This window comes from Aquimarina macrocephali JAMB N27 (assembly GCF_000520995.1).
Classification (GTDB): domain Bacteria; phylum Bacteroidota; class Bacteroidia; order Flavobacteriales; family Flavobacteriaceae; genus Aquimarina; species Aquimarina macrocephali.
The window spans coordinates 1-115,343 of sequence record NZ_JACA01000001.1 but is presented as its reverse complement, the minus strand read 5'-3'; the positions used below and the strand labels follow the sequence as shown (position 1 = coordinate 115,343).

Sequence of the window (115,343 nt, the reverse complement as noted above, 5' to 3'; positions counted from 1 at the left end):
ATATCCTACCAAAAGCAACGGTGAATAGAGTTATAAATATAACACCAATGAGCATGGATATCACAAACAAATGAAAATCTTGAGGCCAAAATGGTGCTCCAAAAATGTTAAAACGGCGTTCTAGGACATTAAATAGTAAGAACTGGTTACCGTTAATTTTGATGAAAGGAGCAGAAATAAGAAATATCAATAATCCATAACTCACCCATTTACGATAATCGTAATACTTACCATTAGGTTTTTTGGGATACACCCATGCACGTTTACCCTCTTCGTTTATGGTGCCGATAGAATCTCTAAATCTTTCGTTTTCGGGTGTTTCCAATGGTTTTGATTTTATTCGTTCAGTACTACCTACAGTTGTTAAATTCGAAACAGATTCAGGAATTTCTTCCTTCTACTTTTTTATTTCTGTGCATCGGGGTCAGTCCAAATTTCTCCTTGTGCTTCTTTTGGTTCGGCTGGAGTTGTACCTACTAATGTGATAATGTAACTCGCCACTTGCGCCATTTCAACAGGTTTTAGAGTTTGTTTCCAGGCAACCATTCCTTTTCCATCTCGACCTCCTTCAGAAATTGTTCTAAACACATTTTTGATACCTCCTCCCAGAATCCAATGTTCATCAGTAAGATTTGGTCCAATACCGCCACCACCATCTGCCTTATGACAGGCAACACAATTGGTTGTATAAACGGCTTTACCTGCATTGATATCAGAAGCATCTGTTAGTAATGTAACAGTGTTTACATCAACCAAATCTTTGGCCGTTTTTTTGTATTTTTCGATTGCAATTTTAGCTTCGGCTACTTCGGTTTCATATTCTTCTGCCTGGGTATATTCATTAAATACATGAAAACGAACTAAATAGGCTATACCAAATATAATTGTAGCATAAAACATATAGACCCACCATGGTGGTAAATTATTATCGAGCTCTTTAATCCCATCATAGTTGTGATCCAAAATGATTTCTTCTTCACTTTCTACTGGTTTACTGTCGAGGAGCTTTAAATAGATGTTTTTAAACCATCTAAATTGCTTTTCTTTTTTAGCTTTTTCTGCCAGAAGATAACGCTCTTGTGCATCGGGTTTTAAGGAACGAAACAGGATACTTCTTAATGCTTCTAAACTAATTTCTATTGCTATGATAAATAGCAGAACCATTCCTAATACCAACCAGGTAAGGGGTTGTGTTATAAATGCAGATTGTTCTCCTGATTCTACAGTTACTTCTATTAATAGATATGCTATGAATAGAAAAGCTATAATTCTTATATAGGATGCAGTACTTCTCATAACACGTTTTCGTTTTCAGTTTCTAATGGAATTTGACTAACTTCTTTTATATGTTCTTTTTTTGCGGTGAAAACCCACCAGAATAATGCGGCAAAGAAGATGAAAAAGATAAGTAACGAAATCATAGGGTAGATTTCAATGCCCTCAATACTTTCCATATGGCCTTTTATAAATTTTAGCATGACGTTTATTCTTTATTTTGAACTACAGTTTCTTCGTTTTTAACTTTTATATCGGTTCCTAACCGTTGTATGTAGGCAATTAAGGCTACAACTTCTCTATCTCGCATTTCGATGAAATCCAATCCGTTTTCCTGTGCATATTTTTTATCAGCTTCGTAGGTTTTTACAAAATCGGGATCGGTATACAAGTTTTTCTCTATAGTAGTTGCTTGCTCATCCATCCATTGCTGTGCTCTGGTAATTTCTTCGGGAGTATAAGGAACACCAAGAGTTACCATAGCATTCATTTTGGTTTCTGTATTAGATCGATCAAGCTTGTTTTTGATCAGCCACTTATAACTTGGCATAATAGATCCAGATGAGGTTGTTTGTGGATCATAAAAGTGATTTAAGTGCCAGTTATCAGAATATTTCCCTCCAATTCGCATTAAATCTGGTCCCGTACGCTTACTTCCCCATAAGAAAGGATGATCATAGACATATTCACCTGCTTTAGAATATTCTCCATATCGCTCTACTTCACTACGGAAAGGTCTGATCATTTGCGAATGACAAGACACACAACTTTCTCTAATATAAATGTCTCTTCCTTCTAACTCAAGAGGAGTATATGGTTTTACGCTGGTAATCGTTGGTATATTAGATTTTACCATTAGCGTAGGAACTATTTGTACGATCCCACCAATTAAGATTGCTATGGTTGCAAAGATGGTTAGTTTCACAGGTCTTCTCTCTAACCAGGTATGATATCCTTCTTTAACGGTTCTATGTTTGGTCACTTTGGTAAGTGGAGCAGCTTCTGCAAGTTCATCTGTAACGGTACTACCATTTCTTATAGTTTTAATTACGTTATATATCATGATAAACATTCCGAAGATGAATAAACTACCACCGATAGCACGCATCCAGTACATTGGGATGATTTCATTTACAGTTTCTAAGAAATTACCGTAAGTAAGTGTTCCATCTGGATTAAATTGTTTCCACATAGAAGCTTGTACAAATCCGGCAACATACATAGGTAATGCATACATAATGATCCCCAGAGTACCAATCCAGAAGTGAGCATTAGCCAATCCTGTTGACCATAATTTAGTTTTGAACAGTCTCGGAATTAACCAATAGGCCATCCCGAAGGTTAAAAATCCATTCCAGGCTAATGCACCAACATGAACGTGTGCAATAATCCAATCACTAAAATGCGCAATGGCGTTTACATTCTTTAAGGATAACATAGGTCCTTCAAAAGTGGCCATACCATAACCAGTAATGGCAACTACCATAAATTTTAATACAGGATCGGTACGTACCTTATCCCAGGCACCTCTCAATGTTAGTAACCCATTAATCATACCTCCCCAGGATGGAGCAATTAACATAACAGAGAATGCTACACCAAGATTCTGTGCCCAATCCGGTAAAGATGAATATAAAAGGTGATGAGGTCCTGCCCATATATAGATAAATATTAAAGACCAAAAGTGAACAATAGATAATCGATATGAATAGACTGGCCTATTTGCAGCTTTTGGAATAAAGTAGTACATCAAGCCTAAGAAAGGAGTAGTAAGAAAGAATGCAACCGCATTATGACCATACCACCATTGTACTAAAGCATCCTGAACACCTGCATATACCGAATAACTTTTTAAAGCACTTACGGGTAATGCAAGACTATTAAAAATATGGAGAACAGCTACTGTAACAAAAGTCGCCAGATAAAACCATATAGCAACATACATATGGCGTTGTCTTCTTTTTAAAATGGTTCCAATTAGATTCCACCCAAAGGCTACCCAAACAATAGCAATTGCAATATCAAAAGGCCATTCTAACTCGGCATATTCTTTTGAAGAGGTATATCCTAACGGAAGTGTAATAGCCGCACCAACAATGATCAATTGCCACGCCCAAAAGTTAACGTTACTAAGTGTATCATTAAACATACGGGTTTTTAACAAACGTTGAGTAGAGTAGTACACTCCTGCAAATATGGCGTTACCAACAAATGCAAAAATAACAGCATTGGTATGCAATGGTCTTAATCTCCCAAAGCTTAACCATGAGATTCCATCTGTTAGATTAGGGAATAAAAATAGAAACGCCAGTAGCAAGCCTACAGACATCCCAACAACACCCCAGAGTAGAGTGGCATATAAGAATTTTTTTACGATTTTATTATCGTAATAGAATTGTTCCATTTCCATATTATGATTGTTTAGTTTTAGTGGATTCTGAAGATTTTTCTTTGCTTTCTTTTATAAGTTCATCATCAAAAAGCATCCTAACAGAAGGAGTATAGACATCATCATATTGACCATTTCTGACCGATATAATAAAGCTAATAAAAAAGACGATGGCAACGATAATACTAATCGTTAAGAGTATATAGATTACACCCATGCTTACTTTTGATTATGAGTCAAAAGTATGCGTGAACATTTTCTAAAAAAATGACATTTATCAGGTTTTATTAATTAAGCCCATTCTTAGCAAGAATATCTAATTTATTGACCTTTTATAGGCGTATAATGTTAATAATTGTTAAAATAGTACCTTTTTATACATAGTACTGTAACAAAAATGATTTATCGACGTCTAGTAGGTATACATCAATTATAAAAACAGAAATTATGAGAACTTTAGACAACAATCAAATCACTAAAAAATTAATTACGACCAAAGGTTATGTTTGGAATTCAAAAAGACGTTACAGATAATTTTAAGTACAACAATTAAAAACAACAACAATTTATAAACCAATCAAAAAACAGAAATTATGAGAACTATAGACAGTAACAGAATCATTAGAAAATTAAATGCTCCTATCGGATATACTTGGAATTCAAAAAGACGTTACAGATAATTTTAGGTACAACAATTAAAAAACTAACAATTTATACATCAATCAAAAAAGAGAAATTATGAGAACTATAGACAGTAACAGAATCACTAGAAAATTAAATGCTCCTATTGGATATACTTGGAACTCAAAAAGACGTTACAGATAATTTTAGGTACAACAATTAAAAAATTAACAATTTATACATCAATCAAAAAAGAGAAATTATGAGAACTATAGACAGTAACAGAATCACTAGAAAATTAAATGCTCCTATTGGATATACTTGGAACTCAAAAAGACGTTACAGATAATTTTAGGTACAACAATTAAAAAATTAACAATTTATACATCAATCAAAAAAGAGAAATTATGAGAACTATAGACAGTAACAGAATCACTAGAAAATTAAATGCTCCTATTGGATATACCTGGAATTCGAAAAGGCGATACAGATAATTCATATTTATCAATCTATCCCAATACCTTGGGATCAAAAACTAATCATCATGAGAACTTTACGAAATATTAGAAAACAACTAAAAACAGCAACACAAAAACAAAATATGTTTTTGGATTGTGCACCAAAGCTTTATAATTATGAAGACACTTTGTTCACGGGAGTTAAGCGCTACGCACATTAAGTTAAGAATTATTAGATACTAAAAGGCCGAATTTTAATTAAAATTCGGCCTTCATTTATTTTTTTCTAAACTGTAATTTTCCTGTTTCTATCTTGATGGCAGTTTTTGCCAGTATAGTAAAAACGAAGGCTCCTAAAGCCCAAATACCCAGAGTTACTCCAATTTCTATTCCCGTGGGAGTGTATTCCGAAATTTTTCCATAAGGTCCAGGGATAAAACCAGGAACAATCAAACCAAATCCTTTTTCTATCCAAATTGCTATAAAGAGAATAAAGCAACAGAAATATAACACTTTTAAATTGTTGCGTAGCTTACCAAAAGTTAGCAATACGGTTGCTAAGACATTTAAAGGAATCGCTGTCCATATCCACGGTAACAACGCTGTTTTACCTTGTAGGCCAAAGAATAAGTAATATGCGCTTTCACTATGGTGTGTTGGAGCATAAAATTCTTTAAACAACTCCGATATTAACATGATCAGGTTGATTTGAGCCGCTACAGTAACGATCATACCAATTTTTTTGATCGTTTTATCTTCTATTTTAAATTCGGTAAATGTTCTGATGATTGCCAGAACAAGAATAATCAAGGCGGGTCCGGCGGCAAATGCTGATGCCAAAAATCGAGGGCCTAATAATGCATTGTTCCAAAAAGGACGAGCTTGTAAGCCTTGATATAGAAATGCAGTTACCAAATGAATAGCTACTGCCCAAAATACAGATAAAATTGCTCCCGGCACATAGATTTTTGGATTAGGCACTTTTCCCTGATAACGTGTGAACAAAATGTAAAACGGGATCGAGATGTTTAAAAATAAATATCCGTTAAGCACAATAACATCCCAGGTTAACATTGAAGCGGGAAAATTAAAGACTCCGATTCCCGGTATCATATGCCACAATACAGATGGTCCACCCATATCTGCTACAACAAACGCTAAACACATAATCAATGCTGCTACGGCTAGTCCCTCACCAATAAGTACGGCTTGTTTAAAATCAATATCTTTTAATACGTAAGTCGGCATAACGAGCATTACTGCAGCTGCAGCAACACCAACAAGAAATGTAAAATTAGAAATATACAGCCCCCAGCTTACTCTATCGGTCATTCCTGTGACACTTAGACCGTGTTCTATTTGTAAAGAATAACAGTACATACCAATGAGCATGACAAAAGTCAAAAATGCCATCCAGATGTGGTATTTTTTTGAGCCTTGAGTAGTAGTATCTAGGCTATCTTTAACTAAACTTCCAAAAACTTTAAGTCGTTTCATGTGTTGTTTTTTTGGCGTGCCCATAGGGTCGGGCTTTTCACTATATCTTTTCTTACCTACTTCTCGTTCTTCGACAAGCTCAGAGTGACATCTCGAAGTGACAGAAAAGGATGCCGTTTCAATCCCTCACGCAATTTTATTAATCCATAAAATACCAGAACTTAGGTTCTGTCCCAAGATCTTCTTTTAGTCTAAACACTTTTTTATTATTGAGTACCCATCGTATTGTACTTTCGGGATCTAATAAATTTCCGAAAATTCGTGCTCCTGTTGGACAAGCCTCTACACAAGCAGGATTTTTACCAGCCCGTGAACGCTGCACACAGAAAGTACATTTTTCCATTACTCCTTTTTTACGCATACGATTCCCCAGGTAATGTTGATTTTTGTTAATTTCATTTTCGGGAACTTCGGGAGTACTCCAGTTAAATCGCCGTCCGTCATAAGGACAGGCAGCCATACAATATCTACAACCAACGCACCAGTCATAATCTACGACTACTAATCCATCTTCTTCACGCCATGTAGCTTGTACAGGGCAAACTTCTACACATGGGGGATTATCACAATGAAAACATTGTGTTCCCATATAAAAATGACCTTCTGCCGGGACTTCATGGTAATAATTGTCATCGGCTTCATCAAACTTAAGACCTTTACCATCTTTCATTTCATGAATCCGAATATATTCCATCTGCGAATTTCGATCCTGATTATTTTCTTCAACGCAAGCACTTACACAATCCATGTAGCCTTGACATTTAGAGATATTAAAAGCATATCCAAACAGCACATCTTTCTCAGCATTTTTAGAAGACATATCAATATTTTCCCCTTTTCGCAATTGATAGGAACGAACTAATCGGTCGACTGTAGCTTTCTTTTCATCATCGGTCATTAATTTATAGTTACCCTTAAATTGTTCTTCCCAATCGATTTGTGCTTTTTCTTTGGTTTCTTCTCCAGTAGTCAGATTACAAGACGTACTTACTGCTCCGGCTCCGATAACCAAACTAGCGGTTAGTTTCCTAAAAGCAGTTCGGCGATCCATTTGTACATCAAAAACTTGGTCAAAACCATCTTTTTTGCGTTCATCGCCAATAGCAGCATCTACGGCAGCATCAAATTCCTTATCACTAATTTGATCTTTAGTATGAGAGCCGCATCCGCCAGATGTTTTTCCACAACCACAAGAACCCGTATTTTGTTTCTTTTTGCTATTTAGGTTTAGAGAAAACCATTTTTTAGTATTGTCGCTCATTGTTAAATTGTTAAGAGGTATTACATGAAAGTGTGATAGCTAAACTATTCTCGTTCTTTTACTTTTTGAGTATTATACCCGGCAGGCCACCTGGTTTCAAAACCTGGATTGTGTGGGTTGTGGCAATTTACACAGGTCATTGATGCTCTGGGAGGAGCCCATCCTCCTAGCTTTTTGCCATGTGCACCACCTTTCCAATCTTTAAACTGTTTACTGTGGCATTGGCTACATAATTTATAACTTCTATTAAAATCAATGCTTGTGCCTGTTAAACTAGTTAAGTTGTCCATATCATTACCATTATGACAAGTAATGCAGTTCATAGTATTTAAATCTGCATGAGCCAGCTTAATATCCCAATGTGCTTTTTTTGAAGGATCTTTACTTTTTAATTCTTCTAGTGGTTTGGTATGACATTCGGTACAGGCGTATGATTTGATTTCACTTTTACGTTCAGGAATCAAAAATGTATGTGCTCCTTCTGTAATTTTGATTGTTTTAATACCTTCTAAATACTGTTCTGAGGAAATAGAGGTACCGTGATAATTTTTACTCTTGGCCTCTATTTTATCCGTAATATTATGGTATTCACCTTCTCCGTGTTTACATGAAAATAATATGACGGCAAGGAAAGTATACATCAGAATATGTATGTTATTATATCTATTCATTTTCAGTAATATTAGCTCTGGTGAAAACTTCAATATCAGTTACTGCTTTATCTCTAGGAACATGACATTGCCTACAATTTATACGCTCTGGATGAGATACTCTTATCTCTTTTGGAGCTGCAGGTCCAGCATGGCAAGACAAGCAATTTTCTCTCATCTGTATTTGATGCGGGATCATTGGTGGACTCCCGGGTAAAGCATTATTTATCCCAACTTTTGGAGCATAAGCCTTTGCAAAACTATTTTCAGTAAAGAGAGTTTCAGTCTTTTGTACTACATGGCATTGCCTGCAATTAACCATTTTTGGATGTGGTGTAACTGGTGCATATGCATTGAACTTTTGTACAAAACCTCCGTTTTCATGACATTGCAAACAGGTATTTGCTCCTAAACTCATTTCTTCCTTTACAGGATGCGGGATACTGGGTGGCGCTCCAGGATATGCTCTATTATCATAATAAGTGTCTAATGATCTTTGATGTTCTTCATCAACGGGCATATTTGCATATTCTAATGCCAATCCAGAACGCTTGAACACACCGCTCTCTGACGGGATGAATGTATCTGTTGAATTTCCCTCAATAGGGATATAACTTTCTTCCAAACCTTCTTGATAACTATAATTCCAGATAGTGATAAAGGCTATGAACAACAATAAAAAAAGTGATATGATTCCGAGTCTCTTTTTCATAACCTATGCTTTTTCAACTTTAACAGCACATTTTTTATAATCAGGTTCTTTAGAAATTGGGCAGAAAGCATCCAAAGTAACGTCATTAATTAGCATGTTTTCATCGAAGAAAGGGACAAAGACCTGACCTTTGGTAGGTAATCCTCTTTTGTTTATCGATGCGGGTAATATACATGAACCTCTACGTGATGTTACTTTTATATTTTCGCCATCTCTAATTCCTAATGCTTTTGCATCTTCTGGGTGAAATTCTACATAGGCACTTGGCATCGCTTTATGTAATACAGGGATTCTACGTGTCATAGAACCTGTATGCCAATGCTCGATAACTCTTCCGGTATTTAACCAAAAAGGGTATGCTGCATCGGGAGATTCTGCTGCCGGTTCATAAGGACGTTGCCATATGACTGCTTTTCCGTCTGGTTTTCCATAAAAATGAAAATCTTCACCGTTAGAACAAGCCGGATCATATTTTGCATTAAAGCGCCATTGTGTAGATTTTCCGTTTACATAGGGCCATATTGCTCCGGATTCTTTCTTAAGAACTTCCAAAGGTGCCATTCCATGTTTTGCTCCTTCATGAAACTGTCTATATTCATTATAAATTTCTTCAACGTGATTTTCTTCACTATACGGAAATAAATCACCATACCCCAAACGTTTAGCAACTTCAATTGTCATCCATGCATCTGGAGTTGTTTCTCCGGGACCATCTACCATTTTATCCCAGTGTTGTGTTCTTCGTTCAGAGTTTCCATACAATCCGCTTTTTTCTATATGCCATGATGCTGGTAAAATTACGTCTGCTACATCAGATGTTGGCGTAGGAAAAACATCAGAAACTACAACAAAACAAGAGTCTTTTTCCATACCTGGGCGATATCTACCTGTTTTTGGTAATGAAACCAGTGGATTAGTTACTTGCGTCCAAATAAATTTAATATCCCCACGATCAACAGCTCTAAACATTTCTGTAGCATGATATGTTGGTTTAGAAGGAATATTCTCATAAGGCACTTTCCATATTTTTGCTGCCAAGCGTCTATGTTTTTCATTCATTACAACTCCTTTAGGCAACTTATGAGTAAAAGTACCTACTTCTCTTGCAGTACCACAGGCAGATGGCTGCCCTGTTAATGAAAATGGTCCATTCCCTGGTTGTGAAATTTTTCCGGTAAGTAAATGAATGTTATAAACTAAGTTATTCATCCAGGTCCCTCTTGTATGTTGGTTCATCCCCATACACCAATAAGAAACCACCTTTTTATTTGGATCTCCGTATATAGAGGCTAAATATTTAATATCTTTTGCAGATACTTTTGAATACTTAGCTACCTTTTCTGGAGTATAATCGTTTAAGAATTTTTTATAAGCTTCAAAATCTATTTTTTGTGGTTTGTCTTTAAATTTGTAATTATCTTCCAGACCATATCCCATATTGGTTAGCCCTTTGCTAAAGTTGCAATGTTTTTCTACAAAAGATCTGTTTACCCATCCATTATTAATAATTTCATAACAAATTGCATTGGCAACGGCTAAGTCGGTTTGAGGCTCAAATAATATAGATTTATCAGATGCAGTACTAGAACGTGTTGTACGTGTAGCAAAATCAATAATCTTAGCACCTCTTCTGTTTTTTTGTTCGAGCATTCTGGAGAATAATACCGGGTGCATCTCTGCCATATTATTACCCCATGTAATGAAATAGTCTGCATGGTCGATATCCTCATAACAGCCCATAGGTTCATCAGCACCAAAGGAGGTTAAAAAACCTGTTACTGCACTTGCCATACATAAACGGGCATTACAATCTAAGTTATTTGTACCGATTGCACCTTTCATTAATTTTGAAGCAACATATCCTTCCGGAATTGTGGATTGACCAGAAGTGTACATCGCTACACTATCTTTGCCATGCTTTTGAATAGTCTCCTTCATTTTATTGGCAACAATGTCCAAAGCTTCATTGATTGGAGTTTTAACGTACTGACCGTTTTTCTTTACCAATGCATGAGTTAATCTATCTTTTGATTGAATACACATGATTTGGTGGTATCCCTTTACACAAAGTAGTCCTTTATTAACACTACTCTTAGGATCTCCTTTTACGGCTACGGCTTTTCCGTTTTCGGTTCCTATAAGCACTCCGCATCCTACACCACAAAATCTACATGGAGCCTTTTTCCAATCGATATCACCGCTTGGCAATCCTTTTTCCTGTTCGTCTGCAAATAAGATTCCCGGAAACATAGTTGCTGCAGCAGTCATCGCAGACAACATAGCCATCTTTTTTATGAATTTTCTTCTGTTAGTGAGAGAGGTATACATAATACTAATTGTTTTGTGGTGTATTAAATCCAGAAACCATAGCTAATAGTTTTAGGCTTTCTATAGTGTCTAGTTTTTCTTTTAGAATAGCTTCTTCATTTTCATTTTCAGTTTCTGTAATTAAGATGAGTACATCCTTATTATTGGCTGGCATGACTTCACAGTGCTCTAGTGAAGATAGTGCATTGATAAGTTCATTTTTTTCTCCTTTTTTCGGATGTGCTAAATAACTCTTAATTGGCATAGTTTTATTATTTATTGGTTGTAAATAGAGTTGGTTTAATTGTCACCATGACCCATCCCCAATTATTGGTATTGCCATCAAAATTGTTTTTCAGTGTCTCCATTCCGTCTGAAGCAAAGAGATGAGAATATCCAGCTTTGATGGTTACATTCTTTTGTAAATTATATGAAAACACAAGATCTATTTCTGTACCCAGTTGTTTTTCATCTGTAGGCAAATCTGCTGCTGCCATAAAATTATGTGCAGCTACATTTAATGTAGATTTTTGACTGAATTTTACATTAGCTTTTAGATACAAGTCGATTAGTCCAACATTTCCGATATGATTTCCAACATAGAAATAATCCATTAATCCATTAAACTTGTGATTGGTACCATAAAAAGGAGTAAAGGCTTCATTATCTCCATTAGCAGGTGCTCCATTATCGTTACCACTTTGTAGTTCTCCACCAAGTAATACTTTCCATTGTTCTGATAATTTATAGTCTGCCTCTAGACCTAATAAATATGCACTTAGGTCATTATCACCCAGATCATTTCCAAATTGATAATAAAGATTAGATACAAGGCCAAATTTTCCTTTTTTGTATTTTAAATGAGTTCCTACAGTTTGACTATATCTGCTTTCATTATTATTAGAATTATCTGGATCTGTAAACTGTAATCCATTGTTAAGAAAAAGGAAGCTTCCCGAAAAACTCTCCCAATCTTTATGTAACCATAGGTATTGAATACTTTTATACGTATTCGGTGTTGTAAGTGTATGTTCTGTTAGAGATTCTTCTCCCCGGTTAAATGCAAAACCTAGATCGAATTTGAAGCTGTCTTTATTATATTTTATAAGTGCAGCATCATGACTTCTGGCTTGCTGTGCCCAACCTACGTTCCCAAAAATACGCTGATCGTCATATGCAATTTCCTGACGTCCTAGTTTTAATGATATATTGGGATTAAAAAGAATTTCTCCCCAAGCTTGATGAAGACTAAAACCATTTTTGTCTGCTGTATTGAGTTGGGGTACATCTCCCCAGACTCTTACATCTTGCAGACTTAAATAAAAGTTTAATTTTTCCATTTTATATCCAGCATTTAATCGTGTGCGCTGAGATACAAATGTTGCGGGGTCTGCATCATCTGGGAAAAGAGTTTTAAATCCATGTCTGTACTCGAATCGAGGTCGTACTTCGGCATCGATTTTTAATTGAGCATTAATATTTGTGATGAATAATGTGAAAAAAATGAGAGTACTAAGTTTAACGAGTTTCATAGTAAGATTTGATTATAAATTAACTCCGGTAAATATTGGTTCATTAATTATTGCGTGCAATGATATCAATCAGGTTTAATATTTTTAATGTAAAAATTGACTAAATAAAAGGCGCAAAATCAATCATCATTCTCATTTTTTAATAATACTCTGAGTAAGCTATTTATTTTTCTCAGATTATAAAATAAACAAATAGTTAGATGTCTTTTTTCACCTTATAATATACGGATAAAACTATTCTCTAATGGGATCTTAAAGCATGATAATTATCATAAAGCCAATATATTAATTGAATCTAAATAAGAATAGAATTCAGGAATAAACCCTTCTCTTTTTTGAAGACAGACCTAATGTGCAGTGAACTAAACTCATATGTGAAAAAAATGTTAATTACGGATGGTTTTATGTAAATAATATCTTGTTAGGAAAAATCAGTTTTAGTAATGGATATTTACTAAAATAATTATCAAGTAATCAAAATTTTTAGAAATTAGAGTGAAACACTCGGGAGTTTATATTTCTAATATAATTATGATGAATGAATATTATTATCTATTCATGAGTGTATCCTGTATCCTTGAGCCAGTTATAATCTGGCAGAAGTTTATATGTTATGGTGCGAGTATGCTTTTCTATCTGATTATGTTCTATAAATTCAAATCTATTGGGCTTAATCATATATCCTCCCCAATGCTCTGGTCTTGGAATAGTCTGATTTTTGAATTTGGTTTCGTAGTGTTTTAATTGATTTTCGAGCACTTTTCGTGAAGAAACTACTTTACTTTGATCAGAAGCCCAAGCTCCTAATTTACTGCCTTCTGGTCGTGATTCGAAATACCCTTCAGATAAGTTTTTGGCAATTTTTTCTGCTGTTCCCGAAATTAAGACTTTCTTTTTTGCTGCTGTCCAATTAAAAGCAATAGAAACCTTGTTGTTTTGTGCTATGGCCTTTCCTTTTTCACTATTATAATTTGTGAAAAAGATAAAACCCTCCCAGGTGAAGCGTTTTAATAATACAATTCTACTTTTGGGAAAACCATCTACGCCGATGGTGGAGAGTAACATTGCATTAGCTTCATCCTCGGGATGAGCTTTATCTACCTCATGAAACCATTGTTGAAAATGTTGGGTTGGGTTATGGTCATCAGAAGCATTCATCATTATTTTGATTTTAATTTTCTTCCAGACCAGTTTGTAAGCACAGTAACATATGCAACAATTGAGATAGAACTTAATGGCATTAGTATTGCTGCTATCACAGGAGAAAGTTGACCGGTAACAGCAAAATACAGGCCTATAATATTGTATAAAAACGATAGGGCAAAACTTGATTTAATAATTGTAATCGCTTTTTTAGATATGTTAAGATAAGAGGATATGGTATCAAATTTTGAAGCATCAAGAATTGCATCACAGGCTGGAGAAAACACATTTACATTTTCTGAAACAGCAATACCTACATCACTTTGGGCTAAAGCTCCTGCATCGTTTAATCCATCACCAACCATGATAACATTTTGATCGTGCTTCTGTAGTGATTTAATATAATTTAATTTATCATCTGGTTTTTGATCAAAAAATAAAGACGTGTTTTCTGGGAGTAATTGTTTTAAATATTCTTTTTCTCCTTCATTATCACCTGATAAAATAGCGAGTTTATAATCCTTATATAATTGATTAAATACCTTTTTTACTCCTTTTCTATATTGATTGTGAAAAATGTAACGACCTTTATATTGTTCATTTGTACTAATATGAACTGCAGTATTTATGATTTCAGGATTGATGTTATTTCCCACAAAATTTGCTGATCCTATCTTGATAGTATCTTCCTTTAATTTACCTTCAATTCCTTTTCCAATATGTTCATGATATTCGTCTAAGGTTAGAATATCGTGTTCTGCTAATATATCATAAAGTGTTCTGCTAAGTGGATGATTTGATGCCCGTAAGGTGTTTTTGAGCAGGGATTCTTCCTCTGGCGTTAGTATCATTCCTTCATAAGTAACTTCGCTTGTAATTGTGGTAGTTATGGTACCAGTTTTGTCAAAAATCATGGTATCTACTCTGGCTAATCGTTCTATAACATCTGCATTTTTGAGATAGAATTTGGTTTTTCCGAAGATGCGAAGGATGTTACCCAAGGCAAAAGGTCTTGCTAAAGCTAATGCACAAGGGCAAGCAATAATAAGTACTGCGGTGAATACTTGTGCTGCTTTTGAGGGATCAACAAATAGCCAAAAAGAAGTAGCGAGTACAGCGATACATAAGATTGTAATGGTAAAATATTTACTTATCGTATCGGTAAGATTAGTAAATGAAGCAGTTTTATCTTTATTAAACACATCATTACTCCATAATTGTGTAAGATAGCTTTGTTCTACAGATTTTAAAACTTCAATTTCTATAGCTCCATAAAGTTGTCTGCCTCCTGCAAAAAGTGTATCACCTGATTGCTTAGTGACCGATTCACTTTCACCAGTTACAAAGCTATAGTCAATTTGGGCATCGCCTTCGATAAGAATTGCATCTACCGGAATTAACTCTCCATTTCTGATCAATAGTCGATCTCCTTTTTTAATATCATAGACTTGTATATTCTCTTCTTTTCTTACTTTTTTGTGTTTTGCAACAGCAATTTTTGTTACTGCAATGGGGAAATAAGATTTATAATCTCTTTCGAAGGATAAAAAAGAATAGGTTTTTTGCTGGAAGAATTTTCCTAGTAACAGAAAAAATACCAGTCCGGTAAGGCTATCAAAAAAACCGGTTCCCCAATCAAAAATAATCTCTGTAGTACTTCTTAGAAAAAGAACCAGAATCCCTAAAGCAATCGGAATATCTATATTTAATATTTTGGATCGTAATCCCTTGTAGGCAGAAATAAAGTAATCCTGAGCAGCATAAAAAACTACGGGTAATGAAAAAGCAAACATCAACCAACGGAAAAGGTGTTTGTATTGTTCTAACCAGTATTCTGATACTTCAAAATATTCTGGAAACGATAAGAACATCACATTTCCAAAAGCAAAACCTGCAATACCAAGTTTATAAATCAAGCTTCGATTTATTTGTGTCTTCCCTGTGGTGTAGTCATCCAAACTAATATAGGGTTCATAGCCTATAGAATTAAGTAAAATGACCACTGTTTTAAGTGAAATACGATCACTATTAAAAGTAATACGAACTGTTTTTTTAGGGAAATTAACTTGAGATGCTGTAATTGCTGGTTGAAGCTTATGTAGGTTTTCTAATATCCAAATACAGGAACTACAATGCATATGCGGAATATACAGTGTGATGATCTGAGTGTTACCATCATTAAATTCTATTAATTTCTCAGCAATAGAAGCAGTATCGAGATAATCGTATTTTCCTTGAATTTCTTCAGGAATGGCGCCAGGAGCAGATTGTAAATCATAATAACAGGATAAATCATGAGTCGAAAAAATTTCAAATACAGTTTTGCACCCATTACAGCAGAATGTTTTTTGATCAAATTTGATTACCGTTTTACTGCAATCATCTCCACAGTGAAAACAAGTATGCTCTGACATAGAATTTATTTGCTACAAATATGAAAAAGTAAGCCTTTATATAATATGATAAATGTCATGATTATTCAACTGATAAAAATCATAGTTTAGGTAGTTGTAATTATCTAGTTTTGAGTGTAACATATCAAAAAAAAAGTAAGCGATGAGGAAAATATTGATTCCCACAGATTTTTCAGAAAATGCCATGAATGCTTTACGATATGCTGTTGAATTTTTTAAATATGAACGGTGCGATTTTTTTATTCTACATGCTTATGCCGATGAGGTATACAATCATAATACTTTGGTTTCCCGTAAAATTTTTAATGAGCTAAAAGAAAAAATACATAAAAACTCTGATTTGGCCCTAGAGAAGGTGTTTTCAGAAATAAAAAGTATTTCACCTAATCCTCAACATGAGTTTAAATTACTACCGATGTTTGGAAGTTTAATTGATGAGGCTAATGACTTAGTTGATAAAGAAAATATAGATATTCTGGTTATGGGTACACGAGGAGAAACTGATGATCGAAAACTTACTTTTGGAAGCAATACCTTACAAGTGCTTAAATATGTAAAATGCCCTTTGTTGGTAATCCCAAGTGATTGTAGTTATAATCCGCCAAAAAATATTTTATTTCCTACAAATTATCAATTACCATTTAAACGAAGAGAACTAAAATTGTTTAGTACATTAACTAAAAGTTTTAGATCTGTTATTAATTTTTTTTATATATCTGATTTTGAGAAGCTTTCTATCAGGCAAGAAGATAATAAGTATTTCTTAAAAGAATCATTATCTCATGCAGAATTGAAATTTCATCAAGAGGCAGCAGAAGACCTTACCCATGCTATAAACCTATTTATTAAGAGTAATGAAATAGACTTTTTGGTAATGGTAAATTCAAGGCGTTCTTATTTAGAAAACCTTTTAGATCAATCTACAATTGATAAAATAGGATTACGTATTAAGATTCCTTTTTTAGCGATGCAAAATTTACAACGATATTAAAATCATATAGAGATGAAACGAATTTTATTACCCACCGATTTCTCTGATAACGCATTTAATGCGATCAAATATGCATTGAATCTATTTAGAGATGAAGAAACTACTTTTTATTTACTCAATACATTTACACCTGTATCGTATCACACTGGATATCTTATAGAGAACCCTGCACCGTATGGCATGGAAGATATTGCAATGATAAATTCTAAACGTGATATAGAGCAAACAGAAGAAAAAATAAAAGAAGAGTTTGAGAATCCAAAACACAATTTTGTTAGATTATCAACTTTTAATACTCTTATAGGTGAGATTAAGGAGGTTGTTGAAAAGTATAATATTGATCTTATAGTAATGGGTACTAAAGGAGCTACAGGTGCCAAAGAAGTCTTTATTGGTACACATACTATGTATACAATAAAAAAAGTGAATTGCCCGGTTATTGCAGTTCCTTCTGGTTTTGAATTTGAAAAACCTAAAGATGTTTTATTTCCAACAGATTATAATCTGAGTATGGATAATAAATATTTGCCTTTGGTAAAAGAAATTTGTGATAAAAATATTTGCAGACTCAATATCTTAAATGCTTATTATGGAGTTACTTTAGGAACCGAACAGCAAAAGATTAAGGAGGGATTAGACAAGTATTTTAAAGATAATGCTCATATTTTTCACATCGCCGAAGGAATGGATGTGCTAGAAGCTGTAGAAGATTTCCAGAAAAAGTACAAAATCGATTTATTGATCATGATTCACAATAAACACTCTTTCTTTGAAAATCTATTATTCAAACCGGTAATTAACCAAGTAGCCTATCATACTAATATCCCTTTTTTGGTAATTCCTTCTAAAGAAAGGATAGAGTAATAATTAATTATAGACCTCATAGGTCTAATAAATATAGACAAATGAAACAAATTCTAATCCCTACAGATTTTTCTGACAATGCATGGAATACTATATTGTATGCTATAGAATTATATAGAAATGTTCCCTGTGAGTTTTATTTGTTAAACACTTATGATCTTGAACCAGTACAACTTATAAGTATTGTAAGTTCTCAACGTGTTGGACATCTTTATGAAGCGGTTAAGGTAGAATCTGAGCGAGGATTACTAATGACAATGGAGGATATCAATAACTCTAAACCAGGATTGAATCATACCTTTAAAACCATAAGTAAAAAAGGATCTTTGGTACAAAACATAAACACACTTTCAGAAAATAATTCTTTTGATATGATCATTATTGGTACCAAAGGAGCAACCGGGAGTAAAAATCTTTTTTTAGGAAGTACTACACAAAAAGTAGTTAAGAATGTATCACATTGTCCAATTCTCATCATTCCTGATGATTCCTATTTTAAAGAAATTTCGGCAATAGCTTTTGCAACAGATTTTGAACGAATGTATCATAAGGCTGAGGTAACTCCAATACTAGAATTTGCCAAAAATCAGAATGCGACTGTTAGGATGATTCATATATATGATAAACCTAACTTAGGTCCTTTACAACATTATAATTCTAGCTCATTAGAACACTATTTTAAACGTGTAAAATATGATTTTCATGTTATGCCAGATTTTTCAACAGTAGAGCATGCTATCCAGGAATTCATTGAAGAACTAGAAATTGATATTCTGGTAATGATTAATTACGAACACAGTTTTGTAGAAAGAATAATAAAAGAACCAATTATCAAAAAAATGACATTTAATACTGTAATCCCTTTTTTAGTGATCCCTGCTGATACTGCTATTTGAGAGTTTATATAGACATGAGATTTGTCATAGTATTCCTAGTATTATAAAGCTAGTTTTATAATATAATTAGTAAAACTGAAAAGCGATGAAAAGAATACTTGTTCCCACGGATTTTTCTAATAACGCCTATGGTGCCCTTTTTTATGTCACCCGTTTATTTCAAGATCAGGAGTGTAAATTCTATATTTTGAATACTTTTGATGTAGATACTTCTGTTTTAACCAGCAGAATTAATACTACCAAAGGAGATTTGTTATATCAGGAATTAAGTAATGAGTCGCAGGAAAAACTTACCGAAACACTTCATTCTATAGTTAGAGATACAGAAGATTTTAAGCATACGTTTGAAACTATTTCGGTTTCCAAAAAACTCACCGATACCATTAACAAAACAATAAAGAGTAAAAACATTGATCTTGTAGTTATGGGGACTAAGGGAGCTAGTGGTGTTAAAGAAGTTCTTATAGGAAGTAATACCGTTAAAGCCATCAAAAATATTAAGGATTGTGCGATACTGGCGGTACCAGATGAATTTGATTTTAAAAAACCTACAGAGATTGCTTTTGCAACAGATTTTAAATGTCTTTATAGTATAGAATCTTTAAAACCTCTTCTGGAGATTGTTACCGTATTTTCTTCAAATATTAGAGTAATGCATATCCATGAAGAAGAGAAATTAGACGAAATACAAGAACATAATCTTAAGAGTCTTAAAGAAAATTTCAAAGACTATAATTATTGTATTCATTGGATTCCTCGATTTACTCAAAAAGCCAAACTTATAAATGAATTTATTGATGATATGAATATTGATATGTTATGTATGTCACAATACAAACATAGTCTTATAGAAAGCATTACACACGAACCTGTTATTAAAAAAATAGGATTTCATACGCCTATTCCTTTCTTGGTTATTCCTGAGTAAAGCTGATAATTATCATAGTTTTTGTAAGGCTATATCCATAAATTGATAAGACTAATCCTAAAAGACCTAAGTGATGAAAAAAAAGATTTTATTACCCACGGATTTTTCAAAAAACGCGTGGAATGCTATACTATATGCTATAGAATTATATAAAAACGAAACATGTGATTTTTACGTACTTAATGTGTTTAATGCAACAGGTTATGCATTAGAAAGTATGATGATTCCCGAACCAGGAGAACGACTTTATGAAGAGGCTAAAGAGAAATCAGAAAAAGGCTTAAGTAAAATCGAGGAAAGGTTAAGTTTTAGAGATGATAACCCTAATCATAAATTTTTTATAATATCTGAATTCAATACTGTATTGAGTGCTATCAAAGATACTGTAGAGAAAAAGGATATAGAGATGATCGTTATGGGAACCAAAGGGACTACTAATGCTGGGGATTTGATTTATGGTAGTAATACAGTTTTGGTGATGGAAAAAGTAAGAAATTGCCCTGTTATGGCTATCCCAGAGGATGCTAATTATAAGGAACCAAAAGAAATTGTGTTTCCAACCGATTATAAAACTCATGTCAAACGTAGAGAATTGCAATATCTTATTGAAATAGCAAGGATCACTAATGCGGAAATTAAAATTCTTCATATAACTAACGATGATACCTTAGAAGAAGAACAAGAGAACAATAAAAAACTACTCATAGAATACCTTGATGGTTTACAATACAGTTTTCATACACTGCATAATATAGATGTAAAAGGAGGACTTAGCAGTTTTGTTGAAAGTAGAGGAAGTGATATGATTACTTTTATTAATAGAAAACATAGTTTTTTTGGAAGTATATTTTCAAAACCAATGGTAAAAAGTTTGGGGCATCATTCTAAAGTCCCTGTATTAGCACTGCATGATTTAACAAATTAGGTAAGTATGGGTATCCGGTTTGTCGTTTTAATAATCTTTATAACTACTTACTGGGTACTCTTTTGTAATCGTAGAACATAAAATAGATTTAAAAATATGAAACATATAGGAATCTGGATAGATAAAGAAAAGGCTCATGTCATTTTGGTAAAAGAGGATAATGAGGATATGACAACTATAGTATCAGGAATAGAGAATTTTCGCATACATGGTGGTTCTGGTACACGATTTAAAGGCGGACCACAGGATGTGGTTCAGGATAGTAAATATCTGGAGCGCGAAAAACACCAGTTTAAGGCTTATTTTAAGAACGTAGCTTCTCATATAAAAGATGCAGATAAGATCGTAATTTACGGACCTGCAGAAACAGGAGAAAAATTCAGTAAAGAATTAGAGATAAACTATAAAGAAATAAGTAAAAAGGTAAAGGATGTTATCAAAGCAGATAGTATGACCGATAATCAAACCAAAGCTTTGGTAAGATCATATTTCAAAAAAGATCAGCAGCGTATTCATTAAGGTGTTTAGTTGTATTTCATATTTAAATAATTTTAATGCAAAACCAGAATTTTGATGTTATAAAATCTTCTGGAGAAAAAGTTAAATTTTCACTCCAGAAACTTCGTAATTCCTTAAAACGAAGTGGTGCAGATGATAGAGCAATAGAACATATTCTGGGAATTGTTAGAGACGAATTATATCAGGGTATTTCTACCAGAGAAATTTATAATCGTGCTTTCGCATTACTTAAAAAGAAGAAATCTGTTTTTGCTTCAAAATATAAGCTAAAAAAAGCGATTTATGAGTTGGGGCCAACGGGTTTTCCTTTTGAACGTTTTGTCGCATCTATATTACAATATTCTGGATATCAGGTAGAAGTGGGGCAGATCATTAAAGGTATGTGTGTCTCTCATGAGGTTGATGTAGTGGCCAGAAAAAATAGTGATTACCTTGTTATAGAATGTAAGTTTCATAGCGAAGAGGGGCGTAACTGTAATGTAAAAGTCCCTTTATATATCCATTCCCGATTTAGAGATATTGAAGCTCATCATGAACATAGCGGGAAGATGATTCCTAATGAAGGTTGGGTAGTGACCAACACACGTTTTACAAAAGACGCAATTCAATATGGCAAGTGTGCAGGATTGTATTTATTAAGTTGGGATTACCCTAAAGAGAATAGCCTTAAAGACAGGATTGATCGTTTAGGGCTATATCCGATAACAGTGTCTACACTTTTAACAAATCGTGAAAAGCAATTTTTATTAAGCCGAAATATTGTTTTAGCAAAACAATTGATAGAACAGATTTTTTTTCTGGATCATTTAGGTATTTCTGAAAAACGAAAACAAAATATTATGAATGAAATCAAAATGCTATGTACAGCATAAAATAGAATCTTATGCCATCAATTAAAATTCACTTTTTGGGAGCTGCCGGGGTTGTTACTGGGTCTAAATTTTATATAGAAACTCCTCAAAAAAACATATTGATTGACTGCGGTATGTTTCAAGGAATAAAAGAATTGCGAGAATTAAACTGGCAAGATTTACCTATCGATGCTTCTTCGATTGATATTATACTGCTTACTCATGGGCATTTGGATCATACAGGTTATTTGCCAAGATTAATTAAGCAAGGGTTTGCAGGAGATATTGTAGCTACAGCACCTACATTGGCAATTACAGAAATCATTTTAAGAGATAGTGCAAAGATACACGAAGAAGAAGCCGAAAAAGCTAACAAAGAAGGATATTCTAAACATCACCCTGCGTTACCTTTTTATACCAAGAATGATGTAGAGAAAACAATTAAATGTTTTAAAAGAGAGGAGAAAGATACCTGGATCTCGTTATCTAAGGATATACAATTTAGATTCAGATATAATGGACATATTATTGGGTCTACTTTTATCGAGTTAAATCTTTATGGAAAGATATTGGTGTTTTCTGGAGACTTGGGAAGAACAGATGATGTATTACTTTATGCTCCAGAAAAACCAGATTGGGCAGATTTTCTTTTTATAGAAAGTACTTATGGTAATAAGTTGCACCCTCGTGAAGTTGTTGAAGAAAAACTCATCACTTTGATTAATGATACATTGTATAACAGAGGGATTTTGATAATTCCTTCATTTGCAGTAGAAAGATTACAAGCTTTGATGTATATACTTTGGAAACTATATCAAAAAAACCGCATACCAAACCTTCCTGTTTATGTAGATAGCCCCATGGGGAATAATGTGCTTTCTGTTTTTGAAAGCTTTCCCGGCTGGCATAAATTACCAATGAATGAATATCATGCGATCTGCAACCATATTAATATTGTGATGTCTTACAAAGAGACCTGGGAGGTTATCGATAATCCTCATCCAAAAATTGTTATTGCAGGCAGCGGAATGGTAACAGGAGGTAGAGTACTTACATATTTACAACAACATATAGATATTGATAATACTTCTATAGTACTAGTAGGTTTCCAGGCAGAAGGAACCCGTGGCAGGCAATTGCAAGAAGGAGCTCATGAGGTTAAACTATTTGGTAAATATTACCCGGTAAAAGCAAAGATTCATAATATAGAGAGCCTATCGGCTCATGCAGATCAGAAAGAATTATTAAACTGGATGAGTGAGATTAAAAATATACCCGAAAAAGTTTTTCTGGTTCATGGCGAAGCTACTGCTGCAGACACATTACGAGTAAAAATACAAGATACATACCACTGGAAAGTTCATATCCCTAAGCTATATGAGGTTATAGAGATTTTGGTTTGATTTTTTATGATAAATAAAACTAGTGCAAGGAATAAGAAACTTAGTTCTTCTTAAACTACTGATATGAAAGAAATAATAACATACGGTTCTTATGCTCCAAGTAGTCATAATGCCCAAATGTGGACTGTTGAGATACCAAAAAATAATGAGATTAAAGTGTACCCTAATTATGATAGAGTATTACCATTTGTTGATCCAAATAATAGAGAAACATGGATTTCAATAGGAGCATTTATAGAAAATTGTGTGTTATCTGCACAAGATTTAGGATATAGTTCAACTGTAACGATTAATGATGTTGAAATAATCCTTAATCTTCAACAAGATCATAATTTGGTAAAAACAAATCGAAATATTGAACTGATAAAGAAACGTTTAACAATTAGGAAACCATATTTAGAAAAAAAAATAGACGATACAACAATAACAAAATTGATCAGCCCATCAGATGCTATCTTGTACTTTCCAATAGAAAATAAAGAAACCAAAAAAATCATTGATTATTCTTTAAATGCGTATAGTTTTCAAATGAAAGATACTAGTAAGCTTAGAGAATTGGCAAAATGGATGACTTTTTCTTATAAAGAAGAAAAACAGAGAAAAGATGGAATAACACCTGAAGCATTAGAAATAAAAGGAATTAAACGTTTTTTATTCAATCTTTTTTTTATGAAAAAATCAGTCACAGGAAAAACATTTATAAAAAGCTCTATTAAGAGTGCAAGAGAACAACTAAATTCTTGTTCAGGATATATTTTGATCACATCTGATTCTTATAGTAACGCCGAATTGATAAAAACAGGAAGATTATTAGAACGAGTTTGGTTAGAATGTATACATAACCAAATTGCGGTTCACCCTATGAGTCAAGTATTAGAAGAAAAAGAATATTATGATTTATTAAAGACATCATTAAAGATAGACAAAGAAATACAAATGCTTTTACGAATAGGAAAAGTAAAAGAATACCCAGAAAGGATACGAAAAAGATTAGATATTAAAGATATTATTACATCTTGTAAACTACTTCCTTGTTAAAACCCACAAAACCTGATAATTATCACTTTTTATTTTATAGAGGTTAAGTACCTTTTTGGTAAGCTTTAAAAACCTGGAAAAAATGATGGCAGCAACAGATAATACGTCAGATAAAGAACTAAAAGAGATCCATTTTGATATTCTAAAATGGAAATCAAGTCTTCGATTTATAGAAGGTGAAATACTTTTTATCAATCAATTACTAAATTCTTATGTTTTTGAACCTACTACTCCAAACCTTTTTGAACGTTTGCAAGAGTTTAAAGAGCAAATTGAAGTACTAGAAAAAGAAATACAAAATATAAATCAAGGTATAAGAACACACGAAAGTGAATTGGGGGGCATGTTAGAATGTGATACTATTTCTTGCGACAATTTTTATTATAAAAATCATATTTTGGTAAGGTGCACGTTTGATGATTTCTATAAAAATTTCAGCAGATTAAAGTCCGAAGTTTTTCTTTACGCAGGTGGGGTTTTAAAAAAGAATAAGAAGTAAAGTTAAAGCTAGGTTAAAAACCTAATAAACTGATAATTATCATTTTGATAAACCTGTTGTGAACTTAACTTTAGGGTAATAATAACTCTAATAAACCTTAACGTTATGTCATTAATTAAATTTAACAAAAACAGATTTCCTTGGATCAATGACCGTGTTTCTGCATGGTTAGATACTGATGATTTTTTTGCAGACGATTTTTTCGTGAAAGACAGAAAACCTCCCGCAATGAACGTCAAAGAAAACAAGGATGATTTTGAAATTGAACTCGCGGTTCCTGGTTTTTCAAAAAAAGATATTGAAGTAACTATGGAAGATGATGTATTACACATTTGTGCTCAAAAAAGTAAAGAAGAAGTAGAAGAGGATAAGGGGTATACACGTAAAGAATTTAGTTACAATGAATTCGACAGAAAATTACAATTACCTACCAGTGTAAACCAAAATGAAAAGGTTAAAGCTACATACGAAAATGGGGTACTAACACTTAATCTCATAAAAAGAGAAGAAGCAAAAGAACAACCCAAAAAAGTAATTGAAATAGATTAACCTCTAACAGAAAGACAGAGAATAGATTTAGGGATATTATTCTCTGTCTCTTCTAATGTATTAATCTGGATCACCACGTTCCTTAATCAAGGACGATAAAAGCCTAAAATAATAACCATGAAATCATGAAAGCAAAACAACCAAGGGTGAAATATGTAGAATGGCACAGTCCAGAAGAGTTACATGAGATTTCTTTAAACTGGGTATCAGAACTTAAGTTTATCAAAGATGAACAACACTTTTTAGATGAACTTATCGAAAATCATACACTACAACTAATTTCAAAAAAAACTTTTGAAAAGAGTAAAAACATACTGCAAGAATTATCACTTAGCAGAAAGGGTATTGACCCATTGTTAAAAAAAATAATTAATCACCATAATGAACTTACCATATTGTTAGATGGAGTTGATCAACCTATCAAAGAAAAACAATACAAAGAGGATCATTGGGCGTTAACAATTGAGGTAAGTACATATCTCAACAGGTATAAAGAAATAAAAAGAAAAGTTTTTGATTTGATAAAGGCTATAATAAAAGAAAGCAAACAAAAACGTCTGTTGCGTTAATCAGGTATAATGAACATAAAAAAACAATCAATTATAAGCAGATGAAACGTATACTAAAAATCATAGTATTTTCTGTTTTGATACTCTTTTCCGGGTTTTGGGTGTGGTATGAGTATACCTATTCTATGGATACTGTAATCCCTTTTGAAGTTAATGATTCTAACCTGGAAACTAAGGTTTTGATAGCTTCACAAGGAAGCAGGTTTAAGGATTCCTTGGTCCAGAATATCCTTAAGCATTATCAAAATGATTCGGTTTATTTTAAGGTAATAGATGTGTATACCATGTTTACTGTAAATATTGATAAGTGGGATGCTTTGGTTATTATTAACTCTTGGGAATATGGGAGTCCACCCAGAAATGTGAAAAAGTTTATTAAAAATCACCCGGATCAATTAGATAAACTCATTATTCTTTCCACAGTAGGGAGTAGTAATATAGCTTTAGAAGATATTGATGTAATATCTGGAGAATCTGTTATCGAAAAAACATCAGAATATACCAATATAGTAGTAGAACGATTGGATAAAATTATAAAACCGCAGACCTTAAATAAATTTTAATAACGTAAACCTAGAAAATATGAACAAGTTATATATATGTCTTTTATTAATTAGTGGGTTGTTGTACGGTTGCACGTCTAGTGAATTAGTCGAAAACTGGAAAAACCCTGATATTGATACGTTTGAAGCTCAAAAAGTTTTGGTTATTGGAATCACTCCGGATGAAAGTGCACGAAAAGTATTCGAAAAGAAATTGGCAAAAGAACTAAAAAAAAGCGGAGTTAATGCTGTAAAAAGTTTAGACTATTTCGAGAGTTCTTTTACAACTTCTCCAAAAACCGAAAAAGAAATGATGTCTCTTGAGTCTCAGCTTATAGAAAATGGTTTTGATGCAATCTTACTTTCCAAAGTATTAGGAGTCGAAGATAAGGTAACAGTGGTAAAAGCATATAGAAACCTAGATAAAACATTTGACAGTTTTAGAGATGACTACTATGAAAATCAGGATATATATTATGATGAAGATTATTATGAGGAATATCAAATTTTTCATGCAGAATCCTCACTGTATTGTATTTGCCCTGATAAAGAGAGAGAATTAATATGGAAAGGATCTATAGATATCACAGAACCCGAAAATATTAAAAAAGCTGTAAGTGATTATGTTAAAGTATTGGTTTGGGCGCTAAAGGGGCAACAATTATTAATTATTGAAGAACTTACTAATGAAGATATTGATATATAGTGCCAAGGACTTTGAAATTCCCTTTCTGGAAAAAGCAAATAATGACAAACATCAAATTAAATATGTACCAGAACGGCTTACTCCAAAAACTGTTGAGTTGGCGTTAGGTTTTGATGCGATATCTATTTTTTCTGCAGATAATGGATCTTCTATGGTTTTGGAAAGATTGAAAGATTTTGGAGTCAAATATATAGCACTTCGTTCTACAGGATATGACAATGTAAATATTAATACAGCTAAAAAATTAGGAATCAAAGTAGCTAATGCAGCAGGATATTCTCCGCAAACCATAGCAGAACATGCTATTGCATTATTGTTAGCTCTTAGCCGCAAACTCATACCCTCTAATCATCAGGTTAATACATATAATTTTTCGTTGAGTAATCTTGTAGGTTTTGATATCAATAAAAAAACTATTGGTATTATTGGAACCGGTAGAATAGGAAAAACAATTACCAGAATAATGCACGGGTTTAATTGTGAGATCATAGCCCATGATATTTATGAAGATAAAAAATTGGAAGAAGAGTATCAGGTGTTGTATATGGATCTTGAAAATTTATGCAGACAATCTGATATTATCTTTTTATGTATCCCGCTCAATACACAAACCCACTATCTTATAGATATCGATCGAATTCAGCATATGAAAAAGGAAGCGATACTTATTAATGTTGCACGGGGAGCATTAGTGCATACACAAGATCTATTGCAAGCTTTAATCTCAAAAAGAATTGCTGGATATGGAGCAGATGTTTATGAATATGAAAGTGGAATCTTTTTTTACGATCATTCTGAAAATAAGCATGAAGATAAAACACTACAACAACTTATTGATTTACCCAATGTAATTCTTACTCCGCATCAGGCTTTTGCAACCAAAGAAGCTCTCACAACTATTGCAGAAACAACCTTTTATAATATCAATTGCTGGCAACAAAATAAGCCTGGTAAAAACGAATTGACCCCAGAGTTAGTGAGGTAATTTGTTTTTAACTATTCCGTATAGTAAAGTGCCCAATATAGAAGAGATAAGCACAATTAAAATTGGCAAATAACCAGCTCCCAAAAGAACAAACATAGGTCCAGGGCATGCCCCGGCAAGAGCCCATCCTAATCCAAATAGAATGCCTCCAAAGATATACCTTTTGAAACTTCTATTTTTAGGAGCAAAAGTTATGGGGTCACCATAAAACGACTTTATTTTAAATCTTTTTATAGTTTGAGTAATGATAATGCCTAGTCCTACTGCAGATCCAATGATTCCATACATATGAAAGGATCCAAACTGAAACATTTCATAGATTCTAAACCACGATGCCGCTTCTGATTTGAATAAGACGATTCCGAAAAAAATACCAATACCTAAATATATAATTGAACGCATATGTTTAAAAAATTAAAGGAAAAATAAAGTGTACCATGGTTAGTCCGCCAATAAAAAATCCAATTACGGCAATAAGAGAAGGGATTTGCAGATTACTTAACCCAGAGATAGCATGCCCAGAAGTACACCCGCCAGCATATCTGGCTCCAAAACCTACAAATAGTCCTCCGATTATGAGTAAAAAGAGCACTTTGGGATCTGTTAAGGCTTCATTAGAAAATAACATATCAGGCATATATTCCATTCCGGCACTATTAAAACCTTTGGATTGAAGCTCTGAGGCTACTTTTGGATTAATGGATACAGAATTATCTACCGATAAAAAAGTATTGGCAATGAATCCTCCTATAATTACACCAAGTACTACAACTAGGTTCCATCGCTGAGCTTTCCAGTCGAATCTAAAAAAATCAGTTGTTTTCCCTGCTCCGCAGATAGTACATATCGTTCTTAAATTAGATGACATACCAAATCTTTTTCCAACCATTAGTAATAAAAATAATACTAATGCAATTAGTGGTCCCGATACATACCACGGCCAGGGATTATAAATCCAATCCATTTATATTAATTTTTTAGACAAAGTAATTAAATTGAAAATGAGTTGTCTGTAACTTAGGTTACAGAGTTTTTATATTTTACTTTATGGTAGATGGGCACACATAATCTGTAGTTTTAATACCTACTTCTTTAATGTCTTTGAAACCTCCGGCTATATCAATAAGGTTATGAATCCCTCGACTTTTTAGTATAGATGCTGCAATCACAGAACGATATCCTCCTGCACAATGTACATAGAAGGTTTTATCGGTAGGGAATTCAGCTAAATAATCATTAATAAAATCCAATGGTGTATTATGAGCATCATCAATATGTTCTGCTATAAACTCACTTTCTTTACGTACATCAAAAACAGGAATATCATCATCAGCTATAGCATTTTTAAATTCTAATGCAGAGATTGAAGTTAAGGTATCATAGTCTTTACTTGCTTTTTTCCAGGCTTCGAAACCACCTTCGAGATATCCCAGGGTATTATCAAACCCTACTCTTGATAACCGAGTAATTGTTTCTTCTACTCTTCCTTCTGGGGTTACTAATAAAATAGGTTGTTGTACATCTGCTATTAATGCTCCAACCCATGGCGCAAATCCACCATCAATACCAATAAATATGGATCGGGGAATATGTCCTTTTACATATTCATTCTGATGTCTTACATCTAGAACTATAGCGCCAGTTTCATTAGCGAAAGCTTCAAAATCTTTAGGAGAAAACGGCCTTGATCCTTTTTGAATTACTTCATCTATATCGGTATAACCTTCTTTATTCATTTTCACATTAAGTGGAAAATATGAAGGAGGAGGTAGTAATCCATCTGTGACTTCTTTTACGAACTCTTCTTTAGTCATATCTGCTCTAAGAGCATAATTCATTTTCTTTTGGTTCCCTAAAGTATCTACTGTCTCTTTCATCATGTTTTTACCACATGCAGAACCAGCACCATGTGCAGGATATACAATAACATCATCTGCCAGAGGCATAATTTTGGTACGTAAGCTGTCATAAAGCGTTGCTGCCAACTCTTCCTGAGTCATATGTGCAGCTTTTTGAGCAAGATCCGGGCGACCAACATCACCAAGAAATAAAGTATCTCCACTAAAAATAGCATGATCTTTACCTGTTGCATCTTTTAGAAGATAGGTGGTGCTCTCCATAGTATGTCCAGGAGTATGTAAAGCAATTATCGTAATTTCTCCTAGCCGAAACTCTTGCTTATCTTTGGCAATTGTTGCTTCAAAAGAGGGATTGGCACTAGGTCCAAATATAATATCAGCACCAGTTTCTTTAGCCAGCGTTACATGACCACTTACAAAATCTGCATGAAAATGAGTTTCAAAAATATACTTGATTTTTGCATTATCTTCATCTGCTTTTTCTATATATGGTTTTATTTCTCTTAGAGGATCTATAATTGCTACTTCACCATTACTTTCTATATAATAAGCTCCCTGAGCGAGGCACCCTGTGTATATTTGTTCTATCGTCATGTATTCTATTTTTAAACTTTTCTTGATTTTAGGAAGAGAAGCTATGCATTTATTATTTATTATTCAAAAATAAGGCAATTATTATTGCAATACAGTAACAATTGTTACAAAGCTTATTTACGGCTTAATTCTCTATTAAGTATATCAAAATTTTACATTTCTAATACTTCGATATTGTTCCTATTAAGCTTAACAACACCTTTTTTTTCAAGTTTTTTAAGTAACCTGGAAATCACTACTCTAGAGGTATGAAGATCATATGCAATTTGTTGATGTGTAGTATTGATAATTTTGGTATGACTGATTTTGGTTTTATCCTTAAGATGTTTTAATAATCGATCATCCATATTTAGAAAAGCAATACTGTCTATGGTTTCAATGGTTTCTATTAATCGTTTATGATAGCTACTAAAAACAAAGTTTCTCCAGGATTTGTATTTTGTGGTCCATTCTTCCATTCTTTCGATAGGAATCATTACTAATTTGGTATCTGTCTCGGCAATGGCTTTAATTTCACTTTTATGATGTCCCAGACAGCAAGATAATGTCATAGCACAAGTATCTCCTTGTTCTAAAAAATACAATAATAATTCGTCGCCATCATGATCTTCTCTAAGCACTTTTATGGCACCACTAATGATCAAAGGCATATATTTAATATAGCTTCCGGGTTTGATAAGCTCAAAACCTTCGGGGATTTCTTTAAAAGTACCTACCTGATTAATTTCTTCAAGCAATTCGTCTTCAAAAAGATGACCATATTTATTTTTTATTTCTTTAATCATTCTTCTTGATTTTTTAGAAATAATCCTAATTGTAGTTTTGCTTCCTGATATCCAAGATCATATATTTTATCCAAACTATTACTGCTAAAAATACCATGATTAACCAATTTCTTTGGTTGAACTATTATATCACAGAGATTAAATTTAATTTCAGCATTTGGCATAGCTCTAAGATAATAGGCTCGTTGCATAACATTGTATGAGTGTTTAAAATCAGAAATCTTTGGTTTCCTAATCGGGGACACATCTACACCAATAATCAGGTCACAATGTTTTTTGAGCGGTGATACCGGAAAGTTATCCAAAATCCCACCATCGGCATATAATTCATTATCAATTGTAACCGGAGTAAAAACACCTGGAAATGCGGCAGATGCTAATAAAGGTTTTATCAATTCTCCTGTGTTAAATACTTTTGTTGTTCCCTCAATAAGATTAGTGGCGGTAACAAATAATTTTTTATGTAGAGATTCAAAGGAGTTTTTGGGAAAATAGGTAAGTAGGTCATTATAGAATTTTTCAGAATCTAAAAAACCGGCTTTTTTTCGAGAGAATCGATTTAATTTAAATAAAGGTGTTTTGGTAAAGAAATTTTTCATTTCCTCTGGAGCATAACCACCAGCATATAGTGATCCTACAATAGCCCCTGCACTTGTACCCGAAACAAAATCGACAGTCATTCCAGCTTCTTCCAAGGCATGTATAACTCCTATGTGTGCAACACCTTTAAACCCTCCGCCAGAGAGTACTACCCCTATGTTTTTAAATGCTTTCATTTTCCTCAATAAATTTACAAAACCGGACTAAAGATTTTGGAAAAACCTTCTTTTAATTTTTCACTCCAGGGACGTTGTATAAAAGTGCTAAAATCCAATTGCTTGCTATTTTTAATATCTCTTAAAAAATCATCCCTTAATTCTACAGCAAAATTATCATCGTAGATTACTGCATTTACTTCATAGTTTTGTTCAAAACTTCTAACATCCAGATTAGTTGTTCCTACAGATGATATGGTGTTGTCTGCTACAATGGTTTTACTATGTAAAAACCCTTCTGAGAATAGATATATTTTTACTCCTGCCTGTAGTAGGTCTTCAAAATAAGAACGAATACACCATTTGACTATAACGTTATCCGATTTTTCTGAAAGTAATACTCTTACATCAATTCCGCTCATTGATGCCACTTTTAGTGCATCCAGAATAGATTCTCCTGGGATAATATAGGGGTTTGTAATATAGATATAGTCTTTGGCTTCATTAATTATAGAGAAATACATCTGTTGAGTTGCCGAAAAATCAGAATCCGGACCACTATGTACGATTTGAACTGTAGAACCTTCTATTTTTTTATACGTATGAAAATATGAAGTCTCCAGGACTTCATCATTAGCACTTATCATATACCAATCCATTGCAAAAATGGCCTGAAGACTATGAACAACGGGTCCATTAAGTTGTAAATGCATATCGTGCCAAGCCCCTAGATTAGCATCGCCTTTTACGTATTTATCAGATACGTTGATGCCCCCTGTAAATGCAATTTTACCGTCTATTACTATAATCTTACGATGGTTTCTATAGTTTATCGATGATAAAAATTTACCAAACTTGATAGGTAAGAATTTATGGATTTCGACTCCAATAGATTGCAGTTTTTTGATATACTTTTTACTCAAAGACATACTACCAATGCCGTCGTACAACACCCGTACTTTTACTCCGTTTTTTACTTTTTTATGAAAAAGCTCAAAAAGATCAGATGTTAATTTACCTTCTTCAAAAATGTAATATTCTAAATGGATAAAATACTCTGCACTCTCCAAAGCATCAAATATAGCCTGAAAAGTAGCTTCGCCATTTTTAAGTAATTTCACCTCATTTCCTGTGCAGGGAGCGAAGTAGGAGTTTTTGGTAATCAAAGAAATGATTTTATGATGTTCTGTGTATTCTTCTTCTGTTATTGGAGAATATTGATCTAATGCTTTTGTAATATACGAGGTTACTTTTGGGGTATGTTTTAATCGGAATAATTTATTTTTTCTGCGATTTCTACCAAGCATTAAGTACAAAAAGATTCCGCCAACAGGAATAGTAAAAATAGTAAGAAGCCAGGCCAATGTTTTTGTAGGACGCATTCCGTTTAAAAGCAATCGTATGACAATAAAAACTCCTAGTAGGATATAAAGCGTTGTAGCAATATATAATAACATGTATTATTTGAGTTTTATAAGCATATTAACTATGCATAATTAAAAGAGGTACTCTTGTTCCATAACTTATTTTAGAAGTTTCTGACCCCTTAAAAAACCGATCTAAAAATGTTTCTCTTTTGATAAACATGGCCGTCATATCAATGTCCATGATTTGTACAAAACTATTAATAGCTAAAGCAGTGGGTACATTAATAATAGAATGAAATGTATGATTTATTTCTTTAAAAAACTCCTTCATATGTTTTTTGTCATCAAAATCGGCTACAGTAACAGTATCATCTTCTTTAATTTTAAGAACCCGTAAAGAAGATTTATGTTTTATTATAGTATCCATCAAAGGTTCAATACCTTCTGTGTTAAAATGATCCCAGTAATCTATAGCATATAAAATAGTTTTTGGGTCTTTATACTTACATCCTTTTGGGATTGCAATTATAGGGCAATCTATTTTACGAATGACATTAAGTGTATTACTGCCAAACACAACTTCTGATGCTCCTGTAGCACCATTTGTTCCCATAATGATTATATCTATGTTCTTAGATTTAACTGTTTGTCGAATAGCATCTGTAAAGACATCATAATCGGTAATGGTATTAAATGTATAGTTTTCGTTTGGATATTGGTCGGTTAGCTCTTCAACCATTTGCTTGAGTTTTTTTTTAACATCGCTAATCACTGATTGGTGGATTGTTGTATTAGCGGGAGCAGCCATAAGATCATCTGTAGTATAATGAGATGCCTTTTGTACATTAAAGAGGTGAAAAGTGCAGAGTTCATTTTTAAAAAACTCTAGAGCATAATGTATTGCATTTCTGGCGTTGTCTGAAAAGTCGGTGGGAAGAAGGATATTTTTCATGAATAAAAAGATTTATAGTTCTAAAAATAGATCAGATAGCATAGAATAACTATGATATCCGTCATAACATCAGTCTATTATCTTTGTTAAGAATGAGTTAACCTCCAATAGCAATCATACTACGATTATTAGAATGCATGTCTGGTTGGCTAAATTTATCGAGTGTATCCATCCCGTTACGTACTTTAAATTTGGTTTGTACTGCTTTTTGAATGATAGGAATTATTGATTCTCCTGCTCTTAGTGTGGTCAAAAGATCTGATTCTTTTGAAGAGAATAAACAGTTTTTTATCTGCCCGTTTGCAGTTAGACGTATTCTATTGCAACCATCACAAAATGGATTGGTCACAGAGCTTATAATAGCAAAAGTACCTTGATACCCTTTTATTTGATAACTTTTTGTAGTGTCATTAGGGGCGTCTTGGAGTTTTATAACCTCATTCTCTTTAAAATTAGAATGTACTTTAGAGAGAATCTCTTGTAGAGAAACCAGTCTCTCCATATTCCATTGATTCCCGTCAAAGGGCATAAACTCGATAAACCGAACATGTACAGGTAAGTTTTCGCTCAAATTAATAAAATCAATGACCTCATCATCATTAAAATCTTTCATCAAAACACAATTCACTTTTACCTGAAAACCTTCTTTGACTAATAAAATGATATTCTGATATACTTTTTCGAAGTATGATCTACGGGTAATTTCTTTATTTTTTTTGGTATCCAGAGAATCCAGACTAACATTAAGGGTTTTGATATCACATTTTTTGAAGTGATCTATAAATTTATCCACAATCACACCATTGGTAGTTAATGTTAATTGAACAGGAAGTGAGGAGAGTTTTTCCATAATAAGAGCAGCATCTTTGCGTATCAAAGGTTCTCCTCCTGTCAACCGAATTTTGGTAACTCCCATGCTTACAAATTCTTTGGCGATGGTATAAATTTCCTCATAGGTCATAAGGTGATCTTTGGGAGATAATTGAATGCCATCTGCTGGCATGCAGTAGGTACATCGAAGATTACATCGCTCTGTGAGTGAAATACGCAGGTAATTGTGTTTTCTGCCAAAGGTATCGGTAAGTATATTTGACTTAGTCATGTCTCGCTCCTTTTAAAATTCTAAACACATGTAATACTTCAGGAAAAATTGCATCCATAGATTCTTTTGCTCCATTAGTAGATCCTGGTAATGCTAATACCAGGGTATTTTTAATTGTTCCTGCTACACTTCTTGATAACATAGAGTAGGGCATACGATCTTGTCCATATTTACGTACGGCCTCTTCGATACCAGGAATGGTTCGATCTAAAAGTGGTTTTAATGCATCTGGGGTAACATCTCGTTTAGAGAGGCCAGTACCCCCGGTATAAATAATGAGATCCGCTCCTTGTTGTTGATACTGTTTTGCATTTTCCTGTATGATTTCGGTTTCATCGGGGATGATTACATAATCTAAAATATCAACTTCGCATTTTTCTAATTTTGCGATGATGGCTTTACCAGCTTTATCTTCTTTCTTTCCTTCAGAAATAGTATCAGAACAAACAATAACAGCAGCCTTAAGATCTCTTCTAAATTTATCCTTATAATCAGATTTCCCTCCTTTTTTATTCAGTAATTTAATATGATGAATCTCGACACCTTTATCGATAGGTTTCAGCATATCATACATATTTAGAGCAACAACACTTGCTCCATGCATTGCTTCTACCTCTACACCAGTTTTATAAATTGTTTTTATAGTAACCAAAACTGTGATTTCTAACCCTTCAATGGTATACTCAATTCCGGTATATTCTATAGGTAATGGGTGGCAATCAGGTAGTAAATCCGGAGTTTTTTTTACACCAAGTAACCCTGCAGCTTTGCTCATTGCAAATACGTCCCCTTTAGGAACGGTACCTTGTTCTATAGCCTCTATAGTTTCGGGTTTACTAACCTTTACAATTGCCTGAGCTGTTGCAATTCTCAGCGTAGATGTTTTATGAGTGATGTCTACCATATTTTTTTAAATAATAAATTTCAAAAACAGGACTAGCTATTCTGTTTCCATTGATGTGTTTGATCTTCAAAAATCTCTTTTCCAAAAACGGGAACGTCTGCTTTAATAGCTTCAACCACATATTCTAGGGCTTTAAATACTACTTTTCTTCTTGGGGAAGACACAAACACAAAAAGACAAATCTCCCCGGCATTTACCGTTCCTAAACTATGATAAATATGCATACAGGTAAGATCAAATTTTTCAAAAGTAGCTTCTCGTATTTCATGAAACTTTTGATTTGCCATTTCTTCATAAGCAGTATAGTCAATAGCACTTACCACCTTACCATCTATTTGATCCGCGCGAACCTGTCCCAAAAAAATGTTATGAGCTCCTATACTGGTTTTAGTTTGATGTTTTGCAATAGATGTTCCTATAAATTCTGACGAAATTGCACCTTGCACAAATACATTTTTTGGTTTCTTTTTTTCCATAGTTATTTTTTTAGATCTATTAGATCTGGTATAATTTCATGTAAAGCAATAGCCCCTCCTTTTATATGAGATATGTTTTCAAATCCGTTCTGAAGTAAAATCTCTAAAGCTTTTTTACTTCGAATACCAGATTGACAAAAGACTATCGTTTCTTTTTCTTTGGGAATAGTATCTAATTCTTGTTTGAGAATACCTAATGGTATATAAATAGGATGTAAACTTTCAATTTTTGGTTGTTCATGAGTTTCGCGAACATCTATAAATTGGGCATTTTTTACTAAAAAAGCTTCCTTGGCCGTAATTTCTGAAATTTGCTTCACACCACAAAAAAGGTCGTAGTCTGTAGTTTCAAAACGATTTGCAGAATCGAGGATTTTAGATACTTCAGAAGGAACTCGATTAATAGTAAAAAATGAGAATTGTGTGGTTAGGCAATTGTACATCAATAATTTTCCGTTAAGTACATCACCCAGATCTAAAATAATTTTAAGAACCTCGTTTGCTTGCATACTCCCGATAATACCTGGTAATACTCCCAGAACACCTATCTCTGCACAAGAAGGAACGCTTCCTGCTTTTGGAGGTTCAGGAAATAAGCATCGATAAGAGGGACCGTTTTGATAATTAAATACAGATACTTGTCCTTCAAATTTAAAAATAGCGCCATATACCAGAGGTTTGCCTGTGATAATACAGGCATCATTAACTAGATATCGGGTAGAGAAATTGTCGGTACCATCAACGATAATATCATACTCAGAAAAAAGAGATATGGCATTTTTTGGAGTTAGTTTTTCTGTATATGTATTAATAGTTAGTGTAGGATTAAGATCTGTAAGACGCTGTTTTGCTGCTACAGCCTTATTTGTTCCCAAAGAATCGGTGCCATATAGAATTTGGCGATGTAAGTTAGAGATATCTACGGTATCAAAATCAACAATACCAATTGTTCCTACTCCTGCCGCAGTAAGATATTGTAATACAGGACAACCCAGTCCACCTGCTCCTATAACCAATACTTTAGAGGCATCTAGTTTTTCCTGACCAGCGGTGCCGATTTCAGGAAGAATAACTTGTCTATGGTATCTGGGATTAAAAGAATTCATTATCTATGTTTTGAATAATTAAATTATCCACCAGCAAATGGCGGCAACAAAGCTACTTCTACTTCTGAATTAATAATATGACTTTGGTCAACTAATTGTTGGTTAATAGCTACTTTAAAATCAGCATTGTCTAATTTTGGATATTGATTTTTTAGCTTTTTTATTAATTGAGAAACCGAACAAACTTCAGTTTGCAAGTGTTCTTCATTAATTGTTGTGGCCTCGGCCAGCATACCAAAATATTTAATGGTCAATTGCATTTGTAATTGTTTTTAAATCCTCAACGGTGTTCATATTGGTTACCAAAACACGCTCTTTGTCAAGTACTGTAATGGTTTTTGTTTTTACTGTCGAAACGAGTTTACGTAAACGTCGTTCTCCATTAGCAAGTAACTCCTGACACTGATCTGCACATCGTTTTTTATATAATGCGATTAGTGGAATACTTTTTCCTTCGGCTTCAAATTGAACGATATCGTAATCTTCTTTTTTATAGTACAGTAGTTTTTTTAAAAACTCAGTTGTAATTAAAGGGACATCACAGCTTATGACCAAATTATGTTCTGTTTTACTGTGCATTAACCCAGAATGCAAACCAGCTAACGGTCCAGATTCAACAATGATATCTTCGACTCTATCCACCTCAAAAACGTCATAATCAGAATTACTACTAACGATAATTATTGTATCGACCAACGGTTGTAATGCATCAATACCATGTTGAATAAAAGGTTTGCCGTCGAGTAAGATCAATCCTTTCTCTCTTCCCATTCTAGAACTCTTTCCTCCGGCAAGAATAATTCCTGTTATGTTTCTTGGATCATTCATATAAACGTTAAAATGGTTATAGCGAGATTTGTTTTAGCTCTTTATCGAGAAATTCCCAGCATTTTTGATTGATATTATCAAATGTCTCGATGATTTTCTCACCATATGGGGTAAGATTGGCGCCACCACCACCTTTACCGCCAGTAGAAGTAATCACCAGGGGTTCTTTGGTAGATTTGTTCATACTGTCTAATAAATTCCAGGCCTTTTTATATGACATTTCTAAAGCACTGGCTGCTTTACTCAATGAGCCTGTTTGAGCGATTGCTTTTAATAATTTTACTCTTCCTTCACCCAGAAAGACACCATGCTCAGATTCTATCCAAATTCTACTTTTTATTACGTAATCCATAATACTACCGTTAGGTTTTCAAAGATACAACGATTTTTTTAGAGATGTTTTTCTTTTAGAAGATTTTAATACATAATCTGAACGAGGTTGTCTGAAAAGGTGAATTTCAATGTCAAACAGAGCCCTTTGGTAAACTTAGGACAGGCTATCATTGATTTGCTTTTTGGAGTGTTGATTTTCAATAAGATAGCTTTGTTTTGTGTTTAAGCTAAATAGTTTCGATTCTACCTTCTTTTCATTTTCTTTGCTCGCCCAAAGAAAACGAAACAAAAGAAAAGGCACTTTTTTAAGGTATTTTTCAGTTGTACTGAAAACCAGATTAGTTTTGCTAAAATCTTTCCAAGGCTTCAAGATTTTCTAACGCAAAACAAATCCTATACTGGTGAAAAAGATTTTCAAAGCTCTGCTTTGGAACGCCAATTATTCAATGTATAATTTTTATTGGCTGGCTCAGGCTTACAATTCTGTCCTAGATTTACCTTTTCAGACAGCCTTGTCCATTTTATAAATTTTTTGTTGATGTTTCTATCACTTTATGGCAAATTAATCACCTGCACTGTATCCCCAATATTAACTTCAGTTACATCTTCGGGAAGATAAACCAAGGCATTGGCCATGGCAAAAGATCTTAACATAGAAGATGCCTGTCCATCAAGGATAGTTACTTTGTTCTCTTCAGAATATGCTTTTAAAAACTCAGCTCGTTGGCCTTTTTTTGCATATTTGAGATTAGAAATAGCGGTGGTTCGTTTTAAGTTATACTCTTTATATCCAGAGATTTTGAACAATGCAGGCAATACATAGATATAAAAACAACTTAGCGAAGAAGCAGGGTTACCGGGTAGCGCAAATATGGTTGTGCCTTGTTTTTTGGCAAAATATAAAGGCTTTCCTGGCTTTTGCTTTACTTTATAAAAAATTTCATCGACATCGAGTGCTCTTAATGCTTTACCTACAAAATCATAATCTCCAACTGATATTCCTCCAGAAACTAAAACCGCATCATAATGAGCTATTGTATTTTCTAAAAGGGAAAGGGTGATGTCATATTCATCTTCTACCTTAAAATAAGATATATCAGTGAATCCTACTTTGGTTAGCGCAGTTGACAGCATGATCGAATTGCTCTCATAGATTTGTCCATATTTAAGAGTTTGGCCCGGTGGCACTAATTCATTTCCTGTAGCAATGATTGCTATAGACGGTTTTTGATACACATGTACATGAGTGATTCCCAAAGATGCGAGATATCCTATGCCCGCAGCCGTAATCGTAGTTCCTTCAGGAAGTGCGATATCTTCTTTTTTTATTTGTTCACCAAGAGGACGAATATTAGCATTAGGCAGTACAGTCTCTTGTACTAGTACCTGGTTATCTTGTATTTCTACTTTTTCTTGCATGATAACAGCCTTTGCTCCTGATGGTACAGGGGCGCCTGTAAAAATTCTAATCGCTTTACCTTGTTCGAGATTAGGATCGGTATCATCTCCGGCTTTTACTTCACCGATCAGGTCAAATTTTCTTTCTTCGGTAGATCCCAAAGCATATCCATCCATTGCAGATTGCTGAAAAGGAGGCATATTGATAGGAGACATAACATCTTTTGCCAGTACATATCCCAATGCCTTTGATATAGGTATTGTAGTGACAGCATCTGTTTTTTTGATGCTATTTTGTATTAGTTCAAGGGCTTTTTCTACAGCTATCATAGGTGATTTCGTTGTGTACACAAAGATACAGCGAAATTTTATTAGTAAAACTCTATTTTGAAAAGTTTCATAGGAATGTGTTTAAAATTGATAGTTTAATTTATCATGTCGAAGGGTGACATACATTTTTGATATCACAAAGGATAACCAGTATTCATCATTAAAAAGACCTCATAAGAATACTGAATCATTTCAGTAAACCTATGAGGTCTTACACTTAGGGTTGAGTTGATCCTATTCCTTGAATAAACTCTGTTAAAAAATGCTAGTCTGGGCCTTGTCAATGATTATAAAATCATGTTTTTCCAATTACATTTTGACAGACACCCTATGACTACACTGGTTATTGTTGACTTGTTCGACTTATACTAAACTTGGTTTAATATAAGTTTAACGGGTCTTTTTACGGGATTCCTCATCATAAGGATACGATAGTCGTAATCCTAAGCGTGGGATTGATCTGAGAGATAATCGTAATACTCTTATCTGTTTTTTCAATCACTTTGGTCTCAGGAATAATATCTACAACTTGATTTTCATTTTTAAGATAGTAGGCATTTTCTTTTTTCTGAAATGACTCACTTAATGTTACTTCATTCTCAGTATTAGATTTTAAATACATAGATAAGGGTCTTGGCTTAAAATCGATAAGCCATGCAATCAATTCTAGATTAGCAGGAGTGGTTGATTTTGTTTCTCCTGTTAAAAAATTGATGATGGGTTTAAACTTATCACCGTTAACACGTTCGATAGCATATGATTTGTTTTCTCCTTCTTCAAATTGAAAAAAACGATTTAAAATACTTTCATCATACTTCTCTTTTCTACGGTTTAACAGCCATAAGCAGGCTTCTTTAATCTGTTTACGGGTTGGTTCCAGGAGATAACAGCTCATCTCTCCACCTTTTTCCCTGTTGTACTTTTCAAGAATTTCATTCTTGTACGTCATACTTGTTTTTGTTCTCATAGGCATGGGTTATTGGAATCTTTCGGATTTCAATGGAATCTTTGGAATCCTTGGAATTGTTTACGGATATAGACTTGGGGTCTTTATAAATTCGCTTCAACAATTAGTTCCAGTTTCATTTTGCTAACATAGTAAATGTATGGATTTAGATGTTACGGAAATCCGTAGCGCGATGGTAAAAGCTCAAAAGGAAAGTGGCTAAACACTACCGCACCGGATTTCAACTTTCCGAAAAAATGAGGGAATATTCCCGTACTATTTGATTGCTATCCCAAATCCCTGGTGTAGAACCAGGCAGCAATCCCCATGTTAAATCTTAAAAAAATAAAATATTATGAGAACTTTTTTATACCTACTTATGACCCTATTTATCACGGCAAACCTTGCATCTTGTACTGCAGATAATATTAACGATACAGAAGATATTTCTATTGAGACAGTTGCTACTGGAGAGCATGATGGACAAGTTGATCCTAGTGAAGAAGATAAAGGAGGAGACTAAAATTAAATAAAAGTAAGTTAATTGGGTGTATATGATATAAAATCTATCATATACACCCAATTTATTTAGTATTTTAGGGGGATGAAACTTTGGCGTGTCGATTCCTTCTATATTATAACAATAGTACTACTGATTTTATGCAGTAGTATACCTGTTTTTGGCCAGATACAAAGACCTTTATCTCAGAATGAATTAGATAGTCTTGCTCGATATTATAACCTAAGTAAAGCAGATTCCTTATCCATACCAGAACGCTTACAGCATGTTAGTTCATACTTAAAAGGAATATTGTTATCCCAATATGATTCTTTAATTTATAATGGTTTCAGACAAAAAACGTGGTTATTGAGTAAAACTAAACAATATGATAGTGCCATTGTATATACACATCAATTTTACGATTTGGCAAGACGCAATCAAGATACTATGTATATAGTAAATGCCTTAACCAAATTAGGAATATATTATAAGAACAATAACCAGTTAACAGAAGCTTTTAAATATCGTAATGAAAACTTTAAAATATTTAGAATCAGTAAAGACACTATAGGTGCAGGTAGAAATTTATTGATTATGGCAAATATCCAGGCCTCTTTAGGGGATTATTCCGGGTGTAAAACCACAGCGGTAGATGGGGTAACTTATTTAGAACATACCTCAGAATTAAGAAATTTGGCAGGATTATATCATAACATTGCCGTAGCTAATAAAGAACAAAAAAATTATAGTGAAGCTCTAAAATATAATGCACAGGCTTTGGCACTTGGTAAAGACAGCACGTCTATAAAAACTATAGGAATCAAAAATATTTTAATTTTTAAAAATACAAAAGCCAATATATTGGCTGGTCAAGGGAAATATAAACAAGCAATATCAATATTAAAAACATTAGTATCTAATACCATAGTTCAGCATGATATAAGAGAATATGCAAGAGTGTTAAGTAATTTAGGATATATACAATGGCTAGAAAATAAAGAAAATAAAGATTCTAAAACTGCATTACTTTTTTCATTAGAAATGCGGAAAGAAGCTAATGATGTTGGAGGTTTAATTGCTAGTAATATTGATCTCACTAAATATTATTTTGGGAAAGATAAAGCTAAAGCATTAGAGTATGCCGAAGCAACTTATCAATATGCAAAACAACGACATAGTTTAAAATCAACCCTCGAAGCTCTTGGATTTATATTTGAGTTAAGAGAAGCGACCAATGATGAAGCTAAAGAGTTTAAACAAATTCATGACGAATTAGAGGAAGCTAACCAAAGCAACCGGGAGATCTATGCCGTAACCCGCTATGAAAACGATAAACTGACCAATGAGAACCTGATTCTAAAAGCAGAGAAGGCCAGAAAAGAGCGACAACAGGTTATTTATTTGTTTAGTACCCTGTTTGTTTTTTTAATAGGAGGATTGGTGTTCTATCTATATAGACAACGACTACGCCGAGAAAAAATACGAGAGGTATATAATGCAGAAGCACGAATCTCTAAAAAATTGCATGATGAGCTGGCAAATGATGTATACCAAGTGATGATGCAAATGCAGAATGATCAAAATGACCCCGAAGTGTTAGATAAATTAGAAGAGATATATCATACTACCCGGGATATCTCTAGAGAACATAATAGTTTTAGAACAGGAGAGGAATATGCTACCGAACTTAATGGTATGTTAAGTAGTTATAGTACTAATGGCACCAAAATTATTATCAAAGACATAGATGATATCAATTGGCAGGCGATAAATCCAGAAAAAAAGATCATTGTACACCGTACTTTGCAAGAATTAATGGTAAATATGAAAAAACATAGTCATGCCGAACTGGTGGCAATTACATTTAAGAAAACGTCCAAAGGTATAGTAATCACGTATGCTGACACCGGTGTTGGCGTAGCTGCAGAAGAAATAATATATAGTAACGGACTCCAAAATACGGAAAACCGTATAAAAACGATCGGGGGATCATTTATCTTTGATTCAGAGAAAGGAAAAGGCTTTAAAGCGAAGATAAATTTTCCAAATTAATTATAATATAGAGCTTATGTTTAAGAAAGTTTTAGTTACAGAAGATCTTGGTAGTATTAGCCATGGTATCGCACATATTCTTCGAGAAAGAACTGGGATTGATGAAATACAACAAGCACAATATTGTGATGATGCTCTCCTAAAATTTAGAAGAGCAATTAGTGATCATGCCCCTTTTGATCTGTTGATCACAGATCTTTCGTTTAAAGAGAGTCACAGAGAACGAAAATTGGCTTCAGGGATTGAACTTGTAGAAGCCATACGAGAGATCCAACCTAATGTTAAAGTTATTATATATTCTATGGAAGATAGACCCGGTAAAATTAAATCATTTTTTGCAGAACAGAGCATAGATGGCTATGTATGCAAAGGACGCTATGGACTAAACGAATTGGTAAAATCTGTTACCGATGTGTTTAACAGTATTCGATATGTATCTCCACAGTTAGAAAGTGCAATGAGTAAGAATAATGTTTTCGAACTCCAGGATTATGATATTTTGTTATTAAAGCATTTGTCTGATGGCCTTACCCAGGAAGAAATAGGGCATTATTTTAAGAAAAATCAAATTTCGCCTAATAGTACAAGCTCTATAGAAAAGCGACTTAATAAATTGAAATATAATTTTAAAGCTAAAAATGCCATTCACCTGGTGGCAATGACCAAAGATTTAGGCCTTTTGTAGATAGATCCCTTCGACAGACTTGTCGAAGGGTAAGTCTCTTCTCAGCACCTTTTGTCACCCCAATATACTTCTTGTCATTCTGGCCCTTCGACTGGCCTGCCCTGAGTTTATCGAAGGACTCAGGATAAACTAAAGACTGGAACTCATAAACGAAAACGTTACATCACAACTTGTCCCGAATTTGTCTCGGGATCGAGCACCACGCTGTAGGAGGATGTATCGAGAAGTATTTATGAAAGTATAATCTGTTCTCGATAAACCAGCATAGGCACTATCAAAGAACTATGTCGAAATACTTAAGCAGACAGGAAGTATTACCAGATAAAGCAATGAGATGGGTTATGTGTAAAAATCTAAAAATCAGATATTTAAATTTTAACCATACCAGATTCACATTAGTTTAACGCTTTTATTACGGAAATCCATAAGGAATTGTCGTTTATTAGCTTTAAATTTGAAGTAACACTTAAAATAATTGAGATTGTTGGCTTAAAAAAACAGCAATTAGAAATATTGATCAATCGTAAAAAGCTGCTAAATAGGTAGCTATAAGACAGAAACAACCCCGCAATTGTAAAACTTTGGCGAGCCAACAAAAGCAGGGTCTGAATAACGATTGATTTAATAAACCAACCATTATAAGGATGTTTTTAGAGTAAATAGCTCAAAAAGGATATGATCTCTGAATGATTTAACCCTAAATCCTTATATATAATTTCTATTCGATAATTTGTGTCCAAAAAATATAAAACGAACTATTTTACCTTTTTTAGTAGTTCTATTTTCCTAAAGCACAATATAGTAAGAAGCTTTCAAATAATTACGGTTTCCCGTAAGATATTTCTTCTTTTTTTTTAATATTTTTCATACTATTTCCATATTAAATTCTATATCACTAGTATAAAAATCTAAAATACAGTGATTTATATTGCGCGTTTTATAGTGTTGATTGTAAGAAGTTACGGTGTAGAAGTAAGTATAAAAATAGTGTATTGAAACCTGTTTCGAAATTGGTTTCAGGACTGGTTCCTCTTATCATTCCAGTGCCCTGTTTACACTTGTACTGAGCATCTGAAAGTACTTAGTGTATATTTCTTTAAAATAATATCCACATAGAAAAATACTATTCCAAATTAGCTTCTGGATCAAGTCCAGAATGACAGGTTAATTACCATCATATACATACCTTTTGTTATCTCATTCCTTTGACTCAATTTATGATAAACTAAAAGTTGGGGTAATTATATATTTAAATACATACACCAGCAACAAAAGAGGTTGTCTGAAATGCCCTTTTTTATCTACCTGAGCATCTACTATTGATAGTAATAGTTTTCCTAAAAAGAATATAAAATGTTGTTTTCATGATTTGTAAGTTATTTCTGTAATTTAATGACAAAAATAGTTAAGTTTATTTAGAATAAATAAAAATAAATATATATTTGCAATCTATTAAGAAACATTCTAAATAAAAATGAAGTTTGAGAGTCTGATAATCTGTGTTTTAACAGGTTTAGTTGTCGTAAATGGATATTCGCAAGAAAAAGCTATAGATACTACTTTGGTTAATGAATTACAAGAGGTAGTCCTTACAGCTACCCGAACAAAAAGACAGCTTTCTTCCCTGCCTTTACCGGTTACAATTGTTTCTCAGGAAATAATTAAACAATCGGGAACCATTAGGCTTAATGAAATTCTAAATGAGCAAACAGGAATTATTACTGTTGCTGATGAAAGTGGTTTTGAAGGGGTGCAAATTCAAGGAATTGCTTCAGATTATATTTTGATTCTTATAGATGGTGTTCCTTTGGTAGGTAGAAAAGCCGGAAATTTTGATGTAAACAGGTTAACTGTTGGGAATATAAAACAAGTCGAGGTAGTTAAAGGGCCGTCTAGTAGTCTCTATGGTTCTGATGCTTTGGGTGGTGTAATTAATATCATTACAGAGAAGCCAAAAAGCGATGTGCTATCGGGCAATGCATCATATCGTATTGGTAGTTATACCCAGCAGGATATTAACGTAGATATTAAGCAGCGTATTAAGAAGTTTGGTTATGGGGTTTTTGCAAACCGCTTTTCTAGTGAAGGCTATGATCTTAATCCAGATACAGCCGGCCAGACCGTAAACCCATTTGAGAATTATACATTTAATGGTAGGTTGTATTATGATTTTTCTGATCGATTTTCGTTATTTCTGTCTGGTCGTTTATATACGCAATATCAGGATGCGGGATTCACAGCTAATACTACGAGTCTTGAAGGAGATAGTGAGGAACAGGAATGGAACGGTCACGTACGTCTTGATCACAAATGGAGTGATCATCTAACTACCCAATACGAGTTTTATTATACTAATTATAATGCCAAAGAACAACTGGCAGATTCTGCCTCTGGCGATATAGTAAGTGATAGTGATTTTGATCAGCATTTATTACGTCCCGAGATACGAACTACCTACACATTTAAAGACAGGAGTAAACTTACTGCCGGGATAGGTGTTCAATACGATCAACTAGATCGTACTTTTTTTGATAAACAAGTAGATTTTAATTCTCAATATATGTATGCTCAATATGATGTAAACCTAATTGAGCGATTAAACATCATTGCGGGGGCACGTTTTGATAATCATTCAGAATATAGCAACCAGTTTAGCCCTAAGCTTGCATTACGGTATAAAATAACAGATGTACTGGCCGCCAAAGCCTCTATAGGATATGGTTTTAAAGCTCCGGATTTTAGACAGCTTTATTTTGACTTTACAAACTCTGCAGTGGGATATACCGTATTGGGATATAATGTAGCTTTAGAAAAATTAAATGAGCTACAGGCTCAGGGACAGATTCTTGATGTGGTCGTTCCCGAATCATCGTTACAAGACCCTCTTGAAGCAGAGAGCTCTATAGGATATAATGCAGGGTTAACCTATAAAGAAAAGCGATGGAATGCAGAACTTAATTTCTTTAGAAACGATTTTAAAAACCTTATTGATACTCGTGTTATCGCCCGTAAAACTAATGGGCAAAATGTGTTTAGCTATTTTAATTTTGATGAAATATACACCACAGGTCTAGAGCTTAATACCAACTACAGAATAACCGATAATGTAAGATTGAGTGCTGGCTATCAGTTACTCTATGCTTTTGATAAACAAAAAGAAAAACAAGTAAAAAATGGCGAAGTATTTGCCCGTGATCCCGAAACTAATCAAACAGTTGTAGTCTCGAGATCAGAATACTTTGGACTTGTGAATCGCTCACGACATAATGCAAACTTTAAGGTTTTTTATGATATCGTTTCCGCGAAAGCGAATATAAACTTGAGGCTATTGTATAGAAGTAAATATGCCTTGTTTGATACAAACGGTAATGATCTTATAGATGATTATGATACCAGCTTTGTTGATGGATATGTAACAGCAAATATTGCTGCCAGTAAAACTTTTTATGAAAAGTTTACACTACAAATAGGTGCAAATAATCTTTTTGATTATACCGAAGACAACATTCCCACTTTACCGGGGATACAATTATATGCAAAACTTAACTATCAATTTTAATATTTTAAATGTCATGACAATGAAAAAATTATCAATATTATTTTTAGTACTTAGTACAGTACTTGTTTCGTGTAGTAGCGATGATGATACAACTACTCCAATACCTGTTAAATCTGAAAAGATCTCTAACCTTGAAGCTATACAGACAGGCGGTCAGGGAACTGGAAACCCTGTAGGAGGGGTGTTTACCAAGTTTGATTTTGAAACAGGAAAAATAACAACCAGTGATACAGACTGGGATGTTGCATTTAGAGGTACTAATATAGCAGTTAACGGAGGAACAGTTACTGGTGTAGCAGAAGAACCTGCACGTAATGGTAGCGTAGGAGCAGCAGTAGTTACGGGTACCTTTGCAGGTGTAACCAGTGCAAAGGATGTAACTTTTAGTCAAGATGCAGATACAGTATTTGCTATCCCTACAGGTAGTGATAATGGCTGGTATAATTATGCTGGACCTCCAACCCACTTGATCTCTCCTATCCCTGGAAAAATACTTGTTTTTAAAACCCGTAACGGTAACTATGCCAAGGTAGAAATACTAAGTTATTATCAGGATGAGGATACTTCTAAAAAATCACAATATTATACATTTAACTATGTGTATAACCCTAATAAAGGAGAAACATCTTTTGAGTAATGCCATTAATACAAAAACTTATGAACTAGCTATTTGAACTAATTCTTTATACTCATGATAAAGACTCCTCAGAATTTGAGGAGTTTTTTGTGGTATATAGAGAAATAATGATTTAAAAACTTAGTCTAAACGTAACATTAGGAGTAATATTTAAAGAAGATTTATTGATTTCTCTTAATTCATAAGAAATATTATTTTCACTATCAGTTAATTGATAGAGAGGATAACTTCGATCTAAGATATTTTTTCTCCCATATAGATTTAATAAAGAAAAGCCCAGACGACTCTTTACTCGATCGTTTTTTGATGACCAGTTAAAATCATATACTACAGAAAAATCCAATCTATGATAATCGGGCAGAGATTTAGAGTTTATAGCACCGTATTGAACAATGGGTTGATCATCTACTATTGTAAACCCTAATGCAGGAGTATATGGGGTACCGGTACGATATTTCCATCCCAATGAAAACTGAAATTTCTTCCACTGGTAAGCATGAGACCAAGAAATAGAATGAGTGATATTATTATTTCCTTTAAAAGCCTTACCTTGATTAAGCGTATTAAATATGAACTCGGTATCAGAAAATGAATAGCCAAGCCAAGTAGAGTACTTACCAGCTTTCTTCTTAATTAATAAATCTATTCCTTTAGAGATACTTTCTCCTTCAGACAAGTCACCAGAAGTAGATTCAAATCCTCTGGTTAGTGAAGTAAGTCCTTTTATCTTTTTATAGTAGGTATCTATCTCAATGTTCCAGTTTTTTTTATGAAAAAGAGTTCCCAGGGTATATTGCTGACTTCTCAACAATGGAATATCATCTTCTTGTGCTGCGACCCATAACTGATTTTCTAGGCCAAAATTAAAAGTGGCAAATTCAATCACCTGGCTAATGGATTGGTTTTTGACCTCTGCAGATCCTTTAACTCTAAAATACTTTCCCATTTTTCGTTCTACATAGAATCTGGGTTCGATAAAAGTAGAGTTTAAACCAGCGTAATAATTTCCTCTTAGTCCAAAACTAATCAACCACGTTTGGGGAGCACTATATTGTAATTGAGAATAAAAACTATGAGTAGGGTTCTCCTGAAAATTTCCGACTTCAGAATCATTTTCTCTTAGATAAAATGCTGTTCGGTTATAGTAGAGCTGATATCCATTAGAAAAAGTGAAATGAGGATTAATATTCCATTCAGAATGAAATAACAGACCATATTCTTCGATAGCATTTTCTTTTTCGATAGTTAGATCTTGATTAACAAAGAGATTCCTTCCCTGGTATTCGAGTACATATTCAGAATATGAAAATTGTGTTTTTGTAGAGAATCGAGAACCCCATTTACTATTCCAGGAAATATTGGTTCCAAAATTTTTAATAGCGAGTTTATCCTGAGACATATCTGCGAATTGAGAATCTTGAAAAGAATAGTCAAGTTTATTTTGAGTAAACAAATTAGAAATAGAGATGTCGTGTTTTTTAGAAAGGTTGGCAATTAATTTTAAGGTTGCATCGGTAAAATAAAATAACTCTTTACTTTCTGAAGATTCGGGATCAAAAATAGACCTGTTATCGGTAATACTTGTATTCTGAAAGGCTCGGTTAGAGTAAGTATTAATTGTTGGAGTATCAATAATGTCGGTAATAGATCTTCTGGCTGATACTAAAACAGCTATTTTTTTAGAAATAGGAAGTTTCAGATATCCATCGGCATGAGTCATATTGATTCCTATACCTCCTTGTGTTTTATCGGGTACAGTTTGATCTGTTTTGATATCAATAACTCCCGAAACGCGATCTCCATAAATGGGTTGAGTTCCACTCTTATATATTGTAATATCTTTGGTGATATAGGGATTAAAAGCAGAAATAAGCCCAAAAAAGTGATCAGAATTGTACATTTTAATACCGTCCCATAGAATTAGGTTTTGATCAGGAGTACCGCCTCTTATATAAATCCCAGAAGCGGTTTCGAGCGGACTTTCTATCCCAGGAAGCAGTTGAATATTTTGCAGAATATCGGGCTCAGATAATCCCGAAATTATGTTTAAATTATTAGGTTGAATTTTAACCGAACCATCTCTGGTTTTTACGATCCCCGAGGTTAAATATTCCTTTATAATTACTTCATTTAGCACAAAATCTTCGGGAGATAGAATATACGTATCACATTTTTTATCAACTACTTTTTTAAGAGGAATAGAAATAGTTTTATATCCAAGGTATGAAATCGTCAAAGTATCTGATAAGTTGTTGTCTTTTAAAGAGAAAAAGCCTTTTTCATCAGATGAGGTCCCTGTTTTTTTGACTTCGTTAAGTATAGTAGCTCCCTCAATAGGAGTATGGGTTTCATCTGTTAGATATCCACAAAAAGAGGTTGTTTTAATAAGTTTGACAACATAGTACCGCTCATCGACTTGTGTAAAATGTATAGGATATTGACTGGATACAATAGCTATAATTTCGTTTAATGATATAGCATTTTGATCTATCGTGATCACTATATCTGTGAATGACGAAGTATTATAAGAAAATTTCACGTCAAACAGCCCTTCCATTTCGGTTAGAAAACCGTCTAATGAGAGGTCAAGGTAATGTATGTCTTTCTTTTTTTCTTGAGCATTTGCAGTTAGAGAAAAAAGAAAAATAAGCAATAAAAAGTGGTATTTCATTTATTCTTTAGACAATTCTATAGTATTCTTGTCTATAAAAATAAACTTAATATCCATTGCATCAAAAATAGTATGCAAAGCATTTTGTAAATTATCATGAGCAAACCCGCCACTGTATCGTTGATCGATACCAATATGCTCACTTTTAATAGTAATCTTATATTGTTTTTCGAGAGCAGATATTACCTGTTGTAGTGGGGTATTGACAAAACTACTTTCTCCTACAGTCCATGAAGGAGCAGTATCATTTAGTTCCCATTCTTCGAATGATGAATCGACACTTCTTACCGCTTGTCCTTTAGTAATAATTTTTGAAGAAGTACCATTTTCTACTTTAACCTTGCCTTCATAACAAATCACTTCAAAAAAATCAGAGGAAGCATTAACGTTAAATTGTGTGCCTAATACCGAAACAGCATTGTTATCAGATTTTACGGTAAATGTATTTCCTTTTTTCACCTTGAAAAGGGCTTCTCCATCTAAAAATACGATTCGCTCGGTATTTTCCCAGCTTCCTTTTTTATAATACAGTTTGGACTTAGCATTTAAAATAGCTTCAGAACCATCGGGAAGTGTTATTGCTAGCCGTTCTCCAAATCCGGATTGATGTGTAATGTTTTGATTAAAAAATAGAGTATACCCAAGGATTAGTGCAATACTTGCAGCGATTGCATATGCCCATCCAGGAATCAAGGAGACCACTTTTTTCTCTTTAGAAACATCTTCTTGAATACGATCAAAAAGTTTTTCTCTATCTACTGTAGGGACTTCAAGTAACTTTGTTCCTTCGAGAATAGTTTCGTATAAAGTATAATCCTTAGATTTTTTGAAAGCATTGATTTCCTCTTCGGATAATTCACCGCTGGCCCATTTGGCTAAAAAAACATCTATGTTATCTGACTTTTCCATTTTTTTGCTTTTTGTTAGACCGTGCGCCCTAATTTTTCTCTTAATTCTAATAATGCCAAATGCATTCTTCGCTCTACCGCTTTTTGCGTTAACCCAATAATCTCTGCAATTTCTTTATAGGTTTTCTTGTCTTTTCTACTTAATAGAAAGACTTCTCGTTGTTTTGCCGGGAGTTCAGAAATACTACGTTGTAATTTTACCATAAACTCTTTTTCCTCCATTAAAAACTCTGGGCTATAATCATATTGAATAGAAGAAAAGCTTTGCTGATTATATTTTAAGATTACTTTTTCGTGATTTAATTCATTAAAAAAAGCATTTTGAGCTACTTTCATTAAAAATGACTTTGCTTTAGCAAAAAGTACTTTTTTACAATTTTTCCAAAGTTTTACAAAAGCATCCTGTGTTATATCTTCTGCCTGTTTCATATCTCCGCATTTATAATAAATGAAATTCAGGATCACTTCAGAATGATTATCAAAAATCATTCTAAAGTTTTTTTCATCACAAACAGACTTTTGTTTTTCTGACATCTTAGAAATACTTAGCTTTTTTTTCAAAACTACGGTATTTAAAGAAAAAGTATAGAAAGATGTTCTTTTTTCTTTCTACTAATGCCTTCTACTTAAGCTTTTATTGTAATGATATCTCCATATACTATAACAACAGTATGTTTTGCTTTTACCCTATTTCTAAAAAATAATATAGAGGATTTAAAAAAAAGTAGATAAAAAAATAGGGTGTTTTAAAAGTTCACTGTTGTGTAAGAAAGGACGTTTAATTTTTAACCCGAAATAAACTATGAAAAACGTAAAAAAATGGAATTGTATACTGATCATTTTTCTGAGTATTGTAACAATTTCTATCCAATCCTGCAGTAAAGATGATGATGCAGCAGGTCCACAACCAAATTCGAATACAAATACCGAAGGTAATACAGGAACTGATAGTGGAACTGAAGGTGATGGAGGAAGTATAACTCTTTATAAAGTTGAAGGTGATAAAATAGTAAAAGAAAAGGATTATAAAGTAACCGGAAAACTATTAGAGTTTCAAAAGGATACTAAAAAGCATGAGGAAATATGGAATTTAGTAAAAAAGATAGTTCCGCCAGATTATAGATCAAGAATGAGTGAGTTTGTAATTTTTGCTGGTGAAAATGATGGAACCGCAGGATATGTAGTAGAAAGAACACAAGATCTCTCAAAATGGCAGATGGGTATTGCGATAGATTTTGCATATCAAGGAGGGTTTAATGCAAGAGGAGAACTGGCATATACTATAGTGCACGAATTTGGGCATATCATTACTTTGGATAAAGTGCAGGTCGATTCTTCTATATCTCAAGGCGACTGCAAAAATTTCTTTACCGGAGAAGGATGTTCTAGGGGTAATTCTAATATTAATAAACTATATCAAAGTCATTGGGCTGATATCTGGGAAGAATTTGGAAAGGTGAATAATCAGAGTGATGCACAAAAATTTTATGATAAATATAAAGAGCGTTATGTAACTCAGTACGCTTCTACCAATCCTGGGGAAGATATTGCAGAGGTCTTTGCTACGTTTGTGACCAGAGCTGGAGGAGTAAATGGAAACAGTAGAGCAGAAAAAAAGGTACAGATGATGTATGATAATGCCGAAATGATAAAGCTGCGAAATTATATAAGAGGAAATATTGCAAAAAGCAGTAGAAGCTTCCTACCTCTTCCGGGATCATGGAAAAATGCAAATACTTTCGGTAATAAGAATAAAACACACTGTAGTATTCACAAGCATTAAAATGATAAAAATGGTATTAATGGTGTGATTATCCGAACCACTAGTACTTAAAAAAAGATAGCGTATGAAATATGTAATGATAGTATTGATAATGGTGAATTTTTCTTGCCAATCTACCAAGAATACCTCTACAGATACTTCAAAAGATGAAGCACTGGTATATTATTCAAAAGGGTCTTGTATGGGAAAATGCCCGGTGTATGATGTGTGGATATATGAAGACGGTTCGGTTTCTTATTCGGGAATACAACACGTTTCTGCAAAAGGAAATATAAAAACAAAATTAAAAGAACAGGAGTTTAGAGCGTTAAAAACAATATTGAATAAAGGTTTAAATGAAGATTTGGCATTTAAAAAAGTGAGAGATTGGCCAATTACTACATTGCGTTTTAATGGTAAAGAGTATAAATATTATTCTTCCAAGATTGATGGTGCCCTAAAAGAAATTGATATCAAATTAAAAAATGCAATAGATAGTATCACACTGGGTTACGAAGGTGATGAACATAAAGAAGGATAGTTTTTGGGTAGGCCTTGAACTAGATGTCTTTAAAAATAGAAGTAATTAAGGGGTAAATAATAAGTAGTAATGATTTGATTTGTAAAGGTTGCCCTTAATTTAGTGTCTATTTATAAACCTGATGAGTTTAACTTGTCAGGTTTTTTTTGTTTGATTAGAATATGATAAGAGCTTTAAAAGTTAGTAACAGTCCATTTTAAGTTGTCCTTTATTTTGATAATAACTTATTGGCTTATTATTGACTTCTCTGCAAATTTCGTCTAGCACATTGATAACCTCTTTTTGCATAATAATAGATCCACAAATTAGTACAACTCCGTTTTTGTCTAATATTTTTGTAATTGGGTTACTATTTCTTTTTAGCAAATGCTGTACATATATTTTTTCTGGCTGGGCTCTTGAATATGCAGGATAAAAAGTAGTTAAATTATTGTTTTTTAAACTGTCTTGAATTACTGCATTATACAATTCAATAGATTGTTTATTTCTTCCTCCCCAAAATAGATGTGTTTTTATTTTCTTATGATTTTCACTAATCATTCCTAAAAAAGGAGCTATTCCTGTTCCGTTTGCAATCATAACGACCTCTTTTGCGTGAGTTGGAAAATTAAAATGAGGATTTCGTTTTATTGATGCCTTAATGCTATCGTTTTGACTAAGCTTACTAAAATAGGTTGAACATATTCCGAATTCATGCTTTTTAATACTCAAAATAATATCGTCATCAATTTTACCAATAGAGTACAAACGTTCTACAGAATCGTTTTCTGGGTAAAAGGATAACAAGTCTCCTGATTGAAATCTTATTTTTTCTTTTGGATGTAAACGCAGTAAAAATGTGTTGTCAATGTTTAGTGGAGATCTATAAACAACCGAAAATAGCTTGTTTTTTTTAGTTTTTATTGCCTTCTGTGGCTGTTTTAAAGGTATTGATAAATCAACATTTTTGCCCCATTGCGATGACCAATCTTTAAAGGTTTCGAAAGATTGATTGTTAATTTTATGCAGTTCTAGAATTGGTTTAAACATTGAATGTGAACGTAACATGTTATCAATATCTATTGCATATTCACAAAAATCTGGATATGCTAAAGAGCCAAAACCCACAACGGAAAAACAAACTTCTTTTTTTTGATTGATTTTCTTAAAAGATTGCTCAAAACTTTTTGCATTTGTAGGAGGTTCCCCTTTACCATAAGTTGCTGTAAATACAATTAAATGCTCTGCTTTTTTATAGGATGAATATTTGTTTAATTCTGAAATAAAGACCGTTTTTCCCAAATCAATCAAAGCATTATAGAAAAGTTTTGCATAATCAAATGTATTTCCGGTTTCTGAGCCAACCAAAATAATGTATTCAGATTTGTCTTTATGATAAACATTTTTTAGGACTAGACTTTTCTTTCTTCGTTTGAAAGCCATTAAAAAACCTGAATACATAAAGAACAGAATAGAACAGCTAGAAATAAGTAAGACAATAGACCATAAGATGCTTCCTTGCCCTGTATGTAATACCAAGCTCCAATGTGATATTAGTGTATTAAAAGGGTATTTTATTTCACTTAATATTTCGCCTGTAAATTGATTAATATTCAACTCCTTATCAGATAGTTTTATGTGGAAATAATCTTCGCGATCATCAGAAAAAGGGAATTCTACTTTTCTAACATTTTTAAGTTGTGTTTGATTAAAAACTTTAAAATCTTTGATTTGCTGTTTGGGAGCTTCTTTTATATTCTCAAAATCAATTTGATGTTTAATTATATTGGATGGTAATAGTGAAAATTTTTCTAATGACAAATACACACCTGTTAGAGCTATTATGATAATAGGAATCAATGTTAACCTACCTATTTGTATGTGGTAATATTGCTCAAAATTCTCTTTTATAACTTTAGAAAAAAAACGGTGTATACCCTGTTGTCTTTTAATAATTAAAAGGATTCCGGTAGTTGCAATTAAAAATAATATGAAAGAAACTAATCCTACAAAAAAACGACCGGTACTTTTTAGGAATAAAGAACGATGTAGGTTGGTAGCAAACTTAAAAACGGGAGCTTTTTCAATAATGTCACCTACCTTTTTACCAGTTAGAGGATTGACATAAAAAGTTTTATTTTTTCCTTCTTTGGTAATTACCGAGGTTGATACAAAATCATTATTATCGATTTCAATTTCAATTATTTCATCATAATTTTTTTGTAGTACTGTTATAGTTTGCGCAAGAGTAATGTTTTTTACGTTGTATGTAGCATAAGGCTCTAGCTGATTCGATATAGGTTCGAATGCTAAAACAATCCCTGTTAAGGAGGCTATAAGTATAAAAGCAAATGAAGATATAGCCAAAGCAAGGTGGCTATATCTCCAAATTGAAATCGTCATTTAATCGTATTGTTATTGTGGCATCATACGAATATATCGTATAAACCCTTTTCCTTCAACTTTACTTTTTGTGGTCTCAGATGTTAACTCAAACTCTACATCATTTTTATAATATTCTTGATCTTCTACAGCAGTTTCAAAACGTATTTTATAACCAGAGTCAATCTTATTACTTTCAATTTCAATAATATTGATAGATCGTCCACCACCACTTACAGTTGCTCCTGTAATAGCGTCAATATCTTGACGTTTTTTTCCATAAAATTTCCACCAATCGGTAATATCATGATACCATTCTTCATCATCACCTTGTACAAAAAGTGTTTTTTCGTAGTTCCCATTTGGATCTAGTAAAGAAATAACTATATATGCACCTTCTCCTGTATAATTTGTCATTTGTATCATGCATTTATAGGTATTACTTTCTGTAGTACTTTTAAACCCAAATACAGTAAAAATTGCAAGTGCTATTATTGGAAACACTTTAAATGTTACTATTTTTTTCATTCTATTTTAAAAAATTTATATCTACGTTGTTTGTCTTTAATACTTCATTTTCACTTGCCAGATCAAATACAGATTCTTCAAAATCAGTTTTAATGGCCTTATTAGCTCCTATAGATAATAAATATGCTAAGATTTTATTGTTCTTGGCGGTCATTGCTGCTTTATGTAAGACTGTAATTCCTTCTTTATTCTTAGCATTGATATCGATATTATAATCAGGAATCATTTTTAATAACTCTAGATCGTTTTTCTCTATTGCCAAATGATACAATGTATTTCCATTTTTTTGAGGCTTGGTAATATCAAGTCCTTTTTTAGTCAAGGCGTCTATTTTCTTTTTGAATTGATCTACCTTATTTGGATTATACGATTTTAGTGTGTAGTATCCTAGATCATTCCCTTTAGAATCGATTACATTTACATTGGCTTTTTGACTAATTAAAAAATCAACCACGTCTATTGTATTATTTTTTACTGCATTGGTTAGTGCAGAATGTCCTTCTTTATTAGTGATATTTATATCATTTGTATTTTTTGCAAATAATTTTATAACCTCTAATGTATTACTATGAGATGCATTTAGCAATGGAGTATTACCTTTATCATCTTTTTGATTAGTATTAACCCCTTTATTTAAAAAATAATTTAAGACTTTAAAATCGTTATTTCTATACGCTAGATTGTGTAGAGGAGTTACTCCATTTTTGTTTGTAATATTTGGTTCAATACCTAAGTTTTCTAAGTATTGAAAGAAGTCTAAAGAATTATAACCTGTTCTGGTGCCTCTACTGGCAAAAATCATTGCATTGTCACCTTTATCATTAAGTTCTTTATAAGAAACACCTTTTTTGATTAATTGGTCTAGCATTTCTATGTTTCCAGTACGTGCAGTGTAATTAAAAACTCCATTTCCATCATCATCTTTGTCATGAATGTCTAAACCTTTTGAAGTAAAATAATCGATAAGAGTAAAATCTTTTAGGGAAGGAGTTACTAACAATAAAGCGTTTGCTCCGTGTTCATCTTTGTCAGTTTGTACATCAATCCCGTTTTTAATGCATAAGTCATAAATTTCTGTATTTGTTTGGCCGGCCGCTGCTGCAAAAGTCAATACCGAAAAGTAATGAGAATCTTTTAAATCCATCCTTGCTTTTTGAGCAATAAGATGTTTCATTAATTCTACATTATTTTTATAAGCTGCCCAAAACACATAGGTTCTTTTATCATGGGTTAGCTTATTAACATCATTCCCTTTTTTAGAAAGTAAGTGTTTTATTATAGCATTATCTGCGTTTTCCAAAATAGCATATACTACAGCATCAAATCCATTTTTATTTAATGCTATTGCATTATTACCTTCTGTTATTTTCTGATCTATAACTTCTATTGAAGGGTTAGTTTCCCAGAATTCTCTTTCTAAAAAAACATTTTTTGTCTGAGCCTGTAAAATATTTACAAACAAAATAAATGCGGCTAATAATTTTATTGTTTTCATTTTTTTTAATTTAAAATTTATATCGCAATACCGTTCCAAAACTAGCAGGTTGAATCCTGTTAAGATATACTGTACGATATGCATTATATCCAATTTCATTAAAAACATTATTTCCGAAAACATCTAAACTTAATTTACTATTAAATTTGTATGATGCTTGTACGTTTACCGTGGTATATGCTTTTAAATCAAATGGCCTAACCCCAGGAACTACTCCAGTATGTGTGTAATTTCTGGACCATACATTATGAGGACGTTCTCCTAAATAATAAGCTCCTGCACCTAAAGACAATCCTTTTACATATTTTTTGAAGTTATAACGTACCCAAAAATTAGCCGTATGTCTTGGTGTATTTAATGGACTAGAATTAAAATAATATGATGCATGGTCTTTATATTTGGCATCTAAATAAGAATAACCTCCAATTATTTCTAAATTAGGCAATACTCTACCTATTAATTCTATTTCAACACCACTTCTGGTATCTTCTCCTCCTTTTAAATAATATCCTAAGAAATTACCTGCTGGGTCGATTGCTTGTAAGTTTAAATTTTTGCTGTAGGTCGAAAAATATGTTATGTTAAAGCGTAAGGCTTTATTTAACCATACCGATTTAATACCTGTTTCAAATTGATCCCAACGTTCTGTACCTAACTCTTTGCCATTAATGTCTCGGTAAAAAGAAGTCATAGGGTTAGAACTACTGGCATAAGAGCCAAAAATAATAATATTTTCTGTAGGTTTGATATTTAATCCTACTAAAGGATTAAAGGCATCATCACGTTTTGCTCCGGTCAAACTTCTTCCTATAAAATTACCTTTGGTTCTTTCTAAGGAGGTATATCGTAATCCTAAAAAGAGATCTACCCATTTTGTAACAGAAATTTTATCTTGAATAGTAAATCCATATGATTTTGTTTTTGATCCTGTAGCTCTTGCAGGATTTGGTGTTACAGTAACACCATTAGGTAAAATATTATTGATAGGTTGAGTGACATCAATGATATCTATATAAGTAGGAGGATCATTATCGGGGTCATTATCATTATCTGGATAGTTAGCCGTATAAGCAGTATTGTCAAAAGTGGTATTTCTATAATCTATTCCTGCCTGAAATGTATGTGTTAAGAACCCTGTTTTTATATCCTTTCCTACCAAATCTATTTGTAAAACACTATTTTTATCACTTCTTCCCTGTGCGTAGTACTCTCGATATCTTTGTGTATTTAATAACTCTGGTAATCCAGATCTTCCACCTCCCTGAAAAGCATAAGAAGTCTCTGCATAGGTCTCTAAATCAGAAGCAAAATACCCAGCTTTTATACTTAGGTCATCATTTATTTCTCGCTCAAAACGTATTGCATACGTAGTATTTACAGAATTATTTCTATCAGATTCGAAGCCTAAAAATTTATCATTTGGTAATTTAAAAATAGTGTTGGTTGCATAATCTCCAAAATTAATGGTTCCTTGGTCTGGAGTTCTACTATCATCCATATAGTCCATTTCCAAAACGATAGACGTTTTTTCATTTGGTTTCCATGCGAGGGAAGGATTTATATAAAAACGCTCTGAGTTTACTTTTACTCTATAACTATCTGCTCTATCATATGAACCTGCTACTCTAAAAGCAATGGTTTCTTTTTTGTTTAAAGGACCATAAAAATCAAATGTGGGGCGTACTTTGCCAAAATTACCAACTCTTAAACTTACTTCACCTCCATTGTAAAATTTAGGAGTTTTGGTTACAACATTAATCACTCCTCCTACAGAACCTAAATCACCTCCTAAACCTTGACTGATTGCAGAAATTCCTTTTAATACCTGGATATTGTCGACCCCTGCCATATCAGTAATGACACCAGTCCCTCTAAAATCTGAATTGATTCTAACTCCATTTTTTAATAAAGGAATACCTCTGTACCCTCTTAAAGACATACTTTCTCTTATATTCCCGTATGTAGCAAACGTATAAACACCAGCAACATTTTTGGTAACGTCACTTAGTGTTAAAGCATTTTGTTGATCGATAAGTTTATGTGACAGTACAGAAATACTCTGTAACTGTTCGTTGGGCTGTAAAGGTAATCTGGTAAGTGTTTCTAATTTTTCTGCTCTTTTATTTCTAGAACCAAAGAGCTCAACTTCTTCTAGCTGAGTATCATTTTGTAATACAAAAACAAGACCTGATATATCTCCCGATATAGCCGTCTTTTGACTAAGTTCGTTATATCCAACAGCACTAGCTACTATCTCATAGGTAGCAAAAGGAACATTGTTAATAGTAAAAGTACCATCTTCTTGTGCTTGTGCACCTAGACTGGTTCCTTGGATGAATACATTTGCATAAGGAATCGCCTCATCAGATTCGCTTTTTACAACACCTTGTATAGTGGCTTGACTATACATCAAATTCAAGCCACATAGAAGTAGCAATAGGGGTAATTTTTTAAAGACAGACATGATTGTAATATTTATTGGTTGTGGTTGTGGTTATTGAATTACAAAAGATTCGATGACTTTATTGATATCTTGTTCTTTTATGTATTCGTCAGAAAATAGATGCTTATATAGTGGTTTGTTATCAACTTTTGCTTCTAGTACTAAATTGGCATTTCTTCCAAAAACTTTTTCCCATTTATTGCGAACTAAAGCCCATTTTTGATTGTTTTCTTTCCACCAGTTTGCGGCTACTTTACATTTACTATCGTCTACTTTTACATATGTATTGTATCCTTTTTCCTTAGCCAAAATAACATCAGCTTTACCCGCTTCACGTATTACTTTATCATTATTTTGATCGTGGATCCAACCGTTTTTAGTAATCTCATGTCTGTTTCCTCTAACGGTTACATTGTAATCACTTCTTTTAGTATATTCTCGTCTTGGTAGTGGAGCATCTGTTCTGTTTTCCCAAAAACTTTTTCCATCTACATGTACCCAGGTTGCAGAACCTTCATAACGAGGGCTATCGTCTACCTGATATACTTTTTGAGTCCATTGGCCTTTTACATCAGATTTAGATTTACTTTCATAGTTCCAGGAATTATTACCGTTGAACATATAGAAATCTGTGTTTTGAAATATCCAATCTTGTCTCCAATGTTTTACAATATGAGGTTTTGAAGGATCACCTACTTGTAATAAATGCTGAATAGAAATCTTGTTTTTATCCTCCTCAACCAATTGAGCCCATTCTAACCCTTTGGCAATTTTTTGTTTTGAAGGCTTATAAAGAGAATCATTGCTATATTGAAAAGTTTCTGCAAAATTGAAGGTTACTTCATAGCAGCCACACATTTTTTTTATAGCATTTTTATCCTGCTTTTTTTTATCCTGTGCAGTTATCGTAAATACTGCAACTAATAGTAAAAGTGATGAAAGTGTTAATCGTTTCATTTTTGAATATTTTAAAAATTACTAATCCTTATTTAGATTGAATTAAAATAATTATATATTTGTTGCAAATTTATTAAGAATGAATCTAAATAGAAATGAATTTTTGTTTTATTTTTTATTTTTTTGATTCAATTTAATATTCGAGCAAAAAAGAGGGTAGATATTACATCGTAAAGGATATTCAAAGAATTATTATAAACCTTATTTTTTCAAGGTTGTCAATGAGAGTATTGAAAGAGGAAACCAGAAATTAAAGTATACTTTATTAAAATAATAAAGCGTGTTTTTTGTTTTATAACCATAGTGTTAATATAAACTCTCCATATCCTTTGATATGGAGAGTTTTTTTATCCCTAAGACACAAATAGCGGTAAAAACTTAAGCTATAGCACTTATGTAGAGGTAATTATCGCTCTTTTATCAAAAAAGAGCGATTTAGTTATCAATAAACCATATTGTCTGAGTTTTAACTTAATTTTTATGCCATCATTCTCTTACAAACCGTACACTAGTAATTAGCCCGTTTTTTACTTCATAAATGGATAAGTGTAATTATTCATAATCAAAAAAAACCTATAAAGTGTGATAATGATATAGATGAAAGATTTGGGTAAAAAATAAGAAACCTGTAAATCAATTATTTACAGGTTTTATTTGTTTTGTGCAGACAGAAAGATTCAAACTCTCTTACCTAAGATTTTGTTAGTTATTAACTACTTCGCTCTCTGCCATCCTTATATCGATAAGAATTAAACGTTTCTTGTATTGTTTCACTTGCGTATCCTTGCTTGCAATTTCTATGTTATCAATTTCATAAGTAATTATAAACTCTTTTCCTGTAAGTTGTTTTGTACTTAAATCATACTTAGAGATCGCTTTTTTACTTACAAAAGTAAATTCGAGTACCTTTCCCGTATCCTTATTAGTAAAATAATACGCTTTATCAGATTGTCCGCTATAAGTTACCTGTGCTTCTACGATATCATTATTATCTATAGAGGTAAAACTAGCTGTTAATACTACTGCTAAAATTAAAAGAATCTTTTTCATTTTATAATATGATTTTGTTGTTATATATATTGAGACACCAAAAGATAAACAAAGTCACTAATAATTCCAACAAAAAACTCTTTAAGAGTAGACGTAAAATATGTTCTAATCTTTTTTTGTTTAATGAGAAGCCATTATAACTTTGAAAAGTGTGATTTAACAATCAATAAATCAGAAAGCCTTCTGGGCTTGTTTATAGGTCATCTCGCCTTTTTCTACTTGGGATACCACTCCCAATTTAAAACCTAAATTGTAATCGCGTTGAGTACGCTTCTTGTTAGTGTTTCCTGAATCTTTCATAAATAAGTCAATTTTGTATCCACTTATTTCAGGACGAGACACACCTTAAATAAAAAAAGCCGACTCATAAAGTCGGCTTTTTTTGCTGTGCGGGCGGAGAGACTCGAACTCTCACACCTCGCGGCACTAGATCCTAAGTCTATTATTTTATGATTCCTAATGACTTCTAATAACCTTTAATGCGCTTATAGGTATTGATTATAAAGGATTTTTGTGTTTTTAAAAGATATTGTAAATTATTCAAAAACACAGAAGGTATGACCTATGTATGACCTTTTGACAAAACTAAATATCCATTTAGGGTAAACAAATATTAGAAATATCTAACCAATATTATAATTGAATATCGATGTGATGTTAATCAATGGCAAAAGGTGTTTATTATTTTCATTATATCGATAAGATTACTTCATCATGTTTAACTAAAGGTAATGTATACAAATCAGTACGGTAAATTTCCTGATGTCGGAAATGTTATAGTTGACGCATTTTCCCCCAATATAATGTCGGAAATCTCTACAGATTTGGCGGACTTGTTCTATAGATAAAGCAGCATCTCAAGTTACCTTTGATACACACAAAATTAATAAACCTAACAGCATATTATGGTTGATGTTGTATTAAGTGTTTTGAAAGATAAACTCAATGAATATTTTAAGAATGTAGTAGGCACTACAGAATCAAATATTATAGACTTTATTAGTACTAGTAGCAATGACCCAGTTTCTTTTACTAATGATAAAATCACACCATTTTTAATAAATATTTCAGAGGATAGAAAATTTAGAAATCCAGATCAATATTCCGGTATTGTAAGAGATGGAATCAGAACTCAAGCTAACCCTGAAATTAGAATAGAGCTTTTGATTCTTTTTGTGTCTAAATTTAATAAGTATGATCAGGCACTTAAATTTTTATCTCATGTCATCAAGTTTTTTCAGGTAAACAGGATTTTTAATCCACTTAACTCCCCACAACTATCTGATGAACGTATAGAGAAACTAGTTGTAGAACTAATTTCACTCCCCTTGGAAGAACAGAATCAAGTTTGGCATTCTTTAAATACTTCCTATTTACCCTCTGTGTTATATAGAGTCCGTCTATTATCATTTATCGATGAGCAAAGTGTAGAATTTGTAGGAGAACCATTATCAAATATTGAACTTCAGGTGAGTAAAAAATAACTATTCGACCCCTTTATAGTCTTAAAAAATACAGTCTAAGAAATTGTACAATAGAGTAAGCGAAATATTGAATTAAAGTAACAAAAGTAGACAGATGGAATATCGTGAATTCTTTCAGATAGAAATTATACACCCTTTTTTTTCGGATATACCGGAAGATTTGGTAATGGTTGCAGAAAATGAAACGAAAAGACATTTAGATAAGCGACGTTTTATACTAAAAAAAACGGCTCTGGGAGTAAAAGTTTTGGCTCTCTTTCAGGAAGAACGCAATACTTTTCCTGTTTTAAGTGAAGACGATATATTTACTTTTTATGTATATCCTACATCAGATCGTATTAGTGATATCAAAGATCTTTCTACCATAGAAAAAGGGAACATGATTTCCTTTACAAATCAAGAACAACCAATAGGAAGTTCTGAATTGATTGCCACTCAGATAAAACAGAATGGAATTTTTTGTGGTTTTCCAGCATTAGCTAAAATCATAATTGCTGGAAATAAAATTAAAGCAAATGTTACCAAAAAATCTACTAAGTATACAGTAATATTTAAGGCAAGATCAATACGGTGGAAGTACTATTTTGTTTCCAATTCTGAAGATTCGGCAATCACAATAGAATCCAGAAATGAGCAAATCACTTTTAACGAAATGGTGATAGACGAAAATACTACAGACCAGATCGTAACTTCCCTACGATTAAATTTTCCCGATACCCGAATAAAGGCTTTTGAATCTAGAGATTTGATTCCCTACAGTAGTAATCCTATAAAAAACATCAAATTGATTAAAAACGGTGATGTGCTTATTAGTCATTTACCCAATCCCCAAAAAGGACAAAATGGTATTCAAATAATTAAAATTAAGTAAGTAAAAAAGCACGACCAGAAGACTCGCATTGGTTTATGGGAATGCTAAGTATAAACATTTAAAATTTAAATAATTATGTCTAGTTTTTTAACACCTGATGTGTACACAGAGGAAGTACCTGTTTTATCACAGTCCATTGCTGGTGTATCTACAGCAGTTCCTGCTTTTATAGGTTTTACCGAAAAAGCAGTGAAAAATGGAAAAAGCGTGTCGAATAGTGCGATACGAATTTCTACCTTTTTAGAGTTCAGAGAAATGTATGGAGGAGCTCAAAAAACAGAATTTGAGGTTCTTATTAATGATGATGAGCAGTTACAAAAATTAACCGTGATAGCTCCAAAGAACACTTTGTATTATGCTATAGACCTTTATTTTAAAAATGGAGGAGGTGATTGTTATATTATCTCTGTCGGTTCCTTTGAAAATACTCATAACAAGCTAGCTTTTGAGAAAGGGCTTGAGGTCTTGAGCAAAGAAGATGAACCTACACTTATTGTGTTAAGTGAAGCGGCTAAATTATCAGCAAATGATTATCACGCAATTTGCCAACAAGCATTAGCACAATGTGCTGACCTAAAAGACAGGTTTTGCATTTTTGATATCAAAAAAGAAGATGAGGAAGCTAATGAATTTAGAAATGGAATAGGAACTAATAACCTAAAATACGGTGCGGCCTATACTCCATATATTCATACATCCCTAAATTATATATATAAAGATCAGGATGTTCGTGTTATCAATCTATCTTCTTCTTCGGAGACAGCTATTTTCGAAGTAATACACGATGGTGTTAGAATTACCTATACAGGTGATATTTCTGAAGAACCAAAATATAGAATCAATGGTGGAAGTGGCGATACTGTGGAGTTTTCTATTTCTTCATCTAAGTTGTTAACCATCTCAAACGTTCCTGCAGAAGGTATTACAGCTAGCGATTTACTAGATGCTTGGACAGCATTTGATAACAAAGGAGATTTTGATATCGAAATTGTAACAGAAAACAGCTTAATTACTGCAACTCCGGGAACAGGTGGTCAGGAAATTTTTAAGCAAGGAGGTAGTGAAGGTGCTTTTACATTAGAAAGTAGAAAAGGTACTGCCTTGTACAGCAAAATAAAAAGCGAGTTGACCAAAGAAACCATCGTCCTTCCTCCTAGTTCGGCAGTGGCGGGAATCTATGCTACTACAGATCGAGAAAGAGGAGTTTGGAAGGCACCAGCTAATGTGAGTGTAAATTCTGTAATCGGACCTGTAGTTAAAATCAGTTCGGCAGATCAGGAACGTCTTAATGTAGATGTCACTAATGGGAAATCAGTAAATGCTATTCGTAGTTTTATAGGAAAAGGAACACTAGTATGGGGAGCACGTACATTAGCCGGAAATGATAACGAATGGCGATATGTTTCTGTACGTCGATTATTTAATATGATCGAAGAGTCTACCAAAAAAGCTTCTCATTTTGCAGTATTTGAATCAAATGATACAACGACTTGGTTGAAAGTTAAAGCAATGATCGAAAGCTTTTTATACGGAATCTGGCAACAAGGAGGATTGGTAGGTTCGACAGAAGAACAAGCCTATTTTGTTAATGTTGGATTAGGCAAAACAATGACGCAGCAAGATATTCTTGAAGGTCGTATGGTTGTAGAAATAGGAATTGCTGCGGCTAGACCAGCAGAGTTTATCATCCTAAAATTCTCGCATAAACTGCAAGAAGTTTAATCCGATATAATTTTTTTAAAAGTGATTGACTGTAAGATGAACTATCAAGCTCATTCACAGCATATTATTGAATTATGAATTAATACTAAAGTAAAATGGCTTTAACAAAAGAACAAATAAAAACAGATTACCCATTGGTAACCTATAATTATAGAGTAGATATTGATGGAGCGTCCTTTAGCTTTTCTAAAGTAACGGGTCTTGATTTATCCTTTGAAACGATTACATACAAAGAGAGTTTTGCAGCTGGAGGGAAAGTAGGACCGAACATTATGTATATGCCGGGACAGATCCAACCGGTTAATATTACCCTAGAAAAAGGGTTCGTAAAAGGGAAGAGTATTCCAGTTTTTTATGAGTGGATCAATGATATCCAATTAAATCAAATAGATAAAAAGGATATTGTAGTACACCTTCTTGATGAGACAGGAAGTACCATAGTGAGCTGGAAAGTTATTGATGCATTTCCTACCAAATTAACGGCACCTTCTTTTGATGCAAGTACAAGTGAGGTTGCCTTAGAGTCCTTAGAACTTATGGCATTTCGAGTAACAATGGAAGAAGCATAAAGATCATTTTAGCGATTCAATCTCAGGCTTTTGATAAAGTTTGACACTATAAAGATAACAGTAACATCATCATGGCAGTAGATAAAAAGACAATCACTCAAGACTATCCTTTACCAGTTTATAACTATCAAGTAAGTATTGATGGTATTGATGAAGGAATGTCCTTCTCAGAAATTTCGGGTTTAGAAATGGATTATGAGCACGTATTATACAGGCACGGTTTCAGCTGGATTATGGGGGATTACCTGATCCGTGCCCAACGTAAGCCTATTAGTGTAAGTCTAAAAAGAGGGATTGTTAAAAACAGAAAATTTTTATACGACTGGTTACGTGCTGAAAACAAGAAGAATATTAGCATAGCATTATGTGATGAAAATGGGGATCCCATCGTAAGTTGGGAAGTATACCGCACATTGCCCATAAAGCTAAATGCACCTTCTTTTAGTGCCAGCACTAATGATGTTGCCATCGAAAGCCTGGATTTAATTGCTCACAATATAAAACTAATTCATCACGAATAATAGAAACACATGGACGCACTAGAGACTTTTAAGAATATTGCAGATCCCAACCCAGCGTTGTCCCATAGATTTGGCGTTTTTTTCTTTACGGGAGGAGTAATACCAAACCCCATAGATTTTAGATTTCAAAAAGTTAGCGGACTTAGCGCAGATATCCAAACGGATACCGTGAATGAAGGAGGACAAAACCTTTTTTCACATCGGTTGCCCAATAAGGTTAATTACAATAATTTGGTGTTAGAGCGTGGCTATAGTACTAGCCTTATACCATCACCACTAACTACGGAATTTAATATAGCATTTTCCACTTTTAAATTTGTGCCTTCCAATGTGTTGATTACAGTATTTAATGATTTTCAAGGGGTTCCTGTGCCTATAAAAGCATTGTTGTTTATGAAAGCATATCCTGTAAAATGGTCGATTTCAGATCTTGATGCCCAATCCAATACGGTTCTCATTGATACGATGGAACTAGCATATACTAGATTTCAAACCGTAATATTATAACGATGCCAGTAGAAATTAAAGAACTCGTAATTAGAGCGGTATTAAATGAAGATACCAACACATTATCAAAAGACGCTATCGATAACGATAGTGTAGTACGGGAGTGTGTAACACAAGTATTAAAAATATTAAAAAAGAAAAATCGTAGATAATTATGGCTTTTGATTCTTTTACTATGCTGGAAAAGCTAACAATACAAAGCTTTTCTAGTGGAGATCGGAAAATAACAGAAAGTTTAGGTTCTTTTGAAGCTATGTTTAATCCAGAATCCTATTCGGTTTCTTATCAAAACACATATGGAGTAAAACAAGGGATTAATACAACCGGAACTAATGCTAAGTATGGATTTTCTAAGCCGGAGCGAATTAGTTTTAAGCTTATTTTAGACGGAAATAATGTAGATACACACTTCGGGATACTAAATCTTTTCAGAAATGATGATGTCTCTAAGAAGGTTCAGAAATTTCTAAAGCTGACTACAGAAATGAACGGAGATATTCATCAACCACCGTATCTAATAGTACGTTGGGGAGATTTGTATTTTAAATGTAGATTAAGTTCTGTAAATATCAATTATACGCAATTTAATGGCAGTGGAATCCCATTAAGAGCTGAGTTAGATACTGAATTTTTTGGAGATTTAGAAACAGTTGAAAGACTCAAAAAGGATGGTAAAAACTCACCTGATCTTACACACTATCGAATTGTAGGGACACACGATCAATTACCATTAATGTGTAAAGCAATTTATGGATCTGCCCGATATTATCCTTGGGTAGCCAAAGCTAATAATCTAAATGATTTTAGAAATCTTAAACCTGGGCAGCAAATTTATTTTCCACCAATAGAAAAATAATCATATGTCAGTAGTAACAGCAATTATAAAAAGTGAAGGGAAGGAAATGAATGGTCAATTCGAGCTTCTTTCTATTGACGTGGCTCATGAGTTTAATAAAATTCCTACAGCAGAGCTGAAATTTATTGATGGAGATATCGCTAAGAAAGAATTTAAAATTTTAGATGATACTTCTTTTGCCATTGGGAAAAAAATAGACATCGCATTAAAGTATGAAGATAAACCCAATGAAGAAGTAAAAGTTTTTAGAGGTATTGTAACCAATAAACTACTAGAACTTAATCGCAAAGAACCAACCCTGACAATAGAATTAAGCGATGTTTTTATACAAATGAATAGTCATCGCAAGAGTACTGTATATCATCAGAAAAAAGATCACGAGATTATAACGAGTATTCTAGAACCATATGGTTTTTCTAGTAAAAAAGTAGAAGACACAACAGTTAGTCACCAGCAAATGATTCAGCACTATGCGACAGACTGGGATTTTATGCTATCACGTGCAGAAGCGAATGCACAGTTAGTAAGTGTTGTACTCGGCGAAATTTCTATTTTTCAGCCGGAACTAAAAGATACAAAACATTCTTTAGAAGTAGGGTCTCACGAGATATATGACTTTGATTTACAAATTAATGGTAATCATCAATATAAGAACATAGTAGCAGTAGGTTGGGACCTTAGTACACAAAAAAGTACCAAGTCCACAAAAAGTAAAAATTTTAACCTTAGTTCAAAAGGACAAGATATAGACAGTATAAGCAAAGCCTTAGGTACCAAAGAAATGATATTGGCACATGGCATCCCAACAATTTCTAATGAGCTCGAGACTTGGTCTAATGCGCAACAATTAAAAACCAGTCTTTCCTATATAAAAGGTTGGATCAAAATTCCAGGAACTGGCAAAATTAAAGTAGGAGACACTTTAGAAATTAAGGAGTTCAGTAAAACCTTATCAGGTAACAATATTGTATCTGGGGTTAGACATGAGGTCACTACTATGGGGTGGTGTACGTATATTCAAATAGGCATGGATGCTTGTTGGTTTATCGATGCAAACAAAGTAATAGATACACCAGCTGCAGGATTATTACCAGGCGTTAACGGATTACAGGTTGGGATTATACAGCCTCCTGCCAAAGATCCTGATAACTTGAACCGTATTAAAGTGATGATACCCGCTTTTGGAGAGAAACAAAATACGGTATGGGCACGTCTTACCACCTTGGATGCCGGTGTAGATCGAGGCACTTTTTTTCTACCACAATCCGAAGATGAGGTGATCGTTGGGTTTTTAAACGATGATCCCAGACATGCTATTATAATGGGATCAGTGTATAGTCCAAAAAATAAACCTCCTATTTCCTTTGATACGCACCCAAAATCTAAAGGCATTTTTACTAAATCAAAATACCAACTGTTTTTTGACGAAGAGAAAGAGTGCATAACAATTGCTACTTCCGAAAAAAATAAAATCACCATAGATGAGAAACAACAACGCATTGAGCTGGCCGATAGTCAAGGTAATCAGATAGAATTAAGTAAAAAAGGAATAAACATTTTGAGTGCGAATGATTGTAAAATACAATCCAAGGGTAATTTAAAAATTGAAGCAGTTGGAGCCATAGAAATTAAAGGAAATACTGTAGATGTAATTTAACAAACAACATAGAGAATAATACAAGATGATTGAAGACAATAAATTTTTAGGAAGTGGCTGGTCCTTTCCGCCTCAATTTCAGAAAGGCGGTAATCAGGTAGTAATGGTCTCTGGAGAAAAGGATATAGAACAAAGTCTTTATATTCTATTAACCACTTCTTTACAAGAGCGAGTGATGCAATCTGATTATGGGAGTGAACTTAAAAATTACGTATTTGAAAGTATAAATCAGGGGTTTATAACAGATATTAAAAATGCAGTTACAGATGCTATTCTTAATCACGAACCAAGAATTAAAGTAGATGCAGTTACATTAGATAATACGGATCCTGAAAAAGGACTGATCCACATCAAAGTTACCTATACCGTTAGGATGACCAATAATAGGTTTAATCTCGTATATCCGTTTTATGTTAATGAAGCTTTTAATTAATCGCAACACAGAATGATATGGCATTAGATACAATTATTTTGGACGGAGATGAAGTGTTGTTCGACCCTACCTACGGTCCTGCTACTGTAGTAGTCAAATCAGGAACCATCAAAGCTTCAGGAAAAACCACAGTACAAAGTAAAAAAGTAGCGGTCAAAGGTGATGAAAGTAAGGTTGTTGTATCGGGCTGTACCTATACAAGCCCCTCTTTTCCGATACCGGGAATGGGTAATTTAAAAATAGCTTCTTTGGGACCAGATCAATTGACAAAAAAAACCAAAAGTGGCAATAAACCCATCGTACTAAAAGGGAGTGTTTTTATAGCAAAGTTTGAAGTACAGTCTCCGGCAAAATTTATTTCACCCGGAAGTGCACCGATATCTGACCCATTGCCTTTTTATATGGGAACAGGAAAATTAGAACCTGCAATAGATAAATTAAAAGCAACCTAGTTGTAATAAGATGTAAAAGAGACATGAGAAATAAAATAAAAACACACCAGCTATTATTTCGTGATGGTGCTAGTAAACAAAATGATACCATAGAACGATTAGCGCCTTCCTATGTTCGGGTAGAAAATCGAAGCATGGAGCAATTGATTCAGGAAGCACAGCGTCTGGCGAAAGAATTGGTATTTGTTGATAATAAAAATCAGGCTAGAGGAACTTGGGAATCTTTTTTAATAGAAGACCCTGATAGCTTTTATAAGGCTTCCGAAACCGGTAAGGAGTCTCTAAGGAAGCAATGGGCAAGTCAATTGGCAGCATATGTAGAGAATCCCGATCGTTTTTTGAAGAATCAAGATACTAAACAAAAACTGGCAAGCCCTCATACAGTGCTTTTCTTAACTTTTTTAAAGTTACTTCAACATATAAAAGAGCAGATTAATGGACTTACTCAAAAACACCTTGATTTTTATTATCGGAAGCGACTAGGATTATCTCCAAAAAAAGCGATACCTGATATGATCAATGTGTTGATCGAGCTTGTAGAAGAAGAAACCCAGTTGGCATTAAAAAAAGGAACGGTTTTCTTGGCAGGAGAAGATGAAGAAGGTAATGAGTTATACTATACTACCACAGAAAATACAATCATCAATCAAGCGAAGATTGCTCAATTAAAAAACGTGTTTGTAGACAAACAAACCTTTACAATTGCAGGAATCCATCGCCACCATTTAGATACCCCAGACAAGGGGGTTTCCGTAATGATGCAAATGGCATTAGGAACCCCCAATCCTGGGGATTCGTTACCTGATATGCCCAATGGATTTCAGGAACTTACAGATATGCTTCCACAGATAAATGGTAATGAAGCAGTACAACGTTATATTATAGAAGCCTTACTTTTAAGTATCGAAGAATTCCAATTGATTTTTCAAAAACAAGCTCAGGAAAAAAATGGAGAATTTACAAATTGGTTACCAATCTATGAGCTGTTAGAAGATGCATATGGCCGTAAGACCAGATCTATACGTAAGGATCTATTAACTAAAATAAGAGAAGAACAAGGGTTTACATCTTTATTAAAGCAAATTTATGGGGATCCTAACCCAGGAGATCAGCTACCTACATATAGAGGAAGAGAAGCTTCTTTCGAGCGTATTTTTGAAGATCTCAAAAGCTCTAATACAGCTACGCAACAAGTTGCCTCTGAGTTTATCGAAGAAACCTTAAAATTAAAAGTACCCGATTTTGCTTTCATCCTTGATACGAGCAGTACTACTGAGGCAAATGAAGCGTGGGAAGAGGTATATAGTCTTCTAGAAGTTGCAGAAAGACAGGTACGACGAATTTCTATTCAGACACCTACACAAGAAAAAACCTTAAATATATATGCAGCCAATGATACAGAGAAACTAGCTTTTAGCCGGTATAATGACACCGAAGAATGCAAACGATTTAAAACCTTTGGTAATGTTCCTACAGAAGCTACAAATCATTTACAAGCAGCAACGCTCGGTTTTGCAGTAAGCGATCCTGTACTATTGCTCAAAGAAGGCCAAAGAACAATCACGCTCTTTCAACAGTTGGATATTGATGACGAAAGATTTATCAAATTAGAAAAGTTAATCAATAAAGGAATTATTCGTATATACTTGAGCAGTAAAGAGCAATGGTTTATTCCTAGAGAAGTGTCCATAGAATTAGGAGATTTCCTAAAATCAACATCGGGTATATCGTTATCAAATGTGACCATCGCTAATGACACATTAACAATCACAGAAGATACTGCCGAAATATTTGAAGTATTAGAGAAGGATAAAATAGTTGTGGATACCGATGGTACTAGTTATAGACTGCTATCCGATATTGTAGATAAGTCGGTTCCATTACGCCGCATAGGTAAGGTAAACGAATTACAAGAAACGATTACCCTATATCATCAGGAACAGGTTTTTGTGAAGTCGATCAAAACAGAAATAAAGCTTACTCCAGAGGAAGAGGCTGTTGAGGTTTTCAATACATCCAATACTACCACTACTTTCATACAAGCGGATATGCCCTCATTAGTGATGACTGTTGATCCAGATATCGTTGATGAACTAAATAAGCAAAGTGATTTAGAAGTATTTGACTGTCTTATGGATTTGCAGATCACAAAGATGGGATTGTGTGTAGCTGTAACTGGGTTGCAGAATATTAGTATTCAGAATGACCAGAGTACCATCAATCCTAAAAAACCTTTTGAGCCTTTTGGATTACAACCTTCCAGAGGAGCTGGGTTGTATTTTACAAATGAAGAAATTGCTAAAAAAGTAATTACTGATTTACAGTTACATCCGGAATGGGTCAATCAGCCTGATGATTTTACGCAGCATTATGAAAACTACTGGAAAGTTGAGCAGGATACCCTTATACCAGAAGCTAAGGATCAAAAGATAAAAAGTAACAATGATTTCACTACAAGCCTGTTTGTGTATCATAATTTTACTGAAATTCCTGTTGCCGATCAGGTACCGTTATTTGCAGAAGAACAGCTAATGGAGATCAATAACGTTCCTAGTCTTTTGCAAAAAAACCGACCATCGTATCGGTACAGCCCTATTGATGGTATCGATACAGATCAGAATGAAGTTACAGATTGGCGGCGTTATTTTAAGTTGGAACTCAATGCTATTGATTTTCAGCATGAACTATACAATAGTTTATTTGCCAGACAGACATTCTCTGAAAATCCAGATATAAGAAAATTAATAATTCCGCTTCCGTATCAACCTAAATTAAAAAGTTTAAAACTAAGTTATACGGCAGAAGCTAATGTATTGCTGGAAGATCAGACAAGGGGAGAAAACCAGAAAATATTTCATGTACATCCGTTTGGATATAAAACTCAAAGAGGAAGCGAAAGAATCACTTTATTTCCAAAATATGAAGATAACGGATCACTTTACCTAGGAGTTTCTGAGTGTATTCCTCCACAAATCATCAATATACTTTTTCAATTGGCAGAAGGGAGTGCGGATCCAGATGTCGGCAAACCAGTCGTAGACTGGAGTTATCTTAAGAACAATGAATGGAGGGTTTTAGATACATCCGATATCATATCAGATACTACCAATGGATTGCTAAATAGTGGCGTCGTAAGTATTCGTATGCCAGAAGATGCTACTACTGGTAATTCTTTGTTGCCAGATCACCTACACTGGTTTAGAGTAAGTGTTGCACAACATATAGAAGGTATAGCAGATACCATAGCGATTAAAACTCAAGTAGTACAGGCGATACTTTCTAATGATGTGGTAGCTACTACACATTTTAATACCCCTTTAAAGGAAGAAAGTATAACCGAGACCCAACAATTTATTCCGGAAATAAAATCAGTATCTCAGCCATTTACTTCTAGTCAGGGAAAACCGGCAGAAGAAGATTTACATTTTAATCAGCGGATTAGCCAACGATTACGTCACAAAAATAGAGCATTAACCATGTGGGATTATGAACATTTGGTGCTTGATGCTTTTCCGGAGGTGTATAAAGTAAAATGCTTACCTCAAATTAACCAATTAGGAAAAGTAGTGGTAACAGTGGTACCTGATATCAGAAAAAACTTACCATTTCAGCCTTTCAATCCTAAAGTAGCTGCGGATGTATTGTCAAGAATCCATGAATTTCTGGAGCAACGTGCTCCGGTTGTAGCAGAAATATCGGTAAACAATCCAACCTATTTACAGGTGGCAACGCGTTGTACAGTAAAATTTAATCAAGGGTTAGATGCTATTTTTTACAGGAACAAATTGATCGAAGAGATCAAAAGATTTTTGTCGCCTTGGGCTTTTGATGATGCGCAAGATATCCGTTTGGGAGGAATGTTAGACTCCGGAGTATTGGTCAACTTCATTGCAGAAAGACCTTACATTGATTTTGTAGCAAATCTCAAACTTTTTCAGAGTATAGATGGCAAAGGTTTTACAGATGTAACTTCCTTACCTCACAAAAAAAATGCTGTAATCCCCGATCAACCGGATATGATAATCGTATCGGCTGCCAATCATTTTATAGATATCGCCGATGAAAACACCTATGATGAGGATGCAGAAAAAGGAATCAACTACATGATTGTAGAAACAGATTTAGTGGTAGCAAAAGATTTTTTAATAAAAAACTGAATGCTCAGAAGAGGCATTTCACAAAAAGAAAGATATGGATATTAATAAACGAAACAGAACCGAACTAAAAGAGTTTTTTAACGAAGGAGATAAACCTACCGAAAAGCAATTTGCAGAATTGATAGATGCTATTATCAATCAGATGGAAGACGGTATAGCCAAAATACCGGGTAATCCACTAGCAATTATGGCTGAAGGTAATGCTGCCAGCACTCAGGAACTATTACAGTTGTATGCTGATTTTGATCAGGATACGCCTAATTGGTCAGTAAATATGCATCCTAGAGTAAATCCGGAAGAACCTGATACTGGGATTCCAGGGTTAAATATCAAAGATGCTGCAGGAAAAAGTCGATTGTTTATCCAATCTAATAAAGGACATGTAGGTGTGGGTACCATTGAACCTTATTCTAAACTCACTATAGAAGGAGATAATGATGCCTCATTATTATCCGTAATTGATGCCACACAACAACGCTCTAAAATTTTTGAAGTTGCTCAAGAAGAAGGAGATGGTTTGGTCTTTGTACGTAATGGAAAATCTGATGAATGTATTGTTATACAAGGCAATGAGATTTCTTTTGAAGACAAAAGAGATACTACCAATACCAAGTCCGCCAAGATCGCTTCAGAAGACGGGACACTAAAGATTTATGGAAAATCATCTGATAAAGAGTCCACTACTAGGACGTTAGAAATCGTTGCGGATGATATGAAGATCACCGGTAATGTATCTATGAATAATTTATCAACTAATCCTAATTTACAGGATAGCGGAGAAGCCAGTGATCGTACAATTGCATCACAACGAGCAGTAAAAACTTATGTGGATACTAGACTTCCCAAAGGTTTGATTTCTATGTGGTCCGGAAAAGAAATTCCTGCTGGATGGGTGATATGTGATGGAACAAATGAAACACCAGACTTGACCGGAAGATTTATTGTAGGCTTTAGTGAAAATAATAACGATTATGATAAAATTGGAAATACAGGTGGACAGGAACAGGTATCCTTAACTGCCGAACAATTGCCTGCTCATAAACACTCCGGAGCAACAAATAAAGGTGGTAATCATCGGCACAGTTTCGTAGGTGCTGCAAAAAGAGGAGATGGAGGTGGAACCGGAAGTTCAAATGATTATTACAAGGCTTTCAATAGAGTTACTGGATTTGCAGGGGAGCATACACATTCGTTTGAAACTAATCTAACAGGAGGTAATCAACCTCACGAAAATCGACCGCCATATTTTGTATTGGCATATATCATGAAATTGTAACCCAAGTAACACCTGGTTTAAAAAAGAAGTTTTATTTAAAAAACACAAAAGTAATGATGTCAACGCCGATTACTATACCGAAAGAAGTACCTAATGATTCAGCCTTAAGTTATGATTTCTTAAGAGAAGAAGGAATCAAAACAATCCAAGAACTGGCAGGCAATAGTTGGACTGATCATAATACCCACGATCCGGGAATTACGATTCTGGAACAGTTGTGTTATGCGATTACGGATCTGGCATATCGCTTAGATTATGATATACAGGATTTACTGGGGGATAACCTTGCAGCGCGTCAAGAGTTGTATAGCCCGGCAACGATACTAACCAGCAGCGTAGTAATTTGGTTAGATCTAAGAAAAGTAGTGATCGATATCAAAGGTGTTAAAAATGCGTGGATAGAAAAGATCACGCCAGAGAATGTAGTTAGTGATAGTAATGCACATCCAACGCTAAAAGGGCTGTATACGGTGACTGTCGAAAAAGACGGTTTGGTAGAAGCAGAAGGCAATATGTTGCAAGCAATTAGAAAACGCCTTCTAGCATGTCGCAGTTTATGTGAGGATTTTGAAGATATTCAATTACTCGATAAACAGAAAATTCGATTGGCAGGTACGATAGAAATTTCGCATCAAGCGGATAATATTCATTTACTGATTGCTGATCTATTATATAAGATACAAGAGCATCTTTCTCCTTCTATTCAGTTTTATGCCTTGCAGGAACTATTAGATAAAGGCCAACGTATCGATGAGATTTTTGAAGGTCCGATATTAGATCACGGTTTTATTGATAATAACGAGTTGGAGAAACTAGATCGAAAGCAAGAAATACATGCTTCCGATTTGATCAAGGAAATTATGGATGTTGGGCATGTAGTTACTGTTCAGAATTTGTTGATCCAGTCTGGAGCAAATGATGGTAAAAATTGGGTGTATTACCTGGATACTAACAAAACACCAACGCTGGATATCAATGCTACTTTACAAAGCTTACAGTTCAGTGTACAGGGGCTTACAGCGACTATTAATACAGCACAAGTCCTGAAACATTATCAACAAAAAGTATTAGCATCAGCAACTCAAAAAAACCTTCGTTCTGCACAAAAAGACATATCTTTTTGTGTGAGCAGCGACAGGAATATAGCAAACTATTACAGTGTACAAAACCAGTTTCCTGACAATTATGGTATCGGTACCTTAGGGTTGCCTGATTCGGTAACCGATCAAAGAAAAGCACAGGATAAACAGCTTAAAGCCTATCTCACCTTTTTTGATCAGTTATTGGCAGATACATTTTCTCAGGTAGCTAATTTTCAAAAGCTAGTCAGTTTTACGGATCAAGATTCTCGTACTTATTTTAATCAAAGTTTATTAGGTGCAGTAACAGGATTAGAAGACGTCTTGGTGAGTAAAGAGGATTATGAAACCTATTTGACTAACGCATCAGCAACTACTTTGGAAAGTCTTCAGCAGAAGAATAAATTTTTAAACCATCTACTAGCTCGCTTTAGTGAGACATTTAGCACCAATGTTTTAGGAGAACCAAAAGAAGGTATGGATGTCTTTGATCAAGAGCAAAGATTGATACAAGACAAAATGCAATTCTTACAATCCTACCCGTTAATTAGCGCTAACAGAGGTAAAGGCTTTGATTATAGTAAGCCACCTACAAAGGATAGCAATTATTCAGGATTAGAAAAACGGATTGCGCTAAAATTGGGCTTAGAAGAGCAAGAAGCGTTTTTTATGGTAGAACATCTGCTCTTACGTCCTAAGACTACAGATCAGCATACACTGGAAACATATTATAAATCCGTTGAGATCACTGCTTTTAAAGCTGCTGATAACAAACCACATACTGAATGTGTAATTCCTGAACACAGTTTTCTGGAAGGAGAGCAAATACGCATCACACAAAATAGTGCGTATGATGGAATCTATACGATACAGTCGATAACTGAAACCGGTTTTGAGATTAATACTCTTTTTCAAGAAGGAGGAAGTAATGATACTGCTAATTGCCAACGCATACAACCAGATCTAAAGCATCATCTTTTTTCAGAACCGATTACTTTATTTGAGGCATCACCAAATACTGGTCATACCTTTTGTAATACGATACATAGTTTACAAATTGGTGATACCATAACGATCGTTGGAGCTGAGGAGTATGATGAGAGACATGAAGTGACCAATATCACAGAAACCGGTTTTGAAATTGAAATTCCTTTTAATCAGGCATATACCACAGGACGTTTTATGCAAGTAGATGCAACAAAAGATCGATACTCGCTGCAATTGAGCTTTGCGTTTCCCGAGGGAATAGGAAGATATCAAGACCCTGTATTTCAAAACTTTGTAGAGAATACGGTTCGCGAAGAAACTCCGGTACATCTTACTACCTACGTACATTGGTTAGACGCTCAGGAAATGGGAACATTTACAAAAGCTTATCAGAATTTTATGATTGCAATCAACGAATGCTAAGTAATGACACCTATGAATCAGCATCCACATATCATTAATAAGCAAATCTTCGAAGTAGAAGTATCTGATAAGGCAACTACGTTTGAGACACAACAAAAGATCAGCCAATTGCATGCCAATCAATTGAGGCCTATGCTGGATCGGATACTAGATGGATATTTTGGAGCAGATAATACCCATTATCAGATTGATAGATTGACTATTGATTTGGGGCAAGTTTCATTGGCCTCTATACCACAGGCTTTTGATAAAGAATTAGCAAAGGTTTTAAATTCAATACAAGGAACTACACAAGTAACAAAGACCAAAGTAACAAGTGTTGATGAAAATGAGGATGTCACAGAAAGGACACCGCTTAGAGTATTGGCGCATTATATAGTGACAGGACGATTACCGTGGTGGTCACCTTCTCAGCATAAATCGTATTTACAGCAACAATGGGAAGCGCTTATGCAAAACCCAACAAGTGAATTTAAGACACTGTTATCACAATTACATCACAATAAGGTACACTTAGATCGGTACCTGCAGACCTTTTCTGAGGAACAAGTGCTACAATCTGTACAGTTGATTACAAGAATGTCCGAAAATGAGCTTTTAAAAATCAAAAGTAGTATTGCCAATACAGTTCGTAAAAGCAATATAACAGCCATATCCTCATCGTGGAAACATACGTTCTTACGAACTGTATTTTCATCTCAGTCAGATCAAGAAATACCTATCCAAAAATATTATGTACAGAAAACCCTACAAGCGTTAGGGTTGACAGCTCATAGTAAGCAGAGGCCACCACAGCATCAAGAAATTAAGGAAATTAGATCCTTCATACAGCGATATCAGCGTATGCAACCAGACCATAGGTTATGGCAAGAGTTTTTTAAGCAATTAGATACAGTAATCCATATGAATACCGTAGCTGCGATACCGGTTCATCTGTTTACGCAAATGGTGGTATTATTAGAAGATTTACAAAATGCTATAAAAACTGGGCTCTTACAAGATGAAAAACAACAAGATACGATCATTTCTAACTTATTGACACCGATAGGAACACTTGGCACTACGATAGAAAAAATAGCGAAACAAGCTACACCTGTAGTTGAACGTTTGAGTATTAATAAATTACAATCTCAGTTTGAGGATACAGACTTTATTACAATTGATAATGCTGGACTGGTATTATTTTGGCCTTTTTTGCAACGATTTTTTGATAATCTAGGATTGTTAGAAGATAAAACCTTTAGAGATCAAATAGCCAGACATAAAGCAGTATGTGCGCTACAATACCTCTGTAATCCGGAAGAATCAGAGTTTTTTGAGGGACAGTTAGCCTTGCCCAAAATACTATGTGGAGTATCATTAACAGCACCCATACCTCCTATTTTTCTTACGGAGGAAGAAAAAGAAATCGCCAACGATTTGCTAAACGCAGTACTAAAACAAGGACCTCATTGGAAAAATTTATCAATTGCAGGGTTTAGAATCTCTTATATATGCAGGCAAGCCTCTTTTCGTACCCGTGATAACCATTGGTTGTTACAAGTGCAAAAAGAAACTTATGATATCACTTTACAAAAACTACCCTGGAGTATACAAGCGGTAAGATTGCCGTGGATGGAACGTGCATTGATGGTAGATTGGATATAAACTTAGGTATGAGGTACCCAATAAGACGCGAGTAGAGTAGATAAGAAGAAGTGAAGATAGATACTAATGAATATCAAAATAAAAATATATGCAAACTGATATCATACTAAACAACCAAAACTCAATAATGATAAAAGAGAATGGTTTGGAAGAAAACGCAGCAGTATTAGCAACCGAACTTGCTTGGCTTACTCAAATACTACAAGTACGTCTAGAGTTATATTTTGAACAAGACACCATATATCAATCTATAGAAGAAATAGTACCTCCGGAAATATCAGGAAAAGAAGGTGCCTATGCAGTATTTATACAAAAACACAAACTCGACTTTACAGAACGATTGCTGCTAATTTTGGCATTAGTTCCTCATATCAAGCCAGAAGTGTTGGATATTCTACTCACTAAAAACAAAGACTATGACCGTCGCTATAGTGAGTTTGGCGGATTGTTGTTAGAAGGCCATTTGGGATTAGTACCCACAGCAGAAACTGCAATGTTTTTAGTAGCAGGAGATGAGTTACAGAAACGGTTGCAATATCATACACTAATTACCCAGGACTTTGTCCCGATACGAAGAGGTATCATTAGTCTATCCAGAACCAAAGGGAATAGCCCACTATTAAGTAGTATCTGGATGATCGCTAATGAATATGTGGAGTATCTAGTAACAGGTAAACCCTATCAAGCAGTATATAGCCCTGATTTTCCTGCACAACGAATTTATGCCAAGCTATCATGGCAGGATCTCATCGTCTCTAGGTCCACGGCACATAGCTTGCAGGAAATCAGGGATTGGATAACCTATGGACAAACCGTATTAGAAGATTTAGAACTGGGCAAACGACTAAAACCTGGCTATAAAAGTCTCTTTTTTGGACCACCGGGAACTGGTAAAAGTATGGCAGCGGCTTTACTTGGCAAAAGCACAGATAAGCAAGTCTATAAGATTGATCTGAGTATGACGGTTTCCAAATACATCGGTGAGACTGAAAAAAATCTGGCTAAAGTATTTGATCAGGCGCAGCAGCACGATTGGATTTTGTTTTTTGATGAAGCAGATTCCTTATTTGGACAACGTACTCAGGTAAGTAGTGCCAATGACCGATACGGAAACCAGGAAATTGGGTATTTATTACAACGGATCGAAGATTTCCCAGGAGTGGTAATTCTGGCAAGTAACTTAAAAGATAATATAGACGATGCTTTTACCAGAAGATTCCAATCCATGATCGAATTTACCATGCCAGGAGTAGAAGAACGCTATCAATTATGGAAGCAATCCTTTGCAGAGAAACTACCGCTGGATACTAAAGCAGATCTATGGCATATCGCCGAAAACTATGAAATCTCTGGTGGATTGATGATGAATGTAGTACGTAAATGCACGCTGCAAGCCGTAACGAACAAAGAAAAAACAATTACCCAACAAAGCCTAGAAACCGCAATCCGGCAGGAATTACAAAAAGAAGGAGTGATTTTGAGTTGATAAAAACGAATGTCAACCTGAGGTATCACACTGAGCTTCCTCCATAGGCGGACAGGTGCCGAAGTGTTGTCGAAGGGCTAAGCATGACATGCTGAGTATAAATTTTGATGAATTGATCGAAATATCCATCCCCAACCCTTCCTTCTAAGGAAGGGAACTTATATAAGTAAGGAGCTAGAAAGTCTCCTCGCCGCGGCGAGGAGATATGGAGGGATGTTGGTAGCGAGAACAATTTAAAGTTGATAGCATTAAATGCATCTCGATACACGACTCCTATCGTCGAGGCACTCGATGTGACGAATCGTAAAATAAAAACATGTCCGTCAGGTCGAGTGTTTCTAAAACCATGATGATAGGAAAGGATTTAGAAATGTATCGAGACCTAAATGTAATAATAGGTTTTAGAAAACACATATGTCAAGCTTATAAAACAAAGTAGTATGAAAACACAAACAGATAAAACCCAAGAGTCTAAAAACTCGATTACCCCAACGGTTACTAGTGAATCTAGTGACGGAGGTACGGCTCAACTTATGGATAACCGTACATCCACTATCGATCAGCGTAAACTAAGATCAGGGATAGATAGTTCTGAAAATACAAAAGCACCTATCCAGCGGAAAAACAATACCGGCCTCCCCGACAACCTAAAATCAGGGATTGAAAACCTTTCTGGTTATAGTATGGATGACGTTAAAGTACATTACAATTCTAATAAACCCGCACAATTACAAGCGCACGCGTATGCACAAGGTACAGACATCCATCTAGCATCTGGTCAAGAAAAATATTTACCACATGAAGCATGGCATGTAGTACAACAAAAACAAGGTCGTGTACAACCTACTATGCAATTTAAAGGGAAAGTGAACATTAATGACGATGTTGGTCTTGAAAAAGAAGCGGATGTAATGGGTAGGCGCTCTCTTAATAAATCAGGCATAAACGAATCACCTTCTAAATTGGAAGATAAAGTAGTAACTAAAATATCTTCTACATATCAGTTAGCCTTCGACACCACAGAAGATAATTTCAAGCTAAGAGATATATATAATTGGATAAATGAGGATCAACCAGAATGGAGCGTAATAAAGAATAAAGTATATAAACTGCTAGGTGCTGAAGAAGATTCGTATTATCGTATTAAGGATAACGATAGAGAATTAGTAAAAGATACACGGCTTACACCTCAAGGTTTAAAAGATGTGATAGCAAGGCATTATCATAAAGCACTAGATAATGAGAATGATGAAGAGGCAGAGGCTTATCTTCAAATGTACAACAAGGTTATTAATAGAAAAGTGTTGAGTAATACAGAAAAAGAATCAATAAACGAAAAGGCTTATGATGAAGGGGGTTATTTTCACATTCATAGAAGACGCTATAGAGGAGAAAAAACGGATGAAAGAATAATAGTAAATATTAATTCAATGGAAAAAGCAGCAGAACTGATTAAGTTTATAGCAGATGGCTGGGATAATGAAACAAACGATTGGAGAGATTACATAATATCAGGTAAATTTTTAGGTACGAAAAGACTTAAAAAACACATGAAATACGATAAAGTGGTATTGTACTATGATAAAAGATTTCAAAATGAAATTTTTGAAGGAGTAAGAGAAAGAGTACCAAGGGAAGACAGGAACAGAAATATTTCAGGCTTTTACAATAAGTTAGCAAGAGGAATTGGCGTTGGTGAAGAATTAGGAGGAGGAACTTCCTTTACAGGAAATAGAAGGGACAGCTTGGTTAAATGGATTATGGATGAAGGGTTTCCAAAATTAAGAGGGATGTCTAAAGAAGATTTTGTTGCAAAGGCAAGAGAAGTCGTAGAAAATGAAATGAGTGCGTATGATTTAGAATCTGGCTCAAATCACGAACATATAGAATCAATTGAAAATAATTTGGATGATTTTATTGAAAATGCCTAACAGTAAAATCACATAAAATAGACATACGGATTAAAGGTTACAGCTCGTATCTATAAAAATGTCTCATTAAAAAAGTAGATAGTGTACTATGAAAACACAAACAGATAAAACACAAGAATTACAAAACTTGAGTACTCCTAGAGTTGCTAGTGAATCTAGTAATGGAGGTACGGTTCAACTCATGGATAACCGTACCTCTACTATCGATCAGCGTAAACTAAAATCAGGAATAGATAGTTCTGAAAATACAAAAGCACCTATCCAACGAAAAAACAATACCGGATTGCCAGATACCCTTAAATCTGGTATCGAAAACCTATCCGGTTATAGTATGGATGATGTAAAAGTACATTACAACTCCAGCAAACCCGCTCAATTACAGGCCCATGCCTATGCACAAGGCACAAATATTCATTTAGCACCAGGACAAGAAAAACATTTACCTCACGAAGCTTGGCACGTGGTGCAGCAAAAAGAAGGAAGGGTAAAACCTACCAGACAGTTAAAAAGCAAAGTGAATATTAATGATGCTGCCGGATTAGAGAAAGAAGCGGATGTAATGGGGGCAAAGGCACTAAAACATAAGAAATTCATTAAAAGAGATATGTATAATACTACTGAGAAACACCAATCTAGTAATCGTGCTATGAATGGACATGTAGTTCAAAAGGTACAGATAACAGTTGGAATCACACTCTTTCGTAACAATACGGGAACCAATATTACTTATGATGACACACAAAATATTGGAGGTGGTGCTGCTGGACAAATATATACAGCGATATTGAATAATCAGAATGTGGTTGTTAAAACTGGTGATGATATATCTGAGGAAATAGAAATATTCAGGAGATTATATGCAGCTGGGCAAAGAAATACTTTTAGTAATATAATTAAGCCAATAGGTTATTTCTTGGATAATGTTAATGATGATTCTATCTTGGTTCTAGAACGCGCCCAAGGTTCACTCATTGATTTACCAACAAATATGAGGTCTAGGATACATTTAATCAAAGATACTTGGCAAGGTCTACTAAGATTACACGCTAATGGTATTCAGTATAATGACTTGTCACAAAAAAACACGCTGTTTCATCAAGGCAAGGCAAAATTAGCAGATTTTGGTGAATCATTTGATTATGCAGCCAATAATCAACCATTAGATCATTATCATGATTATGACGATTTCATTAAAATTTCATGCAATATTCTTTTAGGAAAAGATAGGAATAACAGACCAGACACTATTTTGAATTTACAAGATAGGCAGACATTACGCCAAACCCTAACCGAGCTAGGTTTAAATGTAACTACGGTAAATACACTAGATGGAATTGTAGGACGCATAGGGCAGTATGGTCAAAATAATGGTATAACTGACAGGGAATGTGCTAATTTTGTAGATACTATATTTGAAACAATTGAGAATTAAACCAACGATTTCTATGATTAGATCAAAGGTAATGTTGAAAATTTAAGCAGCAACCGGCTCTCCGAAGTTTGCAACTTCGGAGCTGTTCTAATCATGACTCGTACGATATATATGATCGTAGTTTATAACTACTATACTTTTAATAAAACTGAAGTTACCAAGCTACTAAGTGGTTTTTGTTGATATGGGCTAACATGATTTTTACTGCGAAGTTGTAAACTTTGCAAAGCCAATCTCAATAATTTCAGTCTCGAAGGGTTACATTGTGGGTTGTCACCCCTCAAACAAGTACTTCTATGGATTGATTTGATGTTTATTGGGATTGCTTTAATGGGTGTAAGCGATATGATATGGATAAGCAAGCCTTAAACAACTGCTTCGAAGTATTGTTTTAATCTTTCGAAGTGGTTCATTATCACTTCCAAGCAGTTAATTAAGGGGGGTAACTAGTAGTATCATAACCCATGTTTTTATTTCTTTATGGCTTCAGATTTTACTAGGATGTCATGAATAGATGCTGTCGTAAAAGATGTCGCAAAATTCCCTTGATTTGACGGCTTTGTAATAGCCATAGGAACTTTCTCTGTTTACATTTGAAGTATTATAAATAAGATAATTATGGAAGATAAAAAATCAATGTATTCGCTTAGAAAAACAATAGGAATCCTGGGATTAGCGTTACCTGTATTACTGTTAGTAGCACATCAGGAATTACTGTCTAGTATGAGTCACTATTATTATACAGCAGGAGGTGTGTTTTTTATTTTAATCCTTTCGGCTTTTGGCTTAATACTTATAAATTATAGAGGATATCCTAAAAAAGAAGGAGAGTTTATGAGTGATCGTTTGATTACTACGACTGCAGGAATATGTATTTTAATTACAGTACTAGTTCCTACCAAGTCAGAAAACCCATTAGCAACTTTGTTTTTCACGGATACTCCTTATTTATTTGGTCATCAATCTAACAATCTACTAGGAACAATTCATTTGCTAAGTGCAGCTATATTCTTTTTTTTGTTGGGGTATATGAGTTTTTACAAATTTGTTTTAAATAACGAAGCATCAGCCTCCAGAAACAAATTATTTAGGAGGAGCGGTATCATCATTTGGGCTTCTGTAGCTGCCCTTCTCCTAATTTTTATAATAGAGAAACTCCTAGGGATAAATATGGATGAGATATTTCCTGCCTATACCTTTTGGTTAGAGTGGGTAGCTGTGTATGCATTTGCAGTTGCCTGGTTGGTAAAAGGAAGAATTAATAAGGATATACAAGACGTTATTAAAAAATTTACAGATCGGGATGCATAATGAGACCTGCCAGGTTTTTAAAAACCTGACAGGTCAAGATTATAAGTTTGTCGTAAAATTCCCTTTATTTGGCGGTTTTGAGATAGTCTATAGGTACTGCTGTCAGTACCTTTGGAATCATAGTAATCATAAATTGACAAAGGTATGAAGGCAACAAGTATAACTAAACATGAGAAAAGCTTTTTTGATACTGGTAGGGATTCAGCGGGGAAAGAATTTTTATTAACTCCAAGTTCAGTACCAATTCAAGGGAGTATGGAAATGATGGAGTATATGCAATGTCGGCCTAAAAATGGAGACACATCATTTTATGTTCAGGAAAAGCATACCAAAAAACAGATTGTATTACATTATACTGCGGGTTATTTAAAAGGAGATGTGGCGGCTTTGTCCAAGCCTAATTATCGTGTTTCTGTACCTTTTATCATTGCCAGAAATGGTACGATTCTTAATATGTGGTCTTCTGCCTATTGGGCATATCACTTAGGGTCAAAAGCAATAGGTGGTAATACTAAAGGAGGTAAGAGAACTATAGCGATCGAGATGTCTAATATTGGATTTTTAAAACGAATAGGAGAGCAATTAGTAACCGTATATAACAATAATGATGTGTATTGCCATATTAATGAAACACAATTGTATACAAAGCTAGATACGCCTTTCCGAGGAGAACATTATTTTGCTACACATACTGCAAAACAATATAATAGCTTGATTCTTCTGCTTCGGTATTTAACCGCAGAATATAATATCCCTACAGCATTCTTATCAGAAGATAAGCGATATGTTGTGGTGGATGAGAATGAATTAGTCAATTTTAAAGGAATCACCTCTCATGTCAATTACAGGTCGTCCGGTAAATGGGATATAGGTCCGGCTTTTGATTGGAAAAAAATAATCGAAGGGCTGATATAAAGCAACAAAAATTTAGCCGGGAAATTACTCTTTTTTGTCGCATTTGTGATAACAGGGGACCTATTTGTAGACATATCTTTGTAACCATAAGAGATTGCTAAAATCTATAAACCAACAATAAAATCACTGAACAATGAAAAATTTCTATCAATATAGCTTAACACTTTGTATGTTGATTTTGATATGTAGTTGTGCCAGTTATGGGGCAAAAAACAAGGACCTTGCTGGCGTATTATCAAACACCCAACAAGCAATTAATAACCTGTCAGCAAAAATACCAACTACAAGCGATCAGACGCTTATTAAAGCATATCAAAAGTTGGAGAAGAAGTATCAGGAATTGGCTCCTGTACTAGAAAAGTGCAACGAAAAATATGCGCTTACTGTAACGTATATGACAACATTACAGGAAGCACAAAAGGTATTGCAGCGTTTAGACAAAGATTTTAATACAATATCGAATAAGGGGTTCATTATAGATGCGATATATGGTGATTATGACGCCAAGTTACAATCGATCAATAGTAGCTCTAAAAGTGATGCTAATACAAAGATCAAAGTATTAGTAAACTCTAATGAAGATGAAGGGTTTTTTGTTTTCGGAAAGTTGTCCTATGAGAAAGATTTGGATATCAAGCGATTTCGGTTTAATAAACCAACTCAGAATGCCTCTCAGGATTTTGTGCCTGGTTACTATTTATTCTGGTTAGAGAAGGACGATCGTATTGGAGAACCAGAATTACATCTTATTATAAGTAATGGTACAGAAGAAGAAAAACAACTAGTGTTAAAAATCCCCAAATAATAATATAATGTTAGTAAGCAAATTAAAAGACGTTTGGAAAGAATTTACATTACTTAGTACTTGGATTGCTTCTGTAGCAGGTGCTTTTATCATACCACTTCCATCCTGGTATGCAACAGATGATAATACCGAATTTCTTATGAAATTTGGAGTGTTTATCTCAACTGCATTGGCGGGCTTCCTGATTTTGTATTCGCTAAAACATAAAATGATTAGAACGTGGATGCGTTTATCTACTCGGTTTTTGTTCATGTTTGTAGGGGTATATGCCACATATCATTTTTTTCGCGAGGCTAAAACCTTACCCTATATAGAACACGATATTGTAATAGGTAACGAATTGATAGATGATAATCCTTTTGATGTTTTTAAGGCATCTCATGGGTTTTTACCAGAACGAAAAGAACGTATGTTGATCTTGTTGGGGGATCCCGAAAAAGCTTGGGCAAAAGACAGTATTACAAGTAATAGAGTACAATTAATACTATTGTTGTTTCTCTGTTACTTGCTCTCTGCAGGATTCATCATTTCTTTTTGTAACCTGATCATCTTATATAAAGAAAAATATAAAATCAAAATTGAAAAAAAAATAATATGATACTAAGACGACTTTTAGGTTTCTAAGTAGCTCAAAATCAAATGCAACATCAAGGTTGGAAATATAAACTATTGAAACCTGTGTTTTTCTCGTTCATTAAATATGTACGGTAACTTCATAAGAGAAATGGTATTAGATCGTTTCGACTATATTTTATTTAAACTAATTCATAAAATCGAAACATAAGATAACATTAGAAAAAAACCTTTCAACCTAATATTATGCAGTCAGAAAAAATAAAATAAAAGATGAAAAACATTAATATTAGTTTAATACTTCAGATAGTTGCCCTATTTTTTTTATTAGTCATTGGGTATTTGATCTTTAATTCCAGTGATAATTGGAAAATTGTATCATCAGAATTAGATAAGGCACAAAAAGAACTCAAAGTATCACAAGAAGTGATTATCACGACCAAATCTCAATTAGAAAATTCTAGAAAAGAATTTGAACAAATGAAAAGCCAGAAAGATCTGATCATTCATAAACGAGACTCATTGATACTTTCATTTAAAAGAAAAAATGCCAAAGACTGGGATGAATTACAGCGTATCAAAGATTCTATAAAACTCACTAATGATCGATTGGCAAAAGATCGAGCAGTATTAGATGATCTTTTTGGTATGGAAGAATAAATACTGATATCGTCTATTAAACTAAAAAATCATGAAAAAATTCATATCCATTCTCTTTATAGTAATAGTTTCGAATGCCTTCTGTCAAGAAATTGATTCTTTGAAAGTAATTGAAATTCCTGAATCTTATGCGAATCGTGCTGGAGAACCTTTTATTGTAAAGAAAGACAGCTTATATGTGTTTAGGACACCTGATATTTTTTTAGTTAACAAAAAATCTTTTTTGGCCATCAAAAATGTTTATCAAAGCACTATAGAACAGGATAAGATGACCAAAGAATTGGTAGAAAAGTATTCACAAACACTTCGAAGAAATATAGACTTAGAACGTAGTCTAAAAATCAATTTTGCTAAAAATGACAGTTTAGATCGAATGGTTTACCAGAAAACTCAGGCAACTTTACAAAATACCCAAAAAGCATTGGATTATACAGTAAACAGTTTAGAGAAAGCTACTAGTAGCCTGGAACTTGTAGATAAAACTATCAAAAGACAAAGAAGAAAAACTGTTTTCGAAAAAATACTAATTGGTGTTGCTGGTATAGGAGCAGGCCTTTTAATTGGAGTTTCTTTGTAAGTAGTTCTATAGGGTATTTGTGATATATTTTCTAGTACATAATGTAGGTTTAACATTTATTATTGGTTTCATTAAAAAAATGATGAGTAGCTTTACAGTGAATAGAGAAATTTATACTCACTTTTATCCGTAACCACTTTTTTTGATGATTTTTTTTAAAGTCTCTTCTCGTCAATCAGAAATATATCCAAACGTACAGAAATTAATGATTTATATCGTTCTTACGTTTCTTTTCTCGCTTGATACTATCCATGCATTTCAGGAAACAAAAAAAATTGATAGCTTACACAATGAATTACGCACGCACAAGGGAGAGGATCAGGTAAAAATAGATCTTCTTAATACGGTTGGTTTTGAATATTGGATAGTAGATGCTAATAAATCTATCGATTTCGGAACCGAAGCACTTCGATTGTCAAAAATAGTTGAATATCCAGCAGGTGAAGCAAAAGCAAACCGTATTATAGGAGTTGCCTATTGGGCGCAGGGTAATTTAAACAAGGCATTGGAATACCTTAATACTTCTTACGTAGCATATAAAACTATACAAGATAAAACAGGTATAGCCAATACAAGACTTAATATAGGGATGGTATATGCGGACCTCAAAGAGTACGAAAAGGCATTACTTTATTATGAGCAAGCCATTAATGAATTTACTGCTCTTCAATTAAAAGGGAGAATAGCAACAACATTTACCAAAATAGGCACAATTTTGGTAGAGCAACGTGAGGATTCTAAGGCATTGAAATATCTAACAGATGCATTACAGATGCATACGGATAATAATTTCACATACGGAATTGCAGAAGTGCACAACCGATTAGGGATATTATATCTTCATAAAAATGAAGTAGTACAAGCCTCTTACCATATAAAGAAATCTATGAAATTAGGTGGCAAAGTGGGTGATATTGATGGATTAACCAATAACCATATTATTAGTGGGAAAATTTTAAGGCTTTCTGATCGTCTTGATGAAGCTGTTATAGAGGTAAATAAAGGCTTACAACTTGCTAAAGAAAATGATTTAAAAAAATATGAGTTATTTGCTTATGAGGAACTAAAAGAATTGAAAAAAAGGCAATATAAACCAGAAGAAGCCTTTATGTATTATGAAAAATTTCTTACACTAAAGGATTCTCTTTTTAATTCAGAAAAATCAAAACAAATAGCCTATTTAGAGTTTGAAAATGAATTAAAGAGAAAAGATAATGAATTGTTGACACTCAAAGCACAGGAAAAAAAGGATGACCTGATAAAATTAATTTTGATTATCGGAGTTATTGTGGTGTCTATCTGTGGATATATAATTTATGTAATATCTAGACAACGTGCTAGAAAGAGTAGAGAATTATCCGAAAAAAATCAGGAATTACTTGAGTCTGCATATGCTTTGACCCAGAAAGATTTAGAGAACTCAGAATTAAAGCAATTGGAATTAAGAAGGCAGTTAGATTTTAAAAATAAAGAACTAACAGTATATGCTCTTAATTTTATTAAAAAAAATGAAGTCGTAGATCAATTAAAAAGTACTATACGGAGTGTAAAAAAATCTTCTTTTATAGAAAAGGATAAATTGATTACGGATCTCAATAAAGTAATACGAAAAAACTTAAGTATTGATAGGGATTGGGAAGATTTTAGTAGATTTTTTGAAGACGCGCATCAAGGATTTTACTCCAGATTAAAATCAAAACACGAGGAGTTAAGTTCAAACGACCTAAAACTTTGTTCTTTAATCAGACTGAACCTTAATATCAAAGAAACAGCAAGTATTTTGGGGATATCTCCGGAGAGTGTGAAAACGGCTAGATATCGTCTTCGTAAAAAGCTAGAATTACATCCTAAACAAGAAACATTTGCTTATTTATTACATTTGGAACAACAAAATGCGCAAGAATTGTAATAAATACTGTGATAAGAATTGAATAGCATTAAGTATTTGATTTATAGTATCTTGTGATTTTAGTGTTCACCTAATGTATACTTTATGATCCCCCTTTATATAGCAATATTTTCTTGTAAGCTCACATATTGTATACTTCATTATTAAAGGGGAATTCTCAGTCTTCCATATTTTTGATTTGTTCAAACAAAGCTTAGGAATTACATAATGTATTTGTAATTATATAACTAGGTAAACAATTATTTAATAGTTTAAAATTATACGTTATGAAACCTACTACTAAATATACTAAAAGCGATCAAATCAATATTGCGTACCAGGTCTTTGGTTCAGGGCCCATTGATTTGGTATACATCCCAGGATGGGTTTCTAACATAGATTGGATGTGGGCTTGTCCCGAGCTTGTTAATTTTTTACAAGAATTAGGAAAAATAGCTAGGGTTATTCTATTTGATAAGAGAGGAACAGGGCTTTCTGATCGCATTGTAGATTTTCCTACGTTGGAAGAAAGAATGGATGATATTAGAACAGTCATGGATGCGGTGGGTTCAGAAAAAGCAGTTTTGTTTGGGCATTCTGAGGGAGGTTCTGTATCTGCTTTGTTTGCTGCTACATACCCAAACAGAACGATATCACTCATAACTTTTGGAATATTTGCAAAGCGAGTGTATGCTCCTGAATATCCTTGGGCACCTACTTATAAAGAACGTCAGGTAGTTTATGATATGATAGAAAATAATTGGGGTAGTGGGGATATGAATTTAGAGTCACTAGCCCCCTCTAAAGCTAATGATAAAGAATTTATGGATTGGTTGGCTAATTATTTTCGTTCAGGAGCTAGTCCACGAGCAGCTATGATGTTAACAAAAATGAACACAAAAGTAGATATTATTGATATTTTAGATGCTATAAATGTACCTACTTTAATACTTCAGCGTACAGATGATATCGATGTGAAAATTGAAGAAGGAAGATTTATTGCCGACCGTATCCCAGAAGCAAAGTTTGTAGAATTTGAGGGAGGTGATCATTTGTTTTGGACGGGTAATACAGATGAAATTTTAACAGAGATGAAAGCTTTTATTTTAGATATAAAACCAATACCTAATTATGAAAAACAACTTTTTACTATAATTGTTGGTCAAATGGCTACTTCAGCAACAGATGATGTGATATGTAATGAAGTTGTTAAACAATATGTTACGCAGTATAGAGGGAATATAATTCAATGTAATAGGCAAAAATTTATAGTCACTTTTAATGGTCCTAGTAAGGCTGTTCAATGTAGTATAGATTTGGTGGAAGCGATTAAAAAGTTTAATCTAGAACTTACTGTGGGTGTTCATATTAAAGAATGTACTATAGGGAACTCTATGCATAAAGAAACAGAAGACTTAGATGTATTAATATCTAAACAGTCGCTAACTAATCAAATAATATTAACTCAAACAGTAAAGAATTTATTGGTGGGAGTTGGTGTAGGTTTTACACCTTACAAAACAGTTTTTGAAACAGAATCCGGTGAATCTCTATTATTATATACAGTCAATAAAAAGTGCGAAAGTAATACAGAAATGTATAAGATGTACAGGGGTAAACTCCCACAGTATAACTCTTTTCTTGAAAAAGTACTTCAAAATATCGATAATCATATAAGCAATGAGCATTATGGGGTAGAAATGATGTGTAAAGAAATAGGTGTTAGTGAACGACAACTACAGCGTAAAATTAAAGCTATTACTAATAAATCTCCTAATAGATTAATTAGTTCGGTACGCTTGCATCGAGCCAAAGAATTGCTTGTAAGTGAACAAAAAACAATTGCTGAAATTGCCTTTCAAATGGGTTTTTCTAATCCGTCGTATTTTTCTAAATGTTTTAAAAAGGAATTTGCAGTGAGTCCTTCGGATCTAATTTAGTTAGATTGAAATATTTTTTAGAGAATAAACGGTAAAGGGATTACTCACCCAGAGGTTTCTGAACTTGTAAAACTATAAGAGTGTAGTTTGAGAAATATTTTAAACATTAGTAGTAATACGAATTAATTATTTGTATGACCCCAAACAAAAAAGCCGACTCGTTAAAGTCGGATTATCCTTTGCTGTGTGGGCGGAGAGACTTGAACTCCAATGTCGTTTAGTTAAGGGTTTTACTCTTGTTAGTCAATTAATTATATCGTATATTTAGGAGTATCAACAAACATATATAAATGATGAAAAGACATCAAAGAACCATTCGAACTTATCCAAAGTTTGAAAAAAAAATTGAATTCTAAAGCGTTTATTTTCAGTCACAAAATTAATTCAACAGACTTTACTAGGGAACGAATTTTGACATTTGAAAAAGTATTTTTCTTACTGATTAATTTTCTGATCAAATCCCTTCAAGCTGAATTAGATAATTTATTTAAAGTCATTTTAAACAAAGAGATTCCTGTAAAGGAAGTGACCAAAGGCGCATTTAGTTTAGCTCGAAAAAAGCTTGGTTATGAAGCTTTTATTGAATAATAGTCTGAACACTTGCATCCCTCACTGCCGTTGTGGCGAAATACATTTTCTTTAGGCTAGGTTCAAAATTTTTAGCTTTTTCGATTTCTTGTTGAATTTCCTTTTCTGTAAGCTGCTTTGCGGTGTATTCATCTTTCCCTTTGCACTGAATCCCAAGATAGGAATCTTCACCATAAGGTATTCCATAGACGTCTATTCTAGCTTGTGCTTGTCCAGAACGTCCATTTCTCATAATTTCAGGGCAGCTCTATATTTCGCCCCATAACTTTTTACAGAGTCTTTCAAAGTCCTGCCAATTATCTGGTCTTGATAAGGATTGGGATACCTTCATCATTTATAAATACATTTTTAGCTTTGACAGCTTTTTTAACTATTCTTCAAATTTTTGTTGGTTGTACTCTTCAGTTGCTTCTTTTACTGTATTCACTATATCTTCAAAACTAGGGCTATCACCTGGGATCATGTTAGTTTGCATGGTTTTATAATCTTCTTCCTAATCTTTGATAAATTTGTCTGGTGGAATAGGGTTTAAGTTCGGAGGATAAAGGCTATTATAATCTACACCTTTCATACCACTAAACCGTTTCCTGTGTTCAATAATTGATGTGATTAATGTCTTATCATAGGCTTTAGGCTTGTGTTCACTTTTATAAATTTTAGTGATATCATATAAATGCCGGCTCAACCTTTCAACTCTAATTTTGTCTTCCGGACGTTGAAATTCTTCATGTAATAAAAATAGTTTTTCAAGATACGTTCTTTCAGGGTTTACACATGGAATAGTTATGGGGGTATCTACAAAAGGACGATTTGGAAATTCCTTTCCGACAAAAGAAACTATATTACACTCGGTAATAGGATCTATTAAAGAACGGCTACCCAATTCTACTTTCACTCTCGGAAGTACATACTTGTCATATTCTGCCACTTGCGGATATTTCACCAAAATAGATACCGGATCTTGATCTCCATCGCCTAAATCTTCAAAATCAAAGGTGACATCTTCAAAACCATATTGTTTAAAAGCTTTTTGTAATGCTTCGTAAAAGGTTGTGGTAACAAATTCAAAGGACTTAGCTCTTAATTTCCTTACTTGAGTTTTACTAATAAGCCTTGAGTCGAAACCGAGATATTCTCTGTTAAGTGCTAAATCAATATCCTCTGAAAATCGTTCAATTAAATCCCATGCTTTACTTAATGATGTGCCTCCTTTAAAGAGTAATTGGTCTTTCACATCCATTTGAAAAATGATATTCAGAGTTTGTGCTACCCACCAATCTTTTTCAACAGCAAAGTCTGGAATTCCCTTTTGATTTCCAATAGCCTCAAATATTTCCTTTTTTTGACTGGTTTTTAGTTTGTAAAAATTTATTGCTCCCATTATAATGCTTTTGCATGATTTCCGCAATCCACTGTGGTGCTAATGCTATATCATGTTTTAAATCTTTAATATCCTCGTTTTTCAAAAGTTCTAATATTTTTTTTTCTTCTTTTGAAGTTAATTTATCCTTCCCAATGTCTCGGAGAGCTTGTACCACAAGTCTTCCCACTTCACCTTTTAAAGCCAGATTTTTTGGAGTTGTTCTTTTAAACTGTATGGTTCTATTACCCACTTTAATTGTTCTTGCTTTACCATCTGTATAATAGACTAGCTTTAAGGGTGTCTGTGTAGATATGCCCAGAGCATATTGAGCATAACTACCTGAAGGTAGTAATTTAGCTTTATCCCTTTTAGCAATCGCTAAAGCAACCTCTTCCGCTGTAGGCAATATTTCTTGGTTTAGCAATTCACTTACTTTTGGTTTGGCATATATACCATGAGATACCCTAGACAGTACTTTCCGTTTTTCCAATCTATGCAGAGTTGTGTGTATAGCGCTTTGGCTACCTATATCACTAAAATCGTCAGCAAAAAAAATAGTTCCTTCTTTTGCTTTGCTTATCCTATTTTCAATTTGATCATCTATACTCATAACTGTAATTGAGCGATAAACATATAAAATATGAAAGATATAGAAAAACTATTTCTTTCATATTTTTCAAATATATCTCACAAAAAGACAAATTGATTCTACCTATACTATCTGTAGTGCAGGCAACAAAGCAGGCTTTTGTAAGTTTGATTGAGATTGAACCAAGAAAAAAGATATTCCTAATCACTTTTAAATTAGCTTTTTTGTCCTATTTATTATAGCTTTTCTTTGCATTTTTGAATAGTGTTATTTACTTGAATTCAGCATTATTCCTTTATGAATAAGATTGGCAGATACAGGCTTCATACCTATTTCTCTGACCCATATTGATAGTTGACCGATGTGATGTATTTCGTGGACTATTATATGCCTTAAAGCCTCCCCATAAGTACAGTGAACCACTCCAGAAGGCACAGTTAATTTTAGCTCTTTATACTCTAAACCATCATTCCATTTTTCAAGATATTCTTTAACATCTCTATGAAGTGTTTGAGATAACTCAATTATTTTATCTAAATCATTCTGATAAGAAGAAAATTCTAAATTTAATATAGGAATTCCTTTTAAATCACAAATCCAATTATGCTCAGTAGTAATGATATGAAACAAGGTATATGATATGCTTCCCACACCTCCAGTACGTTGTTTAATAAATTCATTATGAGGATTTTTTTTCAATATTGAAAACCATTCTTCTCTAATCATCCAATTATACTTAAAAAAATATTTCATTTTTGATTATTTATCTTAAAAGTGAATTCATGGTTCTAATGCAATAAAGGTCGCCAAATTGCGATTTTCACATTTCAACTATTACGTTTCCCGTTTTCTCCCCACGGAGCACATATTCATAAGCCAAGCTTATATCTTCTAATGAATACTTACGATCAATTACAGGCTTAAATTTTTCTTGTTTTATAAGTTCTATTATATAAGGTATTGTTTTTTGCGTACTATATGGTGCGGGGAAAATTACTTTCTTATTTAAAAATAAAGTTCCTATTGAATAAAATAAATTTTGGGAATAAGGACCTAGTTCTGAGGATATATAAATACCTACTTCTTTTAGTAATGGTTTACATTTACCGAATGTACTTTTGCCTACGGTATCAAATATATAATCATATTTCTCCTTATCTTCTGTAAAGTCTTCTTTAGTGTAGTCATATATTTTATCAGCACCCAAAGATTCAATCAACTTAATGTTTTTAGTATTGCACGTTGCTGTGATTGTTACATCATATTGCTTGACAAATTGTATCAGGGCAGAACCAATTCCTCCCGTTGCTCCATTAATTAGAATTCTTTGACCAGATTTGATATTTACTTTATGAATGAAAGTATATGCATAATGTGCACCTTCTAAACTTGCAGCAGCTTGTTTGTTATCTATATTATCAGGAATAGAAAATAAGTTATCTTCTGTATATGTTAAATATTCGGATTGAGATTCTGAACCCATATCATTAAAGCCGAAAACTCTATCATTTATACAAAAATATTTAATGTTTTTGCCTATTACCACAACTTTACCTGCAAAATCGGTTCCTAATATTACTCTCCGAGGTTTAAATAGCCCTAAAATAAATCTCATAATAAAAGGTTTGGCTGTTAAGATTGCACAGTCAGTTCGATTGACAGTAGTTGCGTTCACTCTAATTAAAACCTCATTGTCTTTTGGAATAGGTTTTTCTATATTTTCAATTCTAATCTTATTTGGCAAACCATATGTTCTGCGTATAGAGGCTTTCATTTTTTATATGTTATTGATTTTTAGAAATTTACTTTAATAAAGCGTAACCTATTTCCTTGAGTTTGTAATAAATATCTCTATTAATCCTAATTGTAAAAATATAAAAAATTACGAAGAAGTTGTCGGAATTGATCTTTCAAAAGAACTATAGACGTTTCTTGTCACCAAACCCAAGTTCATAAGGATTTATTAATGATATTAGTAAACTGTAAAAGTTTAATAAAGTGTTTTCATATAAGGTGTCGTAAGGCTCTCTTTTTAGCAAGAAACAATAGAAAAAAGAGGTTGTACAAACCAATCCCAAAATCAAGACAATTGTAAGTTGGTTACCAGTATAACCGATATTAGTAAAGTGATCGCAAACAATCTGGTTATAAAAGCAGGGGATTTAAAGGTGTTTTTACAGCAAAAAAGTGGTTATATTTACGGGTATGCTCTTGATCCCCTAATTCCCTAGGAAAAACCTCTTTGAACTCACAAACGAAACATATGACTGACAAGAAACTGAAATTATTGTTATTTCTTGATACAAAAGCTGTCGTGACTCACGATAAAGAGTATAGTTTATATGCTGTAATCTTTTGAAGGAAGTATTTTATGAGTCTAAATTACGGCTATATTGCATAATAATAAACTCCTCTTATGAAGAAGTGATATTGTAATTTGGCAAAATTTATTATTTCATCTACTAACTTATAAAGATTAAATTCAAATAGAAGCATTTGATATTAAGACAAATTTTGTCTCCAAAATGCTGTACCCAAACAAAAAAAGCTTCATAAAAACAAGAAGCTTTTAACATTTATTTAATAAAAGTTAAAGTGCGGGTGGGGAGACTCGAACTCCCACACCTCGCGGCACCAGATCCTAAGTCTATTATTTTATGATTCCTAATAACTTATAATAATCTTTAATGTGCTTATAAGTATTGATTTTAAAGGATTTTTGTGTTTTTAAAAGATATTGTAAATTATTCAAAAACACAGAAAGTATGACCTATGTATGACCTTTTGATTGAATTTATTCGCTATATTTGAATCAAATAAAGTATTCATCATGGCCACAATAAAAGTAGTGTTACATCCCAAAAAAGATAATTCTGGTGATAAAACATATCGAATAGCAATACGGGTAACAAAAGATCGGAAACAAAATTATTTATACCTGGCTAACCTTAAGGATAAGGCTGAATGGAATGATGAAAAAAGAGCTGTGACTAAACTTAATCCGAAACATAGTCAATTAAACAGACTCATCAGGAAAAAGTATGATGCCATAGAAGATTTAATGTTAGAATATGAGTCATCTAATGAAACATTTACAGCAAGACAAATTATTGACGAAGTAAAAGGTGTTAAACTTGGTGAGACTTTCTTTCAACTTGCAGATGAACATGTAGAAAATTTAAGAAAAGCAAAAAAGCATAACAGAGCTATATCCGATAATAGTAAGATAAATAATTTTCTCGCCTATGTAGGGGATAAAGATTTAACATTCAATGAGATCGATGAGACTTTATTAAACCGTTTTAAGTATCATTTACAGGCGAAAGAAACTGTTAGTGAAAGGTCTATAATGAATATTTTGATATTGATTCGATTACTTTACAATAGAGCTATTAAAATGGGAGTTGTAGATAGAAAGTATTATCCATTTGGAACCGATAAAATTAGAATAAAACTTCCTGAGACTTTGAAAATAGGATTAGATGAATCTGAAATACGAAGAATTGAAAATCTTGATTTAAAAGAAGGAACAACCATAGCGCATACCAGAAATGTATTTCTTTTTTCGTTTTATCTGGCTGGAATACGAATAGCAGATGTTTTAAAAATGAAATGGAATGATATAAAACAAGATAGGCTGTATTATAAAATGGGTAAAAACAACAAGGTGGTTTCGATTAAATTGCCAGAAAGAGTTATTTCAATATTAGAAATTTATAGGAAAGATCAGAAAAAGGGTAACGATTATATTTTTCCTGAATTAAAAAATGCAAATGCCAAAGACGCAAGAGATATGTATGCAAAAATAAAAACAGCAACTAAAAAGTTTAATAATAATCTTTCTGATATAGCTGAATTGGCAGAGATTGATAAAAAAATAACGAATCATATTGCAAGGCATAGTTTTGGTAATATAGCTGGCGATAAAGTGCCTCTTCAAATGCTGCAAAAGTTATACAGGCATGGACATTTAACAACAACTATTGGGTATCAAGGAAATTTTATTCATAAAGATACAGATGATGCCTTAGAAAAGATCTTAAACTTTTAGGCATCATCTATACAGTTCTAATTTCAGAGAATAACAAGTTACTTTACTATTCCTTCGATTCTCGAAGAAGCTCTATATTCTTCTATTGCTAACACATATCCACGTTTGTCATTGTCAAGATAAAATGTATACATTTCTTTCCAGGACTTTGGATATTTAGATTTAAGAAATTTCACAATATCTCTATCTAATTCTATGTCAACAAGAAATTTATAAGTAAGCTTCTGTTTCCCTCTGGGGATAACGGGTATCCCTGTTTTCTTGCACCATTTGATAGCGGTACGAATGTCTTTAAATTTTAGTTTTTCACATACTTCTTTTAACTCGATGAGTTTATCATCTTTTTTTAAATTAAGCATTATTCATTAAGTAACCATAAATCCGATTGTAGCGTCGGTCAATACAGCGGTTTATATTATGCACGGCTTGTAGCGGCCGTCTTGCCTAAATTTTTCTAATTGCTAAGTTACTATATATTTTTAAAGTTAGTATATAAATTTTGTTGAAGGCGGAATGAATGATTAAGATTGATGTCTGTGATATTCTCCATAATATAGAAATATGCTTAATTGAGAGGGACTACCTATTGAATTTAAAAGATAACCAATAGTTTTAGAAGCATAAACCCAAGGACAAATCGGTTCTTACTTTTAGAACTTGTTTGATCATATATATCCATCAGCTAAATAAGCAACCTAAATTTTCATTCTGTTTCAAAGAAGCAGGACAGAGGTATCCAATCATTGTGAAAAATCTATAACTAATGGTTTTATATTCTTTTGTCCTGAGTTTCTAGAATATATTCGAATTTGTCATTTTTAATATAGAGCAGATACATTTTTTTCCAAGACTTTGGATATTTTGATTGCAGAAACTGTATTATATCTTTATCTAATTCGATCTCTACCAAAAACCGATACGTTAGTTTTTTATTACCTCTTGTAATGATAGGAATCCCTGTTTTTTTACACCAATTTATTGCTGTACGAATATCAGTAGATTTAATTTTTTTACATACCTCTTTTAATTCAATGAATTTGTCATCATCTTTATGATTAAGCATTTTTGTAAAGTAGCCATACTTCTGTTGTATTGACAGTCAGTACAGTGATTTGCATTGGCTCTGCTTTTATTGGCAGTTGCTTAGATTGGTATCTTTATTATGGTTTTGCCTACCTCTTTTTTGATATTGGGTATAGAATTTTGGTATACAAATACCTATGTATATCCTCATTTCTATAACAAAGTTAACATATATTATTTTACAATCACTTGTCTAGATACCAAAAACTGTACGATTGTATCCACAATATAGTTTCAATTAATTAACAATTAGAATTAATACTAACAGCTTTGGTTAGAATAGTTTGATAAGTTTGTATAAAAGTTTGTGGTTTTTCCGTATACAACTTATAAACAATACTTTATATATTTGCTATAATAATATTACGCTTTTAAAGTAAAAGCAACCAAAGACAAACTACCCCACCTTTTATACAGCTCATTTTTGTTCTGGCTTAGGCCACGTGATTTTATAATTCTTGCTATTTTAGTGTAATTATAAAGTTATCAAAATGAAAAATTTATTATTGTTACTAGGTGTGGTTTGTATTTCTTTGGTTGCCTGCGAAAAAACAGAAATCAATGAAGAAACATCAGAAATTGAAGAACTCGATACTCCTTTATACAAAACGGATAAAGGAGATATTGTTCGACCGGGAGACGACCCAGGTTAATATAATAAGAAGGCTTTTTGGCTCTTTTTTAGTTGTATTATCTGTAGCTATTTTGTTTACAGATAAGGTGACTACTTTTGGTTTAACTGAATCTTTTGGGTATAGGAATCCAGAAACTTTTATTTGGATGATCACACAAAGCATTGGTCCTATTATATTATGTATAGGAGCCATGTTGAAACCATTCAGGTTCTTTTATTTTGTGCCCATTTATATTTATTTCATTCAGGTATATTGGGCTTTTGATCATACGATGCAGGTCGATGATCCGTTGCTTCATTTATATGCCACGGGCTTTAGCGTGGGAGCTTTTATTTTCTTCTGTATTACATTGTTTATTACAAAACAGTTAACTAGAACTAATCAAATTCTAATTAAGAATATTAAAAAATCCGTACGCCACATCTCAATATACATATCCAATAAGTATATTAATAAATTACCTGAAGAAGATCAAAAAGATTATACTGTAGATACAGTCAATTATCTGGATTCATTAGACTGAATAAAAATCTAAGATTGTTTTCAAGATGAATCAGAAGGATGCTCTAAGGAAGTTAAAAGATAAAAGTAAATACATTGACTTAGACGTTTTTCAAAATATTGAGGAACGAATCAAGAAAGATATTAAGGAGGATATCAAAAAAGAGAATGATGAATTTTCGAAAAAAGCAATATTAATAATTAATCAAGGTGTCAGTATAAATGTTTTAAGAAATATGATTTTGTCGGATATTTATAGTTCTAAGTTAATGGGGAAATTACTCCCTTGTAATTTCCCATAAAAAAAATCTATTGCTTCAAATTTTTCAAAATTATTGCTAATCTTTCATCCAGTATTTTATTAATATCTTTCATAGCTGTTAGCTCTACTTTATCTTTAAAACTATCTCTTTTCATTAGAGCTTCCCAATTTGACAAACACAATGATTCTAATCGGTTAAAATCCTCCTCATTTTTAATTATGTTGTCCTTAGAAGTTACCCTTCTCAAATTCTCATTTTTGTTACTTAAATCATATGATTTACGTCCAGATATTTTTAATCCGAAATTTGTTGCTTCTTTTATTAACCCTAGTTTTATTATAATTTCCTCTAATTTTGTTAGAGACAAACTCCTAATTTTTAATGCCTTCTTTAATCCAACACCCGAATACCCGATAAGATCACCCAAATTATCCCAAGATATTCGGTCAATTTCTTTTTTCTCTTCAATTAATTTATGTAAATCTTCAATCAGGCCTTTGTCTTTGCTTTTTCCTTCCATTGTGCAAAAAAAATAAGTTTAAAAAGTTTGATTAGTTTAAAAAAGTTTGTATATTTGTTCTGTTCCGATATCAGAACAAATGTATGCAAAATTTTACTAAAGAAGAACTATTAATTCTGAGAGGTATTCATTCTGTATTAGGCAGAAAGTATGGTAAATCTGGAAGATATGTTTCTCTAATAGCTAAAGGAGATCGCAAGGTGAATACAGAAGTAGCCAAATCAATCTTAAAAGACTTAAAATCAATCTTAAAAATTTTAATCACAAAATAAAAAAAGGAAAACCCTATGAGTGTTTAAAAGACATCTTATCTAAAACCCCAAAATAACTATGAAAAATAAGAAGAATTACAAATATCAAAAAAAATTCATCTCCCATATTGTACAATATCTACATATGGATATGCTTGATTTTAAAAAATGTAGAGAAGAAGGTAAATGCTATGAAAGTATCATTTATAGATGGGCAATAAAACTATATAAAAAAGATATTACGCCGGAGCATGCTATTCAGGTCATATGTCGAGCCAGAATTTTTATACTCACAAGAAACAGTATATATCTCGCCTCACTTCGGAATACAATACATTAAAATGAATACACTAACTAAAAGTCTATCATCAATGAAAATATATTCAAGTTGAGTTTTGCGTAACCCAAAAAGATATCGGGTACTATAGCAGTCATATAAGCATGGTATTGCTTCATAATGTAATTACTAAGGGTAGTCATTTCTTTTATGAACAGCCATGCTTATTTCTCATATCTGTGCAACATCCAGATATCAAAATGAACACTGAATAACGAATTCTAAATGTAAAAGTCAGAAGCCACAAATCAAAAGCCTATGAGATAAATTGATCAACTAAAACCAGTTTAGCTTTTTATAGCTAAAAAAATATTTTAAAATATCCTTTCCCAAACTTGGGTGTACTCACACTTCTATCGTCATAATTTCAAAAAAGTACAAAAGGAATATGGGAGTATGTTCACAATTACATAGTACCCCATTTATAATATGTAGCCGTATAGAAAACTATTGCGTTGTGCTACTCCTGTATTCTTATTAAAAAAACAATAATCTAAAAAACGAACAGTAAACAACCATAGGTGTATGTGTTGCCTACTTGCATAAAAGGAAAAACAGGAGTAATCCAAATCATAATTAAAGTTGAGTTTGTGTACATACCCCATCTTTTGAGGTTGCTCTTGTATCCTTTTTTAATTAAGAAAATATGTTACCAGACGATATAAATGATATACCACCAGATACGCTCAATGGCATTTTAAAAGCATTGCATATTGATACTGGTGAGTTTATGTACCAACTTTTAAACGATAACCCAAAACAGGTGATGATCTATGCTAAAATATATGCTTTTGTACATGATATCACAAAAACCATTTGACTTATGAAAAAAGCAGTACAACAAACCGTTATACTATTAGCTCTCTCTACTATAGTTGTGACATCTATCTCTTTAATAATAAAGATGTTGCAAGATAAGCTAATACAAGGTAAGGAACCACACTATGAAACCAGACATAACTATCCTTTGGGAGTTGACCGTGTTGAATATGATAAAATTTGGCATGAGGATGAAGAGTTTGAAGAAGATGATGACCTCTATGATGTAGACTATTATGACTGACCTCATTATTGATGTTTCCCCAAACCATCAAGCCCCGCTTCCCATAATCCACCGATAGTGAACACCTGCTTATGGCTATAGCTATGATTTTTTTAATGAATGCGAAAAACTTTAGAGTTATGAATATCATGTTAAAACAAATTGAATTGATACAACGTATCGATCAACTGATCCGTCTTAATGCTACCGGATCTCCTATGGAACTGGCAGCAAAATTAAAGATCTCTAAAACCAAACTATACCGTACCCTTTTTATCATGAAACAGCTTAATGCCCCAGTAGAATTTGATACCTCTTCACAGCAGTATTATTATGCAGAATCGGTAGGATTTAAATGCGGTTTCTTCTCCAATAAACTTCCGGTTAATGAGATGTATACTATGGTAGAAGACACAAACAAAAAAACGTTCAACTTTTTTTACCCAGTCCCGAAAAATGAAACTCGTGTGCTTTATTATTGCACTTGGAGTACTTAAGTATTAACTATATAAATTATCTAACTATGAAAACAAAAAAGGATCAATATTCTATCAATATCAAGCGTGTATTCTCTCTATTACCACATTGATACACTATAGGCTTATACCAGAAAAACGGTAATACACTAATCTTTTATAAAACAAATCAATTATGATACGAAAAATGCTTCTAATAGCCTTGCTATTAGTCTGGGTTAGTTCTTATGCTCAAGAACTGCCAAAAATCACACCACCATCCCCTACGGCTTACGAGTTAGGGAAATATGGTCAGGTCCCTGTTGGGATGTTTACAGGCACTCCTCAAATCCATATTCCTATATATAATTATAAGGCAGGTAGCCTATCTATACCCATTTCATTAAGTTATAATAGTAATGGGATTAAAGTAGACCAGATGCCTTCAAATGTAGGGTTGGGTTGGAGTTTAAACGCAGGAGGAGTCATTACAAGAATAGTTAGGGACAAATCAGATGAACTCAGAGAATATATTTATCCTGAAGAAGATATTCACAATTCAAATGGTTTAGGGGCTTTAGCTTATGATTTTTTCCGTAAAGGAGGTAGTAAAGATATTGATACAGAAACGGATTTGTTTACCTATAACTTTATGGGGTACTCAGGTAAATTTGTTTTTGACAATTACGGAGAGATTGTTTTAGTTCCTCATAAGGATATCCATATTGAAAAGCATACTGTTGGAGTTCAAACAGGATTCAAAATAACGACTTCTGATGGTATTACTTATTTGTTTTTGGATAAAGAGCGTTCTGTCAACAGATCAAGTGGAAATCATACCCCTAATGTCCCTGTAACCAGCAGTTGGTTTATATCAAAGATTACTCATCCTAAAGGAGATGTAGTTGAGTTTATCTATGATGATTATACTTTAAGTTATGAGGCAAGTAAATCAGAATCTTTAACTGTAGCGACTCCAACTTATCAGAATACCTGTAGTACCAGCGGAGGAGGAGGTACTGGGGCAGGATATACTTCTAATCCGGTACAAAGCCTCGATGTTAAAACGGATAGTAAGAGACTGATTCGGATACAAAGCAATTCTTCTGTCAACGGAAAAGTTAATATCAGTAATAGTGTATTAGGTAATCCCGGTTATAGTTTTATCTCTGGACTCTCAATTACTGATGCCTCCAATACCAATATTGAAAGTTTTAATTTTGAGTATTTGACCACTGCAAAGAACAGGGTGTTTTTAAAGCAGGTAGGTTTTAAAGATCCTAACAAGAACTATGCTTTTGAATATCTTGATCCGGAGGGGTTGATTGAGAGGTTATCCACTGCACAAGATCATTGGGGATACTATAATGGTAAACTCAGTAATCAACATTATTACCCTAATCCTAAAACTTTAGGCAATTCTATTCGTTCCGAGTTCCGTGTGCATAATATAGGAGCTGATAAATCTTTTGATCCAATTTATGCACAAAAAGGATTGTTAAAAAAAGTGTATTATCCAACTAAAGGGTTTAACGAATTAAATTATGAAGCCAATACAGTATGGCAGGAAGAAACGATATATCCACAGCACATGAGCCTCTTAGCTTTAGAAGCCTCCTCCAAGATGGGAGAAACAAACGTTCCTGCTAATGACACATACAAGACTACTGTAACAATCCCTTCAGATCATAGAGCTACATTACATGTATTTGTACGTTTTAACGATACGGATTGTAGCTCGCAGGTAAAAGATCCTGAAGCTACAATTACTATTACAGATGATCAAACTGGGAACAAGCTTGATATTTTAGAAGAGAGACAATCTGGTTTTCATATTGTAGGAGACCACTTAATTTACAATAACAATAATTCTAATAATCGTTATTATGTAGATTTCAAACAAGGCCATACATATACTATAAAGTTAAGTCCTTCTGGCTGGTGTACAGAAGCAGAATTAAATGTAAAGTACTATAATCAGCCTATAACTACTCAATTTATAAATAAAGAAGTAGCCGGAATGCGAATAAAAGAGGTTAAGTCTTTTGAAAATCAAAATAGCCTTCCTATAGTCACACGATATTATTATGGAAAGAAAGAATCTCTACATCAATCTTCTGCCGCTCCACTACAAAGACCTTACTATCTTTCTAAACAAACAGTTAGAGTTCCTTGTACCGTTGGCTGTACTTATGTTGATAACTATTATGCTACTTTGCATTCTAATTCAGTACGACAATTATTTAACGCTCCGGGTATTGGTACTGTGTACTATAAATATGTTACAGTAAGTCATGGTGGTGATGCTTTTCAAAACGGAGGAGAAGAAAACGAGTTTATCATTCATGATGACCATCAGGGAAGACCATTATTAGGAGATTATATAGAATCGTCTGCCTGGGTAAATTTAGGTTGGGATAATAGTCTGTTAAAACGTAAAACTGTTTTTAAGAAAAGAAGTGCTAATAGTTTTATTGCTTTACAGCAAACGATTAATACATATAAGCTGGATAACAGATATTCTAAAAAAGTATACGGATATACGATTAATAAGAAGTTTGACTTGCTTTGTTCAGGTGATACTACTAATAATCTTCCTCCTGAAAATTTAGATGTTATGGAATATTCTACCAATTCCTATTGGTCATATCTCGATTCTACTACAGAGGAACAATACGATCAAAATGGAGAAAACCCTATAAGTACAACAACTAAGTATTTTTATGATAACCCGGATCATTTACAGGCAACACGAACTGAAACTACCACCAGTGAAAACGACAAGGTAATCGTTAAAACAACATATCCTCAAGACATAGAAATAAAAACTCCGGCAATTAATAAACTAATTACTCAGCACCGTATTGCGGAACCTATACAAACTGAAACTATTGTTGAAAATTCTCAAGGAACTATTGTGTCGAAAGAAACTCAGCTTCAGACGTTTAAGGATTGGAGTAATAACATTGTACTGCCTGAGTTTGTAAAAACTCTAAAAGGAAATCTTAATCTAGTGAACCCTTTTGAAAACAGAATACAATTTTATGAGTATGATTATAAAGGAAACCCTCTGGAGGTTGCTAAAGCGAATGGTAGTCACATAGTATATATATGGGGGTATCAGGATATGTATCCTATTGCCAGGATTGAGAACGCAACCTACGCAGATGTAATGCCTTATGTAGCAGATTTAAAAGCAAAATCAAACACAGATATAGACCATTGTACAGCAGCTACTTGTAAAGAGCAAATCCTTAGAGAAGCGTTACAAAACCTTAGAGATGCTTTACCCAATGCTATGGTGACGACCTATACATATGATCCATTAGTAGGAATAAGCAGTGAAACTGACCCTAAAGGGCAAACTACCTATTACAAGTATGATGATTTTAATCGCTTACAATATATCATAGATAATGATGATAAAATTGTAGAAAAGATCAATTATAACTATCATGGACAGCAAACGGACGCTTTAGGAGATGTGATTATCAATCTTTCGGGTTCTGGACCATTTCAACCTAATCAAACGATTACTTTTACAGCTACTACTTCGGGAAATGGAGGTGCTGATCTGTATACCTGGAGTGTTGATGGAGCACAAGCACAATGTGATGGTAGTACAAGTTTTACTAAATCTTTTAGTGCTGAAGGAACCTATGCTGTATCCATAATAGCGTACAACACTCAAACCAAACATAGGGTAAGTAAAACAATAAGTGTTGTGGTAGCCTATCCGCCTATCAATGTACCTACAGTAAGTGCAAACCATACACATGTTGTAAAAGGAACTCATGTTGATTTTAATGCCTCTAACGTAGGAGGAGGAACGGGTAACTTAAGATACGAATGGTTTGTAAACAATATTAAACAAGCTTCTACAGCAACTACATTAAGATACAATCCCAGTACAGCAGGAAAATATAACGTTATTTTTAAAGTGATTGACAATGAAAGTGGAAAGACAAAAACTAGTCCCATAAAAACAATTAACGCCTACAACCCGTTAAATGTACCTGTAATAAGTGCTTCAAGCACTCAGATTATAAAAGGAACGAATATAACTTTTACAGTTCCTAATATAGGTGGTGGTTCTGGTTCTCGTAGATACGAATGGTATGTAAATAATGTAAAACAGAATGGTGCTACAGGAACAACATATTCTTATAATTTTCCCACCACAGGAACATATACAATAGCTTTTAAAACTATTGATAATATAATTCCTTCACATGCTGCATCAAGTTTGAATACATCAGTACATGTTTATAATGCACTTGCTACCCCAGGATTATCGTCTAATTATACTTACTTCCTTAAAGGGGCTACACTTACTTTTACGACCTCTGGCATTGCAGGAGGATCTGGTAGCAGAAGGTACGAATGGTATATCAACAATAGCAAACAGTCCTATACAGGAACAAAACTGGTACATGCCTTTGCTTCAACAGGCACCTATACGGTAAAATTTCGTGTACTGGATAACAGGATTCCCGGGCATTATAAAGAAAAGAGTGTCACCGTATACTCCTATAATCCTTTAAATACTCCAAATCTTAGTGCCAGTAAGACTTATATTGTAAAAGGCACCACTATCAATTTCACCACCAGTGGCATTGGTGGAGGGTCAGGATATAAGGGATATCAATGGTTTGTCAATAATGTAGCTCAAAGCGCGGTAGGTGCTAATTTCTCTAAAAACTTCTCCAGTGCAGGTACATATACTATTAAGTTTCGTGTGTTAGATAATAGAATTTCAGGACATTATAAAGAGAGAAGTTTTACTATATACTCTTACAACCCTATGAGTATTAGTGTGAGTCCAGGTTCTGCTCATCTTAACAATTCAAATCCAAGTAAAACTTTTAGGATCACAGGAGTGAGTGGTGGTTCAGGACACTATACTAGAACACAGTGGAAACTATGGAGAATGAGTAACCCCTCATGGATACGTAATGTAGGGAGTGGATCGAGTTATACAGCAGGAATGAGTGAGAATGGAGAGTATGAGTTAAGTGTAAAATATACTGATTCTAGAACCGGACAAATCGTATTAAAAACTATGCCGATTATTGTAAATAAATCCTCTGGCGGTGGTGATGGTGGAGGGAATACAGGTGAACAGTGGTAATCCTATTAAAAACAAAAGACATGAAAAAACAATTTATATATATACTATTAGTACTGTTGGGATGGAATCTTCAGGCCCAGGTAGTACTATCTGATAAGAACTATGTACATACCACAGTTCCTCAAGTGGGGATGACCATTGCAGAACTGGAAAATGTAAACTGCTCTAATATCAATGATATAGACAGAGCCATAGAAAGTGTGACCTATTTTGATGGACTGGGTAGGCCTATTCAGGAAAGAGCAATCAAAGCCTCGCGAGATGGTAAAGATATTGTGACCCATATTAAGTATGATGCCTATGGCAGACAGGACAAACAATATTTACCTTTTGAATCTTCCGAAATTACGGGAAGTTACCAAGAAGTTGATGTAAACGTAGACATAAACCAGTATTACAGAGATAATTACCAAAGTGATTTCCCAGGCGTTTCGCTCCAAAATATTAATGCGTATTCTGAGAGTATTTTTGAACCTTCACCACTTAACCGAGTAACAGAAGTAGGTGCTCCGGGTACAGCTTGGAAAGCTAATAGGAATAGTGATGCAGATCATACTATTAAAACAGATTGGTATACTAATAAGACTAACGAGATATTATATCATAAGGTAGTCTTTGCAAATCCAAGTGATACAGAGAAACCTAGTTTGGTTCAGGATGGTTATTATGATGCTAATCAGTTATACATTACAATTACTCATGATGAGAATTGGACTACAGCAGATAGTAATAATCGTACTGTTAAAGAATATAAAGATAAGCAGGGTCGAGTTGTTTTAAAAAGAGCTTTTAATGCAGGATCAGGACACGACACTTACTACGTATATGATAGATTTGGAAATCTCACTTATGTAATCCCTCCTAAGGTAAATGTAGCTGACGGTATTGATGAAACTGAGCTAAAAGAACTTTGCTATCAGTATAGATATGATCACAGAAACCGATTAATCGAAAAGAGAGTTCCGGGTAAAGATTGGGAGTATATTGTATATAATAAGTTGGATCAACCTATCCTTACTCAAGACGCTAGTCTAAGAAAGTCAATAACTGGTAAAACTTTTGATCAGTGGTTATTTACTAAGTACGATGCTTTTGGAAGGGTATTGTATACAGGAACGGTAATTAATAGCAGCCTTAGAGGAGTAATACAAGGTAGAACTAACAACGCAACATCACAAGATGATACTACACTGCCACAGTTTGAGCACAAACTAACCTCTCCTATTGCTGTTGGTGGGACTACTTTATACTATTCTAATGAGACGTATCCAACAAGTATCTATAAGGTGTTTACCATCAACTATTACGATGATTATAACTTTGATATTGATGGGCTAACCAATCCTAATATTGTAGATGGGGAAGCCGTTTCTAATCAGACTAAGACTCTACTGACAGGTAGCAAAGTTCGTGTATTAAATACTAACTATTGGATTACTACTGTTACTTATTATGATAAGAAAGGAAGAGCTATTTATGTAGCTAGTAAGAATGAATATCTGAATACTAGTGATGTTGTAGAAAGTAAGCTAGATTTTGTAGGAAAAGTGGAGAGAATAAAATCTACTCATACCAAAGGAAACAACGCACCTATTGTTACGGTAGATACGTTTACTTATGATCATATGGGTAGACTAAAAGATCAAACCCAAACGATTAATGATCAAACTCCTGAAACTATTGTATCTAATACTTACGATGCTTTAGGTCAATTAATCACTAAAGAAGTTGGAGGAGGATTACAGGACGTAAATTATAAATACAATGTAAGGGGATGGTTAAAGAGTATTAATAACGATAGCCAGAATGATAATGATCTGTTTGATTTTACTATTAATTACAACACTCCTCAACACGGAGCTAAAGCACTATTTAATGGTAATATATCAGAGGCTAAATGGAAGACTGCTAATGACAATGTAGAGAGATATTATAAATACAGTTATGATGCTCTCGACCGACTAA

At 33.5% G+C, this 115,343-nt stretch carries 107 protein-coding genes and 1 pseudogene (1 of these 108 running past the window's edge); 60 read left to right on the top strand and 48 right to left on the bottom strand.

The window, feature by feature from the left end; translation table 11 throughout:
- The 5 genes from ccoG to ccoS form a co-directional block, all read right to left on the bottom strand.
- Window positions 1-325 carry the beginning of a cytochrome c oxidase accessory protein CcoG gene (gene ccoG / locus Z054_RS0100555; RefSeq protein ID WP_024768154.1) on the bottom strand. 1,097 nt of this gene lie to the left of the window's left edge, so 325 of the gene's 1,422 nt are visible here — the first part of the coding sequence; it begins with the start codon at window positions 323-325; its stop codon lies off the left edge, out of view.
- An 80-nt stretch (window positions 326-405) separates the two neighbouring features.
- A complete protein-coding gene (locus Z054_RS0100550) occupies window positions 406-1,296 on the bottom strand; it encodes a cbb3-type cytochrome c oxidase N-terminal domain-containing protein (protein ID WP_024768153.1) in 891 nt (296 codons plus the stop codon).
- On the bottom strand, window positions 1,293-1,478 hold the full coding sequence (locus Z054_RS0100545; protein WP_024768152.1) for a CcoQ/FixQ family Cbb3-type cytochrome c oxidase assembly chaperone: 186 nt from the start codon (window positions 1,476-1,478) through the stop codon (window positions 1,293-1,295). Before Z054_RS0100545 ends, Z054_RS0100550 begins: the two co-directional genes overlap by 4 nt.
- Window positions 1,479-1,483: 5 nt before the next feature.
- Complete coding sequence (gene ccoN, locus Z054_RS0100540) at window positions 1,484-3,685, bottom strand: cytochrome-c oxidase, cbb3-type subunit I (protein ID WP_024768151.1); 2,202 nt, start codon at window positions 3,683-3,685, stop codon at window positions 1,484-1,486.
- Window position 3,686: 1 nt separating this feature from the next.
- Window positions 3,687-3,881 carry a cbb3-type cytochrome oxidase assembly protein CcoS gene (gene ccoS, locus Z054_RS0100535; RefSeq protein ID WP_024768150.1) on the bottom strand — a complete coding sequence of 65 codons (195 nt, stop codon included), beginning with the start codon at window positions 3,879-3,881 and terminating at the stop codon, window positions 3,687-3,689.
- 948 nt (window positions 3,882-4,829) lie between these two features.
- Here ccoS and Z054_RS32565 point away from each other — a divergent pair.
- Window positions 4,830-4,964 (top strand): hypothetical protein, encoded by a 135-nt coding sequence (locus tag Z054_RS32565; protein WP_262482407.1) that lies wholly within the window; start codon window positions 4,830-4,832, stop codon window positions 4,962-4,964.
- Window positions 4,965-5,019: 55 nt separating this feature from the next.
- On the opposite strand, the gene dsrP is transcribed toward Z054_RS32565, so the two are convergent.
- From dsrP to Z054_RS0100490, 9 genes are all read right to left on the bottom strand, one after another.
- Window positions 5,020-6,240, bottom strand: a complete 1,221-nt coding sequence (gene dsrP / locus Z054_RS0100530) for a sulfate reduction electron transfer complex DsrMKJOP subunit DsrP (protein WP_024768149.1) — start codon at window positions 6,238-6,240, stop codon at window positions 5,020-5,022.
- A gap of 139 nt (window positions 6,241-6,379) precedes the next feature.
- Window positions 6,380-7,501, bottom strand: coding sequence for a 4Fe-4S dicluster domain-containing protein (locus tag Z054_RS0100525; RefSeq protein ID WP_024768148.1), 1,122 nt, complete (start codon window positions 7,499-7,501; stop codon window positions 6,380-6,382).
- A 44-nt stretch (window positions 7,502-7,545) separates the two neighbouring features.
- Complete coding sequence (locus Z054_RS0100520; RefSeq protein ID WP_024768147.1) at window positions 7,546-8,172, bottom strand: cytochrome c3 family protein; 627 nt, start codon at window positions 8,170-8,172, stop codon at window positions 7,546-7,548.
- Complete coding sequence (locus Z054_RS0100515; protein ID WP_024768146.1) at window positions 8,165-8,863, bottom strand: nitrate reductase cytochrome c-type subunit; 699 nt, start codon at window positions 8,861-8,863, stop codon at window positions 8,165-8,167. Before Z054_RS0100515 ends, Z054_RS0100520 begins: the two co-directional genes overlap by 8 nt.
- Window positions 8,864-8,866: 3 nt before the next feature.
- Window positions 8,867-11,191 (bottom strand): molybdopterin-dependent oxidoreductase, encoded by a 2,325-nt coding sequence (locus Z054_RS0100510; protein ID WP_024768145.1) that lies wholly within the window; start codon window positions 11,189-11,191, stop codon window positions 8,867-8,869.
- 4 nt (window positions 11,192-11,195) lie between these two features.
- A complete protein-coding gene (locus Z054_RS0100505) occupies window positions 11,196-11,435 on the bottom strand; it encodes a hypothetical protein (RefSeq protein ID WP_024768144.1) in 240 nt (79 codons plus the stop codon).
- Window positions 11,436-11,442: 7 nt separating this feature from the next.
- On the bottom strand, window positions 11,443-12,702 hold the full coding sequence (locus tag Z054_RS0100500; protein ID WP_024768143.1) for an alginate export family protein: 1,260 nt from the start codon (window positions 12,700-12,702) through the stop codon (window positions 11,443-11,445).
- 552 nt (window positions 12,703-13,254) lie between these two features.
- Window positions 13,255-13,863: a pyridoxamine 5'-phosphate oxidase gene (pdxH, locus tag Z054_RS0100495; RefSeq protein ID WP_024768142.1), complete on the bottom strand. Its 609-nt coding sequence runs from the start codon at window positions 13,861-13,863 to the stop codon at window positions 13,255-13,257.
- Window positions 13,863-16,259 carry a heavy metal translocating P-type ATPase gene (locus tag Z054_RS0100490; protein ID WP_024768141.1) on the bottom strand — a complete coding sequence of 799 codons (2,397 nt, stop codon included), beginning with the start codon at window positions 16,257-16,259 and terminating at the stop codon, window positions 13,863-13,865. Before Z054_RS0100490 ends, pdxH begins: the two co-directional genes overlap by 1 nt.
- 142 nt (window positions 16,260-16,401) lie before the next feature.
- Between Z054_RS0100490 and Z054_RS0100485 the strand changes: the two genes are divergently transcribed.
- The 15 genes from Z054_RS0100485 to Z054_RS0100415 all read left to right on the top strand — a co-directional run bounded on the left by Z054_RS0100485 (window position 16,402) and on the right by Z054_RS0100415 (window position 28,524).
- Window positions 16,402-17,250 (top strand): universal stress protein, encoded by an 849-nt coding sequence (locus Z054_RS0100485; protein ID WP_024768140.1) that lies wholly within the window; start codon window positions 16,402-16,404, stop codon window positions 17,248-17,250.
- A 12-nt stretch (window positions 17,251-17,262) separates the two neighbouring features.
- Complete coding sequence (locus Z054_RS0100480) at window positions 17,263-18,114, top strand: universal stress protein (protein ID WP_024768139.1); 852 nt, start codon at window positions 17,263-17,265, stop codon at window positions 18,112-18,114.
- 41 nt (window positions 18,115-18,155) lie between these two features.
- Entirely contained in the window at window positions 18,156-19,010 is an 855-nt protein-coding gene (locus Z054_RS0100475) for a universal stress protein (RefSeq protein ID WP_024768138.1), read from the top strand.
- Window positions 19,011-19,095: 85 nt separating this feature from the next.
- Complete coding sequence (locus Z054_RS0100470; RefSeq protein WP_024768137.1) at window positions 19,096-19,938, top strand: universal stress protein; 843 nt, start codon at window positions 19,096-19,098, stop codon at window positions 19,936-19,938.
- Window positions 19,939-20,011: 73 nt separating this feature from the next.
- Window positions 20,012-20,863 (top strand): universal stress protein, encoded by an 852-nt coding sequence (locus Z054_RS0100465; RefSeq protein WP_024768136.1) that lies wholly within the window; start codon window positions 20,012-20,014, stop codon window positions 20,861-20,863.
- 96 nt (window positions 20,864-20,959) lie between these two features.
- The gene (locus tag Z054_RS0100460; protein WP_024768135.1) at window positions 20,960-21,382 is read left to right on the top strand and encodes a hypothetical protein; all 423 of its coding nucleotides are present in this window, start codon (window positions 20,960-20,962) and stop codon (window positions 21,380-21,382) included.
- 35 nt (window positions 21,383-21,417) lie between these two features.
- Complete coding sequence (locus Z054_RS0100455; protein WP_024768134.1) at window positions 21,418-22,254, top strand: restriction endonuclease; 837 nt, start codon at window positions 21,418-21,420, stop codon at window positions 22,252-22,254.
- Window positions 22,255-22,265: 11 nt separating this feature from the next.
- Window positions 22,266-23,636 (top strand): MBL fold metallo-hydrolase RNA specificity domain-containing protein, encoded by a 1,371-nt coding sequence (locus Z054_RS0100450; RefSeq protein ID WP_024768133.1) that lies wholly within the window; start codon window positions 22,266-22,268, stop codon window positions 23,634-23,636.
- Window positions 23,637-23,699: 63 nt separating this feature from the next.
- A complete protein-coding gene (locus Z054_RS0100445) occupies window positions 23,700-24,674 on the top strand; it encodes an Acg family FMN-binding oxidoreductase (protein WP_024768132.1) in 975 nt (324 codons plus the stop codon).
- 82 nt (window positions 24,675-24,756) lie between these two features.
- Window positions 24,757-25,173, top strand: a complete 417-nt coding sequence (locus Z054_RS0100440) for a hypothetical protein (protein WP_024768131.1) — start codon at window positions 24,757-24,759, stop codon at window positions 25,171-25,173.
- 105 nt (window positions 25,174-25,278) lie between these two features.
- Window positions 25,279-25,722, top strand: a complete 444-nt coding sequence (locus Z054_RS0100435; protein WP_024768130.1) for an Hsp20/alpha crystallin family protein — start codon at window positions 25,279-25,281, stop codon at window positions 25,720-25,722.
- Window positions 25,723-25,847: 125 nt separating this feature from the next.
- Complete coding sequence (locus tag Z054_RS0100430; protein ID WP_024768129.1) at window positions 25,848-26,291, top strand: hypothetical protein; 444 nt, start codon at window positions 25,848-25,850, stop codon at window positions 26,289-26,291.
- Window positions 26,292-26,332: 41 nt separating this feature from the next.
- A complete protein-coding gene (locus Z054_RS0100425) occupies window positions 26,333-26,854 on the top strand; it encodes a hypothetical protein (RefSeq protein WP_152538421.1) in 522 nt (173 codons plus the stop codon).
- A 19-nt stretch (window positions 26,855-26,873) separates the two neighbouring features.
- Window positions 26,874-27,539 (top strand): hypothetical protein, encoded by a 666-nt coding sequence (locus tag Z054_RS0100420; RefSeq protein ID WP_024768127.1) that lies wholly within the window; start codon window positions 26,874-26,876, stop codon window positions 27,537-27,539.
- A complete protein-coding gene (locus Z054_RS0100415) occupies window positions 27,520-28,524 on the top strand; it encodes an NAD(P)-dependent oxidoreductase (protein ID WP_024768126.1) in 1,005 nt (334 codons plus the stop codon). Before Z054_RS0100420 ends, Z054_RS0100415 begins: the two co-directional genes overlap by 20 nt.
- Here Z054_RS0100415 and Z054_RS0100410 read toward each other — a convergent pair.
- From Z054_RS0100410 to Z054_RS0100330, 16 genes are all read right to left on the bottom strand, one after another.
- Window positions 28,513-28,926 carry a DUF6691 family protein gene (locus Z054_RS0100410; RefSeq protein ID WP_024768125.1) on the bottom strand — a complete coding sequence of 138 codons (414 nt, stop codon included), beginning with the start codon at window positions 28,924-28,926 and terminating at the stop codon, window positions 28,513-28,515. The two genes, Z054_RS0100415 and Z054_RS0100410, sit on opposite strands and share 12 nt — an antisense overlap.
- Before the next feature lie 4 nt (window positions 28,927-28,930).
- A complete protein-coding gene (locus Z054_RS0100405) occupies window positions 28,931-29,488 on the bottom strand; it encodes a YeeE/YedE family protein (protein WP_024768124.1) in 558 nt (185 codons plus the stop codon).
- A 76-nt stretch (window positions 29,489-29,564) separates the two neighbouring features.
- The gene (locus tag Z054_RS0100400) at window positions 29,565-30,977 is read right to left on the bottom strand and encodes an MBL fold metallo-hydrolase (protein WP_024768123.1); all 1,413 of its coding nucleotides are present in this window, start codon (window positions 30,975-30,977) and stop codon (window positions 29,565-29,567) included.
- Window positions 30,978-31,129: 152 nt separating this feature from the next.
- Window positions 31,130-31,762 carry a Crp/Fnr family transcriptional regulator gene (locus Z054_RS0100395; RefSeq protein ID WP_024768122.1) on the bottom strand — a complete coding sequence of 211 codons (633 nt, stop codon included), beginning with the start codon at window positions 31,760-31,762 and terminating at the stop codon, window positions 31,130-31,132.
- The gene (locus Z054_RS0100390; protein ID WP_024768121.1) at window positions 31,759-32,538 is read right to left on the bottom strand and encodes a patatin-like phospholipase family protein; all 780 of its coding nucleotides are present in this window, start codon (window positions 32,536-32,538) and stop codon (window positions 31,759-31,761) included. The genes Z054_RS0100395 and Z054_RS0100390 overlap by 4 nt, the downstream gene beginning before the upstream one ends.
- 14 nt (window positions 32,539-32,552) lie before the next feature.
- On the bottom strand, window positions 32,553-33,974 hold the full coding sequence (gene cls / locus Z054_RS0100385; RefSeq protein WP_024768120.1) for a cardiolipin synthase: 1,422 nt from the start codon (window positions 33,972-33,974) through the stop codon (window positions 32,553-32,555).
- Between the two features lie 25 nt (window positions 33,975-33,999).
- Window positions 34,000-34,836 carry a universal stress protein gene (locus Z054_RS0100380; RefSeq protein ID WP_024768119.1) on the bottom strand — a complete coding sequence of 279 codons (837 nt, stop codon included), beginning with the start codon at window positions 34,834-34,836 and terminating at the stop codon, window positions 34,000-34,002.
- 97 nt (window positions 34,837-34,933) lie between these two features.
- The gene (gene moaA, locus Z054_RS0100375; RefSeq protein ID WP_024768118.1) at window positions 34,934-35,938 is read right to left on the bottom strand and encodes a GTP 3',8-cyclase MoaA; all 1,005 of its coding nucleotides are present in this window, start codon (window positions 35,936-35,938) and stop codon (window positions 34,934-34,936) included.
- Window positions 35,931-36,842, bottom strand: a complete 912-nt coding sequence (moaCB, locus tag Z054_RS0100370) for a bifunctional molybdenum cofactor biosynthesis protein MoaC/MoaB (RefSeq protein WP_024768117.1) — start codon at window positions 36,840-36,842, stop codon at window positions 35,931-35,933. The genes moaA and moaCB overlap by 8 nt, the downstream gene beginning before the upstream one ends.
- A gap of 32 nt (window positions 36,843-36,874) precedes the next feature.
- The gene (locus Z054_RS0100365; RefSeq protein WP_024768116.1) at window positions 36,875-37,318 is read right to left on the bottom strand and encodes a molybdenum cofactor biosynthesis protein MoaE; all 444 of its coding nucleotides are present in this window, start codon (window positions 37,316-37,318) and stop codon (window positions 36,875-36,877) included.
- A 2-nt stretch (window positions 37,319-37,320) separates the two neighbouring features.
- Complete coding sequence (moeB, locus tag Z054_RS0100360; RefSeq protein WP_035090067.1) at window positions 37,321-38,424, bottom strand: HesA/MoeB/ThiF family protein; 1,104 nt, start codon at window positions 38,422-38,424, stop codon at window positions 37,321-37,323.
- Window positions 38,425-38,447: 23 nt separating this feature from the next.
- Window positions 38,448-38,684 (bottom strand): MoaD/ThiS family protein, encoded by a 237-nt coding sequence (locus Z054_RS0100355; protein ID WP_024768114.1) that lies wholly within the window; start codon window positions 38,682-38,684, stop codon window positions 38,448-38,450.
- On the bottom strand, window positions 38,668-39,252 hold the full coding sequence (gene mobA, locus Z054_RS27645) for a molybdenum cofactor guanylyltransferase (RefSeq protein ID WP_024768113.1): 585 nt from the start codon (window positions 39,250-39,252) through the stop codon (window positions 38,668-38,670). Before mobA ends, Z054_RS0100355 begins: the two co-directional genes overlap by 17 nt.
- A 16-nt stretch (window positions 39,253-39,268) precedes the next feature.
- Complete coding sequence (locus Z054_RS0100345; protein WP_024768112.1) at window positions 39,269-39,604, bottom strand: winged helix-turn-helix domain-containing protein; 336 nt, start codon at window positions 39,602-39,604, stop codon at window positions 39,269-39,271.
- Between the two features lie 533 nt (window positions 39,605-40,137).
- Window positions 40,138-41,334, bottom strand: a complete 1,197-nt coding sequence (locus Z054_RS0100335) for a molybdopterin molybdotransferase MoeA (RefSeq protein WP_241461377.1) — start codon at window positions 41,332-41,334, stop codon at window positions 40,138-40,140.
- A 397-nt stretch (window positions 41,335-41,731) separates the two neighbouring features.
- Window positions 41,732-42,280 (bottom strand): hypothetical protein, encoded by a 549-nt coding sequence (locus Z054_RS0100330; RefSeq protein WP_152538420.1) that lies wholly within the window; start codon window positions 42,278-42,280, stop codon window positions 41,732-41,734.
- Window positions 42,281-42,614: 334 nt separating this feature from the next.
- On the opposite strand from Z054_RS0100330, the gene Z054_RS31475 reads away from it, so the two are divergent.
- From Z054_RS31475 to Z054_RS0100300, 5 genes are all read left to right on the top strand, one after another.
- On the top strand, window positions 42,615-42,782 hold the full coding sequence (locus tag Z054_RS31475) for a hypothetical protein (RefSeq protein WP_161635219.1): 168 nt from the start codon (window positions 42,615-42,617) through the stop codon (window positions 42,780-42,782).
- Window positions 42,783-42,863: 81 nt separating this feature from the next.
- Window positions 42,864-44,813 carry a tetratricopeptide repeat-containing sensor histidine kinase gene (locus tag Z054_RS0100315; RefSeq protein WP_024768108.1) on the top strand — a complete coding sequence of 650 codons (1,950 nt, stop codon included), beginning with the start codon at window positions 42,864-42,866 and terminating at the stop codon, window positions 44,811-44,813.
- 16 nt (window positions 44,814-44,829) lie between these two features.
- On the top strand, window positions 44,830-45,498 hold the full coding sequence (locus Z054_RS0100310; RefSeq protein WP_024768107.1) for a response regulator: 669 nt from the start codon (window positions 44,830-44,832) through the stop codon (window positions 45,496-45,498).
- Window positions 45,499-46,972: 1,474 nt separating this feature from the next.
- On the top strand, window positions 46,973-49,057 hold the full coding sequence (locus tag Z054_RS0100305) for a TonB-dependent receptor plug domain-containing protein (RefSeq protein WP_024768106.1): 2,085 nt from the start codon (window positions 46,973-46,975) through the stop codon (window positions 49,055-49,057).
- Window positions 49,058-49,076: 19 nt separating this feature from the next.
- Window positions 49,077-49,694 carry an HmuY family protein gene (locus Z054_RS0100300; protein ID WP_024768105.1) on the top strand — a complete coding sequence of 206 codons (618 nt, stop codon included), beginning with the start codon at window positions 49,077-49,079 and terminating at the stop codon, window positions 49,692-49,694.
- A gap of 112 nt (window positions 49,695-49,806) precedes the next feature.
- On the opposite strand, the gene Z054_RS0100295 is transcribed toward Z054_RS0100300, so the two are convergent.
- From Z054_RS0100295 to Z054_RS0100285, 3 genes are read right to left on the bottom strand one after another with little or no spacing between them, the layout of a single operon-like run.
- Entirely contained in the window at window positions 49,807-52,365 is a 2,559-nt protein-coding gene (locus Z054_RS0100295) for a TonB-dependent receptor (RefSeq protein ID WP_024768104.1), read from the bottom strand.
- Window positions 52,366-53,274 (bottom strand): FecR family protein, encoded by a 909-nt coding sequence (locus tag Z054_RS0100290; protein ID WP_024768103.1) that lies wholly within the window; start codon window positions 53,272-53,274, stop codon window positions 52,366-52,368.
- A 14-nt stretch (window positions 53,275-53,288) separates the two neighbouring features.
- Window positions 53,289-53,834 carry an RNA polymerase sigma factor gene (locus Z054_RS0100285; protein WP_241461376.1) on the bottom strand — a complete coding sequence of 182 codons (546 nt, stop codon included), beginning with the start codon at window positions 53,832-53,834 and terminating at the stop codon, window positions 53,289-53,291.
- A 241-nt stretch (window positions 53,835-54,075) separates the two neighbouring features.
- On the opposite strand from Z054_RS0100285, the gene Z054_RS0100280 reads away from it, so the two are divergent.
- Both Z054_RS0100280 and Z054_RS0100275 read left to right on the top strand, forming a co-directional pair.
- On the top strand, window positions 54,076-55,056 hold the full coding sequence (locus Z054_RS0100280) for a zinc-binding metallopeptidase (RefSeq protein ID WP_024768101.1): 981 nt from the start codon (window positions 54,076-54,078) through the stop codon (window positions 55,054-55,056).
- Between the two features lie 64 nt (window positions 55,057-55,120).
- The gene (locus tag Z054_RS0100275; protein WP_152538419.1) at window positions 55,121-55,576 is read left to right on the top strand and encodes a DUF6438 domain-containing protein; all 456 of its coding nucleotides are present in this window, start codon (window positions 55,121-55,123) and stop codon (window positions 55,574-55,576) included.
- A 180-nt stretch (window positions 55,577-55,756) separates the two neighbouring features.
- On the opposite strand, the gene Z054_RS0100270 is transcribed toward Z054_RS0100275, so the two are convergent.
- The 7 genes and pseudogenes from Z054_RS0100270 to Z054_RS32665 all read right to left on the bottom strand — a co-directional run.
- Window positions 55,757-57,958 carry a PepSY domain-containing protein gene (locus Z054_RS0100270; RefSeq protein WP_024768099.1) on the bottom strand — a complete coding sequence of 734 codons (2,202 nt, stop codon included), beginning with the start codon at window positions 57,956-57,958 and terminating at the stop codon, window positions 55,757-55,759.
- A gap of 12 nt (window positions 57,959-57,970) precedes the next feature.
- A complete protein-coding gene (locus Z054_RS0100265) occupies window positions 57,971-58,465 on the bottom strand; it encodes a DUF2271 domain-containing protein (RefSeq protein ID WP_024768098.1) in 495 nt (164 codons plus the stop codon).
- Between the two features lies 1 nt (window position 58,466).
- The gene (locus tag Z054_RS0100260; protein WP_024768097.1) at window positions 58,467-59,960 is read right to left on the bottom strand and encodes an ankyrin repeat domain-containing protein; all 1,494 of its coding nucleotides are present in this window, start codon (window positions 59,958-59,960) and stop codon (window positions 58,467-58,469) included.
- 10 nt (window positions 59,961-59,970) lie between these two features.
- A complete protein-coding gene (locus tag Z054_RS0100255; protein WP_241461375.1) occupies window positions 59,971-62,397 on the bottom strand; it encodes a TonB-dependent receptor in 2,427 nt (808 codons plus the stop codon).
- 57 nt (window positions 62,398-62,454) lie between these two features.
- Window positions 62,455-63,360, bottom strand: a complete 906-nt coding sequence (locus Z054_RS0100250) for a DUF6607 family protein (protein WP_024768095.1) — start codon at window positions 63,358-63,360, stop codon at window positions 62,455-62,457.
- Window positions 63,361-64,062: 702 nt separating this feature from the next.
- Window positions 64,063-64,410 carry a hypothetical protein gene (locus Z054_RS0100245; protein ID WP_024768094.1) on the bottom strand — a complete coding sequence of 116 codons (348 nt, stop codon included), beginning with the start codon at window positions 64,408-64,410 and terminating at the stop codon, window positions 64,063-64,065.
- 174 nt (window positions 64,411-64,584) lie between these two features.
- Window positions 64,585-64,710: pseudogene (locus Z054_RS32665) on the bottom strand (IS3 family transposase); the annotation flags it as partial.
- 605 nt (window positions 64,711-65,315) lie between these two features.
- Between Z054_RS32665 and Z054_RS29775 the strand changes: the two are divergent.
- The 27 genes from Z054_RS29775 to Z054_RS27615 all read left to right on the top strand — a co-directional run bounded on the left by Z054_RS29775 (window position 65,316) and on the right by Z054_RS27615 (window position 97,157).
- Window positions 65,316-65,894 carry a DUF4255 domain-containing protein gene (locus Z054_RS29775; RefSeq protein WP_024768093.1) on the top strand — a complete coding sequence of 193 codons (579 nt, stop codon included), beginning with the start codon at window positions 65,316-65,318 and terminating at the stop codon, window positions 65,892-65,894.
- 94 nt (window positions 65,895-65,988) lie between these two features.
- Complete coding sequence (locus Z054_RS0100230) at window positions 65,989-66,765, top strand: hypothetical protein (protein ID WP_024768092.1); 777 nt, start codon at window positions 65,989-65,991, stop codon at window positions 66,763-66,765.
- 75 nt (window positions 66,766-66,840) lie between these two features.
- Window positions 66,841-68,487: a phage tail sheath family protein gene (locus Z054_RS0100225; RefSeq protein ID WP_024768091.1), complete on the top strand. Its 1,647-nt coding sequence runs from the start codon at window positions 66,841-66,843 to the stop codon at window positions 68,485-68,487.
- A gap of 95 nt (window positions 68,488-68,582) precedes the next feature.
- Window positions 68,583-69,056: a phage tail protein gene (locus tag Z054_RS0100220; protein ID WP_024768090.1), complete on the top strand. Its 474-nt coding sequence runs from the start codon at window positions 68,583-68,585 to the stop codon at window positions 69,054-69,056.
- 71 nt (window positions 69,057-69,127) lie between these two features.
- Entirely contained in the window at window positions 69,128-69,577 is a 450-nt protein-coding gene (locus Z054_RS0100215) for a phage tail protein (protein WP_024768089.1), read from the top strand.
- Window positions 69,578-69,586: 9 nt separating this feature from the next.
- Window positions 69,587-70,084, top strand: coding sequence for a phage tail protein (locus Z054_RS0100210; RefSeq protein ID WP_024768088.1), 498 nt, complete (start codon window positions 69,587-69,589; stop codon window positions 70,082-70,084).
- Window positions 70,085-70,086: 2 nt separating this feature from the next.
- Window positions 70,087-70,236: a DUF5908 family protein gene (locus tag Z054_RS31470; RefSeq protein ID WP_161635218.1), complete on the top strand. Its 150-nt coding sequence runs from the start codon at window positions 70,087-70,089 to the stop codon at window positions 70,234-70,236.
- A gap of 2 nt (window positions 70,237-70,238) precedes the next feature.
- Window positions 70,239-70,940 (top strand): CIS tube protein, encoded by a 702-nt coding sequence (locus tag Z054_RS29770; protein WP_024768087.1) that lies wholly within the window; start codon window positions 70,239-70,241, stop codon window positions 70,938-70,940.
- Between the two features lie 4 nt (window positions 70,941-70,944).
- Window positions 70,945-72,597: a type VI secretion system tip protein VgrG gene (gene vgrG / locus Z054_RS0100195; RefSeq protein ID WP_024768086.1), complete on the top strand. Its 1,653-nt coding sequence runs from the start codon at window positions 70,945-70,947 to the stop codon at window positions 72,595-72,597.
- Between the two features lie 25 nt (window positions 72,598-72,622).
- Window positions 72,623-73,030, top strand: a complete 408-nt coding sequence (locus tag Z054_RS0100190; protein WP_024768085.1) for a GPW/gp25 family protein — start codon at window positions 72,623-72,625, stop codon at window positions 73,028-73,030.
- A gap of 17 nt (window positions 73,031-73,047) precedes the next feature.
- Window positions 73,048-73,482, top strand: a complete 435-nt coding sequence (locus Z054_RS0100185; protein WP_024768084.1) for a hypothetical protein — start codon at window positions 73,048-73,050, stop codon at window positions 73,480-73,482.
- 23 nt (window positions 73,483-73,505) lie between these two features.
- Entirely contained in the window at window positions 73,506-77,639 is a 4,134-nt protein-coding gene (locus Z054_RS0100180) for a baseplate J/gp47 family protein (protein WP_024768083.1), read from the top strand.
- A 34-nt stretch (window positions 77,640-77,673) separates the two neighbouring features.
- Window positions 77,674-78,915: a phage baseplate protein gene (locus Z054_RS0100175; protein WP_024768082.1), complete on the top strand. Its 1,242-nt coding sequence runs from the start codon at window positions 77,674-77,676 to the stop codon at window positions 78,913-78,915.
- Window positions 78,916-78,968: 53 nt separating this feature from the next.
- Complete coding sequence (locus tag Z054_RS0100170; protein WP_152538418.1) at window positions 78,969-81,404, top strand: hypothetical protein; 2,436 nt, start codon at window positions 78,969-78,971, stop codon at window positions 81,402-81,404.
- 12 nt (window positions 81,405-81,416) lie between these two features.
- The gene (locus Z054_RS0100165; protein ID WP_152538417.1) at window positions 81,417-83,051 is read left to right on the top strand and encodes a contractile injection system tape measure protein; all 1,635 of its coding nucleotides are present in this window, start codon (window positions 81,417-81,419) and stop codon (window positions 83,049-83,051) included.
- A gap of 88 nt (window positions 83,052-83,139) precedes the next feature.
- Window positions 83,140-84,537 (top strand): ATP-binding protein, encoded by a 1,398-nt coding sequence (locus tag Z054_RS0100160; RefSeq protein ID WP_084050009.1) that lies wholly within the window; start codon window positions 83,140-83,142, stop codon window positions 84,535-84,537.
- Between the two features lie 440 nt (window positions 84,538-84,977).
- Window positions 84,978-86,468 carry an eCIS core domain-containing protein gene (locus Z054_RS30785; protein ID WP_024768078.1) on the top strand — a complete coding sequence of 497 codons (1,491 nt, stop codon included), beginning with the start codon at window positions 84,978-84,980 and terminating at the stop codon, window positions 86,466-86,468.
- A gap of 88 nt (window positions 86,469-86,556) precedes the next feature.
- Window positions 86,557-87,900, top strand: a complete 1,344-nt coding sequence (locus Z054_RS30780; protein WP_084050007.1) for a protein kinase domain-containing protein — start codon at window positions 86,557-86,559, stop codon at window positions 87,898-87,900.
- Window positions 87,901-88,518: 618 nt separating this feature from the next.
- On the top strand, window positions 88,519-89,211 hold the full coding sequence (locus Z054_RS0100145) for a hypothetical protein (RefSeq protein ID WP_024768076.1): 693 nt from the start codon (window positions 88,519-88,521) through the stop codon (window positions 89,209-89,211).
- 144 nt (window positions 89,212-89,355) lie between these two features.
- Window positions 89,356-90,126: an N-acetylmuramoyl-L-alanine amidase gene (locus Z054_RS0100140; RefSeq protein WP_024768075.1), complete on the top strand. Its 771-nt coding sequence runs from the start codon at window positions 89,356-89,358 to the stop codon at window positions 90,124-90,126.
- 133 nt (window positions 90,127-90,259) lie between these two features.
- A complete protein-coding gene (locus Z054_RS0100135; RefSeq protein ID WP_152538416.1) occupies window positions 90,260-90,931 on the top strand; it encodes a hypothetical protein in 672 nt (223 codons plus the stop codon).
- Between the two features lie 7 nt (window positions 90,932-90,938).
- Window positions 90,939-91,529: a hypothetical protein gene (locus tag Z054_RS0100130; RefSeq protein ID WP_024768073.1), complete on the top strand. Its 591-nt coding sequence runs from the start codon at window positions 90,939-90,941 to the stop codon at window positions 91,527-91,529.
- A gap of 248 nt (window positions 91,530-91,777) precedes the next feature.
- Window positions 91,778-92,164 carry a hypothetical protein gene (locus tag Z054_RS0100125; protein WP_024768072.1) on the top strand — a complete coding sequence of 129 codons (387 nt, stop codon included), beginning with the start codon at window positions 91,778-91,780 and terminating at the stop codon, window positions 92,162-92,164.
- A 31-nt stretch (window positions 92,165-92,195) separates the two neighbouring features.
- A complete protein-coding gene (locus tag Z054_RS0100120) occupies window positions 92,196-92,741 on the top strand; it encodes a hypothetical protein (RefSeq protein ID WP_024768071.1) in 546 nt (181 codons plus the stop codon).
- Window positions 92,742-92,886: 145 nt separating this feature from the next.
- On the top strand, window positions 92,887-94,650 hold the full coding sequence (locus Z054_RS0100115; RefSeq protein WP_024768070.1) for a tetratricopeptide repeat protein: 1,764 nt from the start codon (window positions 92,887-92,889) through the stop codon (window positions 94,648-94,650).
- Between the two features lie 266 nt (window positions 94,651-94,916).
- The gene (locus Z054_RS27620) at window positions 94,917-96,569 is read left to right on the top strand and encodes an alpha/beta fold hydrolase (RefSeq protein WP_024768069.1); all 1,653 of its coding nucleotides are present in this window, start codon (window positions 94,917-94,919) and stop codon (window positions 96,567-96,569) included.
- A 345-nt stretch (window positions 96,570-96,914) separates the two neighbouring features.
- A complete protein-coding gene (locus Z054_RS27615) occupies window positions 96,915-97,157 on the top strand; it encodes a hypothetical protein (RefSeq protein WP_161635217.1) in 243 nt (80 codons plus the stop codon).
- Here Z054_RS27615 and Z054_RS0100100 read toward each other — a convergent pair.
- The 5 genes from Z054_RS0100100 to Z054_RS0100080 form a co-directional block, all read right to left on the bottom strand.
- A complete protein-coding gene (locus tag Z054_RS0100100) occupies window positions 97,147-97,389 on the bottom strand; it encodes a hypothetical protein (protein WP_024768068.1) in 243 nt (80 codons plus the stop codon). The two genes, Z054_RS27615 and Z054_RS0100100, sit on opposite strands and share 11 nt — an antisense overlap.
- A 261-nt stretch (window positions 97,390-97,650) precedes the next feature.
- Window positions 97,651-98,538 (bottom strand): nucleotidyl transferase AbiEii/AbiGii toxin family protein, encoded by an 888-nt coding sequence (locus Z054_RS27610; RefSeq protein ID WP_051473639.1) that lies wholly within the window; start codon window positions 98,536-98,538, stop codon window positions 97,651-97,653.
- Complete coding sequence (locus tag Z054_RS0100090; RefSeq protein WP_024768067.1) at window positions 98,483-99,130, bottom strand: DUF6088 family protein; 648 nt, start codon at window positions 99,128-99,130, stop codon at window positions 98,483-98,485. The genes Z054_RS27610 and Z054_RS0100090 overlap by 56 nt, the downstream gene beginning before the upstream one ends.
- Window positions 99,131-99,376: 246 nt before the next feature.
- Entirely contained in the window at window positions 99,377-99,862 is a 486-nt protein-coding gene (locus tag Z054_RS0100085; RefSeq protein ID WP_024768066.1) for a DinB family protein, read from the bottom strand.
- 67 nt (window positions 99,863-99,929) lie between these two features.
- Window positions 99,930-100,883, bottom strand: coding sequence for an NAD(P)-dependent alcohol dehydrogenase (locus tag Z054_RS0100080; RefSeq protein ID WP_024768065.1), 954 nt, complete (start codon window positions 100,881-100,883; stop codon window positions 99,930-99,932).
- Window positions 100,884-101,939: 1,056 nt separating this feature from the next.
- On the opposite strand from Z054_RS0100080, the gene Z054_RS0100070 reads away from it, so the two are divergent.
- Window positions 101,940-103,160: a site-specific integrase gene (locus Z054_RS0100070; protein WP_051473638.1), complete on the top strand. Its 1,221-nt coding sequence runs from the start codon at window positions 101,940-101,942 to the stop codon at window positions 103,158-103,160.
- 38 nt (window positions 103,161-103,198) lie between these two features.
- Here the strand turns inward: Z054_RS0100070 and Z054_RS0100065 are convergent, their stop codons facing one another.
- Together Z054_RS0100065 and Z054_RS0100060 are read right to left on the bottom strand one after the other, a co-directional pair.
- Window positions 103,199-103,519 carry a hypothetical protein gene (locus tag Z054_RS0100065; RefSeq protein WP_024768063.1) on the bottom strand — a complete coding sequence of 107 codons (321 nt, stop codon included), beginning with the start codon at window positions 103,517-103,519 and terminating at the stop codon, window positions 103,199-103,201.
- A 410-nt stretch (window positions 103,520-103,929) separates the two neighbouring features.
- Window positions 103,930-104,223 carry a hypothetical protein gene (locus Z054_RS0100060; RefSeq protein WP_024768062.1) on the bottom strand — a complete coding sequence of 98 codons (294 nt, stop codon included), beginning with the start codon at window positions 104,221-104,223 and terminating at the stop codon, window positions 103,930-103,932.
- Between the two features lie 511 nt (window positions 104,224-104,734).
- Here Z054_RS0100060 and Z054_RS31465 point away from each other — a divergent pair.
- Genes Z054_RS31465 through Z054_RS0100045 form a run of 3 tightly spaced genes read left to right on the top strand, consistent with a single transcriptional unit; the run spans window position 104,735 to window position 105,681 of the window.
- Entirely contained in the window at window positions 104,735-104,896 is a 162-nt protein-coding gene (locus Z054_RS31465) for a hypothetical protein (RefSeq protein WP_161635216.1), read from the top strand.
- 52 nt (window positions 104,897-104,948) lie between these two features.
- The gene (locus Z054_RS0100050; RefSeq protein WP_024768061.1) at window positions 104,949-105,401 is read left to right on the top strand and encodes a hypothetical protein; all 453 of its coding nucleotides are present in this window, start codon (window positions 104,949-104,951) and stop codon (window positions 105,399-105,401) included.
- A 25-nt stretch (window positions 105,402-105,426) separates the two neighbouring features.
- Window positions 105,427-105,681 carry a hypothetical protein gene (locus Z054_RS0100045; RefSeq protein ID WP_024768060.1) on the top strand — a complete coding sequence of 85 codons (255 nt, stop codon included), beginning with the start codon at window positions 105,427-105,429 and terminating at the stop codon, window positions 105,679-105,681.
- Window positions 105,682-105,688: 7 nt separating this feature from the next.
- Here the strand turns inward: Z054_RS0100045 and Z054_RS0100040 are convergent, their stop codons facing one another.
- The gene (locus Z054_RS0100040; protein WP_024768059.1) at window positions 105,689-106,162 is read right to left on the bottom strand and encodes a hypothetical protein; all 474 of its coding nucleotides are present in this window, start codon (window positions 106,160-106,162) and stop codon (window positions 105,689-105,691) included.
- A gap of 83 nt (window positions 106,163-106,245) precedes the next feature.
- On the opposite strand from Z054_RS0100040, the gene Z054_RS0100035 reads away from it, so the two are divergent.
- From Z054_RS0100035 to Z054_RS0100005, 6 genes are all read left to right on the top strand, one after another.
- Window positions 106,246-106,434 (top strand): hypothetical protein, encoded by a 189-nt coding sequence (locus Z054_RS0100035; RefSeq protein ID WP_024768058.1) that lies wholly within the window; start codon window positions 106,246-106,248, stop codon window positions 106,432-106,434.
- Window positions 106,435-107,396: 962 nt separating this feature from the next.
- Window positions 107,397-107,570, top strand: coding sequence for a hypothetical protein (locus tag Z054_RS31460; RefSeq protein WP_161635215.1), 174 nt, complete (start codon window positions 107,397-107,399; stop codon window positions 107,568-107,570).
- A 3-nt stretch (window positions 107,571-107,573) separates the two neighbouring features.
- Complete coding sequence (locus Z054_RS0100020) at window positions 107,574-107,813, top strand: hypothetical protein (RefSeq protein WP_024768056.1); 240 nt, start codon at window positions 107,574-107,576, stop codon at window positions 107,811-107,813.
- A gap of 119 nt (window positions 107,814-107,932) precedes the next feature.
- Entirely contained in the window at window positions 107,933-108,289 is a 357-nt protein-coding gene (locus Z054_RS29765) for a hypothetical protein (protein WP_152538415.1), read from the top strand.
- Window positions 108,290-108,443: 154 nt separating this feature from the next.
- Entirely contained in the window at window positions 108,444-113,378 is a 4,935-nt protein-coding gene (locus Z054_RS0100010; RefSeq protein WP_152538414.1) for a PKD domain-containing protein, read from the top strand.
- 20 nt (window positions 113,379-113,398) lie between these two features.
- Window positions 113,399-115,343 (top strand): DUF6443 domain-containing protein (locus Z054_RS0100005; RefSeq protein WP_024768053.1); only part of this gene is annotated, 1,945 nt, incomplete at its 3' end.

Bases quoted from the DNA above. Each gene is read 5' to 3' on its own strand.
- dsrP (WP_024768149.1), bottom strand. From the start codon at position 6,240: ATGAAACGACTTAAAGTTTTTGGAAGTTTAGTTAAAGATAGCCTAGAT.
- Z054_RS0100260 (WP_024768097.1), bottom strand. From the start codon at position 59,960: ATGAAAACAATAAAATTATTAGCCGCATTTATTTTGTTTGTAAATATT.
- mobA (WP_024768113.1), bottom strand. From the start codon at position 39,252: ATGAATGATCCAAGAAACATAACAGGAATTATTCTTGCCGGAGGAAAG.
- Z054_RS0100070 (WP_051473638.1), top strand. From the start codon at position 101,940: ATGGCCACAATAAAAGTAGTGTTACATCCCAAAAAAGATAATTCTGGT.
- Z054_RS0100410 (WP_024768125.1), bottom strand. From the start codon at position 28,926: ATGCGTTCAATTATATATTTAGGTATTGGTATTTTTTTCGGAATCGTC.
- Z054_RS0100280 (WP_024768101.1), top strand. From the start codon at position 54,076: ATGAAAAACGTAAAAAAATGGAATTGTATACTGATCATTTTTCTGAGT.
- Z054_RS0100140 (WP_024768075.1), top strand. From the start codon at position 89,356: ATGAAGGCAACAAGTATAACTAAACATGAGAAAAGCTTTTTTGATACT.
- Z054_RS0100225 (WP_024768091.1), top strand. From the start codon at position 66,841: ATGTCTAGTTTTTTAACACCTGATGTGTACACAGAGGAAGTACCTGTT.
- Z054_RS0100315 (WP_024768108.1), top strand. From the start codon at position 42,864: ATGAAACTTTGGCGTGTCGATTCCTTCTATATTATAACAATAGTACTA.
- Z054_RS0100190 (WP_024768085.1), top strand. From the start codon at position 72,623: ATGATTGAAGACAATAAATTTTTAGGAAGTGGCTGGTCCTTTCCGCCT.
- Z054_RS0100035 (WP_024768058.1), top strand. From the start codon at position 106,246: ATGCAAAATTTTACTAAAGAAGAACTATTAATTCTGAGAGGTATTCAT.
- Z054_RS29765 (WP_152538415.1), top strand. From the start codon at position 107,933: ATGAATATCATGTTAAAACAAATTGAATTGATACAACGTATCGATCAA.
- Z054_RS0100395 (WP_024768122.1), bottom strand. From the start codon at position 31,762: ATGATTAAAGAAATAAAAAATAAATATGGTCATCTTTTTGAAGACGAA.
- Z054_RS0100450 (WP_024768133.1), top strand. From the start codon at position 22,266: ATGCCATCAATTAAAATTCACTTTTTGGGAGCTGCCGGGGTTGTTACT.
- Z054_RS0100455 (WP_024768134.1), top strand. From the start codon at position 21,418: ATGCAAAACCAGAATTTTGATGTTATAAAATCTTCTGGAGAAAAAGTT.
- moaA (WP_024768118.1), bottom strand. From the start codon at position 35,938: ATGACTAAGTCAAATATACTTACCGATACCTTTGGCAGAAAACACAAT.
- vgrG (WP_024768086.1), top strand. From the start codon at position 70,945: ATGTCAGTAGTAACAGCAATTATAAAAAGTGAAGGGAAGGAAATGAAT.
- Z054_RS0100290 (WP_024768103.1), bottom strand. From the start codon at position 53,274: ATGGAAAAGTCAGATAACATAGATGTTTTTTTAGCCAAATGGGCCAGC.
- moaCB (WP_024768117.1), bottom strand. From the start codon at position 36,842: ATGGTAGACATCACTCATAAAACATCTACGCTGAGAATTGCAACAGCT.
- Z054_RS0100545 (WP_024768152.1), bottom strand. From the start codon at position 1,478: ATGCTAAAATTTATAAAAGGCCATATGGAAAGTATTGAGGGCATTGAA.
- Z054_RS0100435 (WP_024768130.1), top strand. From the start codon at position 25,279: ATGTCATTAATTAAATTTAACAAAAACAGATTTCCTTGGATCAATGAC.
- Z054_RS0100040 (WP_024768059.1), bottom strand. From the start codon at position 106,162: ATGGAAGGAAAAAGCAAAGACAAAGGCCTGATTGAAGATTTACATAAA.
- cls (WP_024768120.1), bottom strand. From the start codon at position 33,974: ATGTTATTATATATTGCTACAACGCTTTATATCCTACTAGGAGTTTTT.
- Z054_RS0100125 (WP_024768072.1), top strand. From the start codon at position 91,778: ATGAAAAACATTAATATTAGTTTAATACTTCAGATAGTTGCCCTATTT.
- Z054_RS30780 (WP_084050007.1), top strand. From the start codon at position 86,557: ATGAAAACACAAACAGATAAAACACAAGAATTACAAAACTTGAGTACT.
- Z054_RS0100440 (WP_024768131.1), top strand. From the start codon at position 24,757: ATGATGGCAGCAACAGATAATACGTCAGATAAAGAACTAAAAGAGATC.
- Z054_RS27620 (WP_024768069.1), top strand. From the start codon at position 94,917: ATGAAACCTACTACTAAATATACTAAAAGCGATCAAATCAATATTGCG.
- Z054_RS0100525 (WP_024768148.1), bottom strand. From the start codon at position 7,501: ATGAGCGACAATACTAAAAAATGGTTTTCTCTAAACCTAAATAGCAAA.
- Z054_RS0100020 (WP_024768056.1), top strand. From the start codon at position 107,574: ATGAAAAAAGCAGTACAACAAACCGTTATACTATTAGCTCTCTCTACT.
- ccoN (WP_024768151.1), bottom strand. From the start codon at position 3,685: ATGGAAATGGAACAATTCTATTACGATAATAAAATCGTAAAAAAATTC.
- Z054_RS0100425 (WP_152538421.1), top strand. From the start codon at position 26,333: ATGAAACGTATACTAAAAATCATAGTATTTTCTGTTTTGATACTCTTT.
- Z054_RS0100060 (WP_024768062.1), bottom strand. From the start codon at position 104,223: ATGCTTAATCATAAAGATGATGACAAATTCATTGAATTAAAAGAGGTA.
- Z054_RS0100355 (WP_024768114.1), bottom strand. From the start codon at position 38,684: ATGCAATTGACCATTAAATATTTTGGTATGCTGGCCGAGGCCACAACA.
- Z054_RS31470 (WP_161635218.1), top strand. From the start codon at position 70,087: ATGCCAGTAGAAATTAAAGAACTCGTAATTAGAGCGGTATTAAATGAA.
- Z054_RS0100475 (WP_024768138.1), top strand. From the start codon at position 18,156: ATGAAACAAATTCTAATCCCTACAGATTTTTCTGACAATGCATGGAAT.
- Z054_RS0100275 (WP_152538419.1), top strand. From the start codon at position 55,121: ATGAAATATGTAATGATAGTATTGATAATGGTGAATTTTTCTTGCCAA.
- Z054_RS0100470 (WP_024768137.1), top strand. From the start codon at position 19,096: ATGAAAAGAATACTTGTTCCCACGGATTTTTCTAATAACGCCTATGGT.
- Z054_RS0100400 (WP_024768123.1), bottom strand. From the start codon at position 30,977: ATGACGATAGAACAAATATACACAGGGTGCCTCGCTCAGGGAGCTTAT.
- Z054_RS0100515 (WP_024768146.1), bottom strand. From the start codon at position 8,863: ATGAAAAAGAGACTCGGAATCATATCACTTTTTTTATTGTTGTTCATA.
- Z054_RS0100415 (WP_024768126.1), top strand. From the start codon at position 27,520: ATGAAGATATTGATATATAGTGCCAAGGACTTTGAAATTCCCTTTCTG.
- Z054_RS0100390 (WP_024768121.1), bottom strand. From the start codon at position 32,538: ATGAAAGCATTTAAAAACATAGGGGTAGTACTCTCTGGCGGAGGGTTT.
- Z054_RS0100085 (WP_024768066.1), bottom strand. From the start codon at position 99,862: ATGAAATATTTTTTTAAGTATAATTGGATGATTAGAGAAGAATGGTTT.
- Z054_RS0100065 (WP_024768063.1), bottom strand. From the start codon at position 103,519: ATGCTTAATTTAAAAAAAGATGATAAACTCATCGAGTTAAAAGAAGTA.
- Z054_RS0100500 (WP_024768143.1), bottom strand. From the start codon at position 12,702: ATGAAACTCGTTAAACTTAGTACTCTCATTTTTTTCACATTATTCATC.
- Z054_RS0100300 (WP_024768105.1), top strand. From the start codon at position 49,077: ATGAAAAAATTATCAATATTATTTTTAGTACTTAGTACAGTACTTGTT.
- Z054_RS0100120 (WP_024768071.1), top strand. From the start codon at position 92,196: ATGAAAAAATTCATATCCATTCTCTTTATAGTAATAGTTTCGAATGCC.
- Z054_RS0100405 (WP_024768124.1), bottom strand. From the start codon at position 29,488: ATGGATTGGATTTATAATCCCTGGCCGTGGTATGTATCGGGACCACTA.
- Z054_RS31460 (WP_161635215.1), top strand. From the start codon at position 107,397: ATGTTACCAGACGATATAAATGATATACCACCAGATACGCTCAATGGC.
- Z054_RS0100490 (WP_024768141.1), bottom strand. From the start codon at position 16,259: ATGTCAGAGCATACTTGTTTTCACTGTGGAGATGATTGCAGTAAAACG.
- Z054_RS0100100 (WP_024768068.1), bottom strand. From the start codon at position 97,389: ATGAGAAATGGACGTTCTGGACAAGCACAAGCTAGAATAGACGTCTAT.
- moeB (WP_035090067.1), bottom strand. From the start codon at position 38,424: ATGAATTCTTTTAATCCCAGATACCATAGACAAGTTATTCTTCCTGAA.
- Z054_RS0100310 (WP_024768107.1), top strand. From the start codon at position 44,830: ATGTTTAAGAAAGTTTTAGTTACAGAAGATCTTGGTAGTATTAGCCAT.
- Z054_RS0100165 (WP_152538417.1), top strand. From the start codon at position 81,417: ATGAATCAGCATCCACATATCATTAATAAGCAAATCTTCGAAGTAGAA.
- Z054_RS31465 (WP_161635216.1), top strand. From the start codon at position 104,735: ATGAAAAATTTATTATTGTTACTAGGTGTGGTTTGTATTTCTTTGGTT.
- Z054_RS0100250 (WP_024768095.1), bottom strand. From the start codon at position 63,360: ATGAAACGATTAACACTTTCATCACTTTTACTATTAGTTGCAGTATTT.
- Z054_RS31475 (WP_161635219.1), top strand. From the start codon at position 42,615: ATGAGAACTTTTTTATACCTACTTATGACCCTATTTATCACGGCAAAC.
- Z054_RS0100145 (WP_024768076.1), top strand. From the start codon at position 88,519: ATGGAAGATAAAAAATCAATGTATTCGCTTAGAAAAACAATAGGAATC.
- Z054_RS27610 (WP_051473639.1), bottom strand. From the start codon at position 98,538: ATGGGAGCAATAAATTTTTACAAACTAAAAACCAGTCAAAAAAAGGAA.
- Z054_RS0100160 (WP_084050009.1), top strand. From the start codon at position 83,140: ATGCAAACTGATATCATACTAAACAACCAAAACTCAATAATGATAAAA.
- Z054_RS29775 (WP_024768093.1), top strand. From the start codon at position 65,316: ATGGTTGATGTTGTATTAAGTGTTTTGAAAGATAAACTCAATGAATAT.
- Z054_RS0100080 (WP_024768065.1), bottom strand. From the start codon at position 100,883: ATGAAAGCCTCTATACGCAGAACATATGGTTTGCCAAATAAGATTAGA.
- Z054_RS0100550 (WP_024768153.1), bottom strand. From the start codon at position 1,296: ATGAGAAGTACTGCATCCTATATAAGAATTATAGCTTTTCTATTCATA.
- Z054_RS0100430 (WP_024768129.1), top strand. From the start codon at position 25,848: ATGAAAGCAAAACAACCAAGGGTGAAATATGTAGAATGGCACAGTCCA.
- Z054_RS32565 (WP_262482407.1), top strand. From the start codon at position 4,830: ATGAGAACTTTACGAAATATTAGAAAACAACTAAAAACAGCAACACAA.
- Z054_RS0100365 (WP_024768116.1), bottom strand. From the start codon at position 37,318: ATGGAAAAAAAGAAACCAAAAAATGTATTTGTGCAAGGTGCAATTTCG.
- Z054_RS0100175 (WP_024768082.1), top strand. From the start codon at position 77,674: ATGGATATTAATAAACGAAACAGAACCGAACTAAAAGAGTTTTTTAAC.
- Z054_RS0100130 (WP_024768073.1), top strand. From the start codon at position 90,939: ATGTTAGTAAGCAAATTAAAAGACGTTTGGAAAGAATTTACATTACTT.
- Z054_RS0100090 (WP_024768067.1), bottom strand. From the start codon at position 99,130: ATGAGTATAGATGATCAAATTGAAAATAGGATAAGCAAAGCAAAAGAA.
- Z054_RS0100245 (WP_024768094.1), bottom strand. From the start codon at position 64,410: ATGAAAAAGATTCTTTTAATTTTAGCAGTAGTATTAACAGCTAGTTTT.
- Z054_RS0100465 (WP_024768136.1), top strand. From the start codon at position 20,012: ATGAAAAAAAAGATTTTATTACCCACGGATTTTTCAAAAAACGCGTGG.
- Z054_RS0100185 (WP_024768084.1), top strand. From the start codon at position 73,048: ATGGCATTAGATACAATTATTTTGGACGGAGATGAAGTGTTGTTCGAC.
- Z054_RS0100445 (WP_024768132.1), top strand. From the start codon at position 23,700: ATGAAAGAAATAATAACATACGGTTCTTATGCTCCAAGTAGTCATAAT.
- Z054_RS0100460 (WP_024768135.1), top strand. From the start codon at position 20,960: ATGAAACATATAGGAATCTGGATAGATAAAGAAAAGGCTCATGTCATT.
- Z054_RS0100010 (WP_152538414.1), top strand. From the start codon at position 108,444: ATGATACGAAAAATGCTTCTAATAGCCTTGCTATTAGTCTGGGTTAGT.
- Z054_RS0100510 (WP_024768145.1), bottom strand. From the start codon at position 11,191: ATGTATACCTCTCTCACTAACAGAAGAAAATTCATAAAAAAGATGGCT.
- Z054_RS0100220 (WP_024768090.1), top strand. From the start codon at position 68,583: ATGGCTTTAACAAAAGAACAAATAAAAACAGATTACCCATTGGTAACC.
- Z054_RS0100180 (WP_024768083.1), top strand. From the start codon at position 73,506: ATGAGAAATAAAATAAAAACACACCAGCTATTATTTCGTGATGGTGCT.
- pdxH (WP_024768142.1), bottom strand. From the start codon at position 13,863: ATGATGAATGCTTCTGATGACCATAACCCAACCCAACATTTTCAACAA.
- Z054_RS30785 (WP_024768078.1), top strand. From the start codon at position 84,978: ATGAAAACACAAACAGATAAAACCCAAGAGTCTAAAAACTCGATTACC.
- Z054_RS0100480 (WP_024768139.1), top strand. From the start codon at position 17,263: ATGAAACGAATTTTATTACCCACCGATTTCTCTGATAACGCATTTAAT.
- Z054_RS0100305 (WP_024768106.1), top strand. From the start codon at position 46,973: ATGAAGTTTGAGAGTCTGATAATCTGTGTTTTAACAGGTTTAGTTGTC.
- ccoS (WP_024768150.1), bottom strand. From the start codon at position 3,881: ATGGGTGTAATCTATATACTCTTAACGATTAGTATTATCGTTGCCATC.
- Z054_RS0100215 (WP_024768089.1), top strand. From the start codon at position 69,128: ATGGCAGTAGATAAAAAGACAATCACTCAAGACTATCCTTTACCAGTT.
- Z054_RS0100295 (WP_024768104.1), bottom strand. From the start codon at position 52,365: ATGAAATACCACTTTTTATTGCTTATTTTTCTTTTTTCTCTAACTGCA.
- Z054_RS0100520 (WP_024768147.1), bottom strand. From the start codon at position 8,172: ATGAATAGATATAATAACATACATATTCTGATGTATACTTTCCTTGCC.
- Z054_RS0100330 (WP_152538420.1), bottom strand. From the start codon at position 42,280: ATGAGAACAAAAACAAGTATGACGTACAAGAATGAAATTCTTGAAAAG.
- Z054_RS29770 (WP_024768087.1), top strand. From the start codon at position 70,239: ATGGCTTTTGATTCTTTTACTATGCTGGAAAAGCTAACAATACAAAGC.
- Z054_RS0100420 (WP_024768127.1), top strand. From the start codon at position 26,874: ATGAACAAGTTATATATATGTCTTTTATTAATTAGTGGGTTGTTGTAC.
- Z054_RS0100380 (WP_024768119.1), bottom strand. From the start codon at position 34,836: ATGAAAAATATCCTTCTTCCCACCGACTTTTCAGACAACGCCAGAAAT.
- Z054_RS0100505 (WP_024768144.1), bottom strand. From the start codon at position 11,435: ATGCCAATTAAGAGTTATTTAGCACATCCGAAAAAAGGAGAAAAAAAT.
- Z054_RS0100115 (WP_024768070.1), top strand. From the start codon at position 92,887: ATGATTTTTTTTAAAGTCTCTTCTCGTCAATCAGAAATATATCCAAAC.
- Z054_RS0100265 (WP_024768098.1), bottom strand. From the start codon at position 58,465: ATGAAAAAAATAGTAACATTTAAAGTGTTTCCAATAATAGCACTTGCA.
- Z054_RS0100485 (WP_024768140.1), top strand. From the start codon at position 16,402: ATGAGGAAAATATTGATTCCCACAGATTTTTCAGAAAATGCCATGAAT.
- Z054_RS0100045 (WP_024768060.1), top strand. From the start codon at position 105,427: ATGAATCAGAAGGATGCTCTAAGGAAGTTAAAAGATAAAAGTAAATAC.
- Z054_RS0100345 (WP_024768112.1), bottom strand. From the start codon at position 39,604: ATGGATTACGTAATAAAAAGTAGAATTTGGATAGAATCTGAGCATGGT.
- Z054_RS0100210 (WP_024768088.1), top strand. From the start codon at position 69,587: ATGGACGCACTAGAGACTTTTAAGAATATTGCAGATCCCAACCCAGCG.
- Z054_RS0100270 (WP_024768099.1), bottom strand. From the start codon at position 57,958: ATGACGATTTCAATTTGGAGATATAGCCACCTTGCTTTGGCTATATCT.
- Z054_RS0100135 (WP_152538416.1), top strand. From the start codon at position 90,260: ATGAAAAATTTCTATCAATATAGCTTAACACTTTGTATGTTGATTTTG.
- Z054_RS0100230 (WP_024768092.1), top strand. From the start codon at position 65,989: ATGGAATATCGTGAATTCTTTCAGATAGAAATTATACACCCTTTTTTT.
- Z054_RS0100170 (WP_152538418.1), top strand. From the start codon at position 78,969: ATGATGTCAACGCCGATTACTATACCGAAAGAAGTACCTAATGATTCA.